The organism is Nostoc favosum CHAB5714, from assembly GCF_020829495.1.
Taxonomy (GTDB): domain Bacteria; phylum Cyanobacteriota; class Cyanobacteriia; order Cyanobacteriales; family Nostocaceae; genus Nostoc; species Nostoc favosum.
Map to the genome: position 1 here is coordinate 1 of NZ_JAIVFQ010000020.1, position 102,442 is coordinate 102,442.

Annotated in this window: 85 protein-coding genes and 2 pseudogenes; 20 read left to right on the forward strand and 67 right to left on the reverse strand. The window is 40.0% G+C overall.

The window, feature by feature from the left end:
* Positions 1-212: pseudogene (locus LC586_RS15595) on the forward strand (hypothetical protein); the annotation flags it as partial.
* A 230-nt stretch (positions 213-442) separates the two neighbouring features.
* Here the strand turns inward: LC586_RS15595 and LC586_RS15600 are convergent.
* Both LC586_RS15600 and LC586_RS15605 read right to left on the reverse strand, forming a co-directional pair.
* Complete coding sequence (locus LC586_RS15600) at positions 443-733, reverse strand: hypothetical protein (RefSeq protein ID WP_229485689.1); 291 nt, start codon at positions 731-733, stop codon at positions 443-445.
* Positions 734-743: 10 nt separating this feature from the next.
* Complete coding sequence (locus LC586_RS15605) at positions 744-1,703, reverse strand: ParM/StbA family protein (protein WP_229485690.1); 960 nt, start codon at positions 1,701-1,703, stop codon at positions 744-746.
* Positions 1,704-2,398: 695 nt separating this feature from the next.
* On the opposite strand from LC586_RS15605, the gene LC586_RS15610 reads away from it, so the two are divergent.
* Positions 2,399-2,620, forward strand: a complete 222-nt coding sequence (locus LC586_RS15610; RefSeq protein WP_229485691.1) for a hypothetical protein — start codon at positions 2,399-2,401, stop codon at positions 2,618-2,620.
* 368 nt (positions 2,621-2,988) lie between these two features.
* On the opposite strand, the gene LC586_RS15615 is transcribed toward LC586_RS15610, so the two are convergent.
* The 5 genes from LC586_RS15615 to LC586_RS15630 all read right to left on the reverse strand — a co-directional run bounded on the left by LC586_RS15615 (position 2,989) and on the right by LC586_RS15630 (position 8,086).
* Positions 2,989-4,140, reverse strand: coding sequence for a ParB/RepB/Spo0J family partition protein (locus tag LC586_RS15615; protein WP_229485692.1), 1,152 nt, complete (start codon positions 4,138-4,140; stop codon positions 2,989-2,991).
* Between the two features lie 3 nt (positions 4,141-4,143).
* The gene (locus LC586_RS15620; RefSeq protein ID WP_073642451.1) at positions 4,144-4,947 is read right to left on the reverse strand and encodes a ParA family protein; all 804 of its coding nucleotides are present in this window, start codon (positions 4,945-4,947) and stop codon (positions 4,144-4,146) included.
* Between the two features lie 683 nt (positions 4,948-5,630).
* Positions 5,631-6,866 carry a ParM/StbA family protein gene (locus tag LC586_RS15625; protein WP_229485693.1) on the reverse strand — a complete coding sequence of 412 codons (1,236 nt, stop codon included), beginning with the start codon at positions 6,864-6,866 and terminating at the stop codon, positions 5,631-5,633.
* Positions 6,867-6,967: 101 nt separating this feature from the next.
* Positions 6,968-7,096, reverse strand: a complete 129-nt coding sequence (locus LC586_RS40655; protein ID WP_267921681.1) for a hypothetical protein — start codon at positions 7,094-7,096, stop codon at positions 6,968-6,970.
* A gap of 417 nt (positions 7,097-7,513) precedes the next feature.
* On the reverse strand, positions 7,514-8,086 hold the full coding sequence (locus tag LC586_RS15630; RefSeq protein ID WP_229485694.1) for a carboxymuconolactone decarboxylase family protein: 573 nt from the start codon (positions 8,084-8,086) through the stop codon (positions 7,514-7,516).
* Positions 8,087-8,186: 100 nt separating this feature from the next.
* On the opposite strand from LC586_RS15630, the gene LC586_RS15635 reads away from it, so the two are divergent.
* The 3 genes from LC586_RS15635 (at position 8,187) to LC586_RS15645 (ending at position 10,223) form a co-directional block, all read left to right on the forward strand.
* Positions 8,187-8,762, forward strand: a complete 576-nt coding sequence (locus LC586_RS15635) for a TetR/AcrR family transcriptional regulator (RefSeq protein WP_229485695.1) — start codon at positions 8,187-8,189, stop codon at positions 8,760-8,762.
* Positions 8,763-9,210: 448 nt separating this feature from the next.
* Positions 9,211-9,591 carry a plasmid mobilization protein gene (locus LC586_RS15640; protein ID WP_229485696.1) on the forward strand — a complete coding sequence of 127 codons (381 nt, stop codon included), beginning with the start codon at positions 9,211-9,213 and terminating at the stop codon, positions 9,589-9,591.
* A 338-nt stretch (positions 9,592-9,929) separates the two neighbouring features.
* Positions 9,930-10,223, forward strand: a complete 294-nt coding sequence (locus LC586_RS15645; RefSeq protein ID WP_229485697.1) for a hypothetical protein — start codon at positions 9,930-9,932, stop codon at positions 10,221-10,223.
* A gap of 522 nt (positions 10,224-10,745) precedes the next feature.
* On the opposite strand, the gene LC586_RS15650 is transcribed toward LC586_RS15645, so the two are convergent.
* The 7 genes from LC586_RS15650 to LC586_RS15680 form a co-directional block, all read right to left on the reverse strand.
* On the reverse strand, positions 10,746-11,060 hold the full coding sequence (locus LC586_RS15650) for a hypothetical protein (RefSeq protein ID WP_229485698.1): 315 nt from the start codon (positions 11,058-11,060) through the stop codon (positions 10,746-10,748).
* Positions 11,061-11,087: 27 nt separating this feature from the next.
* Entirely contained in the window at positions 11,088-13,631 is a 2,544-nt protein-coding gene (locus LC586_RS15655) for a CHAT domain-containing protein (protein ID WP_229485699.1), read from the reverse strand.
* 16 nt (positions 13,632-13,647) lie between these two features.
* Positions 13,648-16,335: a CHAT domain-containing protein gene (locus LC586_RS41115; protein WP_229485700.1), complete on the reverse strand. Its 2,688-nt coding sequence runs from the start codon at positions 16,333-16,335 to the stop codon at positions 13,648-13,650.
* Between the two features lie 15 nt (positions 16,336-16,350).
* Positions 16,351-16,893 carry a hypothetical protein gene (locus tag LC586_RS15665; RefSeq protein ID WP_229485701.1) on the reverse strand — a complete coding sequence of 181 codons (543 nt, stop codon included), beginning with the start codon at positions 16,891-16,893 and terminating at the stop codon, positions 16,351-16,353.
* Positions 16,853-17,128 carry a hypothetical protein gene (locus LC586_RS15670; RefSeq protein WP_229485702.1) on the reverse strand — a complete coding sequence of 92 codons (276 nt, stop codon included), beginning with the start codon at positions 17,126-17,128 and terminating at the stop codon, positions 16,853-16,855. The genes LC586_RS15665 and LC586_RS15670 overlap by 41 nt, the downstream gene beginning before the upstream one ends.
* 11 nt (positions 17,129-17,139) lie before the next feature.
* The gene (locus LC586_RS15675; protein ID WP_229485703.1) at positions 17,140-18,261 is read right to left on the reverse strand and encodes a C25 family cysteine peptidase; all 1,122 of its coding nucleotides are present in this window, start codon (positions 18,259-18,261) and stop codon (positions 17,140-17,142) included.
* 298 nt (positions 18,262-18,559) lie between these two features.
* Positions 18,560-18,796 carry a transposase gene (locus LC586_RS15680; protein WP_438822906.1) on the reverse strand — a complete coding sequence of 79 codons (237 nt, stop codon included), beginning with the start codon at positions 18,794-18,796 and terminating at the stop codon, positions 18,560-18,562.
* Positions 18,797-19,202: 406 nt separating this feature from the next.
* On the opposite strand from LC586_RS15680, the gene LC586_RS15685 reads away from it, so the two are divergent.
* Together LC586_RS15685 and LC586_RS15690 are read left to right on the forward strand one after the other, a co-directional pair.
* Complete coding sequence (locus LC586_RS15685; protein WP_229485704.1) at positions 19,203-26,993, forward strand: hypothetical protein; 7,791 nt, start codon at positions 19,203-19,205, stop codon at positions 26,991-26,993.
* Positions 26,994-27,000: 7 nt separating this feature from the next.
* Positions 27,001-27,771 carry a hypothetical protein gene (locus LC586_RS15690; protein WP_229485705.1) on the forward strand — a complete coding sequence of 257 codons (771 nt, stop codon included), beginning with the start codon at positions 27,001-27,003 and terminating at the stop codon, positions 27,769-27,771.
* Here the strand turns inward: LC586_RS15690 and LC586_RS15695 are convergent.
* On the reverse strand, positions 27,768-28,013 hold the full coding sequence (locus LC586_RS15695; RefSeq protein ID WP_229485706.1) for a hypothetical protein: 246 nt from the start codon (positions 28,011-28,013) through the stop codon (positions 27,768-27,770). The two genes, LC586_RS15690 and LC586_RS15695, sit on opposite strands and share 4 nt — an antisense overlap.
* A gap of 254 nt (positions 28,014-28,267) precedes the next feature.
* Here LC586_RS15695 and LC586_RS15700 point away from each other — a divergent pair, with 254 nt between their 5' ends.
* Entirely contained in the window at positions 28,268-29,056 is a 789-nt protein-coding gene (locus LC586_RS15700) for a response regulator (protein WP_229485707.1), read from the forward strand.
* A gap of 4 nt (positions 29,057-29,060) precedes the next feature.
* On the opposite strand, the gene LC586_RS15705 is transcribed toward LC586_RS15700, so the two are convergent.
* From LC586_RS15705 to LC586_RS15735, 7 genes are all read right to left on the reverse strand, one after another.
* Positions 29,061-29,681, reverse strand: coding sequence for a DUF6753 family protein (locus LC586_RS15705; protein ID WP_229485708.1), 621 nt, complete (start codon positions 29,679-29,681; stop codon positions 29,061-29,063).
* Between the two features lie 57 nt (positions 29,682-29,738).
* On the reverse strand, positions 29,739-30,083 hold the full coding sequence (locus tag LC586_RS15710; RefSeq protein WP_229485709.1) for a hypothetical protein: 345 nt from the start codon (positions 30,081-30,083) through the stop codon (positions 29,739-29,741).
* A gap of 91 nt (positions 30,084-30,174) precedes the next feature.
* Positions 30,175-30,672, reverse strand: coding sequence for a CopG family ribbon-helix-helix protein (locus LC586_RS41120; protein ID WP_306423253.1), 498 nt, complete (start codon positions 30,670-30,672; stop codon positions 30,175-30,177).
* A complete protein-coding gene (locus tag LC586_RS15720; protein WP_229485711.1) occupies positions 30,656-30,910 on the reverse strand; it encodes a hypothetical protein in 255 nt (84 codons plus the stop codon). The genes LC586_RS41120 and LC586_RS15720 overlap by 17 nt, the downstream gene beginning before the upstream one ends.
* Before the next feature lie 69 nt (positions 30,911-30,979).
* The gene (locus tag LC586_RS15725; RefSeq protein WP_229485712.1) at positions 30,980-31,258 is read right to left on the reverse strand and encodes a hypothetical protein; all 279 of its coding nucleotides are present in this window, start codon (positions 31,256-31,258) and stop codon (positions 30,980-30,982) included.
* 23 nt (positions 31,259-31,281) lie between these two features.
* A complete protein-coding gene (locus LC586_RS15730) occupies positions 31,282-32,163 on the reverse strand; it encodes a P-loop NTPase family protein (RefSeq protein ID WP_438822907.1) in 882 nt (293 codons plus the stop codon).
* Between the two features lie 700 nt (positions 32,164-32,863).
* Positions 32,864-33,157 (reverse strand): hypothetical protein, encoded by a 294-nt coding sequence (locus LC586_RS15735; protein ID WP_229485714.1) that lies wholly within the window; start codon positions 33,155-33,157, stop codon positions 32,864-32,866.
* A gap of 70 nt (positions 33,158-33,227) precedes the next feature.
* Here LC586_RS15735 and LC586_RS40660 point away from each other — a divergent pair, with 70 nt between their 5' ends.
* Complete coding sequence (locus LC586_RS40660) at positions 33,228-33,353, forward strand: hypothetical protein (RefSeq protein WP_267921683.1); 126 nt, start codon at positions 33,228-33,230, stop codon at positions 33,351-33,353.
* A gap of 74 nt (positions 33,354-33,427) precedes the next feature.
* Here LC586_RS40660 and LC586_RS15740 read toward each other — a convergent pair whose 3' ends face one another.
* A complete protein-coding gene (locus tag LC586_RS15740) occupies positions 33,428-33,694 on the reverse strand; it encodes a hypothetical protein (RefSeq protein ID WP_185587512.1) in 267 nt (88 codons plus the stop codon).
* 39 nt (positions 33,695-33,733) lie between these two features.
* Entirely contained in the window at positions 33,734-34,087 is a 354-nt protein-coding gene (locus LC586_RS15745; protein ID WP_185587510.1) for a helix-turn-helix domain-containing protein, read from the reverse strand.
* Between the two features lie 187 nt (positions 34,088-34,274).
* Here LC586_RS15745 and LC586_RS15750 point away from each other — a divergent pair, with 187 nt between their 5' ends.
* From LC586_RS15750 to LC586_RS15760, 3 genes are read left to right on the forward strand one after another with little or no spacing between them, the layout of a single operon-like run.
* The gene (locus LC586_RS15750) at positions 34,275-35,141 is read left to right on the forward strand and encodes a winged helix DNA-binding protein (protein ID WP_229485715.1); all 867 of its coding nucleotides are present in this window, start codon (positions 34,275-34,277) and stop codon (positions 35,139-35,141) included.
* A 15-nt stretch (positions 35,142-35,156) separates the two neighbouring features.
* Entirely contained in the window at positions 35,157-36,530 is a 1,374-nt protein-coding gene (gene dnaB, locus LC586_RS15755) for a replicative DNA helicase (protein ID WP_229485716.1), read from the forward strand.
* Positions 36,505-37,308, forward strand: coding sequence for a hypothetical protein (locus tag LC586_RS15760; RefSeq protein ID WP_229485717.1), 804 nt, complete (start codon positions 36,505-36,507; stop codon positions 37,306-37,308). The genes dnaB and LC586_RS15760 overlap by 26 nt, the downstream gene beginning before the upstream one ends.
* A 172-nt stretch (positions 37,309-37,480) precedes the next feature.
* Here the strand turns inward: LC586_RS15760 and LC586_RS15765 are convergent, their stop codons facing one another.
* The 10 genes and pseudogenes from LC586_RS15765 to LC586_RS15810 all read right to left on the reverse strand — a co-directional run bounded on the left by LC586_RS15765 (position 37,481) and on the right by LC586_RS15810 (position 58,723).
* Positions 37,481-39,754 (reverse strand): caspase family protein, encoded by a 2,274-nt coding sequence (locus LC586_RS15765; protein WP_229485718.1) that lies wholly within the window; start codon positions 39,752-39,754, stop codon positions 37,481-37,483.
* 113 nt (positions 39,755-39,867) lie between these two features.
* The gene (locus tag LC586_RS15770; RefSeq protein ID WP_229485719.1) at positions 39,868-45,504 is read right to left on the reverse strand and encodes a CHAT domain-containing protein; all 5,637 of its coding nucleotides are present in this window, start codon (positions 45,502-45,504) and stop codon (positions 39,868-39,870) included.
* Between the two features lie 177 nt (positions 45,505-45,681).
* A complete protein-coding gene (locus LC586_RS15775; RefSeq protein ID WP_229485720.1) occupies positions 45,682-49,866 on the reverse strand; it encodes a CHAT domain-containing protein in 4,185 nt (1,394 codons plus the stop codon).
* Positions 49,867-49,968: 102 nt separating this feature from the next.
* Positions 49,969-50,337: pseudogene (locus LC586_RS15780) on the reverse strand (CHAT domain-containing protein); the annotation flags it as partial.
* Positions 50,338-50,521: 184 nt separating this feature from the next.
* Entirely contained in the window at positions 50,522-50,641 is a 120-nt protein-coding gene (locus LC586_RS15785) for a CHAT domain-containing protein (protein WP_229485722.1), read from the reverse strand.
* A 115-nt stretch (positions 50,642-50,756) separates the two neighbouring features.
* Positions 50,757-51,317, reverse strand: coding sequence for a tetratricopeptide repeat protein (locus tag LC586_RS15790; RefSeq protein ID WP_229485723.1), 561 nt, complete (start codon positions 51,315-51,317; stop codon positions 50,757-50,759).
* Positions 51,318-51,516: 199 nt separating this feature from the next.
* On the reverse strand, positions 51,517-52,188 hold the full coding sequence (locus tag LC586_RS15795) for a tetratricopeptide repeat protein (RefSeq protein ID WP_229485724.1): 672 nt from the start codon (positions 52,186-52,188) through the stop codon (positions 51,517-51,519).
* 173 nt (positions 52,189-52,361) lie between these two features.
* Entirely contained in the window at positions 52,362-52,655 is a 294-nt protein-coding gene (locus LC586_RS15800; RefSeq protein ID WP_229485725.1) for a hypothetical protein, read from the reverse strand.
* Positions 52,648-55,176 carry a CHASE2 domain-containing protein gene (locus tag LC586_RS15805; protein ID WP_229485726.1) on the reverse strand — a complete coding sequence of 843 codons (2,529 nt, stop codon included), beginning with the start codon at positions 55,174-55,176 and terminating at the stop codon, positions 52,648-52,650. The genes LC586_RS15800 and LC586_RS15805 overlap by 8 nt, the downstream gene beginning before the upstream one ends.
* A gap of 61 nt (positions 55,177-55,237) precedes the next feature.
* On the reverse strand, positions 55,238-58,723 hold the full coding sequence (locus tag LC586_RS15810) for a CHAT domain-containing protein (protein WP_267921684.1): 3,486 nt from the start codon (positions 58,721-58,723) through the stop codon (positions 55,238-55,240).
* Between the two features lie 368 nt (positions 58,724-59,091).
* Here LC586_RS15810 and LC586_RS40665 point away from each other — a divergent pair, with 368 nt between their 5' ends.
* A complete protein-coding gene (locus tag LC586_RS40665) occupies positions 59,092-59,226 on the forward strand; it encodes a hypothetical protein (protein WP_267921685.1) in 135 nt (44 codons plus the stop codon).
* A gap of 33 nt (positions 59,227-59,259) precedes the next feature.
* Here the strand turns inward: LC586_RS40665 and LC586_RS15815 are convergent, their stop codons facing one another.
* A complete protein-coding gene (locus LC586_RS15815) occupies positions 59,260-60,639 on the reverse strand; it encodes a DUF1822 family protein (RefSeq protein WP_229485728.1) in 1,380 nt (459 codons plus the stop codon).
* A 9-nt stretch (positions 60,640-60,648) separates the two neighbouring features.
* The gene (locus LC586_RS15820) at positions 60,649-62,052 is read right to left on the reverse strand and encodes a hypothetical protein (protein WP_229485729.1); all 1,404 of its coding nucleotides are present in this window, start codon (positions 62,050-62,052) and stop codon (positions 60,649-60,651) included.
* 275 nt (positions 62,053-62,327) lie between these two features.
* On the opposite strand from LC586_RS15820, the gene LC586_RS15825 reads away from it, so the two are divergent.
* Positions 62,328-64,490, forward strand: a complete 2,163-nt coding sequence (locus tag LC586_RS15825; protein ID WP_229485730.1) for a S8 family peptidase — start codon at positions 62,328-62,330, stop codon at positions 64,488-64,490.
* 383 nt (positions 64,491-64,873) lie between these two features.
* Here LC586_RS15825 and LC586_RS15830 read toward each other — a convergent pair whose 3' ends face one another.
* The 16 genes from LC586_RS15830 to LC586_RS15905 form a co-directional block, all read right to left on the reverse strand.
* Positions 64,874-65,353, reverse strand: a complete 480-nt coding sequence (locus LC586_RS15830; protein ID WP_229485731.1) for an ATP-binding protein — start codon at positions 65,351-65,353, stop codon at positions 64,874-64,876.
* 34 nt (positions 65,354-65,387) lie between these two features.
* Complete coding sequence (locus tag LC586_RS15835; protein ID WP_229485732.1) at positions 65,388-65,846, reverse strand: RusA family crossover junction endodeoxyribonuclease; 459 nt, start codon at positions 65,844-65,846, stop codon at positions 65,388-65,390.
* Positions 65,836-68,019, reverse strand: a complete 2,184-nt coding sequence (locus LC586_RS15840) for a DNA translocase FtsK (protein WP_229485733.1) — start codon at positions 68,017-68,019, stop codon at positions 65,836-65,838. The genes LC586_RS15835 and LC586_RS15840 overlap by 11 nt, the downstream gene beginning before the upstream one ends.
* Positions 68,020-68,026: 7 nt before the next feature.
* A complete protein-coding gene (locus tag LC586_RS15845) occupies positions 68,027-68,854 on the reverse strand; it encodes a glycoside hydrolase family 24 protein (protein ID WP_229485734.1) in 828 nt (275 codons plus the stop codon).
* Between the two features lie 26 nt (positions 68,855-68,880).
* Complete coding sequence (locus LC586_RS15850) at positions 68,881-69,531, reverse strand: M23 family metallopeptidase (RefSeq protein ID WP_229485735.1); 651 nt, start codon at positions 69,529-69,531, stop codon at positions 68,881-68,883.
* Positions 69,532-69,535: 4 nt separating this feature from the next.
* Positions 69,536-69,877 (reverse strand): hypothetical protein, encoded by a 342-nt coding sequence (locus tag LC586_RS15855; RefSeq protein WP_229485736.1) that lies wholly within the window; start codon positions 69,875-69,877, stop codon positions 69,536-69,538.
* The gene (locus tag LC586_RS15860; protein ID WP_229485737.1) at positions 69,877-70,368 is read right to left on the reverse strand and encodes a hypothetical protein; all 492 of its coding nucleotides are present in this window, start codon (positions 70,366-70,368) and stop codon (positions 69,877-69,879) included. The genes LC586_RS15855 and LC586_RS15860 overlap by 1 nt, the downstream gene beginning before the upstream one ends.
* 22 nt (positions 70,369-70,390) lie before the next feature.
* The gene (locus tag LC586_RS15865; protein ID WP_229485738.1) at positions 70,391-70,960 is read right to left on the reverse strand and encodes a hypothetical protein; all 570 of its coding nucleotides are present in this window, start codon (positions 70,958-70,960) and stop codon (positions 70,391-70,393) included.
* A gap of 4 nt (positions 70,961-70,964) precedes the next feature.
* The gene (locus tag LC586_RS15870) at positions 70,965-71,807 is read right to left on the reverse strand and encodes a phage terminase large subunit family protein (protein ID WP_229485739.1); all 843 of its coding nucleotides are present in this window, start codon (positions 71,805-71,807) and stop codon (positions 70,965-70,967) included.
* 10 nt (positions 71,808-71,817) lie between these two features.
* On the reverse strand, positions 71,818-72,036 hold the full coding sequence (locus LC586_RS15875) for a hypothetical protein (RefSeq protein ID WP_229485740.1): 219 nt from the start codon (positions 72,034-72,036) through the stop codon (positions 71,818-71,820).
* 60 nt (positions 72,037-72,096) lie between these two features.
* Positions 72,097-72,357, reverse strand: a complete 261-nt coding sequence (locus LC586_RS15880; RefSeq protein ID WP_229485764.1) for a hypothetical protein — start codon at positions 72,355-72,357, stop codon at positions 72,097-72,099.
* A gap of 221 nt (positions 72,358-72,578) precedes the next feature.
* Positions 72,579-73,082, reverse strand: a complete 504-nt coding sequence (locus LC586_RS15885; protein WP_229485765.1) for a hypothetical protein — start codon at positions 73,080-73,082, stop codon at positions 72,579-72,581.
* Between the two features lie 22 nt (positions 73,083-73,104).
* Complete coding sequence (locus tag LC586_RS15890; RefSeq protein ID WP_029631351.1) at positions 73,105-73,503, reverse strand: hypothetical protein; 399 nt, start codon at positions 73,501-73,503, stop codon at positions 73,105-73,107.
* A gap of 390 nt (positions 73,504-73,893) precedes the next feature.
* Positions 73,894-74,481: an HNH endonuclease family protein gene (locus LC586_RS15895; RefSeq protein WP_229485741.1), complete on the reverse strand. Its 588-nt coding sequence runs from the start codon at positions 74,479-74,481 to the stop codon at positions 73,894-73,896.
* 16 nt (positions 74,482-74,497) lie between these two features.
* Positions 74,498-74,854: a four helix bundle protein gene (locus tag LC586_RS15900; protein ID WP_229485742.1), complete on the reverse strand. Its 357-nt coding sequence runs from the start codon at positions 74,852-74,854 to the stop codon at positions 74,498-74,500.
* Positions 74,855-74,935: 81 nt separating this feature from the next.
* Positions 74,936-76,180 carry an AAA family ATPase gene (locus LC586_RS15905; protein WP_229485743.1) on the reverse strand — a complete coding sequence of 415 codons (1,245 nt, stop codon included), beginning with the start codon at positions 76,178-76,180 and terminating at the stop codon, positions 74,936-74,938.
* An 85-nt stretch (positions 76,181-76,265) separates the two neighbouring features.
* On the opposite strand from LC586_RS15905, the gene LC586_RS15910 reads away from it, so the two are divergent.
* Positions 76,266-77,066 (forward strand): peroxiredoxin-like family protein, encoded by an 801-nt coding sequence (locus LC586_RS15910; RefSeq protein WP_229485744.1) that lies wholly within the window; start codon positions 76,266-76,268, stop codon positions 77,064-77,066.
* 133 nt (positions 77,067-77,199) lie between these two features.
* On the opposite strand, the gene LC586_RS15915 is transcribed toward LC586_RS15910, so the two are convergent.
* The 15 genes from LC586_RS15915 to LC586_RS15985 form a co-directional block, all read right to left on the reverse strand.
* Entirely contained in the window at positions 77,200-77,958 is a 759-nt protein-coding gene (locus tag LC586_RS15915; RefSeq protein WP_229485745.1) for a competence protein CoiA family protein, read from the reverse strand.
* A gap of 175 nt (positions 77,959-78,133) precedes the next feature.
* The gene (locus LC586_RS15920) at positions 78,134-78,337 is read right to left on the reverse strand and encodes a hypothetical protein (RefSeq protein WP_229485746.1); all 204 of its coding nucleotides are present in this window, start codon (positions 78,335-78,337) and stop codon (positions 78,134-78,136) included.
* A gap of 121 nt (positions 78,338-78,458) precedes the next feature.
* Positions 78,459-78,719: a hypothetical protein gene (locus tag LC586_RS15925; protein ID WP_229485747.1), complete on the reverse strand. Its 261-nt coding sequence runs from the start codon at positions 78,717-78,719 to the stop codon at positions 78,459-78,461.
* Positions 78,720-79,124: 405 nt separating this feature from the next.
* Positions 79,125-79,718: a hypothetical protein gene (locus LC586_RS15930; protein WP_229485748.1), complete on the reverse strand. Its 594-nt coding sequence runs from the start codon at positions 79,716-79,718 to the stop codon at positions 79,125-79,127.
* Positions 79,708-80,805: a DEAD/DEAH box helicase gene (locus LC586_RS15935; protein WP_229485749.1), complete on the reverse strand. Its 1,098-nt coding sequence runs from the start codon at positions 80,803-80,805 to the stop codon at positions 79,708-79,710. The genes LC586_RS15930 and LC586_RS15935 overlap by 11 nt, the downstream gene beginning before the upstream one ends.
* A 2-nt stretch (positions 80,806-80,807) precedes the next feature.
* Complete coding sequence (gene brxD, locus LC586_RS15940) at positions 80,808-82,127, reverse strand: BREX system ATP-binding protein BrxD (protein WP_229485750.1); 1,320 nt, start codon at positions 82,125-82,127, stop codon at positions 80,808-80,810.
* A gap of 42 nt (positions 82,128-82,169) precedes the next feature.
* Complete coding sequence (gene pglZ / locus LC586_RS15945) at positions 82,170-85,022, reverse strand: BREX-6 system phosphatase PglZ (protein ID WP_229485751.1); 2,853 nt, start codon at positions 85,020-85,022, stop codon at positions 82,170-82,172.
* The gene (locus tag LC586_RS15950) at positions 85,019-87,844 is read right to left on the reverse strand and encodes a DNA methyltransferase (RefSeq protein ID WP_229485752.1); all 2,826 of its coding nucleotides are present in this window, start codon (positions 87,842-87,844) and stop codon (positions 85,019-85,021) included. Before LC586_RS15950 ends, pglZ begins: the two co-directional genes overlap by 4 nt.
* Positions 87,845-88,158: 314 nt before the next feature.
* Positions 88,159-91,779, reverse strand: a complete 3,621-nt coding sequence (gene brxC, locus LC586_RS15955) for a BREX system P-loop protein BrxC (RefSeq protein WP_229485753.1) — start codon at positions 91,777-91,779, stop codon at positions 88,159-88,161.
* Between the two features lie 92 nt (positions 91,780-91,871).
* Positions 91,872-92,504 (reverse strand): BREX protein BrxB domain-containing protein, encoded by a 633-nt coding sequence (locus LC586_RS15960; protein WP_094351989.1) that lies wholly within the window; start codon positions 92,502-92,504, stop codon positions 91,872-91,874.
* On the reverse strand, positions 92,501-93,355 hold the full coding sequence (locus LC586_RS15965; RefSeq protein ID WP_229485754.1) for a hypothetical protein: 855 nt from the start codon (positions 93,353-93,355) through the stop codon (positions 92,501-92,503). The genes LC586_RS15960 and LC586_RS15965 overlap by 4 nt, the downstream gene beginning before the upstream one ends.
* Before the next feature lie 5 nt (positions 93,356-93,360).
* Positions 93,361-93,942, reverse strand: a complete 582-nt coding sequence (gene brxE, locus LC586_RS15970) for a BREX-6 system BrxE protein (RefSeq protein WP_229485755.1) — start codon at positions 93,940-93,942, stop codon at positions 93,361-93,363.
* Positions 93,943-94,582: 640 nt separating this feature from the next.
* Complete coding sequence (locus LC586_RS15975) at positions 94,583-95,434, reverse strand: hypothetical protein (RefSeq protein ID WP_229485756.1); 852 nt, start codon at positions 95,432-95,434, stop codon at positions 94,583-94,585.
* Between the two features lie 14 nt (positions 95,435-95,448).
* Complete coding sequence (locus LC586_RS15980; protein WP_229485757.1) at positions 95,449-96,243, reverse strand: hypothetical protein; 795 nt, start codon at positions 96,241-96,243, stop codon at positions 95,449-95,451.
* 20 nt (positions 96,244-96,263) lie between these two features.
* The gene (locus LC586_RS15985) at positions 96,264-97,247 is read right to left on the reverse strand and encodes a hypothetical protein (protein WP_229485758.1); all 984 of its coding nucleotides are present in this window, start codon (positions 97,245-97,247) and stop codon (positions 96,264-96,266) included.
* A gap of 88 nt (positions 97,248-97,335) precedes the next feature.
* Here LC586_RS15985 and LC586_RS15990 point away from each other — a divergent pair, with 88 nt between their 5' ends.
* The 5 genes from LC586_RS15990 (at position 97,336) to LC586_RS16010 (ending at position 102,193) form a co-directional block, all read left to right on the forward strand.
* A complete protein-coding gene (locus tag LC586_RS15990; RefSeq protein WP_229485759.1) occupies positions 97,336-98,544 on the forward strand; it encodes an Alr2735 family protein in 1,209 nt (402 codons plus the stop codon).
* Positions 98,545-98,592: 48 nt separating this feature from the next.
* Complete coding sequence (locus tag LC586_RS15995) at positions 98,593-99,951, forward strand: DNA cytosine methyltransferase (RefSeq protein ID WP_229485760.1); 1,359 nt, start codon at positions 98,593-98,595, stop codon at positions 99,949-99,951.
* Positions 99,893-100,087, forward strand: coding sequence for an Alr2735 family protein (locus LC586_RS16000; protein ID WP_229485761.1), 195 nt, complete (start codon positions 99,893-99,895; stop codon positions 100,085-100,087). Before LC586_RS15995 ends, LC586_RS16000 begins: the two co-directional genes overlap by 59 nt.
* Positions 100,088-100,211: 124 nt before the next feature.
* Positions 100,212-102,032 carry an nSTAND3 domain-containing NTPase gene (locus tag LC586_RS16005; protein ID WP_229485762.1) on the forward strand — a complete coding sequence of 607 codons (1,821 nt, stop codon included), beginning with the start codon at positions 100,212-100,214 and terminating at the stop codon, positions 102,030-102,032.
* On the forward strand, positions 102,029-102,193 hold the full coding sequence (locus LC586_RS16010; RefSeq protein ID WP_229485763.1) for a hypothetical protein: 165 nt from the start codon (positions 102,029-102,031) through the stop codon (positions 102,191-102,193). Before LC586_RS16005 ends, LC586_RS16010 begins: the two co-directional genes overlap by 4 nt.
* The last annotated feature ends 249 nt before the right edge of the window (positions 102,194-102,442 follow it).

Below are 102,442 nucleotides of genomic sequence, written 5' to 3' on the forward strand. Positions count from 1 at the left end.
ATCTCGATTTGCTAGTTGATAACAGGGGTGATTACAAAGAAAAGATTGCCACATTCGTAATCAGAAACTTTATGTCAGCACAACCCATCAACGAACTCACCCAGGTTAGTAAAACCCCTCACTCGCCAGAAACTCCCGATTTTGCCAAAGAACTACTCGAAGATAACGTTACTTCGACAGATGAAGACCTAGACCAAGAACCTCCCTTCTAGATCCACTTAACTGAATAATGCTAGTACATACAGGCTTACTTGTTGGTACTGGCATTATTTTTTTTACAGAAATCCGGAATAAAAATCCACTGTTTGGTAAGATAGCCGACACCAACTCATCTTATATAGTACATAAATACTATATGACTTGCACAAAAGCTAGATTTCAAACTTTTTTGACATAATTACCCCACGGGTTGGGAATTACTATTGCCAACTTCATCTGACGGTTACAATTCAAAATCAAGACTGAATGTTTCGCCATCAGGATCTTCTGGTTTTGGGTCTGGAGATGGCTGGAGATTCGGCTGAATAAGTTGGTTTGACTCAGTATTAATCGGCGTAAAAGCTACTTTTTGTGTAGCTAATCCAGCCTTTATGAAAACAAAATAGCAATCAATAATAAAGTAAAGCGTCTCCAGGTAACTTTTACCTAGTTGTTGGGACTCTGCAAATATACGTTCTCGGTAGTTATCTTTGAGCCGAATTTTTACCGGAGCTAAGTCTTGTTTATCTGTCATTGTTATAACTTTACTTCCCAGATGTGTTTGGTGAATTCTTGCTCGTAATGGTTTTTGCCATTTCTAGAAGCCCAAAAACATTAGCTTCTACCGGATTATCCAGAATTTTGAAACCGTTCTTCTCTAAGAGCTTCTTAAATCCTGGTAACAGACACCCTCCACCAATCGCCCAGATTTCATCCCCTTGGTGCTTGGCATCAAGTGTCAAATTCACCACTTTCTTCAAGTATTTTTCATACCAATCTTTCAAACAAGCACTGTATATATCTTTGATATCGATGTCACGGCTGTACTTGGTATGTCCCATTTCCAGACAAAATCGAATCTTGGATGCATCCCCGATTTTTCCCCCATTTAGATGTTTCATTTTTTGGGAGATATCATCGATGAGAACTTCTACACCGATGGGATAGGCAGTGTGAACTTCTCGTTTCCCCTGGTTGTAACGAGAATACAGAGTCGTACCATTACCAAAGTCTAAAATGGTTAATTTTTTCGGTAGTTGATGCCCAAATAATGCACCCATCCCCTCTAGCACAACTTTCAGCACTTCTACTTTCACCTCTGATTGTTTGCCAGCAAGTATCGGCTGATATTCTCCATTTAGTACTTTTTGCAATTCTTCAGCCAGACCAACATCATGTAAGCTGACGACTAATTTTAAGTGCCAAGCCTTACGGTGTGGCAGATGTGCCAATGCACCGAACAAAGTCAACAACGCATTATTGACTTTGTTTTCATTGTTATCCGTGTTCCGGTCAAAATGATAACCTGTACGGAAAGCTGATTCCCCGACAGTGTAAGCACTACCGTTAAAAACTACCCGTCCGGGTACATCTTCCATCTCGGCATTGGTTATATAGCTGGGAACACGAACAACTTCAAAGCCATCGACTAAAAGTTTTAGGCTTCCGTAACCGTTATCAAAGCCAGCAGGAAAAATTTTTTGCAAGGCGTGAATGTTTGACATAGGGATCAAGTCAATACGTTTTGATTTGTGAAAGTTATCTGTTCAGATTATCTAGGGGAGCAGGAAAGCAGGGGAGAGAAGAATAACTTGCTATGAGTCTTTCCCCAGAACTCTGCCCCTCCCCTCTCTAACCTCAAGAGCTTATCATACCCTTTGGGGGCTAAGTGGGGTACAAAATATCAAACACCTAAATGTACCCCATAAAGCCCCTATAAAGCCCCCATGTAGGTGTCAAATCCTCATTGAAGTCCTAATCTATTTTTGGGGTACACATAGCTCCCATACAGCCCCCATCAGAATTTTTGAAATCTTTTCTATGAACGCAGTAGAAATTAACTTACAAAAAAATAGAGAAGAAGGAATAAAAAACTTTAGTTGTGGATCTAAGCCCACTTAAAAAAATATTTATTCCGAGACGCATAGCGCGAAATACAAAGCGTCCTTGCTTCAATCCCGCGTTTCAAAACGTTGGTTCCCTACACCCTCTAAAATGGTTGACTGTTTGATTTATACTCTACTGTCAATGTTTTTGTTATTAAATTAGCTTCCCGCAAGATGTCTAGCCCTAGCTCTCATACAGCTATAATTTATCTACGAGAAATTGGTCGCTTTCCGAGGCTATTGCCAGAGTAAAAGATTATCTACACAAGACTTGTAAGGTCAATGCAAAACTTGATAAGCAAAACAATTCTCAAGTGCAACGACTAGAGCGGTCCCCAACTAGGGCTGAACTAGCTGCCGAGGTAAATAAAACAGAAGCACAGTTAACCCAAATTCAAAAGCTTGGTCAACTGGCTAAACAAAAAATGATTACCGCCAACCTCCGATTAGTGGTTGCGGTAGCTAAAAAATGTCGCTGGAGTAACCTGGAATTTCTGGATCTGATTGAAGAGGGAGCAATAGGTTTGGTTTTATAAAGAATCGCTGTTGTAGAAAACACTTCTTCCGCACTCACTCTAATAGCAGTTTGCTCAGAGTTGGGGCATTGAACTTTAACTTGGATGATTGAAGATCGTCCATTGTATATATTTTCCAACTACAGGCTCACCCGTAAACTCACAAAGTATCCCCTCTTGGCAATACCAGCACTCAAATAGAATTTGGCTCACTGCTTTGTTGCAGTCTAGAAATCTCACATGCTGAAGCCATTCGGCTGATAATTCTAGTTTTCCTCTGCGGGATTCAGGCGAAAGCCATTTGGGTAGTTTAGATAGGCACTCATAGATTACATTACATAGACATCTCCGGTTCAGTAAACTAAGTCGGACGAGATAGTGAGATAGTATTAGTCTAACTTTTTCCGAATCTCTTTTGCCTTAGCTTCTAATACAGCCAATAAATCTCTCAGTTGCTCTTGCTGGATATCTTCGACCTTAGTTGCTGAGACATCTCGAATTAGAGAACTGATTTGGTGACTTGGTTTAGGTTTTGTTTCAGGAGCATGTTCAGCAATAGTTTGGGCAACTATAAAACGAGTTTGAGCGACTGTTAGCCTTTCTTGCAAAACTTGTGATGTAGCATCTTGTCGGATTTTAAGAGCTTTAGTTTCTTCAACTTTTAAATTTTTAGAATTTAGTTTTTGGAGTGATCGGGCATGGTTTGCACCAAGTCCTGATTGTCTAATCGCAATTTTTAAGTCTTCTGAAAGCCGTAAACAAGGAAAGACATTTGCATCTACTGATGCTGGATTTTGTTGAAAACGTAGTAACAACAGAAGAATACTTTGTTCTATTTCGTCCAAATTAAATTCTTTAATGCCTTCTGACTGCTCTTTTCTAGTTAAAATAACCAATTCAGTTAATTGGGGCAACAGTTTTTTTGCGTTTAATCTAGCTATTGCTCTCCTAAGCGCTCTAACTACTTCTTCCTGTTCAAATTCCAAAGCTAACTTAGCCTGTTGAATTAAACCTTCGGCTAAATCTAGCTCATTCAAGCCTTCTCTGTGAAGACTAGTTAATAAAGTGCGTGTATGTAATTCCTCTTCAGAAAGTTCTTTTAGAAGCATCACTGCATCCAGTGTTTCAATTTCTGGCTGTAACTCTTCTGCAACGGATCTCCATCTCCGTTCTCCATCAAAAATGAGATTTCCCGGTAGTAAAATAATCGGCTGTTGTTGCCCTGACTCTCTAATTGAAACAGCCATACTCCGAATACTATCCGAAGTAAATGTTTGCCTTGCTTGTTTCGGATTGGGTCTTACTTCACTATAGTGAATTTTAAAAATTCCAGATGCTTTCAAATGTTCTCGTAAGTCTTCAATAGTTTGATTGAGGAGTGTACGTTCTTCTTCAGCAAGCTTTCCCTGTGCTTGTTCATCTTTTAATCTTGTAATCTCTGCCTGTAAATCTTCTACTCGTTCTTCAAGCTCAAATATCTGTTGTGAATCAGCAGCAGAAGCAAACATTCCAAGTACACTCGGTTTGTTTAATTTTGTCATCGATTAACCTCTTATTAGCTTAAGTTCTTGAACTAGTGCATCAACAATTGGCATAAAATCTCCTCTTGCCTCTTTACCCGGTCTGTAAATTCCCAGAGGTAGCCCTCTACCAGAAGCATTAAGAATATCAGCTGATTCTCGAATTGGGCTAAAATACTGAATTCCCAAATTCTTACAGACTAGGGGAAGTTCCTCAACAATACTTCTATGCGCTCCCCAATCACTTTTCCAACGAGTAGGAACTATACCTAATATTTTCGGAGTCGGTTTCAATCTCAACCGCTTGCAGTTGAAATAGTACCACTCAATCATCGCCGCAGCACTTTGAGAAGCCTTGTATTCAGGTTGAATGGGAATTAACACGTGGCTAGAAGCTGCAAGAGCAGTCAGTGGTAAAGGCTCCAATGTTGCAGGACAATCGATAATTACAAAATCGTGAGATAAGGGGTAATCACTCAACCGATCTGCAAGAGTATAAGCTCCACGCAGATCCTTTGAAACTTCCCGAATTGTTTCGTGTAATTCTTTTCCGCCTTTACAAACTTGAATTTTGTCAATCTTACCTTGCCAAGCTGTAACTAAAGGCCAGTTCCCATTGAAATCTGGATGGTAAACATTAGCCATTGTTCCCTGAGTTTTAAATTCTCCTAATCCGCAAAATAATGTCAATGATTCGTTAGGATCGATGTCTAATAGTGCCACTGAATAGCCACGAACACCCAATTCATACGCAAGATTGTATGAAATAGTACTTTTCGCCACTCCTCCAGCATTTGTCTCAATCGAAAGGGTCAAATTGGCAGGCATAATTTTTTCTCTTTTTTGATTACTATATTTCCGACTCCAGTCATGAGATAACGTTATATCAGTTTGGGCGAAGAATTTTGAGATAATGTTATATCATTTTTCTAACAAGGATTGCTATCAAAACAGATATTTATTGCAAGTAATCATCGACCTAGCTACACAAATTGCCTATTGTGGAATTTTACACAAAAAGAAATATACACCGTCAAAGAGATATTCACTTAGCACTTGCTAAATCAAACAGTTCCGTAGGAAAGCATTATTGCCTTTGTGCAAGTTGGTTATTGAGTATAAAAACCAACAGCATAATTTTAGTGTGATTTCAACCTTTAAAGCTGTGTCCATCAGCAGCTATTAATGCAACTTTTTTGAGATTCTTGAGAAGAAAAATCTTCTGTTGACACAATATGACCACTCTGCCATGAAGATTCTACGCTGAACAACAGTCTTTGTTCAAAGTGTACTCGATTGAAGCGGGATAACAATATTCTCGATCTACCTGATGTTATTAGAGAAAGGGGCGCTGCCAACAAGGAAGTATTTTCAATCCCCCTAAAACTAGCTATTCTCACCTAACCACGAGTAATCGGCTCATTCTTGCAGTGGTTATTGAGAAATTACGTAAAAAGCATTCCAGAAGTGTAGTTACAAGGACTGCAACTACACTACTTTTTCTGAGCTAATCAAACATTCTCGTTCACGGCAATAAAGGTACTAGGTCGCTCACAAGGCGTAAAATTATACTTAGGTTTAATTTCTTCATCTGTACTACCTTCAGCGGATTTAGTTAGCAGTACAACCTCAGAGCGGGTATAACCAGTCAACTCATCAAACTGAATAATCATATACTGGTAGAGTGCCCAGACATCCGCCATACGATTGCCAATACCGGAAGATATCTCATCAGGTATAAAAATATTACCGTGCCAAAATACCTTAATTCCTTCTTTCTGGAAGTAAGCATCTATTTCTGGACGAATGTAATCCGCAGTCCCTCCGCAAAACACCAGTTCTTCAATATCCTCATCCATCTTCGAGCGTAACCACCTGACGATCGCACGCCAATATTCATCTCTAGCAAGCAATAAAGCCTTGGACATCGACTCGCCATCAAGTTGAATTTCATCACTTTTGCGCTTGCGTGAGAGTTTCTGCATCACCTGGGAGTCACAATTAACTCCAGCTTCTACCAACACCTCGATAATATTGGGATTATCAGGGCTTAATCCCGATGTCTTGGAAGTAAAATTATTCACCAGCCAAGACATACCAAAATTGCTGGTTATTCCCGCACCAATTGAACCACTGCGAAAGGTGAAAATACTTGCGTTGCGATAACCAAGCATCACATACATAGAAGCAGGCATATTATTGCCAAGCGTTCGCCTACGGTGAAAAAATATCCCACTACCCTCAGAAGCTGCATCATAACGAAGCATTTTTACCCGCATCTTACCTGCTGGTGTATCAAATCCTCGAAACGCATCCTTCAACCGAACTTGTAACTGTTCTTTGTCTTGCACTTCACCGGGCGGTAGCAGAATGCTCAAGTAAGCTGCAACATCATTACCCAAGTTCAACTTCTCCTTAGCCAGCCAAAATGCACCACAAATTTTAGGGACTGCTAGTTCGTACTTTAGCTCCTTCAGCTGCGATATACCCCCAAACCGACGACGGGCAAGCTCTCCCAAGGCGCAGTACTCATCACCTATTCCTACCCAAGTACGAGATTCAGGATTACCTTCTTGTTGAATGCTCTCAATCGAAGCTTTAGCAATGTCCGCTACTTCTGAGTCGAAAAGTAAAACAACAGGCTTTCCCTCTGGATACTCCTGAACGATCGCCTTGGTTTTACTTGCACCCATGTCAATCGTAATTACTACCTTTTTTACGTCTGTTTTCTCCTTAGTTTTGGGCATATCTTTATCTTTTATTACCTTTTACTATCGTTCCCAATTTAACCGAAATGGGAAAAATACTGTGGTGTAAAACACTTTCTTTACAGGGTTTAACAGCTTTTTTACATACAAAGTGCGTAGAGAAAAACTATTACGGCGATGTTCTTCGATGGCGCTACAGCATTCATACCAACTCCATTGAGTAGAGAGTCCACTGCAAACTGCCACGGGGCTAATTGAAGTAACTCCATAGCACTAATACCAAATCCAAACCGTAGATTCTAAGTACACTAATGTACTAAAAACTGCTTTAATATCCACTGTCAAATCACCTCCTAAATCATGACTAAATTACCCCAATCACACCCAAATTCTGTATCAACTAAAAGTTGAATTATTAAACGAAATTAGCTTTTTGCCTGTAATTCAAACAATGCGATTGTCATCATCACACCCCGTATTACCTCAACCATCCCCGCAATTACCCCAGTAAAAAGTATTGTTATTGTGCAGTCTTGTACGATAACAAGGTATGTCAGATCGGGTCAATTACATATTTGCTTTGCTGTCAAATTTTTGATCGCAGCTTTTACAGATGAGATATATGAAGTGATTATTCTAGGCGATCGCACCTCTAAAACTAGAATGCGATCGCCTTTCCAGTTCGGTCAAATACTGTTGATGCCCTCGACCAAAGGCTTTGACCAAATGTATGGCTGAAATGGTTTATCAAGGGGCGTTCTAGCAATGTGATTTGTGTAGTTGTGCATCACTTTAATTGCTATGCCCAGAATGACTTCTAGGACTTGCTGTTTACCATAACCAGCTGCTAAAAATTCCTCAATTTCACTATCTTCAACCCAACCCCGTGCTTGAATCATTCGTTGTGTAAAATGACGTAGTGCTTGTAATTTTGGATCTTGGAGTGGGATGCCATCACGTAACGCTTGAATATCTTCACTCTTCATACCCATCATCTTTGCCAAGCCGGAATGGGCTGCCATGCAGTAGTGACACTCATGTTCATAATTCACTGTTAAATAAATGATTTGCTGTTCAATTGGGCTGAAACTTGTCGTAGCAAACAAATCCCATAGTGCCATCGAACCTTTAAGTAATGCAGGTGCTTGGGCGAAAACTCCCTCTAAATTTGGAATAAACCCAAACGTTTGTTGTGCGTGAACTAATGCCGCTTTAGAGTCTTGAGGTGCGGTATCAATCGTATGAATAGTAAATTCCATCGGTTGTTGCCTTAAATATGCGCTTAAGTAGACAAGCTTGTCTACTTAAAGTTGGTGCTATTGTATTTCAAAGGAGACAATATTGTCTACTCATCCAACTATGACTGCCCAATCAAGCCACGCTCGACAAAAAATCCTAGAAACGGCTTCTGAACTCTTTTATCAGAAGGGAATTCAGCATGTCGGCATTAATGAAGTCATTGCAGTATCAGGTGTTGCTAAACGCACACTTTACCGTTGGTTTCCGTCTAAAGACCTGTTAATCGAGGAAGTGATGAAATATCGCGCTGTTCAGTGGTTACGCTGGTTTGAAGATGCGGTGTCAGAGCGAGGCATTACACCCAAAGAACGCTTACTAGCAACGTTTGATGTGTTGCGTGAGTGGTACTCAAGTCCTAATTTTCGCGGTTGTCCATTCATCAATGCTGTTTTAGAAATTGCCGATGCTTCTCATAAAGCACATCAAGTTTCAGTAGACTTACGAGAGTCGATTCGACAAATTATTGTGCGCTTGGCAGCTGAGGCTGGTGTCAAAAATCCAGAATTCTTTTCACAACAGTACCTTCTGCTGATTGGAGGAGCCAGCTTAATGGCAACAATCGAACAGTCAGCCAACGGAGCAACGTTTGCTCAAAGTGCGCTCTCAGTTTTGATTGATGCGAATATAGAAAATTGACATCGGCACTTACATGAAAGAAATTATGTAGGCTAAAAACCTTTGCCTGACTCGTGCGCGAATCTTGGGTTCGATGCTTTATTCCAACAAGTCCCTTGTACCATAACTTATACTCCCTCAACAGCACCCGCGATAGCGTTCGCGGAGCGTCTGCTCCAGAAGCGCCGACCTGTCGGTTCGCACGCTGGCGACATAGCCATATAATCCCTACATCCCAGCAATTGCAGAATTAACAATAAGGTTTAGGGCTTCAGTGTCAGTTACAAGATGAAGCACAAGATATTAACCTCATGGTATTTATATCACAATAGTTACAGTACTTTCACTGTCGGCATCTAAATGCAGTATAGTTTATACCAAAAATAGCAGCGATATTGTCCGCAATTAAAACCACACACTGTTGTCAGATTTCCGGTTATCCCCAAGTCCCTCAGTGCAGTCTCTAACTATGCCACTCAGTCCCGCAGAAGGTATGGTAAGTAACCCCATAAAGCGAACCAAATCTATCAAGGTATACCTCTTTGAGCAAGAGAAAACTACCATTGAGGAAAAAGCGATCGCCACAGGGGTAACTGCATCTGAATATTTACGTTCCTGTGGGTTAAGGCGGGTACTAATGGCAAAACCATCTGCCGACTTGATAACTATCCGCGCTACTGCTGGAAACCTCAAAAGCGAACTGATGATGTTATCTCACTTAGCAAAGGAAACAAACAACCAGCAAATTTTGGATACTGTCAATAATGCGATCGCACTCGTAGATCAGACTATCGCAGCTGCATTTAACCTAGACGTTCTAGATAAATCACCCTCAAGCCAAGATAAATAAGGCATTACAGGTTCTATATCCCCCACTTTCAACTCCTTCAATTTGATTCCCGTCATCTATAAAAAACCCAATTTTCTCGACACGCTCAAGTATGTCTTGGGGAAAGATGATGCTGGGATTGTCGATACTAAGAAGATAAATCCACGTCGGAAGCAAATAAGGTTAAGAAAAAAGTACAGCCGCATCTGAAGGAACAGCACCCACAACAGGATATTTCAGAAGAAAACCGTCTATCCACTGCTCAACAAATCCTGCAAGAGCAATCTTCCCCTACTCCCCCTTTTCCTAACCTTCTCCCTTCTAACCTCCAACATCTGCCTTCTACAATCACTGACTATATGCTTGTTACCAATAATATCCGTATCAAAGGACGGGAATTGAGTGCGAGTTTAGATACCAATATTCTGATTGTTTACCGTCATGGGGATAATACTCCTGTGATGCAAACCTGCTATAGTCAGGGAAACTGGTACGAAGAGATACCAACTCGATTAACAAGAAACGAAATTGAGCAGATTGACAGTCCTGACTTTTCACGGCATGTGGAAAAGGCCATTTTGAGGGTTTTCCAAACCCTGATTTTTCCGTTAGCTATTTTCATTAACTTAAAGCTATTGACAATTAGGCTGTAGAAAAAGTCACGTTTTTTCGAGGCTTGAAGACTTCCCGTGAAAAGTCAGATTGACAGTCTGCGTTTCTTTACGCAACAAGTATTAATGAATAAATCGCGATCGCAAAACACCATATCAGCTTCCACCCATCTTGGTTAATTGATTCAGTTTCTAAAATAATACCGATTCCATTATGGATGCGTTGCGATATAACTTTTACATCTTTGTAAATCCAAAATCTCTGTGAGAATTTTTATTGCTCTTTTCTTCACCATGACTGTAAATGTATAAAAATAATTCTTGTTCTCTCTACAGAGAACAAGAAATATTCTTTCTATGTCAAGTACAGCAAGGGTTACAACAACATTTTGATACAGTTAATTACATATTTTTATCTTTAAATTTAATTGTTTAGCATAACAGGTACTGAAGAGCCAAAATTTTTCCCACATTATGATTTAAAGGACAGCACAGTCCTGCCTATAGCGATATAGTCCTGCTACCCGACCACGATGACCCCGATTTGTGTTTAGTCCATCAGGATTATTTAGTCAATGAGATTTTTTGCACTGTTGAATCCCAACTGTATCCATAGATTAAGGCAGTCGCCCAATGCTTAATTCCTGCCTGTCCACCTTGTCCAGATCTGTAGAGCGCTAGGATTAGCAAACCTAAAACCATACTGCCTAACATTGCTCGGAAGTAAGGTTTTGCGAAATGCCAGACCTTTGCAAGCTGGTCGCCAAATCCGTGACTTGTAGTATCTGACACTTCCTTAATCCACTTTACAGCAACAGGAACTAGTGTACTGAGCAGAATACCAGCAACAAACCAGACATAAAGTTCTATATCTGTCATTAGTGAAACCTCAAATTAGCCAATTTATCAATCAGGTTGGAAAATGGATACAGTGGGATCGCCATAAAGCACTAGTGATGCCCAAGTAACTGATCCTAGTGTAACTTGTGCCTGTTTTGCTAATCGAAGAGATTCTCCAACTGAATGATGGCCACTCAGTAAAGCTTGGTAAAATTCTGCTGCAAGATCTGATGCATCCAAATCGTCTACACTCCAAAGAGCACTGATATAGCAAGATGCTCCTGCACGAATAAATGCTGAGGCTAGTCCCATAAAGCGAGATGATACACTTTTAATCCGTCCAGCTGAGCAAGCATTAGTGTAAATTATCGGATTGCTGTTGAGATCTAGGATAAAACGTATATCTGCAGCCGTTAAAATACTTCCCTCGCTTAGGATTAACCCACTCCGCCCTGGCAGAACGTTGTCAAAAAAAGCGTGCCCACTGTAATGAACAATATCGAATCCTTTGCGTAATTCCGACACAAAATTTTCTCGGGTCGGCAAATCAGATGCATGGACTGCGTAGCGTAAATGCCGAATACTTGGATGTTCGGATTGTTTGTCCGTCAAGCCATTTAATTGGATGGACTGAGCCTCACCAATTTTAGTTACCTGAGTTTTTAGAAGGTACTCAATTTTCTGTGCCTCTTGGCTACTAAAGTAAAGGTCACGAGTTGGATTAGAGCAAAGCAGTACCTGCACTGAGTCTCTAATTCTTTTCCGAGGTGTAAAGAAAGAAATATTGTTGATCAAATTTGTTTCATACGGGTTGACACTAGAGATATGCCCAATCGCATATTTCAAACTCCAAAAGCCATTTGCGGAATTCTGTAAAGAACTATCAGGTTCACGAATAAGCTCAATTGGCAAACTAGGGTCTTGAATGAATGCAGCCAAGAATGTTGGACAGAGTTGACTTAGCACTTTACGTACGGCTAACGGAACCAAGCTTTCATACAGAACTTCTCCTGTTTTATAAAGATTGTTTTGCAAAGTTTCACGCAGAGCTTTTTCCTGAGCAATCAAATGCTCTATCGATGTCTCTAAAGTCCGCCATTTCTTCTCAATGTCCTTTATTTCAAGTTCAACCAATTGCGTTCCCTGTCCATTTTCAGTTTGAAGTAAACTATTACTTTCTATAGGTGCTAGCTTGTACCGCAAATCATCCCGTTCTTTGGCTAGGCTATTGTGCTTAACTTGCAGATCTGTTATGTTAACCAACTGCTCATCAATTTTGTCAATTAAGGAACTGACATAGTAGTTAGTTTCTGCAGGAAGGGATTGCAGTAACAGCAGAGGAACCGACCTTCGAGCAGCATATGCAGCAGCATCTAGCACATGATAAGGTACAGGTTCCTCAGGAATATAGTCTGCTATTACGGCTAAGCTGTTAGAAACAATCGGTAAGTTTGAATATGTATCTTGAAAACACTTAATAAATTGCCGACGCTCTTCAACAGAGAGAGACCAGTATAGATGATGTACATCTTTAAGGGCATCGAAATTTTCATACTGTAATTGATCTGCTAAATCCAACACTCGATTACAGTAACAATGCAGGTTATGCATTGAAGTAGAAGCCAAAAACTCAAAGAAGAATTCGCGTTTTTTATCGTGTTTAAGTGTTTGCAGCAAGATCCAGTCAAAATAGCGATAAGTAAGCAGCAAAATTGCTGATTGCTCAGATACTGTAAAATGATCAGTGCCGCCAATTGATCTAACTGTAATTATCCGAACAAATCGCTGTCGTTTGATGATTTCCTGTTGAATTTTATTTTCTAATTCATCTTTAACTTGAGTTGCATTGCCAACCAACCAAATTTCATCTAAAGTATCTTGTTCAAGGACAACATTAACCAGCTCTGTAAGAAATTGCTCGCGATTTGCACGTTGCGGATTAAAATATAGGAGCGTAGCTTGTACATAAGCAGCAAGGGGGGCAACTGTACAGGCGAGATAGGGTGTAGAAGATACAAGAATTAAAATTTTTGGCAGAGGCAAGGATAATTGCTTATCATGCACTGACTTTTTGTCTAGTCTATGGTGCAGATCCAGGCAAAAGTCTATCTGCTCATAGTATTCTTTTGAGAAATAAGTTGGGACAGAGTTTTCGAGTAGTTGAAAAAACACAGTTTCGGGCAACATTGAACTAGATTTCTCACATTTATCCTGTTTCCCTAAAAAACTGGGTACTTGTTGCGATTCCCATCTTTCATCAAGTAGAGCCTGTATATTTCTCCGATCAAGTTTTGGGAAACCGCTACCTTCTTCTTCGCACAATAGGATAACACGCCCTAGTTCAGGCAACCGATGAAGAAAATCATAGATCTCATCTCCAAGTGCTCCTTGAGGCGTGTACCAAAGGATAGGCGAATGATTGCGGACATTATAAAATTGAGTAAAAGTTGCTAAATCAAGTCTTTCGGGATTTTCAACTGCAACAAGACGAGTACTTCGTATGATTGCCCAAATCGCTAACTGCCAACTCGTTGTAGGAACAAAATAAACCTGTCCATTGTAACGATCCTTACCATACCAAGTGCTACTGTCCACGTTTGAGTACTGCATAGGATAGTACTGATTTCTACTTTAGGGTTGTTTTCAGTTGTAACAATCGCTCAACCGTTTCAGGATGGTTTTTTATAAGTTTACTTAGTGGATAAATTCTTAGAGTTGGATCTCCCCAGACAACGTAACACAGTACTCGATAGTCTATTCGTCGCTTTCCTTTCTCTCTGGTTGAATCAGATAAAAAGTCCATCTTGGCTAGCAATGCGGATTCGCCTATAGAACACCCTTGTTGTAAGTACCCATACCAACGTTGAGCATACTCGATGGCTACATCATCCCATATTTCCCATAAAGGTGCCATCACAGCCGATGCTCCTCTATGCATGAATGATGATGCAACTCCCATAATCTGTTCGCTAGATTTAGAAGTTTGACTTAGTTGGTTACTCCCTAATGACAAATCTGCTTCTTCCCTAAGTTCAGAAGCTTGCGGAGAATCTTCTGGAATACGGTTGTTACTTGAGCCAAAGCAGGTATTCAAAAATACAAATGGATGAGCACCCAGTTTTATGTGGTATTTAATTTCAAGTGCTGTTAAAGGGTCAAATTGTCGCGATTTAGGTTGAGAAGGATAAAGTACAAAGGCACTACGCTGAGGTTGTTCTTGATTTGCTGTCCCATGCCCAGCATAGTGAAAAATATGAACTTCCTTCGCCAACTCTTTTATAAGAGTTGGTTTCAATGCCTGCTCATCAAACAAAGAATCAATGTCAAATTTAGATTCGTCTAAAATCTTTTTAACGGTTTTATATTCTTCTTCCAACTTTAGTTTTCCCAAACCTGGAATGTTTACCATGCAAAAAAGTGTCTTAAGGAATTTCTGGCGCTGCAGTTCGTGGATATAAAGTATACTTGAGGCAGTAATTAGCGCTGTTTCATATGGATCAGTACCAGTAAGATGTCCAACTGCGTGATTAAGGAAAATTGGACGGTTGCCATCAGCAATTACTTCGTAAGGGACTCTAACGTCCGTACTATAGAGAGCAACTGTCAGCGGCTTAAGAACTTCCAAGGCAGCCAGTACATCGAATGGAAATACTAAACGGGCTATGTTTTCTTTATGCTTAATGTTTTCCTCGTAGACTAATGCTACCTGTAATTTACGGGTTGATTCCGCAGCAAACTGATTCTCCAAACGTCTGACTGCCTTATCCAAAAAATCTTCCTTCTCTTTTGAAATAGCTGGAAAGAGCAGGAGAGAGGCTTTATGAAATGCTGCAAAGCAAGCAGCTGGGAAAAGGTTGAGATTTTCATTGCTAACAGGGTCAAAATCACACAGTACAACCATATCGTTCCAAATAGGTGACAGAGACTCTAGGAGCGAAGTATTTGTGGCTGCGACCTCTGCAAAGTGTTGCCTTGACAACCTAACAAATTCTGTTCTTCCAATGAAGATATCTTGATAAGCAGAAAGGAGCTTTTCGCTCTCTACTATTTCACCATTAAGAAGAGAATTCAATACTTGTACCAGACGTACTGCCCATGGCCGTTGTTCAATTTTGGCTATGTAATCATGTGTGAATTTCTTTACTAATGAAGGGGCTTCTCCATCAAGAAAAGTTTTTTCTTGCGTAAGTTCTTGTATTAGCCAATCTAAGAAACGCTGAGCTTTAAATAGATGGGCAATAACAGCAGATGCACTTATGGCATCATGATAAGGAATTCTAATTAACTTAACTGGCTGGGTAGAGGATACTGTATTTTTTTGAGATGATAAAAGATTTAATTCTTTCTCCAACCTAAGTCGCAGTAAATCCTCATCTGTTTCACTAAATTTACCCACTAGAAAAATCTGCTTAATTTTCTTCCTCTCTAAATGAGTTAATATTTCATTTTCTGTTGAGCGGCTCCACAGGAGCACAGAAGCACCCAAATATCTTGCCATTGGAATACAAACAGCCCCTAAACTAGGCGACTCACAGACATCAGCAGAGATTATAAAGGCACTCTGTTCGCAAACTGGTCTGGTGAAAAAATCCTCGGAGGTGATCTCTTCAATGAATTGTCTAACTTTCAAAGGCAGAAGATTAGGATTTGGAACTACTGAAACAGCTACAATTGCCTCAATCTGATGAATGCGTTCCGGTACTTCATCCGCCATTATCATGCGAGCTTGAATATTACCACGCAAGACATTTACCAAGTCGCGATAATACTCATCGTCAGTAAAAATTTGTAATCGAAGTGCAGCATCTACTCCTTTATCAAGTAAAGCAGTTAATAGATTCTCTAAATCGTGGTATGGTAGCTTACCAATTACAACAATCCGCTGTAGGTTTGGTGTGTTATGTAGGAATCGAAAAACCTGATCTGGCAGAGGCTTTTCATTGTCAAACCAGAGAAATGGTGCAAAGCGATGAAATTTGGAACCAATTGGCAATTTGCTGTGGCAAGTTTCCACTCTATCAACCCAAGATGCTGCTGCGGCAACAGCTCCCTGCCAAGGGACATTTGGTCTGTCATGGCTAGCAACTAAAAAAATTGTGTTACTTATCTGGCGCTGTAACAAAATACGGTAGTCCAATTCAATCGTTATTTTTTGGTGCGCACCTGCATCTAACTCAATACCAAACGAAGCAGTAATTTGATTTTCACTAGGCTGATCTGCTAGATGAATTTTGTACGGTGTAGCTCCACGAAAACGTAGAACGAGTAAACGATTATTTGGCTCATATAGAGATTGAGAGTCAAATGAGAACACGAAGTATGGATACCTTCAAAAATCGCGTGACAAATCACCTGAAGCACAGGGTTCTGCTTGACTATGCTTGGGGTTGTAAGCAAATAGAATACTGGGTGAAACACCAAGTTGCCACTCAAACTGAAACTGGCACTTTTCTTTACCCTTGTTTTCAATTAAAAATTTAGATGCAACAGATACTTGATCTAAATTTGAATCAGTTGTAACAAATGTGCGACTTACGGATATATCATTAACTGATGCCCAAGTCATAGCCTCCGACTCAGCGATCACTCGCCCTTTCCTAACGCGACTATGTGTAGATGCTTTCTTACTTTCTACAGATTTTAAGACGTGCCGTTTTCCGTACAGGTGGAGGGCAATATTCTCACCGAGAAAATCTAATCTGGCTACTGCCTCGTATTCAATTGGTAATTTTTGATTACAAATGCTCTTTAAACTGTTGTTGAGATAGTGAACAGTTCCTTCCTGCGAACTGCCCGAATCAGAAGCATTTGCTTGAGTGGTATTACTTGGCTTACTTACTTTCGATGATGGCTTGCGTATTTCCTTCTTCATCTGTTAGCACAACGATTGTTCGATCAAAAGGACATTCTTCATTTTCTTCAATCTGCCAAATGAACCGATGTTCTAAGGGAATCTCATTTTGATGAACATCTGAACGCTGACGTCTAAATGCTCGTAGCTGGCTTTGTGAAAGATCACTTTCAATTTTGGGTTCTATGTTAGCTAGCTCTGGGAACTGCTGACCGATTATGGCTTTGACTTTATCTTTGATTTCATTTACTTCCATTGGATTACCTTTCAGTTTCCAAGACCTTGAAATTTCAAGAGTGGATCACCTAGTAGAGTCAAGCTTAAGATATTTTTGTCATCAAAGGGATTCTGGGAAAGTTGAAAACGCTTGGTTTCGCGTAATGCCTCGCCAAAACGATAACGATTGGCTAGTATGTTATAGATTAAGCGATCAAAGAGTGCATCAATTCCGGTTGTACCAGAAGGCGCTCCTTCAGGCACAGTATATGAATAACTTTTAGCTGTACATCCAAAGAAAGCTAGCGTACCTCGCTCCAGTGCGCAAAGTGCTAGACTATTATTTAATGTGGCTTGATGATGAATCGCTGCACCATGACAGGCTTCGCACAAAATTACACAAGCAGTTAGGTCAAGTTTTTGCATGAGTTTATGATCTATCACTTCAGGGTAGCGCGAGAGCCCAGCAATCTGATGTTGCCCCCACCAACTTGGTTTATTTCGATGACCATGTAAGTTAATGTAGATGAGTGCCTGTTGTGGAAAGTTGGTGGCTTCGATCACTTTCATACCTGGTATTGCACTGATTTTAAGGGTTAATGGAGGAGAAAACGATAGGGTTTGAACTGTTTTATCAAGCCGAGCATAAACACGTTTTGAGGCAGGTCGCCACGTTTCTGTTGAAAAACCAGCGCATTTTGGGGTAAACGGAATCCCACCCTTGCGATGCATTTCTGCAGCTTGATGAAGTTGTTTTATTAGAAATTGTCCTCCATCTGTGTCAGCGTCTGGGAAGCGTCCAACAGCTATTTCAGGCCAATGCTCAATCTCGTTTTCCTTAAAGTCAACATAATAACTATCCGACAAGATGTCACCATCAAGCACTTTATCGGGCGTTGAATCGGGTAAGCGGTAGAATGGAATGATATCGTCTCCACCTATGAATACGATATATTTTGATAAATGTTCAGAGCAAAGCCTTTTAAAGATTTGCTTTAAAACATTTGGATTTTCATGCTCAGGGGTTATTTGATCCAATAAAAAAATATCCGCATCAATTGCTACAAAATTCAGCACATCTAAATAAGTATCGATGGCAGCTTGAATAGATTGCCATGCCTGTTGCCCATGCTTCTGGATAAGCTTAAAGCGATTTGTAAATACTAGCTCCAACTTATGTTCCTCCGAACTCGCATAATTACTTTGCTACTTCAAAATTCATAATTTCTCCTTTGCAAGTAGTTTAGCAGGACTTTTTTGTAAACAAGTGTTTCAAACTATTTAGCCAACAATTGAATCGATTGGTATAACTATTTATTATGCCTTAGATCTTGCACCTAGAAATATGAATGTCAAATCCTTAACTACGTGCCAGAGGAATCATGTGTGCAAGAAAGAGTAAAACAGAAGACACTAGGGCGTGTTTTCAAACTATAACAAAATGGAGGCGATCGCGATCATGGCAGTATAATTAATTGACTGCAAGTTTTTCATATCGGGTGGCAATACGACGAAATTGTTTGAGTCGGTTGATAGCGCGCTCAACAACGTTGCGTTGACGGTAGATTTCACGACTAAATGGGCCGCGTCGCTGTTCATTTGAGAGTCGTGGAATAGTGAAGCGGATACCACGGCGGCGAAGGTAATTACGTATTCTCCGACCTGTGTAACCTTTATCTCCAAAAATAATAGCTAGAACACAGGACACACTCAAAATTGAAAAACTACAGGAGAGTAAAAAATTAGGGAGGCATAAAATTATCAAGGTGCTGCCACACGAATTTAGCTTTCTGTCTCAAACTGCAAACATAACCACAATGGCAAACATGAAGAATGTTACTACTGATTCAGCGTTAAGCAAGAAGTAATCAATAAGTCAGTATATTTTTTCGCATACTTAAATTATGGCATTAGGTTCAATAAGGCTTTATTAAGAATAAACTAAGTAAAATTTCTATGAGTAAGTATTTTTAAATACTGATAAATTGTTAGTATAAATTAGAAATTTGTTGAATAAATTACCGATAAAAAGAAAGTAAAATTAAATTTTACGGGTATTTTAGTGCCAAAAAGTGAAAATTTATCTTTAATTTTATAAGTTTAATTGTTCATATATGACAATTCAAGCTAAACATTTTGACACTAGATTAAATCAATGGATTTATACAGATGGTAATACAAATAATCCAGATTCGCTGTTAAAGGAAGAACTTAATAATACCCTATTAGAATATTTCTTTCCTGAGGTAAACTTTTCGTTCGGGCATATGGACGAAAAGTCTACTGTGGAACAATTAATTAATCATCCTGAAGGTCATAAATTATTATTATCATCAAAAACTCGGTTGTTATATGGCCCCGAAGAATGTCTAGATACAATTAGACAATTATGCCCTGATAACAAAGATAGAGGTGCTTACGGGTCTATATTTCTTGGTTCATGTAGAAATGCTGTCAATAAAGAGTTAAACATCCTAATAGTTGATGATAATAATGGTGAAAATGGCGGCATTATCAGTAATGACCAGACATATCGGCTCACAGGAGACTGTTACGGACAAATATCAAAAGACCTGTATCACGAATTAACTAAGCATCAAAAAGGTGATAAATATCGAGTAATTCAGCACCGCTTCGGTTGGACTGAGCGAGACGGAGATGATAATCAATACCGCTTTGGTAAAGGTACATTACGCCCTGCTAACCTTGAGCAAATCCTCAATTATCAAAACTCGAATAACTCAACTAAAATTGACCTAATTCTTCCCTTATCTGCGTTCAAGGGAACTGATAAAGACAATCCTAATGGCCCGACTAAGCCTCAAATTAAACCTGGATTGTACAGGCAAAATATCTGGCTAGGTGAAAAATCACAATCTGAACTCGGCAAGACAGCTATCTCGCAGTTACTCGCTTCATTCCCTAACGGACTGAAAGACTTTACTGAACAATTAGAACTTGAAGCCAAAAAGCTTAAAGAAGCACAGGATGATCCTCGGCAACTTGCACAACTTTACTGCGAAAAGTACGAGAAACGGAAAGCCTTTTTAGAAGAACAAGCAACCACACTAGAAGAACAAGCAGCAGAAGATCCAACAGTAGCAGAAAAATTAGAAACTTTGCGCTCGCGCATTGCTACTGACTCGTTTATTTACAAACTCATCAAAGCTGACCTGCAAGAAAAGGGGCAACTTCTCGAAACTGAGAAAGTACAGCGCGAACTTGCCCGGTTCGTCCAAAACGAGTGGAAAGAAATCGCCATCGGCAAAACGTTAACGTTTGAGAGAGCAATGGTCATTCCCTCCAAAGACCTGCAAAATGGGGAAATCTGCATCCCGCATTATCAAGATGGGGAAGAAGTTCTCAACTTCCGCTCCCCTTTCCTCAACTCAAATGGTCTATGCGTCTCAACTAACAAAATTGTAGAAGACATCCTTGGGCCTGATGATCAACCTCTAGCAGGTACCATCGCTGTCTCGGACGAAACAAGCGATCGCATTTATAACCGTCTAAACGAGCAAATTAAATCTGCCCTACCCGAAGCCCAAAGTAAAAATATTCAGTTAGAAGGTATTGAAAATTACTTAGATAAAAATATCGGCAAGCTCGAAACTAAAGAGAAAATCGAGTTTACCAACAAATTTAATGAGTATATTTCAGAACTAGAGTCAGCTGGTTACGAGCTAGAAATTTTTCCTCAAGAGTCCGAACAAGAGCGTCAGGCACGCGACTACGATGGTGATTGTATTGGCTTTGAGCGGGCAAGCAGGTATCCAAACCTCACTGCGGAGGCAAGGGAGCGCAACCTGCCTGAAAACGCTTACGATCCAACTGTTAAACTCAAAAAACAATCTTTTTACCAGGAAGATGGCAGTCAGCCGGAATTTGAAGAAATCGCCATACACATGAGCGATGGCATTAGTGTCGGTGTTATCAACAATCACCTTACCTCAATCGAAGCGTTAGAGTCAGAAATTACTATCCTGAAAAACTATGGTAGTGAAAAAGACCAAATTGAGTACGTACAGCAGGTAGCCAAACACTATGAAGATTTATTTACAACAGAAGCCTGGGCAAAATCCAAGGATATTGAAGGGAAGGAGGTTCCGACCAAGTATCGCGGTTACATGGAAGAGTTTATCAAAACTGTTCGGCAAGAACCCCTAAACCAGGTCAGTATACTGGTGGCAATGAATACTAACATTAAGATATACCGCGAAATGATTGCTGAGGCAGCATTTCAAAACCAAATTGCAGTTGACCTCTTCAAAAGTGCCAAAAAACCCGAAATGGAAATTATCCGCAACAACAGTCGGATTCTCCACCGGGAAGTTAACTATATTAAGGATAAGAAGAAAGACGTTTATATTGACAATACAATTCAACCGACGGGATACTCGCCTGTTGAATTACTAATTGCTCAAACCAACCAGTATTTTGAAAAAGCTCGTCTCGAATCGCGTGAAATCGCACAATTTCAAGCTTTATTTAAAGGTGTCGAGTTTTCTAACGAACAGCGATTAAGAGCTACTCTTGTCAAAAAAGAATTCGACAAATCCTTTAACCAAGCGAGTCAGCTATCTAGACAAAGAGAAACTGAAAAAGGGCCGTCTGCAAATATTACCCTTGCTAACGGCAATCAAGTAAGTGTAACTAACCTTTTACAGTATGACAACGAATTTATCTGGAAAGCGAATAAAATTACGATCAAGCTATCAGAAATATCTGAGGAGAAGCGCAACAGTAACCGCCCGCATAAATATGTAGTTTATGCCCAAATTAACGATGAGACTGAGAACGGTAAACCCAAGTTTAGGGCATTAGGAACACTTGCTAAGGAGCAAGAAAACAAACCCGAAGAGATAGGAATTGCACTTGGACAGGAAGTAACGTCTAACAAAATAGCCTTTCAAGCTGAACTAAGTGAAGGTCAAATTAAACTTCTTTACCAAAAAGCCTACCAGATAGCAGAAGAATTTTACAATTCAATTCCAGAAGGACAAAAGTTAGCAATGGCAGCTGCTACTTGGGCAGTATCAACTACTCGTGAGAGTAGTAATGATAAAGGTAGCGATTACCAAAAGAAAGTTTCTAATTTCGCCTTTGCTGCCTTTCCTGAAGAGATTATCAGTCAGTTAGACACACTCAGATTTAATGAGTTTAGTATCACTGGCTTCGACAGGAGTAGTGAATTATTTCATGAAAATAAACCTCAAAATATTCGATTTAATCTAGCTGAAGATGGAAAAAGTGTCATTGAACTCCAGAACCAGGAAGGTAATTACGAAACATTTGGAAATATAGAACAAAGTAACGCCCGACTACCAATTGGTACTACTGCTATTGCTAGCGTTGAAAAAGGTGAAGTATATACCACCTCTGTTACAACCAAAGTACCCGGACTACCAGAACTTACATTTAAAGTAGGTGAAGTTAATAAGTTTGGAAATTCCCAAAGGTTTAATAATGAACCTGTAATGTTAACAATCGAAAAAGTTGACCTTATTCGTGAAGACTATAGCATTTATCTTCAAAATGGTAATAAACCTGAGAAACTAGGCAACATTGATAAGGAATCAATCAAAGAGGGTATTGCTGAAGGTTGGCTAGCAGAAAAACCCGGTAATGGGCAACAGTTACAGCTTAAAATTCAAACCATCATCACCGGACAAAATGCCTATGCAATAGCAGAGACATCTAACGGAAATTTTTTACGAATTAATATTACTAATCCAAAGTACAAGAAACAGGAGATTAGCAACCAAGCATTTAAAGAAACTTTAGTTAGAGCATTTGATAAAAAGCACGTTTATATTGCTAAAATTGGCGATCAATCACTCGGTATTATTGGTCAGCATACTGAACGCCTCGAAGCCGAGTTAAATAGAGAGAATGTACAAAGACAGTGGCAAAGGAAAGAAAGTAGCACTATACAAAAACTAATTGATACGGGTATTATTCGCTTAAACCAACAACGAACTAGTATCCCTGTACAGATTACCAGTAATGAAAGTACCTGTAAAATAACTATTAATCCAGAAACAGTACAGTATCCCAACAAATGGGTTAAGCGCAGTCAGCTTATCAGTAATGAACAGCCTGTCAGAAACGAACAGCAAGAAAAACGCAACCAAATACTCGGTAAAATTAACGAACGTCCTACAATCATATTCCAAGATAAAGAACAAAACTTAGTAGGTATTTTAGGATTAGCAGTTGATGAAAATATAACTGAAAAAACCAAAAAGTATCTAGAAAAAGTAGGAGTATCATACGAACACCTTCCTGGATCACAAGCTCGGTTAGAAACCAAAAAAGGTATGACTGTATTCGTACTCGATGAAACTACTATTAGTGACGAACTAAAACAAACCTTTATTGACCGGGCTGGTGGTAATATCAAGAGTGCAAATACATCATCACAACCCACTCCAATCATTCCAGAACAAACTGTATATTTTTATAACCCAAACCAACAATATACTTCTCCAGATGGATCGCAGGTAGAAACTAAAGAAGCTCTCGGATTAGTTGTTCCGGCACAAAACGCGATCGCTGTAACTACTTGGCTAGAATCAAAATCTACTGAAAATCATTATTTTATTGAGAGTAACACAGCTACATTTATTTTTAATAAAAATGAGATTAGTGAAAAAATAAACGAAGAATTAAATAGTTTACTTGGAGAACCGATTAATATCGGTGAAGTTGAGGGATTTGACCGCTATGAACAGCTTAGTGCAGAGTTAAATCAAAAAGTTGCGACTGAAGGTAGTCGTTTAGAATTAAACCAAATTCCAGAAGATAGTGAGTACAAAAAAGCTCTACAAGCACTACCTAACCGTCCCAGAGAGCTTAATCAAGAAGATTCTCCAGTACCAATTATTCCTGCGAAAGCTGTACCAGAAAAGAATATAACTAACATTCAATCAAATATTAACGCCAAAATTGCAGGAATTTCACAAATTTATCAAAACTCAGTTGAAACACAAGTATCAAAAAACACAAAACTAGAACCTAAAAACCAAGCAATATTACTACCAAACTCGCGTCAAGCCGATCAAACTAAAGCTATCGAAATATTGGGTAAGGTAAGCGACGAAAAAGTAGAACAATTGCGATCGCACCTTGAAACCCACCTCAAACCTGTACTTGAAAACGATAAATCTAACTACGCACTACTGAGACAAGTCGCATGGGTCGGTGCAAAATGGGATTTAAAAGACAAAGACTTCAAGCCAGGGGTACAGGACGACAAATTAATGGAACTTGTCAAGCAGGTATATCCTGATGCTGGCATTGTGCTAGTCACTTATTCCGAGAACCCCGGTGCTGGCATCAACTACCACCGCGATGACTCCTACGCCGCGACGGAAGCCCGCAGCATTAATATCGGAAATTCTGATTGGGGGTATCGCGCTGCAAAGGAACGAATGGCATGGACTAGGGAGGAGAATCAGGACGCACCATACCAAGAGTTTAAACTTGAGTCGGGTACAGTAACCCGCTTTAACTGCAAGAACGAACACGCTGCCCTCAATACTGAGGCTGGCAGATGGTCTATCAACATCTGGTCAATTAAAAATGACCTGGGCAGAGAAAACAGCGTTCGCCAAAAATTTGAGAACTTCCTCGCCTCAAACCAACCTCCTCATGCGGTAGTCCAAAGCAACAGCGACCTCACCATCAAAACTAACGAGTGGACACCAGGGGGAGAAATTAAAGTAGAACGCAGTTATACCAGCCTCAGAGAAGTCACCCGAAACATACCCTCACACTCTTCAAACCAAGCAACTGTAGAAGAAATTATCGCCATCGGGAATTCCACTGCGGCACGCGCTGCTAACCCTCAGATTCCAGACAACCCGACTATATCTGGAAAACCAGTACCAATGGTTTATTCGCTGCATCTGCACGGCGAACCTTCCAAAGTACCAGCTAATACAACTATCGATGCCATGCGCGGACACGGTAGGATACACACCACCAGAGGTGTAGACTACCAAAAAACTTATGGTGTCAAAGAGGGAGATATTGCGATCGCTCAAGGTAAAAACGGCGAGCAAGTTGCTTTCCGAGTGGGTAAGCAGTACAAAATTACCCCCGAAATGATTCAAGATCCAAGTTACCAGCAAGCCTGGGCGAAATGGGAAAAGCATTCATCTAAAGAACTTACCCAAACCCAGGCGAGTAAGAGTCAGGTATATGGCTTATTCATGGAGCCGCTAGGGGATTATGTCAATGGCAAAATTGTTCCGTTCCCAACCATCCAAAAACAACCCGCAACACCAGTAAATATCAGCCCCGACTCCAAAGATGGGCTTGGAGTAGCACTCAGCCTTGCCACTGCACTCGCAAAAGAACAAGGCAAGCTGCAAAACGATTACCAAGTTTCAGTCAATAATAATCCAGAAGCCCCTGCTGGACAGTATGGAGTAGAAACCCATGTCCAAAAACCTGAAGGAGTAGCATACGCATCCGCCGAACACGCATTTAACCATCAAAAGCAGTTGCATCCATCAGCTGATGAATACAAGTTAATGGTAGAAGTGCTTCAGGCTAAACTCGAACAACACCCCCGGCTAACTGAGGCGATCGCCAAACGCGGAGGAACTGAGTGGCTGGAAAACTGTACGGCAGTTGCTACAACGGGGGGAACCCCCACAACGCACTGCCTCACCAATTTAACTAACGCCCAGGATAAACAGTGGGAGGGTAAGGGTAAAGAATCCGCATTTATTCAAGCCCTCAGCGAAGCATACAGCAATATAACTGAAAAGTCACAACAAACTACAGTACAAACCCAGCAGCACAAGTCCGAACAGACTGATCGTCCGCTAACAAATCCACTATCCCAACTCGAACCTATAAACACTGCCGTCGCTGAACACATGAAAAAAGATATTGCGATGGCACAAATAGCTACCCAGTTTATCGGTAAATCAGCTGCGTCCCCCGAAACACCTTCAAGCACCCGTAATTACGAGCAAGCATGGGGAGAACGTGCCAACACAGGAAATTACTCGAAAGACGACATTATTATGGTGTCTGGGTCTGGCCCGTGGCGCGGAGTGACAAGCGAGCAAATTGCTCAAACATTTGAAAATCACTACAAACCTTTACTTAATAAAGCAATAGAAGCGAAAAGCTCTTTCATAGTCGGAAATGCACAAGGAAGTGACCAATTAGTTCAAAATTACCTTCAAGAAAAAGGGTACAAGGTAGAACAAACTTCCCAAGGATACGCTGTATTTAATTCTGTAGAAAATGCCCTAATTAGTACCAACACTATTTCTTACAATAAACAAGTATTACATAACCCATTTATTACTAATGACAAGAGCATTTTCTCTCCACAACAAAGTCAACAACCAAATATTGACCAAGCACTCGCATCACCTTCAATACAGCAGGTTGGAGCGATGGATAACATTATCGAGCGGATGAAAGCTAATACAGTGCAAAATCTTCAAGACTGGTATGTAGCATCTGAAAAGCTCGGTAAATCAGAAATATATCTCAAGATAATTCAGGAGGTAACTGATTTATACATCAAAGAAAATATCAGTCTTGAGAACGCTTTTAAGGCAATGGAGCGAGATATTAAGGAGCTAGAAAAAATTAATGAAATGACCAGTCTTGCCCAAAACTTAGTTAAAATTATTGGACAGGAAGATATCAATGGCATTATGTCAGTAAAAACAGAAAAATACCAAATTGCTACAAAAGCCCAAGACAAAACTTACTTAGTTAAAAATAAAAATGACAACATATTATTATATGTCAAAGAAGGAAAAACCCAAGTAAGTAACATCAGTGATGAAACATTACAAGATTTTCAACTCATGAATTCTCGTATCAATAATGCTCTCAAAGATGTCAAAAAAGATTTAGTGGAGAGGTAATTTTAGTATGAAAGAACTAATCGAACTTCCAGTAGAAGGTTTAACTCCAGCGATGCAAGCCAGTCTCCTCAGAGAATTGATCAAACAGCTTAACATTCCTGATGATAAATTTGAAGAATCTGCAAAAAAGCCTCCAACTGCTGAGGAAAGAAAAGAGGCTGTGCTAAGGTTGAATTCGGAAATTAACAGAATCAGTGAAGTAGTGCAAGATGAAGCAAAAGTAAACTCTACAGAAATTAAACCTATCACTTTTGTTAATCAAGTTAATCAAGAGTCATCTTCACAAGGCGAAGCAAGCCAGTTTACACGAACGACAATTGAACCAGAGGTTCTAAAAAACCCCACAAATAAAAATGACGACAATAATGGCAACCCAGTAGAAGAGAGTCCAGAAGATAGAGTACAATCTCTTACCGCCGATTCTCAAATTAGACAGTTTGTTATTCCTGTAATTTTAGACCACTTAGATATATTTGGAAAATCAGATAAAGAGATACAAGGGATCATTTATAAAGGTGAAGCATATACTGCAAGTCTAAAATTAGAAGAAGATTCGCAAACTCTTAGCCTTGATAGAAATTTGCCTGATTCCGAACAAAGTCGAGAAGCACTCTTGGCATCTCGTGACAATAACTCAGAAGATTACTCTATCACCATTAATAATCTCACCAAAGAGGAATTTGAACGTTTCAAGACTCTGTTCAATGAGCAACAAGCACGCCGCGAACAGAGTCAACAAAAATTCCAAAACCAGGATTCTGCTAAAGAGCTAGATTAAATCAACCCAAACCACACGCCATACATAAAAGCTATAAATCCAAAAATCAGCTTTTTATTAAAACTCAGGGGGGTCTTGGGACAAATAACAACCGCAACAGCAAAATAGTAAAAAGACGCTGTAAAGTCAAACAAACTCGTCGGGTTAACAGGCAATCTGCCTAACCCGACCAAACATAGCATCCCCATTAAAGACCAAACAACAATCTTTTCTATCCATCCTAAAATTTTATCGCTTTTCATAAAAAATTATTTATTCCTCCATCAATTCGCTGATAACTATTAAAACCAGTACTGATAAATAAAATCATCTAGTAAATAGATTGCTTAATGAAAACTACATAAACCACCCAATTACTTTGTAAAGTTTTTACAAATAATAATAAAGATTTTAAGTTAATTATTTTATAGCCATTGTAAAGATTAAGAATTCTAAAAAAGGTAAGTGCTATAAGTATTATTATCAGGGACAATACCAAACCAAAAAAGCATATAATATGAAACCTATTAATGTTGTCATCATCGAAAATGAGAACATATCTAGGATTGGCGCGGCAACAATATTATCTGAAACTGGTGCAATCCAAGTGTGTGGCGTTGCCAAATACGGAAAACAAGGAATAGAAATTGTTGACAAAGAAAAGCCAGATATCGTAATTATAAATATTGATTTACCGGATATCGATGGCATTGATGTAATAAGCACAATTAAATCCAAACACGCATCAATTAGAATAGTGGTTATGACTGCAAATAGCAGCCGAGATACCATTAACGCAGCAATTAGTAATGGCGCAGACTGCTACTACGCTAAAAATAGCGTTAGAGAAGAAGTAGGAGAAAGATTCGTTGAAGCAGTAATGGCTGCGTACAATAATGAATCATGGATTGACCCAACTATTAATCGTATTCTGATCGATAGTCTCAGGTCAAATGACACACCCGATAGAAATGCACTAGATTTGTTAAGTGATTTCTCTAATAAAGAAATCACAGTTCTTCAATTAGCTGCCGGAGGCATGAAAAATAATGAAATTGCCAATGTAATGTATGTTTCAGAAGGTACAGTAAGGTCATATCTACATAATTCATTTATCAAGCTAGGAGTCAAAGATAGGTTAAACGCTATCCGCGAAGCAATCCGCCTGGGAATCCTCAGCTTTACAGACATGAAGATCGAAGAAGAAGTTACTCAAGAAACCCACACAAGAGTCAAAACAAACCAAAAAAGTCAAAAAGATACAGCTAAAACGAGTAATAAGGGATACAAAGGCTGGGTTGCCTAAAAAATTAATCAACTGCAATTATGCAGCCACCTGAATACTTCTTCTGCTGGCGGCAAGTTTTAATGATGGCGGCGTTTTTAACATAAATACTACGTGCCATCTTACCTTCATTGGATTTAGCCCAATCTAGAAGCTTTTTATCTTCAGATTGTAAGATGGCAGATCCAGAACCCGCCTGCTGAAAAGTTACACTTCCAGCGATGGTCTTGTATGTAAAAACACCAATTGCAGTCCCTAAAGCCAGTACAAAACCCAATACCCCCGCCACTTGTGCCAATCGCCAATTACTTACATCCAAGTGAGGCAAAGCCCCGCCAGCTTGCTTAGTCATCTTAACTAAATCCTTCGCCGCTTCTGCGATCGCACTCTTTTGTTGTTGTATTGCCACTTTAGAAGCACTATTAAGCTTATCGTCTACCATGTCAGTCCAACCTACCACAAGGGAGTCAAGCCTACCTGGTAGTTGCTGCAACGCAAACTGAGTTGTACCCAGTTCCGCATATAGGTTAAACAAGGGGTCATCAGGCCGAATACCCAATTTAAGTATCCAATCAGTAACCTCTACTTTTTTTTCTTCAGAATATTCTGCAACAACTTTTTCAACAACTTTTGCAAGATTAGCCATAGGTTGTTTTTAAACAGTCAATTTGAAATCTCACTTTCAATTTGGTAAAGCAAATAATTACCATTTCTCAGATTCAATATCTTCAGTTACATCAAGATTGGAAGGACTTTGTTTACTTACACCCGTAGAAACTAATTCTGCACAGTTGATACTTAACCCTAGATAATTAGAAGCTATTCCATTAGAAACAATAGAGTTATGAAAATTCTCCATCCAGTTGAATACTATCGAACGCTGAATAGTATTAAGAGGGGAGTTAGTTTCAATCAGTTGAGCATAAGGTAAATCAGTATCCTCAAGCAACTGGTAAAAGTCATTATGTGTGACTTTACCCATAACTTTGCCGAGACTAGAAGCATAAGCTTGCCGCAGAAGGGGCTGTGAAGCTTGATGTTGCGTCAAATAAATTATCACTTTTTTCTATCTTTGGAACCATAAGTTTGCCGCAAGTCGAAATTGGAATCATAAACTTGCCGCGAGTAATTATAAAATTTTATTTCTTTTGTCGCCCTATAAACATAGTTACTAAGCGACTCAACTCGCTAAACTGCATTTCTAGCAAGTCAGTTCTTTCTTCTGTGAGTTGAACTTGTTCGTGCAACTTCTCTATACCCTGCTCCAACAAGTTCACTCTGTCTTCAACCGAATCTTCTGGTAACTCTAAATACTGAGCTATTGCCTCCCTAATTACTTGAGTCCTGTCTTTATCATCAAGAATGGCACGAGCATCCAGGGCTTCTAACATAGTTTGGGACAATCTGATTGATATAGTTTTATCTTTACCGATTTTTGACATATTACTTTTGAGATACGACCGTGATATTCTTGAGATACAAAAGATCCGGTCAAGCCAGCAATCATATAAAAGTACGCCAAATACAGGGTTTGTTTTTAAATCTGGTTCAGCAAGCGAAAATAAAAAGCTTACAAAAATCTGAAGCACCAGATATAAAAGCAGAGTCTTGGGAGCAATTTCATAAAGCAAGCCCATAAGCTTGCCGTTGCGGCAAAGTTATGGGTAAAGTCACATTATGTAACCCACCTAAAACTAGTTCCAAGCCGTTTAATTTTTTAATATCAGCTTGGAATTTACTACCTTCATAGTATCGAAATTGCTTGCTAAAGTAATGATTTTTGACAACAATATAGTCAACCTGACTACCAAAATGCTGATACAAATCCTGAAGATATTCTTCAACACAATCTTTACGATGTGATATTGGGTGCAAGAAAGTAACACGATATCCCAGACAGTTAAGATTTTCTATCAGTGAAACATCTCTATCAAAAAACTTGAATTATCGGAGATTTTGACCTGGCATATCAGTCAAAATAACTTCAATTTTCGGAAACATTTCTAAGTCGAGTAATAACCTATCAGAATCACCTCTAGAGAATCCCAAATGGTTTATCTCAAAGCGTTGTGTTTGATACATCGATAGCTTATTGCGATGCCCGTGGTAGAAAACACGCACATTGAGTTTATTTTTCAAGTACAATTCTAGCAATAGCCTAGAAGCTGTAGACTTACCTACACGAGCATCACCCGATGTAATCACAAAACGCTTTCTAAACATAATAAACTAAGCAAACTACTAAATTAAGCAGCTATATTTTCAGATTTTAAATTTGAATCTTGATTTTTAACTTTTTCTTTTTCTTCATTTTCTCTAAGCTCTTTAGATTTTTCAACAACTGCTGGATAGTAACAATCATCTGGTTGTATATCAAAGCCAAATAAATTAAATGCTGGCTTAATTTGCGCTTCAAACTCAGCAAGCCAAGATTTAATTCTCGACTTAATCACAATATTTGTTCCTTTATGAGTCTGACCTTCATTAAATGTCAGAGCATGGCGGTCAATAAAGTCGTAGGATTTGTAGAATAAATCTGGCATCACAAGTTCTACCAGACCTTCTGCAAGCATATTTTGACGCAGAGAAGCGTCATTATAACGCTCAAATTTTTCTTCTTCACCATGAAATAAGTTCTTGACGACAATATAATCTACTTGATCTTTACAAAGTTCGCGCAGTTTTTCTAGAACATTTATGGAATCAAGAACTCTACTAATCACTGAAACCATCGTAACTTGACAATTAATATCGGTTTTAAGCACTTCAAAAAATGAAAGCTCTTTGACATAACTCTCAAAAAAACCTCCAGATTGTGCTGGTAAGTCTAATAGTGTAATAGGACAATCACTCTCATCTAAATTAATTAATAAATCGTCAGCACCACCTCTATGAAAGATATCAATGTAACGTATTATCGGTCGGTAGTCTTTTTTGAAATATCTTTCTAACTGAGGATTTCTTAAGTCAGCTTCATAAGTAACACAGGGTAAATTTTTATTAATGTACAGTTGAAATAGCGCTCGTGCAAAGGTGCTTTTTCCTACACCACCTTTATCACCTGTGACAATTATTAGCCGCTTTTGAGGTTTACTATTATTACTATTGGTTGTATTATCATCAGACATGACTTTTTTACCCTTATTGTTTCTATTTGAAGACATAACATTCCTCTACAAAGCAAATACACTTTGTTGATGTAAACCGAAACTTTTAAACCTTATTTTGAAGAAAAGAATTCATTTGTAATAATTAAACACATTTAGTATAAGCAACTTTTTACGATAAAACTAGTTGATTATACAGGTTCTCCGCAAACCACATAAAATAGCTATATCCTTCCATGAATACTTCTAGAATAAATAATTAAAAGTATACTTATGCAAAAATGTCAATACCTGCATCAATTCTAAAATGCTCATATTCTTGCCCTAAAAATTAGCTATATGATGGAGCCAATAAAGATTCATTATTCAATGAAAACTAACTACTTTGTTTTACATAGATTGGTTTTAGTATGTAACCTTTACCTCAAAAAGCCAATCAACAAAACTTCAATATTTAAGCAGCATTTGTTGATATATAAATTAGTAATAAATTTTGTTTAGTTTGCCAAAAATATCATAAAATATGAAAATATATACAAAAATGTATGGAATTTACTCAGCTAAAATGTCATCGAATAAACTTATAAAAATCACAAAAATTACCAAATGAAAGATATGCCTAGTGTAACCTCATAGAAGGCTACTCAACAAAAAGACAAAGCTAAAGATATGCGGGTTTAGAATCACCTTTTTAGTCTGGTGAAGACTTTGATGATGATTTCTAGTCAGTTTCACTATCATCATCTAGCCAGTCATCATCTTCCTCTTCCTCAGCAAAAGCTAGTTCAAATACTTCTTGTAACTCCTCTGAATCTATAAGTCCATCATCATTAATGCAAAGGCCTTTTCTACAGTCTTTACAGATAACCTCACCTATTTCTGTATAAAGTAAATCGCTAGATGAGCCGCAACTGAAACAACCATAGTTAAACTTATCAAACTTTTCTAGAATTCTAATTGCAATGTTTTTGTCTTCTATGTCGAATTGCTCCATTGCCCATTTGATATCTAGCATAGTTATTTTCTGGTAGATTGAGCTTTGCTATAGCTTTTGATTATCCCTCAAAACTAATCAATAAATACACTTGTGGAATAGTGCTACTGATCCGCAGTTGTTACAGTGCGATCGCTTTTGTGAAAGGTGCGATGCCTACGCTGGTAACTGGGCGCGTCCGTTGTGCGGGCTGTTCGGTGTCGCATTTTCCCTTTAAGAGTATCTCATCGCTACCATGCCAAAAAACGAACTAAAAGCATAAGCTTGTTAGCCCCACTTCTCCTCTAAAAATTAATCCGCTCCCTCTGTCTTATCTTCTGAGGAATTCTGGGAAGAAATTTTTTTGGCGATCGCATCCAATATTGTTGATATCTGATCGGGACTATTTAAATTAACTTGGTATACATTCGTAGCATGAACTTGATTACTCCCTATTACCACTTGTAACCCAGGTTCACCCAGCAGATGCTTGATTAACTTAGCTTTTCCCTCGGCATCCAAGTGATCGCAGTTTTCCATTAATTTTTCTAAAAAATCATCCTCACCCTTATTTACCACAATAAGCGCCTAAGTGTATATCAAAAATTTCTCAGGCTATCATACTGCTACTTGCAGGTCTGTAGTATCCGTATTTTTTCCAGATATGGCCCCTGGTTGTAATACCCAAGCGGCAATCGCTTGTAGTATTTCAGCTTTTTCTTTAGGTGTGGCAGATTCAATTAGTTGAATAGGCGTTAACTCAACTACTCCTATTCTCGCTAGTGCTGGAATTCTACAATTTTCTGGCAGGGCATGAAGGATTTTGAAGTAATTACCAGCTTTTAGGTCGTTTTTGCCATCAAGAAACTTACTAATAGTACTCTCGTGGACACCAGCCCTAACAGAAATTTCTCTTGCTGTTAAGCAACTTTCCTTAATTGCTGTAATTAATATTTCTTGATGTTTATCCATATTGCCACTACTTGCTTTTTTTCAAGTTATTGAATACTATCAAATCTGTCTAGAAAATACAATTTAGCAAAAATCACACTGGCTTAATGGTGCTGGGGTGACAGTTTTGTGAAATTTTAGCGACTTTTACAACAAACTAGCTCTACTTGCATATGCGGGTAAGGGCAAAACTCATTTTATCCATATTATGACAGACACAAAGATTCAGGGGAAGTTCTACCCGCTCCAACATGAAGAATGGCTAAGAGCCTGCCGGGAACTAACCCCAGCACAGAGGGATGTACTCTACTACCTTCGCACTCTCGACCCATACAGCACCGGAATGGAAGTATCACCCTCAAGGATTGCCAAGGATTTATCTACCGCAGAAAAGCCAGTTCACCGCAGCACTGTAGGCCGTGCCCTCAAAGCGTTGGATGAAAAGGGATTTGTCGATATGGAGCTTCTTAAGGTTAAGGTTCACGTTCTCACCAAAGGCTTGCACTGTTGCGATGAGGTAACAAGTTGTGATGAGGCAACAAGTTGCGATGAGACAACAAGTTGCGATGAGGCAACAAGTTGTGATGAGGCAACAAGTTGCGATGAGACAACTTTGTTGCCTGACCGCAACTTAGGTGATCATGACGCAACTTGCGCGATCGCTACGCAACTTGCGCGATCGCCACGCAACAAGCACGAGCCAGAAGTATTACCAGATAAAGATTCCAGCACACCTAAGATTAATAAGACTTATTTAGAATTTATAGACTCTCTCTCAGAAACCGAGCGAGCGAATTTTTTGAATTTTTGTGAGGAAAAGACAAAGAACCTCAGCCAGCCAGTGAATGACATTGAGGCTTGGTTAGCTCACACCACTAAAGCTGGACAGAACCGTTGGGAAGTTTATTACAAAAAATTTGTGACGTACCAACAAGCCGAGTCCAAAAAATCTCAAAGTAGCCGTAGCAGTCAAATGAAAAAGTTTCAAGAGGAACTTGAGCAACAACGACAACAAGCTATGTCCATGTACGGCAACACAAATGAATCAATGGAAGCTTTGCCCAACTCAATCTAAAATTTCAAGTTGCTTATGAAAGAACAACTAAATTTCCAAGGTGATGGTAGCGATGGCCTGCCACCCCAAAACATTGAGGCGGAAGAGGCGATTTTAGGCGGTATCATGCTTGACCCAGAAGCAATAGGTAGAGTGAGCGATTCTTTGATTCCAGAAGCTTTTTACATCAGCGCTCACAAAGATATCTATCAAGCAGCTCTTAGGCTCTACAGTCAAAGTAAACCCACGGACTTGCTTACAGTCACCAGTTGGCTGACTGACCATGATTTACTTACCCGCATTGGTGGGAGAAATAAATTAGCAACTCTGGTAGACCGCACGGTATCAGCTGTGAACATCGACGCTTTGGCAGGGTTAGTAATAGAAAAATACCTGCGGCGGCAGTTAATCAAGGCTGGCAATGAAATTGTGCATCTGGGTTACGAAACTGAAACCGAGTTACCCAAAATCCTTGATCAATCGCAACAGAAAGTATTCCAGCTTTCTAACCAAAGCTTTGGTTCAAACACCGAACACAACAGCACAATTAGTATTGCTGCTTACAAGGAATTAGATTCAGGAAGCCCTATCTACTCCACAGGACTTGATGAACTCGATAATTTAATGGTCGGATTTGAAGGCGGTACGCTTACCATAGTTGCGGGTAGACCGTCAATGGGAAAGTCCCAGATTTCGTTGCAACTAGCTCTCAAGATGATATTGCTCCACGATTTACCTGTGGCTATCTTCTCGTTGGAGATGACAAAGAAACAATTAGAGTACAGGCTGTGGAGTTTAATTAGCGTCACCAATGCCTACAAACATTTAGGATTAACGCCACTGAAGAGCGATCGCATCCGCAGACATCGAGCCAAATTTCAACCTTTAGCAGATTGGGAATTCACGCTTATTGCCAAAATCGTTGATATTGCCTCAGAACTGCCGCTTTATATGAATGATTCAAGGGGTATCACCGTTTCACAAATTGCATCAGAATGCCGCCAAATTAGGGCTAAAGAGGGAAAACTGGGGCTAGTTGTAGTTGATTACCTGCAAATGATGGCAGAGGACTCTGGAGGCAACCGCAGCTATGAACTAGGAGATGTAGCCAGGGGACTTTACAAAATGGCAGGGGAACTAGATGTACCCGTGCTAGCACTGTCCCAAATCTCTAGGGGAGTTGAGGGCAGACAGAATAAGCGCCCAATGATGAGCGACCTTAGCCAATCGGGAATTTTAGAAATGGTGGCAGACAATATTATTCTTGCTTACCGGGATGAGTACTACAACCCAGACACTACAGAGCAAGGAATATTAGAGCTAATCATGGCTAAAGCACGGCACGGTGAAACAGGCACAGCAACGGTATTTTTTGACAAGTCCTATGGAATTATCCAGAATTTGCGGTGATGGAATATCGGAGTCCTCAAACTCCTGTCAAAACCATCCGCCTCCTGTATCGGAATTTTTACTGGGGGGTATTGATAATAGCCCTAGTAAAAATTTTGAAGAAGTAGGGATACCCCCCAGTAAAGATAACCCTAGTAAAAACTCTCAACAAATAGAGATAACTCCAAGTATTAACAACCCTAGTAAAAAGCGCAGAAATTGGGGTGAGGGTAACGGCACTATTTATTGGCGCACCATTACTAGGGGTGGAAAGGACTATCCCCAGGCTTATTATCATTGGCAAGAAAAAGGTAGAAAAAAGACCAAGTACATTCCCAAGCAAATACTTGGGGTTATTCAAGAAGCAGAGTTCAATAAGCGCCCAATTAGAGAAATTTTGACATTACTGGGTGTTGTGCCTAGCCCTAGTAAAAACACATTACTAGGGGATATCGAAAATAACCCTAGTAAAGATGTCGAGCAGTCAGAGATACCCCCCAGTAAAAACAGCCCTAGTAAAGATGTCGAGCAGTCAGAAATACCCCCCAGTAAAGATAGCCCTAGTAAAACTAGACGGGACAAAGGATTAGGTAGTGGCTCCATTCAGTGGAAAACCATCACCCTTCACGGCAAAGATTATCCCCAAGCTTGGTATCACTATGAGTTTTGTCAGGATGGCGATCGCCTCCTTAAAAAGTGCAAGTATATTCCAAAACGACTATTAGAGAGAATAGAGAAGCTAGAAGCAGATAAAGCGCCAGTTAGAGATATTTTGTCAGTATTGCGTGTAAAATTCTAGAAAAACCATTACCTCAGAAAAGCCGCGCAAATCGTAAATACCAGGTAATACCAATACTATGTGTACTTGCATAAAAGCCTGAAAGCCTGAACCCTCTATATGGGTCTTTCGTTACATACTTGTAAATTTTCCTGCTGACTTACTTAACAGGTACTGAAGAAACTGTATTTTTTTAAGCAACAACTTCAAATGGAATCGACATCACGGCTAACTTGGTAGTATCACTTCCACGAGTGTTTGGAGGAATCTGCATAGTTTCATTGCTATTTGTCCCACGTGTACTTCTGTCTAAATCATCTAGCAAACTATTAGTTAAATCTAAAAATTCGTCTCCAGTAATATCTGGGATGGGACTGCGTTGATCGCCTATTCCTCTAGTATTTGCTAATGTTTTGATGACATCTAGAAAACCACGTAATGGTTCAGTACTGGCGATGATCAGGGCTTCTCCGAAACCTAGTGGTTCTGAAATATCAAAGGTGGTAGGTTTTTCCCCTGGTTCAGGTGGTCGGGGAATTGAAAGTTTTTGTCTTGGTTGCACTAATATCGCACCTTCTGACCTGTCGTAAGGGAAAAGAACGTCCATTTTCCCGGTGCTATCTATGCCTAAAATACTAACGTGGAGGGGCACAGATTCGCTATTTTGGATTTGGAAGGCTATACTGATTCCTACAGGCAATTTTGCTACACCTGAATCGGAAAAGTTTATCGGTTTGCTTGGTTTGGAAGGATTTACTATTCCAGTATTTTGTTTAATACTACGAGTTGTGAAAGTTTCGGCTAGTAGTTTTTGATTACCAGCAACAACCATTGATACAGTTATACTTATTTTGGATGTATTTGTGTTGCCAAGTATATCTTTAACAATTCTGGCTGCTAGAAATGATTTTAGCTTCGGTCGTAAGCGTTCCACTGCACTACTTACTGCTTCATCTGCATTGGCAAAGGAACTGGAAATGATTCCATCCAATGTTGGTGAAAATACTCCGAAACTGCCGACAACAGGCAAGTTTGGTATGCGTTTTTGTTGTAGTTCTTGGTATTTAGCTTGAGTCATACGACCAAAGATATAATGTACTTCGTTTTGTCCTAAGGACAATACTTCTATACGGTTAATAGCCTGTAGTGCTTGTTTAGCTTGTTTGATGGTGTTGCTATCCAAAGAACTGTCATCTAGCCCAATTTTTAAAGTTAAATCTTTGGGGATGGTGCGGATACGTTCTTGTAAAAGCGTCCCTTTTCCTAGTTGGGTACGTGCAGTGCTAACTAATTTACCCTTAGCTGTCAATCCTTTACGGGATGAAATTTGCACTTGTCCCCGTCCCTCGCCATTTGCATCTACTACTGTAAAAACTGCTTTTTCATTAAATCCTTCTAAGCTTTGTGAAGGTATACCTCCCAACCATAAATTTACTTCATCGCCATTAATATCAGTTACAACAGCCTCTGCTGGAACTGCTTTGAGTGTGGAATGATAGATTGATGTACTTGAATTTCCTGACAAATTTTGTTCTATCTCTGGTATTTGACTCTCGCCACCTCCTTGATTCCAGATGATTTCTTTAGTGCTTTCACGAACATTCACAAAAGTTTTACTAAAAGATTCATCCCCTATTTGTTGCCAAAGATATTGAGTTAATGCGTAAGTAAAAGCTCCAGAACTAAAGTCACTTGTTCTGGCTTCAAGGGCTTCTTGGTCACGTCTAGCAGCAGTAATTACAATACCTTTGGCGACATTTTTTTTACGTTTGTTCATAAACTCTTGTGCTGAAAGTCCGGTTTTTGCTAGCAATTTACGCTGTTTTTCATACTCTGCGGGACTAGCCAAAAAGTTGCTTCCGCCATCACGGGAACGGACTACTAAATTACCTCGTTTGGTTGCACCAGAGTAGCAACAATCTAGGACAACGGTGACATTTTCAGTTTTTAACGCATACATGAGTAAAAATAGGGTATGCCCCATAATGTCCTGAACTACACCACCATTAGGAGGTAAGGAACTATCAACGGGAACAAGTGTACCGTTGAGTCCATCCGGTGTATCACGGTCTTTATCTTGTACTAGTGAACCATGCCCAGAATAGTGGAATACTACCACGTCGCCGGGTTTAGCTTGGTTAATTAAATGTTCTTCAAAAGCTTGTAAAATGCCTTGGCGTGTTGCTTGTGCATTAGTCAAAGTCAAAATATCTTTGTCGTTAAAACTAAAGCGGTGAGTTAATAATTCGCGTTGCAACAAAACATCATTTTTACAACCTCCTAATCCTGGGATACCATTTTTATATTCATCAATCCCTACCAGTAATGCCAATTTGCGGGGTGTATTTTGTGCTAGAACTTTGGCATATTGTTGGGATTGGCGCATGGTGTCCAATTGGCTTATACCGACTGTTGCTAAAGCAGAACTAGCGAATTGCAGAAATTGACGGCGTTTGATATGTGTCATAAGATTTTTGGTTTTGAATTAAATGTGAATGATGTTAGGCTTGGTACTCTGATACTTAAGTTGCATCAAAGTAGTATATTTCTAGCTTTTGGAAGGATATGCCAAAATTGGGGCTAAAATTTGACAGGAGTCCAATCACCAGAAGGTATGAAAGCAGCCCAGAAGAATGGATGTTGATACTGCTGGGACTTCAGCATTTCTAATTGCGCCTGTCGCAAGGTTTCGGAACGTCCCTCGTTTTTGATTAATCTTCCGTAATATTTCACCATTAGTTCTTTTGTACCTAAATCGTTAACATTCCATAGACTAATTAATTGACTTTGGGTACCAGCCATAACAAAAGCACGACGCAAACCATATACCCCTTCGCCGTTGGTTGCTTTACCTACTCCTGTTTGACAAGCTGAAAGTACGACTAATTTAGTACCCGATAAATTTAAAGAAGATGCTTCTAATGCAGTCAGTACACCATCTTCACTACCACTGCGAAGTTGATTAGCTCCAGCTAAAGCAATACCGGAACGCAGTAGGGGATTTTCAATGTTCTTGCTCACTCGATGGCTAGAACCAGGTTTGACTATAATTCCACGATTTTCTACAGCTAAATCAAAAGTATCGGGAACTTCTATTTTTTCATCGGTGCGAAAGAAACCGTGAGTAGCGATATGGAGAATACTAGGCGATCGCATTTGTTTCAGGGCGTTTTCTGTGGCTTGACTTCCTGTTAAAAGGTTTACATTTATACCTCTTTCTTTCAGCAGAGGTAAAATAACATCTGCTTCTTGCTTTGTTCCCTGTAAGGGACTAAATGTGAGTCTGTTGATTTCTGAGGAGCGTTTTAAATCTTCTTTGTTACCTACGGGTATAGGTGCGTTATTTGCTGCGTTATTAAAATCGATATTCGCCATCATCACAGGTGGTTGAACACTAGATGGCTGATTAGATAATCGCAGTAAGTCACGCCCTGTTGTTAAATAATTAATAGTATAATTTTCTACCAAATAGCGGTTATTTTCATCGACTAAGGCAGCAAAGGGAATTAAATTAAGTTGGCTGTCGGGAGAAAGTAGCAGTTTTCGCTTGTCACCCAATAATTTGCGGATTGGTTGCATTAATTGGGTATCCAGACGACGCGCAACTGGTTTAACATCGCGGGATTTGCTTTGCAGGACTGTACCAAATTCGGCAATTTCTTGATCGATGGTTTCTGCTTCCCCTAAATCTACCCATTGGGTTGAGCCTTGGGATGTAAGAATGTAGGCAGCATAGCGAGGTTTGCCATAGCGATCGCTTCGTTTTACACCTTTGATGTTGGTTAAGGGTTTATACTGAATAAATTCTACTAAAGCTGTATCCGCAGGTATCAATTTTTGTACTCCTTCAATAGTTACAGGTTGGGTTGTGATGCGAAATTCCGCGCTGCGTTTGGAGAGTTCTGCTTCTGAATTCTCGGCTTTAGTCTTCAGTTGGGCAATTTCTTGGCGATATTGTGTATTCGTAAAATTACTATTTGTATTGTATAAAAGTCTTGCAAGTTGGGAGTTGGTTTGGGAAAGTTCGTCAAATAATTTTTGGTTTTCTGGGGTGAGGTTTTGTCGCAACCAGTTTCGACTATCGCTGAGAACATCAAGTATGCGTCCTTTGCGACGGAGAATTGTAGTTAGAGCTAGGTTTGCTGCTTGGGGGTTATTGGGTGCTGACTGGAGGTGAGAAGAAATTGCAGTATCACCTGATTCCACAAGTAACGCCATATAATTTTGTTTTTGGCGTTCCGAACCAATGCCAAGGATAATATTGAGATTGCGATCGCCAATTTCTAAACCACGCTTTCTCAATTCAATCGCACGAGATGTATCACCTTGGGCATTGTAGTACAAAGCTTGCATTCCCAAGTTATTCGCAAAATCAGGGTGTTCAGAACCAACAATACTTTCTGTGATGTCAAGAGATTTTTGTGTGAGTTCTATTGCTTTTTGAGTGTTATCCAAAAGAAAGTATGTCCAAGCTTGGTTGCTCAGGTTAATTGCGACTTGGGTATGTTTAGTACCATAGGCTTTCTCGTAAATTGCTAAGGAACGTTGTAAGAGTTTAAGAGCTTCCTGATGCTTACCTTGTACATTATATAAACTTGATAAATTATTCAAACTGAGAGCAACATCAGGATGATTGGAGCCAAATATTTTTTCTCTAATCTCTAAGGCACGTTTGATAAATGGTTCAATTTGAATATTTTCTGTTGCTTCACCAAATATTTCTTTGTTGTAGTATAGCACCGCCAAGTTATCAAGATTCATAGCGACTTTAGGATGAAATTTGCCAAATATTTTTTCATTAATGCCTAAAGCCCGATTATATAAAATTTCAGCTTCCCGATTATTTCCTAAATTTTCATAAATTGCAGCTATATTATTTAAATTTTGACTTATATCTGGATGCTCATTGCTAAATATTTTCTGATTTATTGTTAAAGACTTTTGAGCATAATCAAGAGCTTTTGGATAATTACCTTGTTCTTTATATACTCCAGAAAGATTATTATAACTTTGAGCAACTAAGTAATGTTCAGAACCAAATACTTTAGTGCGAATTTCTAAAGCACGCTGATATTTATCTATAGCTTCTGGATAATTACCTAAATCCTGATACACATTAGCAATATTATTTAAATTCTGAGCAATAAAATAATGTTGGGAACCGAATTTGTTCTCATAAATTTTCAAAGCTGACTGGAATAATTTTAATGATTCTGTGTAGTTTCCTTGCTCTTTATAGAGAACAGCAATATTATTCCAACTACCAGCAACTTCTGGATGTTCTGCACCAAATGTTTGACGGCGAATTTCTAAAGAATCTTGAAACAGTTTTAATGCTTCTGCATAATTACCTTGTTCTTGATAGACAGATGCTAAATTATTAAGGATTCTAGCAACACTTGGATGTTGGGAACCAAACACCTTCTCAGTTATTAGTTTGGCACGTTTATAGTAATCGATAGCTTGAGGAAAGTTAGCCAACTCTTTATAGATACCTGCTAAATTATTCAAACTTTCAGCAATAGATGGGTGTTCTGAGCCAAATATTGTTTGACGAATTGCGAAAGCACGTTGATAATTTTTGATTGCTTCTGAGTAGTTCCCTTGTTCTTGATATAAAATCGCCAAATTATTGAGAGTAAGAGCTACTTGAGGATGGTCTGGTACTAATACCTTCTCGTTAATTGCTAGAGCTTGTTGATAGTGTTTAATTGCATCTGAGTACCTTCCTTGTATTTGATAAGAAAAAGCCAAATTATTGAGACTGAGAGCGACATCTGGGTGTTCAAGACCTAGTATCTTTTCTTTAATCTTTAAAGCACGTTCAAATAGAGATAATGATTCTGCATAATTACCTTGCTCTTGGTATAAATTAGCCAAATTGCTAAGATAGGTAGCATATTCAGGATGTTCAGTACCAAAAGATTTTGCAAATATTTTCTCAGAGCGTTGGTAAAGTTGCAGCGCTTCTTGATATTTTCCCTGTTTTTTATAAACTAAAGCTAAACCGTTGATAATTCTAGCAACTTGAGGATGTTCAATTCCAAATTGATTTTCACTTATTGTTTGCGCTTTTTTATATAATTGAATTGCTTCTTGATACTTTCCCTGGTTTTGATATAAACCAGCCAATTTTTGCAGAGATGATGCAAAATTTTCAGCGCTAAAACTGAGATATGCTGCTTCCTCTAAAAGTTTAGCATCTACTGCTTTTGCATATCGTTTCTCAGCTATTGTTAAAGAACGCTTATATAGTTCCTCTGCTTTCTGATAATTTCCTAACTCTTCATAAGAATTAGCAAGATTGCTCAAGGTTTTAGTTATTTGAGAACTTTCATCACCCCAAGTTTTTTTCGTTATTTGTAGAGATTTTTCATACAAAATAATTGCTTCCTTGTTGTTCTTTAAATAACTATAGACAATAGCGATATTATTTAGAACACTAGAATATTTATCTGCCTGAGAATCAAGATTATTTTCATAAATTTTTCGAGCGCGTTGATAATACTTTAATGCTTCTTGGTATTTAGCTAAATCCGTATAAACATGACCAACAAAATTAAGGCTCAGTGCCACATCTGGATGTTCTGAACCAAGATTTTTTTCTCTGATTGCTAAAAGGCGTTCATAATAGGATAATGCTTGATTGTATTTACCTCGATCGCGGTAAAAATTTGCTAAATTAAAGACATTATCTGCAATTTTTATACTATCCTGACCATGTAACTCAGAATTTATTGCTAAAGCACGTTGAAAAAATGACTCAGCCTGAGCGTAGTTTTTTTGTAATTCATTTATTTGCCCAAGACTGAGAAGCATTGAAGCTTCGCGTTCTTTTTGATTGGGTATTTTTTCATAAAGTGCTAAAGCTTCCTGACAACTATCTATTGCTTGTTTATGTTGTGTCATCAAAGAATAAGTATCACAAAGAGCGCCAAGATTACCAGCTATATCTTTAGGTTCTTTTAATTGTCGAGCAATAGCTAAAGCTTGCTGATAATATTCTAATGCTTTGGGATAATCTTCTAATTGAGTTCTGTAAATACCTCCTATTAAAGATAAAATTGTTTCTTGTGAAGCAGGTTTTTTAAGCTCTTGATAGATTACTAATGCTTTCTCAAAGAAGTCTAAAGCGAGTTTTGATTTCTGCTGTTCATAATAACTTAAACCAGTGACAACTAAAATTTCGGCTTCAGCTTCACGTTTTTTCAGTTTTTGATTAATGGGTAAAGCCTGCTGAAAATAATCTATTGCTTGGGGATATTGTTTTAACTTGTGATGAGATAATCCCATTTGATTGAGAATAAAAGCTTCTTCAGAAAGATTTCCGCCTTTTTTGATGATTATTAATGCACTTTGATAAAATTGAAGGGCTTTATCATCTTTATTCAAACCTTGATAAACTAAGCCATTGAGCATCAAAGCTATTGCTTCTGCACGAGGATTTTTGACTTGGCGACTAAGTTGTAAAGCTTGATTGAGTAATTCTAAACCTGCTTCGGTTTTACCTAAAGCTCTATTTACTAAACCTAATAAAGCAATAGTTTCAGGTTCATAAAAACTATCTTTAATCTGCTGTCGAATTTTTAAAGATTTTTGCAGTGGTTCTACTGCTTCTTTCAATTTACCCTGACTAATATAAACTACACCAATATTAGTTAGTGTCTCGCCTTCTCCTTTTTCGTCATTGACTTCTCGGCGTATAGTCAAAGCTTTTTGAAATGTTTCTAGTGCTTTTGAATATTCTTTTAATCCGCCATAAGTTTCACTCAGATTATCGAATACATTACCTTCACCTTGGCGATTATTCAGCTTTTGATAAATAGCTAAAGCTGGAGTTAATGCTTTCTGCGCTTCTGGATATTCGCCTAATGAGTTATAAACTTCGCCCAAATAATTTAATGCTTCTGCTTCACCTAAAGAATCTTGTTGTTTTTGTCGCAGTGCTAAAACTTGTTGAAAAGTTTTCTCTGCATCTCTGAGTTTATATTCGCGTAGCTGGATGATTCCTGCTTGCAATAATTTATCTGTAGATGTTGCTTGAGGAGTAGAGGGAATTGAGTTTTGAGTAATAATTTCTTGTTTTGAGGAAAAAGCTGCTTTGGTTATTCCACTGAATAAAACTGTCAGAATAATATATGTTCCTAACCGTAGAATTAACAAGTTAAATTTAGCGTTGCTTTTCACTGATTTTTTAGGAGATGATATAGTTTGCATTAATTTGTTTGTCTCTTTTATGCGGGTTGGTGATAAGTGGTTAAGCAAAATTAAATATATATTGCGATTGCTTCGTTCCTCGCAATGACAAGGGTTTGAAGTTTTCAAAATGTATAAATATTTTTGCACTACTACTTATGTATTTCTAGCTTTGGGGAGGATATGCCAAAAATGAGGCTAAAATTTAGCAGGAGTCCAATCACCAGAAGGGATGAATGCGGCCCAGTAAAATGGATGTTGGTATTTTTGGGAATTCAACATTTCTAATTGTGTCTGTCGCAAGGCTTCGGAACGTCCCTCATTTTTGATTAATCGTCCGTAATATTTCACCATCAGTTCTTTAGTTCCCAAATCATCAACATTCCAGAGACTAATTAACTGACTTTGAGTACCAGCCATCACAAAAGCACGACGCAAACCATATACCCCTTCGCCGTTGGTTGCTTTACCTACTCCTGTTTGACAGGCGGAAAGTACGACTAATTTAGTTCCCGATAAATTTAAGGAAGATGCTTCTAAGGCTGTCAGTACACCATCTTCATCACCACTGTGACGGTTGTTAAATCCAGCTAACGCAATACCGGAACGCAATAGGGGATTTTCAATGTTCTTACTCACCTGACGACTGGAACCAGGTTTGACGATGATTCCACGATTTCCCACAGCTAAATCTTGAATATCTGGAAAGTCTATTTTTTTATCGGTGAGAAAGAAACCGTGAGTAGCGATATGTAAAATACTGGGTGACTGTAATTGTTTGAGAGTATTTTCTGTGGCTTGGTTGCCTGTTAGGAGTTTTACATCTTTTAATAAGGGGGTAATGGCTTCGGCTTCTTCCTTTGTTCCTGGTAAGGATGAAAATTTTAGTCTGTCAAATTCCGAGGAACGTTTTGCTTGGCGATCGCCTTTTTCTGACACAGATAAATTACTTGCAGCATTACCAAAATCAATATTTGCCATTACCACAGGTGTTTGACGGCTGGGTGCTTGATTTGATAAGCGCAGTAAGTCACGCCCTGTTGTTAAATAATTAATAGTATAATTTTCTACAAGATAGCGGTTATTTTCATCTACCAGCGCAGCGAAGGGAATTAGATTCAGCTGGCTGTCGGGAGAAACTAGCAGTTTTCGCTGATCGCCCAATAGCTTGCGGATGGGTTGCATTAATTGGGTATCCAAGCGACGCGCAATTGGTTTGACATCGCGGGATTTACTTTGCAGGATGTCACCAAATTCAGTAATTTCTCGATCAATAGCTTCCGCTTCTCCTAAATCTACCCATTGTGGTGCGCCTTGGGATGTCAGGATATATGCAGCATAATGGGGTTTACCATAGCGATCGCTCTTTTTTCCAGCTTTTGGATTGATTAAGGGTTGATACAGCGTAAATTCTATTAATGCAGAATCAGCAGGTATTAATTTTTGCACTGATTCAATTGTGGTGATTTGAGTGACAGTGCGAAATTCGCTGCTACGTTTAGAGAGTTCTGCTTCTAATTTGTCATACTCAGCTTGGAGTTTTGCAAATTCTTGACCAAAGTTACTAGATTCAGTGTACGTGAGTCTTGCCAGTTGCGAACTGATGGTTGTGAGTTCGTCAAATAATTTTTGGTTTTCTGGGGTAAGGTTTTGTCGTAACCAGCTACGACTATCGCTGAGAACATCAAGTATGCGTCCTTTCCGGCGAAGAATTGCGGTGAGAGCCAGTTTTGCAGCTTCGGGATTATTGGGTGCTGACTGGAGGTGTAAGGAAACTGTGATGTCGGTTGACTCATTGACTAACGCCATCATATAGTTTTGTTTTTGGCGTTCTGAACCGATACCAAGGATAATATTGAGATTGCGATCGCTAATATCTAAACTGCGATTTCTCACTTCAATGGCACGGTTTATATCGCCTTGAGCATGGTATGCATAACTTTGTAATCTTAAATCCTTAACAACACCTGGATGTTGGGAGCCAAAAAAGCTTTCTGTCATCGAAAGCGATTTTTGTAAGAGTTCCAGTGCTTTTTGATTATTTCCTAAAAGATAATAATTCCAACCTTGGTTACTTAAATTGAGTGCAACTTGGGGATGATTAGTGCCATATACTTTTTCCCAAATAGCTAAAGAACGTTGTAAAAGTTGAAGAGATTCTTTATACTTGCCTTGGTTATTATACAAATTAGCTAAATTATTGAGACTAAGAGCCACATCAGGATGATTTGCTCCAAATACCTGTTCGCGGATTTTTAAAGCACGTAGCCAAGTTTTCTCAGCTTCATCATAATTACCTAAGTCTCTATAAGCTGACGCTAGGTTATTAAGCTGAACTGCTAGGTTAAAATCATCCCAAAAGTCTTTTTTTGAATTTTTTTCTGTGATTGTTAAGGCACGTTGATAAAGTCGTAATGCTTCTTGATAATTCCCTAAACCTGTGTATATATTAGCTAAATTATTCAAGGAAGAAGCAACATCTGGATGTTCCAAACCACGCATTTTTTGAATAATTGTAAGAGCGCGTTGACCAACTTTTAATGCTTCTGGATAATTAACCAATTTAATATAAAGGCTGGTCAATTGATTCAAACTGTTAACAACCTCTATATTTTCTTGACCAAGATGTTTTTCTTGAAGTGCTAGAGCGCGTTGAAAATATGGTAAAGCTTCTCGATACTTACCTTGATTGTTGTATAGATAACCTAATGTCTTAATATTTTTTACTATTTCAATACTCTCTGAACCATATAAAACCTGCCGACGTTTGAGTACTTGTTGATAATATGATTCTGCTTGAGAATAATTTTGTTGACTTTCATATAATAATCCTATGTAGCCGATAAGATTAATCAATTCTTCCTCTGGTCTTTTGATTTTCTCAAAAATAGCTAAAGCTTGCTCACAACTATCACTTGCTTCCTTATATTTTTTCCAGTCATAGTAAAGATTACACATTCCATAAAGATAAATACCTTCATATAAAGGTAATTTATTTACTTGAGCAATTGATAAACCTTGCTGATAGTAATCAATAGCTTTTGGATATTGCTGTAGATTGTCGTAAGCCAGTGCTACTGATGCAAGCAAACCTAATTGTGCTGGTGGATTATTGAGTTCTTTAAAAATTATCAGTGCTTGCTGGTGTAACTCTACAGCTTGATCAAATTTTTTCTGCTGGTTATAAATATCAGCTATCTGACTGATAGTTTCTAATTCTAATTCTCGCTGTTTGAGTTCTTGGAAAATTTTTAAAGCTTGCTGATATGATGCTAAGGCTTTATCATACTGTTGCTGCTTACTGTAAATTGATGCAATATTAAGAAATATTTGAGATTCTTCAGCAGGATTTTTTTGTTTTTGATAAATAGCTAATGCTTTCTGAGCTATTTCTAAAGATTTCTGACTGTATTCAACTGATTTTTTCGGATTTTTTAACTGATTATAAGCATCTGCAATATAAGCAAGAAGTTTCATTTCTTCCAATACATTACCGCTTTGTCTAGCGAGTACAAGTGCTGGTTGCATATACTCTATTTGTTTGTCAATTTGTCTTGAGAAAATATGAACAGTTCCTGCTGACATTAGTGTAATACTTTCAGCTTTGGGATTATTTACCTGACGACTAAGCTTTAAAGCTTGATTTAACATTTCAAAACTTTGGTCAATGTTACCTAAGACATAGTGGCTTAAACCTAATAAAGCAATTGTCTCTGGTTCGTTAAAACTATCTTTAAGTTGTCGTCGAATAGATAGCGATCGCTGTAAAACTTCTACAGCCTGAGAAAAATAACCTTGATTTATATAAACTGTGGCAAGATTACTTAAACTACCTGCCTCACCCTTAATATCTTTAATTTCTCGCCAAATAATCAAAGATTTCTGAAAATTATCTAATGCCTTTGAATATTGTTTAAATCCACTGTAAGCATTACCAATATTCTCTAGTGCTTCTGCTTGTTGTTGGCGATTAGTTGATTTTTGAGCAATAATCAATGCTTCCTGAGAAAATTTTAAAGCCTGTGTTGGCTCACTCAATAAACTATAAACTTTACTCAGGTAATTTAGAACGAGAGTATCTCCAGCAGCATCATTTTCTTGTCGTCTTTGCAATAACACTTGTTGAAAAGTTTTTTCTGCTTCTCTAAGTTTATATTCGCGTAGCTGCGTGATACCTTTTTGTAATAATTTATCTGTAGATGTTGCTTGAGAAGTTGGAGAAGGTGAGTTCTGAGCAATAATTTCTTGCTGGGATTTAAGTGCAGTAGCTGCTGGGATACCACTTAATAATCCGGCAATAGTAATGATTGCTCCTAACCTCAATATTGCTAGATTAAATTGATTACCTGTTGAGATTAATTTTGGTGTAATATCTGTTTTCATCTTTACCTTTCCTAAGTTTAAATAAAGTTCATTGGCACACTACAAACATTTACCGCTCTATTTTGTGAGCATTAATCATAGCCAAGGCCATTATGATTAGATTTATTCCGACTCCCCAATAAGAGTAAAAGCTGCCCATTGAGATGGACTCGCATATTTTTTCTTAGCAGCAAGTATGGCATTTCTTAAGGCAGTGGCTTTGTCAAGTTTTTGTTGCAAGTTTTGATAAAATTTGGTCATTAAAAAAGCAGTTGAACCATCATCTACTGCCCATAAAGAGACAATTACACTGGATGTACCAGCACTAATTAAAGAACGAGATAAACCAATAACACCATCACCAGTTATTCGACCTCTACCTGTGTCGCAAGCACTGAGAACAACCAAATCAGCGTTAATTTTCAGATCGAGAATTTCTTCTGCTGTCAGTAGTCCATCGTGCTTTTTATCTTGCTTGCTTAGAGGTGATGAGAGAGAGCTTAAATTTTCAGGGGTGAGAGTGAGCTTTCCTTTAGAAGGAGCAAACGCGATCGCCTGAATATGTTCTTGAAGTGCTTGCTTTTGTTCGGGAGTCATCGGTAGATAAATACACTCATCATACTTATCCTGACTGATTTTCGCGCTCTTTGCAAAAACTGGGATGCTCCCAAACCAATCAGCGTAAAAACAGCCCAATCGCTAGGATGTGGATACTTTTCATCGTTTCCAGCATCGTTTGACGTAGCGCACCTGCTTTATCAGCATTTTTGCTTAAATTACCATAAAATTTGCTCATTAGTGCCACTGTTGATATATCAGAAACATCCCATGTTGAAAATATTGGTAAATAATGGTGCGTTAGACTGACAATAACGCACCTTGCTAATTGAATTATCCAATCCGAAATTGTTCTAGCTAGTCTGAATGTTTTCAATCATGTCTTGTGCTTTTTTCGCTAATTCTGGTTCTCCTTGTTCTGTAAAAAGGCTAACAGCTTGATTTAAATCTAAAACTGCTGCTTCTTTGTCGCCTAATTTATATTGACTAGCAGCCCGGAAAAAATAAGCGTGTGCAAATTTAGCATCAAGCGCAATTACTTGGTCAAAATCTGATTTTGCTGCTTCATATTTCTCCGTAGATAAATAAGCAATTCCTCTACCAAAGTAAGCGTAAGTAGCACTCTCATTATTGCGTTCAGTTTGTAAAACTTTGTTAAATGCTTCAATTGCTCCTTCATAGTCATCTTTCTTTAAAAGGTCATAACCCTGCGATAATTGGGTTTCAACGCTGGAACTATTACCGCTTGTGTTAGCTGGTTTTAGTTGAGAATCTTGAATTTGTGGTTTTTCTTGCAAAGTTGAAACTTGTGCTACCAATTGATTTGGATTTTGGAAGTTTTGAGCATCCGCTTTAGCACTATAAAAACTTGTTCCTAATACAACCAAAGTAATTGCTAATTTTAAACCTTTCATTGTCATGTCTCCTGTGTGTTTACAAATTTGTCACTGTTTCAAGATGATGTATTTCTGAGAGTTGCGAGGATATGCAAAAATATTCGATATTTACTTCTATTTACTCAGTTGAAGTAAGCTTGATTCATTAGCCAGGAGCTAGTAACTCCTGGCAATTAAAAGGATAGAAAACAATCAACACTCCAATCAAAAACAATTTTTAAGCCGTTTCGATTTCTTTAAACACATTTAATGCTTGTTGAGCAGCTTCAGGGTTTCCTTGTTTTTGATAAAGTTCCGCAGCTTTTTGTAAATCAGATTTTGCTTCATCTGTTTGAGCTAAATTCGCTAAAGCGATACCTCGCCAAAAATAAGCGTGAGCAAATTCAGGTTCCGTTTTGATGCTTTGCTGAAAATCTGCAAGCGACTCACGATATTTTTCCAGGTGAACGTTAGCGAATCCTCTACCAAAGTAAGGATAAGCAGAACTAGGGTCAATACGTATAGCTTGCTCAAAATCTGCAATTGCTGTCTGATATTCCCCCAGTTGGGTGTAAGTAAATCCTCGAAAGAAGTAAGCTGCAAAATTATTTTCATCAATTTTTAAAACTGCATTACAACCTTCGAGTGCTTTTTGAAAATCTCCTTTATCTAAATCTTGTGATATTTGAGTTAATAACGCATTTATATTATTAGCATCGTGAGCTTTGAGAGAATAATTGGGTTTAGACAGTGGTTCGATTTTAGGTAGTTTTAACTGGGGTTTCAATTCAGTTTTTGCCTGTGTCACAAGCAATGCATTAGAATCGCTTAAGCTCCCAGCCAAAGTTTGCGAAGTAAAAAACATTGTTCCGAAAACTGCAATTACTGCTGCTAATTTTAAGGTTTTCATTTTGTCTGCTCCTTGATATTTGTTGATGTTGGATGAATGAAGTTGTACTAAAATGAATAAATGCACCTGTTGCAACTATGTTTTGCTCGCTCACATGAATATGTATTTCTAGAGGTAAAGAGGATATGCCAAAATGAGTTTTTTCTAACTTGAGGTCGTTCCTCTTTGTGCGTTCATAGATATGTATTTCTGGGATTTGAGAGTTTATCCTCTGGTACATCTGGAGATATCATACAAACAGAATTTGATATGGGTGCAGATGAACCACGAACAGGACGACCGACAGCTTTACGTGGTTTAATAGGAGGTTTTGGTTTCGATAAAGGCAGAAAAATATTAACCCAAGATAGGATAGGATTTGTTTGTTTGGTTTCTGCTTTTAACTCCACCTTGGAGAACAAAGATAATCCAGTAATATTTATTGTCAAAAGTAAGAAACAAGGCTTAATATAATCTAATTTATTCATAAGCTTTTCTCCTCATAAACGTTGGTATAACGTATAGCCAAATTGTCAGCGATGGTAAAAACCAAGGTAAAATCACCGCGATTGATGAAAGATAAATTTGCAAGCTTAGTACACCATAAGCTGCTGTAGACGCACCTAAAGCTAATAAAATTTGTAACCTGATACGTGGATTTTTCTGCATTATAAAATATAATGTTTTCCCCAACATAATAGCTATTAAAATCATCCACAAATCAGGGATAGGTACAACCATTCTGTCATTTAATAAATGATGTACTTGATAAGCATGAATTTCACCGCCTGTCAATACTTCGTTGCTATTTTCAGGATTTTCTAAGCGTCGCCATAGTTCTAGAGCAGGAGGTAAATCAAAGTTATCTTCACCATTTTTCGACATTCCCGCTTCACCATATCCTCCTGGTGCAATGATGACTATTTGATTTTGTAAACTAGAGATAGGTAGATTTTGGCTATTATCTTCTAACAATTGCCAAGCTGGAATACTGCGATAAACACGATTTGGGGGAATAGAAAAGTCAACTATCGGGTGCAACCACATCTGACCAAAATAATAGCTAAATTCTGTGATAGGCTGTAGATGAGTTCGTGGTGGTTGCAAGCTAGTAATATTTTTAACATCATTATTTTGCAAAAACTTTCCAATTTGCTTACTAAAGTCAGTTGTACTATTTAATTTTGGTTGTAGTGACTGTTTTAACTCATCTTCACCAGTCTTATCTGCAACTGCGATCAATCCTTGCTGTTTTTGATTTGTTGTATTAGTTATTTGTGATTTTAATCTCTGCAATTGATGCGATATTGCTAATAAATTAGAAAAATATAATGCTTGAGATTTATCTAACGGAGATAGGAGTTGCATATACCCAGGTAAAATCTCGATTTCCCCTTGTAAAGTCCAATTAGGGCTAGCAATTTCAGGTAAAACTGTCAATTTCTCTCCAGTTAGAGCTTTAGTTTCTGCCAGAACAAACCATGTTGGATTCGATGACTTTACCCCGGCTTGAAGAGATTCAGCTAATATTTTATCATTTTCTCCCTGATATCGATCCAATAAATAATCAATGCCGATTAAGTTAGCACCTTTTGTTCGCAATTTATCAATTATCATTGCAAAATATTTTCTATTCATCTGTCTTGCACTAGACAGTTTTGAGTCTTTAGTTGCGTCTTTAAGTGATTTTTCATCTATTTGTACTAATAAAACTGGAGGTGATTCTGTTACTTGAACTTGTCCTGTTACTTGACGATAAAAAGCTTGTAACTTTAAACGTTGTGCTAATAAATTATTCTGTATAGGTAGTTGTGTACTAATAATAAATAAAGCTGAAAGTGCAAAAGTTTCAATTCGAGATGGGCTGATTTTTTGTAAATTTTCAAGAAAACTAGGTTTAAAGCGAAATAAAGTAGCTTCTGGATGGAGAAATAGAGAAGGAATAAGATATGCACTAGGATAAGTCAGATTTTCCTCTAACTTCAGATACTGACAAGCTGATCTTAAAGCTTCTTGAACATCTTTATATTGAGCTAAGGTTTGCAGAAAATGCAGCAAAAATTCAGAAGCAACTTTATTATGAATTGGTTCGCGCATCACTGCCACTTGACTTAATCCTAATTCAATTAAGTTATTAGCAATACTCAAACCATTACAGGAATTAAATAAAGCAAATTGTAATCCATTTTCTAAGGCTTTATTTAAAAAAGGTATGATTTCGTTAATTGATAAAGTTGTATTGGGAGCAATTGAAATTTCACCACCTGTCAAAGCGGTTTCATTGCTATGTCCTGCAAATAATAAAATATCCCATCCCAGTTCCGATGTAATAGTTTCTTTCAGTTCACCTTTGAGTTCATCAATATTTTTTCCTGGTTGCCATCCAACAAATTTAATTTCAGCAATGTGTTTCAGTTTTTGGATTGCTTTATTTTCTGCTTCAAAATTTAGACCAGTATCATCACCTAAAATTACTAAAACTCTAGTTTTAGCACGACGGTTATGATTATGCTTCGCTACTGATTGATGTATATTGATAGGGCTGCGTACAATATTAATCTTACCAAAAGCAAAGGTAACTTCCGTGCAAATCTCCCAGCTTTCCCAAGGTAAACGTGCTAATTCCAAAGAATCACAAGTCAAGAAAAGGTTGATATTTGCAGATCGAGAATTAACAGATAATAATGAGACTTGAGTAATTGCTGCCCGAATTTCATATAGTTCGCTACTACGCAACCAATTATGAAATTCAGATAAAAATTTTGCCTCTATTTGAACTAATCTTGCGTGCCAATCAAGGGTTGGTGCTTGAAAACTACCGGAATCTTCTACCCGTCCTCGTAAAGAGGTTTTGTAAAAACTTAGATAGGTGCGTTGCCATTCTTGATAGAGTAATGTCAGGTTTTCGGGATAGGTAATTTTGGCGCTGAGACGTTGTGCTGTTCCCCAAGTTAATTCAAATAAGCAAACTTGTTCGATGCGTTGTACTTTGAGGTGAAAGTTATTCATAATTTGTGGTTGATTATTTATTACTTGGCAGAGATGCAAGTAATTGCACCTCTATTAATTTTTAAAGACCGTTGCCAATTAAAATGAATGGTGCCCAGTAGTAAGGATGTGAGTAGCCGCTTTGAGGCTTTTCATTTCTTGAGGACGTGCCGATATTCACTTCAATACCACGTCCTTCGGGGTTTGTGCTGGAGTTATTCCCGTTTAGTAAGCTCAGTTGCGCTTGACGTAATGCTTCAGATTTCGTCATTTTCTCAGTGGCGAGGTTTTTGTAAAATAGTTGCATTAGTTGAGATGTGCTTGGGTCATCAACTTTCCACAGAGATGCCATTACTGCTTTAGCTTTACCGTTTAGGAAATAAGAACTAATACCTTGAATTTCTATACCATTTTGATCTGAACCACCAAGTGCTGTTTCGCAAGCAGACAACACCACAAGATGAACCCCACCTAGATTTCGTAAAAATTGAATTTTTTCAATTGAGTATTTGTCGCCCGTTCCTAGAAGAATGTAAGATTGTGTAGGATCTTTCGGTTTGAAAAGAGCGTGGGTGGCGATATGTAAAATGTTACGTCCCTTGAGGTTATTTTCTAGTGTATCGATATTAAAATCTTTATCGATAAACTTATCTCCAGGGTATATTCCTTTCGTGTCGTTGGGTTTTGATTTGATAATGGAGTCTAACTCTATGAGTACATTTTTTAGAGCAGGAAATATGCCATCCGATGTTGTGGCTTCTTTTGATAAACCTAAACCTAAAATCTGTGTTTTTTTTACTTCTGAAGGTAGTTTATCTTCAAAATTTGTTAAACCCACATTCAGAATAGATGTGACAGTATAATTTTCAATTAAATACTTATTACCATCAAACAATGCTCCCATTGGAATATAATTAATAGCAAGGTCTGGCACAAAGACTAAATGTTTGGTTTTGGGTAAAATAGCTAAACCTCTATTCGCATATTCAATTATTTTTTCTGGCTGGTCTTTACCAAAATAGCTGTAGGCAAGAATGAATAAGCTTACGCCTTCAAACTGAGGATTTTGTATTTTCTGTGCTAAAGCAAGTGCTTGTTGTAAATATTCAATACTTTTTTGCTCATCTCCTAAAGTTTTGTAGAATGCTCCAATTTCAATAAGAGTTGTCCACTCAGAACCAAAGTCGCTATTTTGTTTAGCAATTAACAATGCATTCTGAAATAATTCTAGAGTTTTCTTATAATTGCCTTGATTAGCATAAACCTGCCTTTGAATATTTAAAGCATCTATTTTTAGATTTGAATTTTTCGTTTTCTCTGCAATTACCAATATTTGCTGTGCAGAGTCTAAAGCTTGCTGATAATCTCCCTTTTCAGTATAGATAGCACTGATTTGTTTTAATGCCTGTGCTTCCAAATCAGAATTATTAATGTCCCTTGCTATTGTCAAAGCTTGCTGAGTAAATTCGATTGCTTTTTGGAAATCTTGGCTACTATTGTATACATCGCCCAAACGAATCAATGCCTCAGCTTCCAGTTTAGGATTTTTTAGACTTCTTACCAAATTGAAACGTTTTTGAGCAAATTCTAGAGCTTTATCATATTCCCCAAGATTAGTGTAAATTAAACTCAAAAGTCCTAAAGCATCTGGCTTGCTCTGCAAAGCATACTTTTGAAGATTTTCAGGTATTTTCTGAATATCAATTTCTTCTGATTTTGTTAAAGCTTGCTGTGATAATTGAATACCTTGTTCATAATCTCCCAAAACATTATATGTAGAAGCAAGCCCTAATAAAGCTCGTACTTCAAAAAAAGGGTTTTTAAGTATGCGAGCAATTTCCAACTCTCTCTGACCTAATTCAATTGCCTTAGCGTTGTACCCCTGAGCAATGTAAACTCCACCAAGATAAGATAAAGCATATTTCTCTGCTTCTAAATTTTCAGACTGTCGTGCTATTGTTAAAGCTTGTTGAAGGAATTTCTCTGCTTTTTCTAATTCCTTTAATTGGAGATGATAATTACCTATGAGCGAGTAGGATTGACTTTGGATTTTTAATATTTCTTTTTCTGCTGTGGAATTCTTTAGCTCTCTTGCAATTTTTAAAGTTTCTGATACTAAATTAAGAGCTTGATTACATTGACTCATTACACGAGAATAATCTTTTTGAAGAGTGGCCTCACTAGCGTTGAAAAAGTACAAACTTATGATTTGGATGAGAATATCTAGTTGTCCGGGGCGATTATTAAGTGGTTGTCGTTCAAGGGCTAATGCTTGTTGATAAAATTCAATAGCCTGCTCAAATTGTTTTCGATTTAAATACACCCCTGCAATTTGGCTAAGAATCTTAGCTTCTAGGAATTTATCCTTGACTTCTCTGGCGATAGGTAATGATAGCTCTAAAGGTGCGATCGCCTGTTCAAATTTACCTTGCAAACTATAGAATATTCCTATGAGTGAAATAATTTTAGCTTCCTGCAATTTATTTTTCAATTCCCGCGCTAAGGGTAACGCCTGTTGATAAGCTTCTAAAGCACGCTCATAGTTGTTTACTTTGTTATAACTATTTCCTAAAGATACTAAAATCTCAGATTCAAGAGATTTATCTTTTACCTCACTAGCTATAGGTAATGCTTGTTGATAAAGCTCAATCGCCTTATCATATTTCTCTTGCTTAAAGTAAGTATCTCCTAAAGTAGTAAGAATACTAGCTTCAAAAGAACGAATTCCTGCTTCTTTAATGAGCGGTAATGATTGCTGAAAAAATTTCAATGCATTGTCATATTCTTTTTTGTTAAAATAAACATATCCTATTTGCTGTAAACTCCTACCTTCCCAAGCACGGTTTCCGACTTGACGATTTACAGCTAAAGCTTTATTCAACCAATCTAAACCATTGGTATTATCATCTATATTGTTGTAAGCTGCTGCTATCCTAAATAGAGTAAATCCCTCTTGAAATTTATCACCTAATTCTTGATGCATTGCGAGTGCTTGTAGTAAAAGTTTCAAGCCTTTATCTTGTTGTTTTAAGAAAATATAGGTAAACCCCATTCGACTGAGAGTAACAGCTTCCCCAGCTTTATCTTTTACCTCACGGCGAATTTCTAAAGCTTGCTGTAAAGTTTTTAAGGCCTCCTCTTCTTTAAATAAAGCAAGGTAAGCCCCACCAAGATTATCTAGGGTTTCTCCTTCTCCAGCGCGGTCTTTAATTTCTCGACGAATTTTCAATGCTTGCTGTAAAACTTCTAATGCTTTTTCCTGTTGAACCAACCCATTGTAAACCTGTCCTATATTATTAAGGGTTTGACCAATTCCCGCTTTATCCCCCAGTTTTCGCCGAATCTCCAACACCCGTTGATAAGTCTGCAATGCTTTGGGATATTCTCCACGACGAAACTGCTGTACCCCTTCCTGAAACAACTTATCGCCTTCTGCTTTGCTATCTGAACTTGTTGCAGTTTGTGCCAAAGTATGTTTGACTATTACATCGCTGGCTACGAACCCAACACCACAAGTCAGTGACAACACTAAAGTAACTAGGGCGAAACTCTTCAAACGGTTAGACATTGGTTATTCCTCTTATATAACTACAAAAGATTGTTTGCTCAATCTCTTATATTTCTGAGGACAAACCAGGTTATGCCAAAATTTAAAAATGACCTCAGCATAATTACGATACCTTGATGTGGTAGACCGTATTAATACTGGCGATCGCTAGCTAATTAAAGATATTGTGAAGAAAATGCCAAAGAGTACCGGAAATTCGCAACAAATACCCTATTGTTGCAATTATCTCGTGAGGAGTTATTGACATACTTTGCTGGTTAGTACTATAAAAGCGATCGCCTCCATACCGATACACACACGTTCTGCTGGTGGATAATCTCGTATCGCACCCAGTACTTAGTACAGGTAAATGCAAAAAGGGGTTGGAAATGAAAATTGCGATGCCTCTGGCGAGCGAAGCGATCGCACTGGACGCTACTCAGTCCAAAAGTAAATTTCGTACCTCATTTATCGTGAGATGTACTCAGCTACAACTAGCTAAGGCTTCAAAACCAAACTTCTGAATCTGAATCTAAAAATAAGCACTACAAACCTACCTACCTCCCCAAATCAAATGCAAACGGTGGTAAAGTCACCTCAACGTCATCCATCAAACTTACACTTACCAAAAACTTCTCATCCCAATTGCCAACCACACGGGTAAATATGTAAGAATCTTCACTTTCCGCATTTAATCCCCGTTCGTCCAAAATACCTGTTTGGTCGCTGACACGAAATTTGATATTAGACGGTAAACTACTTAAAGCAGGTGCGCCTAAAATTAGTAACAAACTCCATTCAGGCTTTCCAGATTCCGATACCAAATGCCAAGTCACAGCATACATTCGCAGAGGTATCCCAGCTAACAGAAAATCTTGATACGCACCCCGCGCTTGTACTGGAATTTCTAAACCCCTCTGTCGTAGTTGGGTGACTATAACTTCAAATTCTTCCTCTGGACTACGTATTGGTCGCATTTCGGAAGCATCCGCAAAACTTGGTAACAACACCCAAGAAAGAGAGAGTGCTAAATCATCCAACTCGTCCCACAACCAACGTCCAGCATTTAAAGCAGGTTGCGTAATTAATTTAATTAAATCTTGTAGAGACGCAAAATAACCTGGCGATTCTGGCTTTGCGCTACCCATCTCTACATTCTCTGTAGCTGTATTTTGTTTCTGTAATGTGTAAAGCCAATTCAGCAACTCCGGATTAGTAAAAACAGCAGAAGCTTGTTCCCAAGTTAAAACTTCAGATAATTCCCTTCTCGGTGATTGTAACTGAGGTAATAATTCAACCAATTGATTTTGTATATTTGCTAAAATCGCACTGCGATTTGTGGGAATTGCAGGTAAAGATATTGCTGACGGTTCCAAACATCGCAGGTATAGCAATAAACGGTCTGGATTCTCATCAAAACAGGATATAGGTAGTTGATAATTCCAATCAGACTGTAAAGACGTTATCTCTCGCAATTCCTGATAAGGTAAAAAAGCATAAACATTCGCTGCTTCTTGTTCTTCCAACACCTCTACTAAAACATAAAAGTGAGGAATAAACTCTGGTAAATCGACAACAACTCTTGGTAAACTCACTATTTCATCACTCAGGCTACCAGTAGCAATTAAACAGACTTTAAATTCCCCAACTTGTAAATTAGCGACGCTGTTAATAAAATTTGCCAAAGCTGGTTGTAAAATCGTACATTTTTCTCGATTAATAGTTAGCCCTTCTGCTCTTTCTTCTAGCCATTGCTCAAAAGCTGATAAAGCTAAACAATTAAGATAGGCTTGCCATTGCTTGGATTCATCAAAGATTTGATTGCTGATTTCTGCGGCTTGGTCAATATCATCAGGTGAGAGAATAACTGCTGAAGTTGGTAAAGCATCAAAATCAAGGTAAGACATGGGGGAAATATTACTCAATAAATTTGTCATAATTTGGTTTTAATTTGTTTTTCTAGTTTGGAGATATTCACATAAACGTTCCGCGAACATATCAGATTTTAAATGATCTTTCATCGTTCTTGATTGACTTTCGGAATTTTCCATCATCCGGATAATTTCTTCTAAAAGTACAACCGTCAATTGCTCATCTAGGTTTTTCAAAGCTTGAATATCAGCATATTCTTTAGCTTTTTCTTTCACAGAATCCTTTAAAATTACCAACATTTCCTGTTGCACATCAGTCCGCAGGTCTTTTAATTTTAATAACTTCGTTACCGCATCTTGCGCTCTCATACCCAGGAATTCAGCAATTTCTTTCATAGCTAATTTTTGACATTGAGATAGTTCGAGAGCAGTTAAAAACATCTGTGCTTTATCGCCCTTTTTACGTGATAATTGTCTGATTCTCGATTCTGTAACTTTAGCTAAAGCTTGCTGCAAGCAAATCTGAAATTGATGGCGATAAAACCGCAAAAATTCGGCTAGTTCGTCGCTTTCTTCTAAAAGTTTATTAGTATCAGCAGGAATTTCCTCTATTAAAGAATTAGACTTGACTCCATGCACAGCGTCTAGAGACTTTGCTGGAAAAGAACCACCCCGGACATGAATTCGGTATTCACGCAATTGAGTAGCCAATTTTTTCAGCATTTTTATCACAGTTACATCGTCAAATAAACGACCTGTATCAGTTTTGACAAGTTGGGCAATATCTTGTAATTGTTGCGTAGTAGGTTCAGTACATTTACTCCTAACTCTTCTTCTAATTTGTTGCAGTCTTTGAAGGCGGTAAACAGCATGGTAACTTCGTAAAAGACATTGGGCTTCTTGAATTGCTGAATCACTAAAAAGGTGAAACTCTTTCAGGATTCGCTCTAATTGTTTCGGTTGAGTATCATTCAAAATTGCCCAATCACTAATTAAATAAACACCGCATTCCAACAAAAATCTATTCAATTCAGGATGTTGTTTTACCTTCATCATCGCCCAAGTGGCCAGACTACTTTGCTGCGAATCGAAACTCTGGAGAATTTGCCGAGAGAAACATTCATAGGAACCTGCTGGGGATAATTTACCATCATCATCCAGGACATAAGGGAACAAATCGCTGCAAGTAAAATTATGGTCTTGACCAAAATTCCTTTCTAATTGCATACACCCTTGCTCTAGAATCCAAGATAGAAAGCAAAGCAAACAACGTTCTGTCAGCAAAACGATATCATCAGAACTGTGACGATACAAATGTAGCAATTGACGCTGGATGTCCCCATCTGGTACATCATCATCTTCTGCTAACCGATCAAACACTTGTGCGTAAAATGACTTAGCAGCAGGTATTTCTTGAATTTTCCGGTTCCCTCCCGCATCAATCCTTACCAATGTCCAATATCTTGAAGCATCGCCCATAATTATTTTTATTTATTGGTTATTGTTAATTTTCACATTGCTAATGCTCCTCAACACAAGTCCAGCCATTTTTCGAGATTTCATACTGAGTAACTGATTTAACAGTTATCTTGAGCCTTTACCTTTTAGTAGTTCTGAGGAAATTGACCTTATGCAATTTTGCGATTGGACACAGGTTATTTCTGTGCAACCTAACTATGCTCCTGAAAAATTGCATATCCTGCAAATCCTGAGAAATACACATATCTAGCAAAATTAATCCAACGTTCGCAGTTATGAAACGTTTTCTCTCCAGTCTTATTTTGGCAGGTTGTTTTTTCAGTGCTACCAGTTTTTCTCTGTTCCCTCAGCAATACCGTGAGTTCGCGCAGGCACAAACATTAGATGAATTATTTTATACATTTTACGGTCAAAAAATTCCGCTCCATTTGCGCCGTGATACCGTAGCTGTCAGCTTTAAAGCGAATACACGCTCTCGGTCTATCCAACCTTTATACTTGCAGCTGCAACAAGATTTACGACGTGGTGGTAGCGGTAATACTCGCAGCATTGGTAGTAATCATCGCTCTGATGTGGATGTTAAACCTTTGGGAGAAAACATCGCCCTGGTTAACTTACCGAATGGCACTCGTGCTTCTCTGAATACAGTTCAACAGCAGATTCAAAAACAGCCTTACGTACAAGAAATATTACCTATCTTATCCCGTAAATCACAGCCAGCATCTCCAGAAACAAAATCTGAGCCAGTTATTGTGCTACCCAACGAGATTGTTATTAGTTTTGCAGGTGAGATGTCTGAGAGCCAAAAACAAATTATCCTGCTGCGCCACGATTTAGAAGTACTTCGTCCCTTGAGATTTAGTAAAAACCGCTACTTAGTGCGTTCTAAGTCACTATCTGGTACTGAAATTTTGAATGTAACTAATCAACTGACTCAAATACCAGGAGTGCAATCAGCGACACCGAATTTTATTCAAGCCACTTCCGATCATATGTCGCAATTGCTGGCAACAGCAGCAAATTTACCAGAAACTCCTCACGCCACCGAACACTTACAAAAGCAGTTGGCACAGTTACCCCAACCAAAAGATACTCCTATTTCTTCTAACTTGTTGCCTTTGCAATGGCATTTAAATAGTACTCCTCGGCGGGGTCAGCTATTAGCGCGTACTGATATTCGCGCTACGGAAGCCTGGCGCAACAGCAATGGCGGACGCGGGGTTGTCGTGGCGGTAATTGATAGCTTGATTCAATGGGATCATCCCGACTTGGTGAAGAAGACATATAAATCTGGCGATCGCCCCGATAAATTACCTGGTGAGGAATATGGCTGGGACTTTTCTAGCCAAGGTGAAGGTGACGCTGATACACGCTTGAGTTCCCAAGAAATGGCACAGATTCAAGCAGAATTTCAAGATACTTTTAAATTACCATCTGACCAATTATTGAAGAAATATCAACAACTGTCCGGCATCTTGAAACAGCATTACCCTAAAGCTTCAGACAGTGAAATTGCACATCGCCTTCGTAATCTGATTCGGACTCAAATTGGTAGCGAGTTTCACGGTACTTGGGCTGCGGGTGTAATTGCTGCCAACTCGGAAGATAAAGCAGGTATTCTTGGAGTTGCTCCTGATACCCAAATCTTGCCAGTGCGAGTTTTTGGCTTACGTGGCGCGATTAATACGGCAAGTTTATCAGAAGCAATTGGTTATGCTGCCAGTAGAAATGTTGATGTCATCAATATGAGTTTGGGTGGTTTACTTCCTGATGAGGGATTAACCGAGCAAATTTTTGATGTGTTGGATGCTCATCGGGATTTGGTAATTGTTGCTTCTGCTGGTAATGAAAATCTGGATGGAGTCGGATTCCCAGCAGGTATTCCAGGTGTTATATCAGTAGGTGCCACAAATATGACGGGAAATCGCACCTTCTACAGCAGTTACGGCGGTGGGTTAGATATAGTCGCACCCGGCGGAGAAATCCAAAATAGTCTCAGTGGTGGAATTTTAACGACAGGTGGCACTTGGTTGGATGGTTTTTGGCAGGGAATGTCTGTACCAGATTACGCTTGGGGTGTGGCGTTAGACCCCTTAGGTAAGTATGTCCAGGTAGAAGGGACTTCTTTTTCGGCTCCCATTGTATCGGGAGTGGTGGCTTTAATGAAGGGAGAAGACCCAAAACGGCGTTTGAGTCGGGAGGAAATTGTCTCAATTCTCAATAAGACTGCTACCTATGATGGACTTAAGCTTTCTAAAGCGGATGCTAATCGCTATCGTTTGCAAAAAGAAGTCGGTTTTGGAACTGTTGTAGATGCTCCTGTTTCACGACCTTCCGGTATTTTCCCAAAGGCGAAACCAGTGTCAGCCCAAGAGTATTTCTTCGGTCGTGGTTTAGTTAATGCTGATGCTGCGGTGCAGGCTGTGAAGCAGAGATAGGGGTAGGGGCGCTCATGCTTGCGCCCCTATGAGGTCAACAATCTCAACAACCAGCTCTTCCCCCATTTGTTGAATTGAATCGCTCAGTTGGACTTACAACATAAGTAAAGCTAATAAATCAGCTAAAGATATAAGGTTACAAGGTTTTTAATTACTCTCGCCCCGGCAAGGATTGGGATTTACTGAGAACTACACTACTAACCTACCCCTTACTCTATTAACAACTCCAAAACTATTTAATAGATTCGTACTGGTTAATTTTCAGTCTCGGTAGTAGTTTCATCCTCAATGGTGATAGCAAGAGTCGAACTTGCTTTATTGCTTAAACCAACATTCCACCCGGAGCGGATATCACCAAAAAACGATATCTAAAAGCCATATGTCTACTGTCCAAAAGTCCAAGTATTAGTTTCGTTCAATTCCAATTTTTCAAAATAGTTAGCAAAATCTGGAAAATGGAAATATTCTAGCGGCATACGAGATATTAACAGTAAAGAAAAATTTTCTAGTTGAGCTAACTGTTGTAATCGGAATAAGTCGTGGCTAAAAGTATTGCTAACAAAATGCAATCTATCAAAATTATCTATCACCAGCAGCCTATTATAACCATCAGATAATTCGCTTATGATATTTTGCCAATCCTGCTGGTAGTAAAAACTGAAGCTAATAGGAATAACGTTGAATAGATGATCCACACTAAAAGGATATTCAAGATTGAGGTAAACAGACTCTAAGTTAATATCCTTGAGTAAACAGTTTTTAACAGTAAGAGTCTTACCAATATTTTGCTTGCCCCACAGGTTAATATTTTTACCTGCATTTACCTGATCGATTAACTGACAGTAGTCTTTATAACGTAACATTAGGGTCATCCTTTAAATCCAATATATCTAAAAATTAAGTTAACAGTAAATATGTAATTTTTTGACTATGCTTTTCTAAGCTGTTTCGGGAAAATTGGTTAGACACAATAAAATTATCTAACAGGAAATCAGGTGATTGTGAAAGTCTCAATAGCACACCATCATCACCACTACTGCGATGATAATAATGAACTACAGGTGATTGGATAACTGTCAAGTTATCGTTACGGATTGCTTGTCCTGTAACCAGACCATCCATGATAAATTTGGCGGCAGCAGCTACGTTATCGCTATCTCGTCCAAAATTTTTGAGATACCAATGAAATTCAATCCAAACTGCACTATCTAAACAAAAATCACATTCTCTAACAAATTCACCAATTAAGTTTGTCCAGTACTTCTTAAGTTCAGCACTAGCTTGCCAACTCGACCGTGCCTGGTTGATAATTTCGTTCATACAAGGGGGTAAAGGCATGGTCAGTTCAAATATCATCTTCACCGCCACCTTTCAAGCTATTTAAAAACTCCTCAACAACATTTCTAAATTTCTTATAAGACCTACCATCTTGACGGGATAAATTGAATACCGCTTTGACAATTTCATCAAGTTGATAGCCCTTTTGATGCAAATTCAAAATTGAGTTTCTTGCTTCCTCGTCAAGCTGTACCTTAAAGTTAAAACTGCCCTCAAAATCAGTTTTGGACTGTTTAGTTTTAGTAACAGCAGTAGTTTTAGATTTACCTATGTCCTTACTATTGCGCTCGCCATACAAACTAGCGACAAATTCATCAAAGTCTAACCCAGACTGCCAAGCTGTGTAGGGGTCGTTTTGATTTTTAGCTTCTAGGAGTAATTGCTGGAAGTATTCAGGGTCTTCATCGTCAGCTACATAAAGCGCCTGGAGTCGCAGCACCTCAGTTGTCTTATACAAGAAATCTCCGTATCCCAGTAAATAAACTGCACGTTTGTCTTTATCGTCCCCAAGGATGATACAACTGTCTTCAGGGCGAGTCGTAACAAAGGCTGTCTTGGCTGGAAAGTTTGAGCGAATCAACGGATCAATCACGTTTTTATCAGGTCGCTGGGTATACAAAAGTACGTGAATCCCTGCACCACCAGCTTTTGCAAGCAACTTCATCAGCGCAGTCTCAATGCGATCGCAGTAGTTATCATCGGAAAGTAGATCAAAACACTCGTCAATCAGACAGATCACTCGCGGCATGATAAAATCAGGTGCAAACCGCATGTTGTACTGTGCGATCGTTTCAATACTGCTGTGGCGCTCAAATTCCTGATATCGCAATTCCATTTCTTCTACCAAGTAATCTAGCAAGTTAGCGGTAGACTCTGCATTACGCGCAACTGGGGCAACAAGATGGGGTAGCCCATCAAATTTTCCAAAAGTCACGCGTTTGACATCCGAAAGTGCCAACCGAACAACAGAAGGTGGATACCGCCGCACTAAATATAAGATTGCTGCTTTCTCAAATTGCGACTTCCCACCCCGCGTTCGTCCACCACCCAAGATATGGGTTACGTTGTCGCTATAAAGTGGAATTTCGACATAGGTGCCATCTACATCAACACCACCAGGAATAGATACAGAATGAATGTCAGGTTCACTGTCAAAAGTAAAATGATCGCGGAAATAAGCAAATTGTCTATCTAATCGGGGTATGTCAAATACAACTCCTCCAGGCACTACACTCACCATTGGTGCAAATTTCAAGCCTAACTCTTCACCAAGCTGCTGCACTAAGTCATTACCGATGTCTTCTACTTTCTTGTAACTAACACCCCGTCCCAGTTTTACCCTAATACGGTTAAAAGTGGGGCCATTTTTGGCATCAACATACTTAGCATTAATATTAAAATCTTCTAACGTATCAACTAATAACTTCCCTGCCTGCAACATAGTTAAATTTTGTGAAGTAGCAATCTCATTTGCACCAGTATTTCTATCTAAATATTTAGGCTCTTTTAAAATAATTGAGCCATCTGCTGTCACTTTTAAATCTAATGGCTTACCTGTGGCACGCGCGACAAGCACTGCCGTTCGGTAACAATAGTTTTTAATGCATTTATCTCTAGATTTATTAGCTAAATCAGTAAAATAACTAGTTTCTTTATTTATTAAAAATAAATTATAAAGATTCTCTTGAACTACTTCATATCCAATTTGCTTAAGATAAATATTTTTGATTGATTCAATGTATTCAAATAAAGATTCAATTGGTGATATGTTAACTATCTCAATCATTTTATGATATACGTTATTTTGCTCCCACTGCGATGGCATCCGATTGAGATGAATATACTCAAGTGCATAACGTGCAAACTCGTACTGGTTTAAAGTACAATGTTCTGCACATATTGATAATATTTCTTCATCGTTTGTACCTGCAATTACTGATTCGTATATTACCTGAAATAAAAATTCTAAATTAAATTCTATAACCTGACGTGATAATTTTGCTCTAAAGTCAATCTGCTTTAAAACAGTTTCAGCATAAGAAACCATTACATCAGGTAAAGCTTCCCGTATATTCTCTATAATCTCTTCATTGCCCAAACCATCTTGTTTTGCCTGCACAATTGCAGTCAAAAGCTGTTGTTTTTGAACTTCAATATTACCATTAGTGCCATTGTATGGTGATGATATCACTAAGTTTTCACCTCCTATAAATTTCCAGCTTCTGTAATTGTTGCTGATAGTAAGTTCTTAGTTGTTCGATTGATTTAGGATTTTGCTTGTAATTATTACAAGGAAATGAGGCCCAAATTTTACCTACTTTGCATACAGCAGTATCAAACCTTCCTGCTTCAATGTCGCTTAAAGCATTATTACGACGAATATATTCAATTGCCATCTTGTCCTGAGAAGCTGGACTAAAATCTTTTAAGTTTAATTTTGGCTGAAGATCATACCAACTTTTATCCAACATTTGATAAGCACCAGCCGCAGTTGAACAAATATTTTTACCATTAATAGGAGCGCACTGTTTCTTTAACGGGTGTGTAGAAAAATTATTAAAAGTTCCATTAAATACTAACGTGCGATAACTTTCTACCTCACTAGTTCCTGTTTCTGCCCAACGAATTGTTGCTAAAAAAGCACTCAACCGTGGTGAATAAGGATGTGGTGAGTAAGAACCTGTACTAACTCTTCCTGTTAAACTATTTGACGACCCTGAAGAAACACCAGTACTTTGAGAAATTGAGAAATAAATACCCAAAGTAATTAAGGAAGTAGTTGACAGATGAATGGGTTGAAAACGGGATATAAATTGATGGCGAGGACTCAAAATAAACCCAGCCAAACCACCAACAATAAACCCAAATTTCCAACTATCAAGTGCCTTACCAAAGCTACGTACCTGACAAACAGTATCCGCACCCTTTGATACCAATCCACATGGCAGTGAAGCTACTCCGTAAGAAAATGCAACAGAGCAGGCTGCACCAACTACACCTGATATAAAAATCGGTACAATTTGCATCTCTCTTGCCAATAGCTAAATAACCTTCAACGGTTTGCTAAATATTCGTGTAAATAAGGACGTGGGTTCTGTGTTACACCATTAACGTGAACTTCAAAATGCAAATGCGGCCCCGTCGAAAAGCCCGTACTACCTACTGCCGCAATCATCTGTCCACGCACAACTTGTTGTCCCTGCTGTACATACAGCTGACTGGCATGACCGTACAGAGTAGATAAACTTCCCTGATGCTGAATAATAACTGCTTTGCCATAACCACCCTTGTCGCCTGCAAAAACCACTCGACCAGCATCAATCGCATAAATTGGCGTACCCTTGGCTGCACCAAAATCAATCCCCGCGTGAAACTTGCGATCGCCTGTAATGGGGTGTGTCCGCCAACCAAATTCACTAGTTACAGGAGTACCAGGCGCAGTTGGAAAGGCAATTCGACGATTATTTAAAACCTGATTACTACGAATAGTTTTAGGTAGTATTAGACTTTGGAGAGATTTAACTAACAGTTGAGATTCAATCCATCCAGAAACCTGGGGAATGACCATAGCTAAAATCAAAACTGAGGTTGCGATCGCATATCTCCAATTTGCACTCGAACTAGTATCGACCGTCTCATCCAAATTAGTTACAGTCGAATTACTAACGTCCTTGTCACCGTCAGTTTCAAAGATTATTCGCATTGCCTCAACGCCTTTTCGCATTAGCAGGAGAAACCTGCCAACAACCAATCTTTGCAGTACTCAATACTTCCTCAAAGTCATTCCTAGCTACACGGCAATCAGGAGAATTTAGCCCATCCCCAGATGTTGCAGGTTCCCTTACTTGCGGGGAGTAACGTGTAGGAACAGGAGTAGAAAACATATTCACGCCAGGTGCAGCAGTAGGGACAACAGCCGGCGATAAAAACTGAAGCTTTTGTACCAACGCCACGGTATTACGCCAGTTATAAAACTGCAAATATCCTGGTTGCAAGATATCTGCAATCCATACCAGCAATACGAACCAAAAAATTGCTTTTACCCACATTATTCCAACTGCTTAACCACAGGCAAGGCAAAAGAAGGAACTTCCTTGGGTACAACTTCAATCTTCTTCCCAGACGCATACCCCGGCCCGGTATAACTGCCATTTAGGAAAAAATTCAACAGCATTATTAACAACCACACTCCCACACCAGCTACACCCACAGGAGATTTAATTACATCAGATAAAAAATATACAGGATACCAGCCAAACCTCCAGGGGTTTTGCGGATGCAACCGGTGTGCTTTCCAAGTCTCAATGTAGGGAATTTCTATCTGAGGAACCCTCGGCTTATAGGCAGTAGGTGCATTGATATACCTAACTTCTACTGGTTGAGTTTCATAAGTAGTCATGGGAGAAACGCTAGGTTGCTGATTTACTATTCCTCCTTGTTGCTGTACCTGCTGCAACATATTTTGCAAGCGGTTTGCAGGCACAATTGCTCCACCTTCAGAATAATCAACATCAAAGTGGCGGCGCTGATTTCTGCTCATAATATGACCTCAAATTAAGTAACTAGCTGGCGGGTTTATCATTTACCTGGGAGTTAGTATCTTCCCAAAAATCTTCATCCTGAAGTTGGGCGTAAAACTCTTCTGGAGATAATATTCCAGGTTGTTTTTGCACTCCATCTTCAACAAATTGGCTACTATGTACTCGCCCTAACCCAGAAACACTAGAACGAGGAGAAAATTGGACTACATTCTTAGCAGAGAACTCGCTATTTAATCTCATCCCAGGAGTAGGTGAAACCGGGGGGATCAAAGAAGGTTGAATATCAGTATCATAAACACCAACATGAAGTTGTTGATTGCTGAGATTAGGCAATTTATCAGACACTTCATCTCTTTCTTCAATTGCATTGTTATAGTCAGAAATTCCCCAGCCCAAAAAACAAGCAAACCCAGCCAGAAATATAACTGCACTCATCCAATGCACTCCTGAATTGGGAGATGGCATCATCTCGACCGTCGTGCGAGTTGAACCTTCAAGGGTAGTACGAATAGGGGTACGTTTGACTGCCGCTACAACGTTAAGCGAACACAAAGCTATGCAAATTATCGCAGCAGCAAACTTGACATACATGACATCACCCCCTCGATTTATTAACAGGCTGTTTATTAGGAACTGGCTGAGGTAATTGCTTCTTCATTCGTTGGATATACATCCGCCTTTGCTCCTCCCGTTGGCGTATTCTCTCGCGGATGTCTGCCACCTGTGCCATCTGCTCTACTGGGTCTAAATACCCCCGCGCTCGTAACAGCTGTGCCTGTGCAAGAGAATATGGTTCTTGAGCATTCTTAATCTGAATTAGCATTTGATTCAGATCAACTGATGGTTGAGATTCCAAGTTTTGAGCGTAATCAATTGCCTCTAATTTACCCAAAATCAAAACAGCAGCCGCCCCAGTTGGTATCTTCTCCTCAACTTTCGTCCCATCGGTTTTGCGGTACCCCCAGTAAAAACTATTATTTCCAGAAGCCGCTTCTAGTAAAACATCCAGCGAGTTGAATTTAACTATCTCCAGTGCCGGCATATAGTGAAGTCGGTAAAACCCAGATTTCTCATTAGCCTGCATTCTGGATATTTCACTCCGCAATTGCTGTCCCCACAATGCTGCCGCCAACTGTCGCCAGCCTGTAAGAGTAGGCGCACCCTCGACTGAGGAGTAACTGGAAAGATGGTCTATATTGTAGTCAGTACGAGAAAGCTTTTCTAAGTACACTTCCCGAATTTGGGAAACTTGCGCCTTTACCTGCTGTACCTCCGATATTTGATTACCTGGAACCTGTTGCTTCCATCCAACCATCAATGCAACCGCCCCCATAACAGACAGCGCACTAACAGTTGAACAAACTGTCCACAGGGTAACATTTACCTTTTTCTTTCTGCGACTTGGCTGTTTATTTCGCACAGGTGTAGGAGTAAACATAATTTACCCCTCATGTATTATCAACAACCAACTGCAACTGAGGGCGCTTGTTTAACTCTCGCGCGATCGCAATTCCTGCACCACCCACAACTATCCCGGTTAGTAGCAACAGAGGATGCAAGGCAAGGGTCGTCCCCACTCCCAATAATTGTCCCACCATCCCAGAAACACCCAGGTTCATCAACAAACCACCTGCCGTGTTAACCAAAAAGTCAAATGCTGCACTCATACCTGCTCCCTGGCAATAATGCGACTAAAATGAGTAATTCCCTTGATTTTGAAAGGTTAATTAGGTTTTTTGTTCGTCCCTGCTAAACCAAATTATTACTAGCGCCAGAATCAAACCAACTAATTCACCTATACCCACACCAATCAAAATTGGCTGAATACTCAGAATTTCCTGTCTCTCTTGAGTTGGAGGAACTGCTACCCACGTCCCAATAACAGTACCAGCTACTACCGAAAGTAAATTTATACCAACTGCCTGGGTAGATGTCTTTCTCAAGTTGAGTAAACTCTCATCCCGTATTTGATAGCAGATGGGTAGCATTTGAGCTACTATTTCTTCGGAGATTGCCCGGTTTTCGGCTGCGAGGACTTCAACTGTCTCGGCTGCGGTGTCGATGTACCGACTAACAGTGGATGAGTCTCTCTGACTTTTCACGGGAAGTCTTCAAGCCTCGAAAAAACGTGACTTTTTCTACAGCCTAATTGTCAATAGCTTTAAGTTAATGAAAATAGCTAACGGAAAAATCAGGGTTTGGAAAACCCTCAAAATGGCCTTTTCCACATGCCGTGAAAAGTCAGATGAGTCTCTTCCCCCCAGTTCACTTTGCCGAAAAAATCGTTATCGATGCGCGAGTTAATTCGCTCTTGCGCTTCATCGTAACCAGTCGGAACGGAAGTATCACCTTCAGCAAGTGAACTGCTGCCATGAAAAACAAATTCTTCTAGAGCAAGTGTGGAAGATTCAAGCACCACCTTATGGCGTAATTCCCCTAACTGAATACCTCTATCTGCATCTCGGTAAAGTATTCCTACAAAGCTGTCGGGTGAAGCTTGTTCTGGGTCTACGCCAAATCGCTGTTTGATGTACTCCCGCTTGTCGAACTTATGTTCGCCTACTTCTGATTTGCGATCGCGCATTGCAATCAAGTGTTGGGCTGCTTCTTCAAGGGACATACCTTCACCAGAGGCTATCTCTTTGAGTTGAACTAGCTGCTGCTCAACAGTTTCATCAAGCGTATCATTTGGCTGCAAAGCTAAATCTAACAACCGACAGCAGGTACGTACTACATCAGGCGACACCTGCAAAGTCTCTGCCACTTTGTTGATATGCTTCATTTCGCTCAATTCTCCTAATTACTGCTTGCACAATTGGGTTATTTTTTTCTTCATCAGATATATGCTTAGTCAAAAAGTCATAAAGGCTTACGTCATTGACTTTTTGCAAATAAGCATCTAAGCCACCAGCAGGAATTACCTGCTGTAAATATTCTTCACAAGTCAGCCGCCGAATCTTGATAGCAACGTAAAAAACATCCGCAATCTCGACTGTTGTTGCATCAAAATATCCTCCCCGCTTTCGGGGTTTAACTATACCGGCATAGGGATACCACCGTTGTAAAGCGGCAATGGAAATCCCGTATCTTTCGGCAAGTGTTTTCTGGGTGTAGATAACGTTCTCACATATCATCAAACTCTATTCCAACTGAAAGACTTCATCAATTGAAAGCGAATTAAACTAGCACCTTACCAAACTGCTTGTAAATTAAAAAATAATTTACAATTTATGTCACTTTAGTACAGGTATAGCTCAACTCAGATACAACTAAACTTCAGTTCCTCTCCTACTAAACTGCACACTTGCCAAGTTACATACTGCCTATTGATAATGCAAGCACGTTTGTATATATGAGTAAAAAAATAGAAAAATAACTCTTTTGGTAAGAAACTGCTCTAACAGAAATATATAACGCGATGTGCTACTTAATAGTCTGTGACAAGTTCATTGAACTTTTACCCATTTATCTTGCCATATCGTGTTATGAAAATACTTGCCTTCACAATCTGATAACTACAAAGCTTATTCTTCTTGAGAAATAGCCTGCTGCTGTTTCTTTATCGCACGCGCTATCAAAGGAGCTTTTTTTTCTAATCCTTGTAGAGTCAAATCCCCATCCAAATAAAGTTGATACCATTGTTGACGCTGGCGCAAGACTCTTTCATCATCCCGTAACCGCAACCGTTCCAAAGTAAATTCTGCCTTTTGACGTTGTTGTGGAGGAACTTTATCTGTTAATACTAATTGTAGGGAAGGAAGTAAAATTTCAAACCAATCTTCTCCCAAATCCAAAGGGTCAAGTACCTGGTCATCAAGCGTACCTTTACTACTGTTTATCCAGGCAGAAGCAAAGCGCAAATTGCTCCATTCATAAGCTAAATTGCGATAATTTTCACGGCTGCGATAATGATCTACTGTACCAACTGGTTCATACATAACGCTATAGCCACACAGATTACTAAATCCATCAGCTAAATAACTTTTGAAAGGCGACCAATAATCTCTGGTTCCTTTTTTGGGATCTGGGTTTTTTGCCAACCAAGCATTTCCTGGTTGTCGCACTTTTTTATCAAAATCAGGCGGTTCTGGAGGAGGGTTAAATGGCATCATCGCAAGAATTCAGGAGTCAGGAGTCAGAATTCAGAATGGAATTAGCATAGCTTGTTAGTAGCCTACTAACTTCCTCAAGTTGAAGCATTAATCCTGAAGTGTCACCATAGTCAAGGTCTTTTGAAAGAATTAGATAGTAGCGACATTCTTCTAAAGAACCTTGTGCAATGTTTATAAACCGTACTTTGTCTGTTGCTCCCTTTTTCTTAAAACCCTCCCTACGGGACGCTCCGCGAACAGCTATATTTGCTGCAATAGAGATTGCTGCTCGTCTAAATTGGGAAGTAAGTCCATATATTTCCGATTTAGGAAATTGGCCTGTAAATTGATATACACATAAAACAAACTTATGTGCTTTCTGCCAAACTATCAAGTCTTGGAATGTGCAAGGCTTGTTGTCTCATTTATTCTGGCTCCTGAATTCTGACTTCTGAATTCTTACTTATCATCTGTGTTATACCTCTGATAACCCAAAATTTATTTTCTCCGTTGTAACTATCCAACGGGGCCAAAATGGGTCATGTCCTGGTAAAACTCTTTGAAGTTCCTGATGAATTTGTGTTGGTATTCTCAGATTTTCTGGAAACGCATTCATATCATCAGCACGCATCCAAGCCTCTGCTGCTTCAATTGCGATTTCTGCTTCTTTGGAACGGGCTTGTTTGAGTCCAAAAATGTCTGAGGTTAACCATCCAACTATGTCTCCTTGTTTTGACCAAGGTACTTCGTCAAGGCTAACCTCTCTATCTTGTAATTTAAATAAAAATAGTTGATCTTCTTGCTCATTAAAATTTGGCTCTAAGGAAGCAAGAACAAGTGGAGAATGAGTAGTTACTAAAGCCTGTATCTTCATCCTGGGTTGTAATTCTGTCACCACAGATAAAATAGCTGGTAAAATCACCCTCTGCCAACGAGGATGCAAATGAGATTCAATTTCATCAATTAGTAAAACTATCTGATTTACTGGCTTTTGTTGTCGCAATTCCGAAGCTTTTTTATGTTCGTACCAAGTCCACACTAGTAAATAAGCCAGTCCCAAAATACGCTTCATTCCGGCTGATGTTTGAGTAACAGGAACATTCCCATAAGGCAGATTAACTGTAGGAATATCGCGCACGTCTTCAATAGAAACTCGCGTTGTTTCTCCCACTTCTATCCATTCGGAAGGGTGAGGTGCAAGTTTTTTAATGACATTAGAAAAGAGTTCAAATGGATATTTATTGGGTTGATTCTGCCATGTAACCCAATCTTGAATTAGACCATTACAAATAACTTTATCTTTTGACTTTAATCCATTCCAAAGTGTATTTGGATTAAAATTATAAGCAATATCGCGTTGGCGAGCTGGGTCAAAAATGGAAAAACTACCATCAACCCGCACATAAATAACTACCTCTTTTAATAAAGGAGGCATTTGTAAATTACGCCATTGCTGTTCAGAAAAATCAAACTGGCTCTGATACTCTCTTATATTTTTTTTATTGCTAACTACGGCTGTAATTTGCGGATTTTCACCTTTGACTCGCTGTGGGTACGCTGGTTGCTCCGCCCAATTTGTAGTCATCACCCACCATGCAATATCGAGTAAAAAACTTTTACCTAAACCATTATCACCCGTGAATATATTGAGCCTATCGGCAAATGCGACATCAAAATGGGCAGCAGGACCAACTTGTTGGAGGTGAAGTTCTTTTAACATTTGGCTCTCATACACAAATTTATATTGATCAACTTACTTCTTGTAAATTAAAATTGGATAGCTCAATAGCAGTTAATCATTTTTAATGAATCCCTACAATATCCTTAATCAGACTGAACTTCAGTGTGTTAGTGATGGCATGACCCGACCCCTACTAGAAAATTGCGAGACTGCCTCACATATCCTGATTTTAGTCTGGCCACAACTTGGGGATTTTGATAGCCTTGAATATGCATGGTGGTTACAGCGCAAAGCTAAAAAATTGCCTCCTGAAAAAGTCGCTATTCGTGCAGTGGGAATTGGCTCACGCACCTCTGGAACAAGATTCTGTCAATATACAGGATTTTCACCGGAAAATTTATTTGTTGAACCCAATGCAGAATTACATCACCAACTTAAACTTTATTCAGGTCTGAATCTGACTCTACCTGGACTTTCTGTGTCTCATCAAGCTTGGCTAAATCTAATGTTAATGTGTGCAGGGTTTGGAAGTCCAGGAACGCTAAGAGAAGTTTTTCGGGGATACAGGGGAGATCGTCAAGCCCCTCAACTCATTGAAGATGATGAAATTATTCAAGGTACTCCTCTACCTGCTTTTAAAGGCTCGTTTTTCCGATTAGCTGGCGGAAATGGTTTTCAACGTCCCTTTGAATTAGCAACTCTACGGCTACGTAATATGGTGGAAGTTCTGAGCAATTGGCACACTTATGTACCAAATTCTGCCTACTTAACTCAGCGTGGTGGAACTTTTTTGTTTGATAGTAAAGGCCAGTTACTTTACTCTCATCGAGATCCAGGAATTCTGGGCTTTGCTGCTAATATGAGTCAGCCTTTATCATTTTTATCCTTTATCGAAGCAAATAGCTTTACGATGGGTGATGCGTAAAGGCCCCGAATGCGCTTTGCTAAATTCGGGGGATATAAGCGAACTTTCCTGAATTTATTCATCAGTGTTCAATTGTTTGGCGTGATTCATTAATCTATGGAATGATCCTGTTGATTGCTACTTGGGACTAAATTCAATTGATTTTAATAATCCGTTTTCCTCTATGCTCCCAAGTTCCTAATACTTTAATAGCAACACTCGAATAATGAGCAAGTAAATCAATTTTTACTTCTGCTACTCGCTTGATAACGGGTCTTTGGGTTACTCCTATCTTGTACAAAGTGCCAATATTCGTTTCAATCTCTAAAAAATATAGGCTAGAGGATAGAATACGTTGAAGTTGAGCGCGATACAGCTTCAAATCAGTAAATCGATATGCTAAATCTGGAGCATTTTTGTATTCGGCGTGTTTAAAAGCTAGCTCAAGTTTCAGCAGTTTTTTAAGTAATAGTGGCTCCTGTACATCATTGAACCACGCAAACTCTAGCGCTCCAACGGGAATTTTACCCAAATCACTAAATTCATATTCAGGTGGGGTTAAGTATAGGTTTTTTCTTAACACTCCTGCTTTGAGTAAACCAGAAGTAATTAAGTAGGAACTAATAGGGTAATTTTTGGCTCCGTACTCCTGCCAAAGCAGCTTTAACTGTGCCAAATCCTTGCCAGATAATTGAACGTTGAAATTGTCATAGAGTGGCAGAGTAGGGAATTCTCGGTTAGCTATGGGGCGGCAGGTTTCTTCATTATGAGCAAAATGATGCTCTTTCACCTTGCCTTTTTTAGCAGTTAGACTACTATTACAGTAAGGACACTGAAGTGAAGTCTTACCCCTATTGATATCTTCAATACATATCAAGATACCTTCTTCATTTACACCATATTTTAGCCACATTGCCACACCATTACTGAATAGTTAAAGTTGCTCTTACTAGTGTGCTTTAACTTTTCCAATATGTCTCTATCTTCTGGATTAATATAATGTTGATTTGAAGAATTAATGCACTAACTAACCCCCCCAAGGTTGGAGAGTTAAGGTAGCTTTTTAAAGGCTGTACTGAAACTATGCTTTATTCAAAGTTGCCAAGACCCATCATGTGATAAGCAATAACAGCAGTATCAAAGGGTTCCAGGTAAATGATATTTATGGGATTACTGGGTAAAGTAATTGATGTTTCACTCTTGTTAGAAGTAGCTGTTTGATTGTTAGCGATTCTAGGTAGTAAAATAGAACCAACAAGATTTGCCAAATTGAGCGGTTTAGCGAGTTTCATAGGTGATTCTGTGTTGGTTGATTATTTGGTAGGTTTCTTTACCAAAGAGCAACTCCTGTTTGTGACAGTACGTACACCACAGGAGCAACGTATTCTTTTTTGCCTATGTTTATCAGGAGTATCACCCACAAAAATCATCCACCCGGATATCCCGCCAAATGTCAGAAATCTGCCAGCCAGAGTTGCCAACAGACTGTACTGGAGGATTGTCAAAGAATGGAATATAGCCAGGAACTCTAGCCACTGGAATTGCTGCTGGTTGCTCATCAACCACAGGGGCTGAAGAATTGACGGTATCAGCTTGAAGATTTTGGTCTTTGGCGTGTTGGATTTCCATCATTTTCTTCAGAGTCAGCTTGTCGGATTTTTTGATGATCTTCATATCTATGTATTAAAAGTTTTCATTCACTGCTCTCCAAAAGCATTGGCTGAAAATTTGGATGACAGCAAAATTTGGAGAAGTTGGGTGTTAATAATTGCACGGAATAAACAAGATACAGCAAATCTATGGAAAATACGAGTCCCTTGCTAAGGAATTTATCAATTGGATACAAATTTCTTTTTCGCGCAGATGCCACAATATTTTACACAGATGTTTTGGGCACTCTTTAGCTTCATAGGAACCATTGATTCCCAAAATCAAACTGGAAAGGATTTTTTGCAGACAGGGAATTTTGATAACAAGCGTAGGTGATGATGAGCGCAACCCACAGTCTTTTAAACTTTGACTTGATTTTAGTTCAATCTAAGGTATCTCGCTCAAAGTGGCTTTGTTACTGAGGTAAAATTATTCAAGTTTATTTAAATTCAAAAATTTAATTACTCCTGGCATATCTAGCAAATAATTGCTAACCATTTCGAGAGAATACACTTCTGGCAACGCCCTCTGAAACTTACTTAGACGATATTCTGGTAATTGCGAAAGGATGAAGCGCTGGGTAGCTGGAGCTTCCCAAAAGGTAGGAGTACTCATCTGAGCGATCGCTAAACTTAAAGTTGCATAACCAACACTATCACCTTCAATTTTTAACTTGAAGTTGTCAGAGATAATCTTCCAATCATGGTGAAATTGCAGACCGTATTTAAGGGTGTGATTAATTTGTCCACCTGCAAAAGTCCACCACAGCGCCCGATCTGTTTCTAATTGGATGCTTGATTGAACTTCTGTGATTAATGGCCTGAGATCAGAACGGTACTCATCTAACACAACTTGCGTTTTGGCATCGATGTAAGGAATAGTACTTTTTGATTGCAATATTTCCGCAACTTGCTGACAAAGTTCAAAGCCTAGTAGCTGTGGGGCAAAGCCACCCCAGCTTGGTTTTTTACCACGGGGGGCTGGAACAACTCCAACTGTACGTTCCTCATGGCTAACGTGCATAACTCGCTTGCAATACTGTCTCTACATTTTCACAGAAAAATGTAGTATTAGCTTGTTGCCCTGTTCTCCGTCCAGTGCGGCCCAAGCGCTGGAGGAAGGATGAGACAGTGGAAGGGGCATTAGCTTGCAATACTAAATCGAGATCGCCAACATCGATGCCCAACTCTAGAGTGGAGGTACAAATAATGCTGGCATTTGTCCCTCGATGAAAACGGTCTTCTGCGGCTGTTCGTTCTTCGAGGGAGACAGAACTATGGTGGACAAAAACATCTGTACCTCGGTTACGCATCCGTTCGGCAATTTCTTCAGCCAAAGAGCGACTTTGGCAAAAAAACAGGCTTTTCTTGCTCTGCGTTATCTGGCTGGCATCTTGAGCGATCGCGCCTAATGTATCACGCAGATAAACGCGCAAATCCTTTTTCGAGGGAACTTTGGGCGGATCGACAACGCAACCTGGACGTTTTGATGTACCTTGGAGCCAATGCAAAATATCTACCGGATTACCAACGGTGGCACTAAGTCCAACGCGCTGCACATCATTATTGGTGTAACGAACTAGCCGTTCCACAACGGACATGAGATGGGCACCTCGGTCTGTACCAGCTAGGGCATGAACTTCATCAATTACTAAAGCACGCATATCGCCAAAGATTTCTGTGTGGGGGACTTTGGCGGATAGCAGCATCACCTCTAATGACTCAGGAGTGGTCATCAATAGTGCTGTCGGCTCTTTAATAAAGGCACGCTTTTCCTGATCTTTAATATCCCCATGCCAAAGAAAGCGCCTTAGACCTACCATTTCAGTGTAATGCCCCAAACGTTCAGCTTGATTATTTAACAAAGCTTTAATTGGTGCAATGTATATGAGTCCAACTCCTTCAGGCTCGCGTTCCATTAGCATTGCTAATAATGGAAATATAGAAGCTTCCGTTTTGCCACCAGCTGTAGGGGCTAGAACAATTGCATTATTACCGTCGAGCAGTGTATGTCCTGCTAGTTCTTGGACAGGACGCAGAGAAGACCACCCTAAGTTGGAGACGATAGCGGCTTGCAAACGGGGAGGAAAGCGAGCAAAGGCTGAAGTCATGGCTAGAACTCCACGGCTGCGTAACCTTGAATATCCGCAGGTTCTTCGTCAAAATAAGTACGGCCTTCACGGATGAGCAATTCTACTTCGTTTAAATCTGTGGGTTCAAAACCTTCTGCGCTCATCGGGTCAAATTCATCATTTTCTGATGCTAAATCAAGGATGTTGACAAACTGGCGCAGAAATTGCCGAGGAACTACTCCCACGTCTCCCTTAAAGCCAGCAGTAACTTTGGTAACTAGCCGTTCAATAAATTCTGAAGTGACTTTATTGACAATTCCAGTCCGATTGGCTGTGGGGAAAATTTCTCGCAATTTGAGTGCCACCTCTTTTAGACGGCGTGCATCAAAGGGTTTGAGTTCTAACTGGGGTTGACGGGGGTTAGCAAAGCCACCAAGAGTCAGAAATTGGATACGGTCATGCAGAGGTTCTAGTCCAGCAACTCCACGTTTAGTATCAAAAAATTCAGGCGTACCCGTATAAATCCATAATAATCCTCTGTAACGGTCGGCGGCATCACAGATTTGGCGAATTCCATTTAAAGATTTACCTCGACTATCATGCCGCATTCGCAGTACTGTTTCTACTTCATCAATGACAATAACCAGTCCCTTGTAGCCTGCGGCTTTGACAATTTCGAGAATACCGTGTAGGTAGTCTAGGGCATCTCGGCTAGCAATATCTCCCTTAATGCCTGCGGCTTTTTTAGCGGTAGCAGCCACATTTTCACTACCAGAAAGCCAAGAAAGCAAGGCGCTGGCTTCAGCAATTTCACCTTTCTGCTTAAAAGTAAAAATAGCACGGAGAACTCGTGCCATATCTTCTGGAGCTTTACCGCCTGTAAGAGAAGCAAGTTCTTCTTCTATGCGTTGCTGTACTAAAGTATCGAACTCGTCGCTGTTTTCATCTGCCCCACCAGCAATCAGTGCATCTTCCACACGCGCAATCCAGCGATCGATAATATCGCTTAAAGCACCTCTAGGACAAGAACTAGTTCCCAATTCCTGAACGACTTTGCGATAAACATCATCGAATTTGTAAAAGTGCAAATCGTTATCAGAAACGACAACAAAACTGGTGGCAAAGCCTTGAGATTGGGCATCAAGGATGGCTAGACGGGACATAAAAGTTTTACCACAGCCGTAGCCACCACGTAAAAACTTGAAGACACCTTCGCTATTAGCTGCTAGTTGGAATTGGCGATGAATTTCTGTTCGCTGTTTGTCAATACCGACGGCAAAGGCTTCTAACCCTCGTTCTGGAACAACGCCGGAGCGAAGACGCTCAAAAATATGCTCAATATCTCGTTCGCTGATTGCCATAGTTGATTTTAATTAATACGTTTACTTTTATACATTAATCTGTTAATTTTGCTTGACATAGCGTTTACCGTTGCTGGTTGTTTCAATCCTGACTGAGAAAGGAACCTTCTTCAGGTGTTCCTCAAAATCTAAGGAGAAACGCCGCACCAGTCTAGCTGAACCAAGGATTTGGTTTAGTTCCGGTTCTGTGATTGAGCCGTGTTGCTGGAGGTGGAAGAATACACGCCGAACGGTTTCATCCTCGAAACTATCTTGCCAGTCAGTATTTTTGGGTAATTCGGTAGCCATAGAAACCTCACCCTGGATCAATGACCCAGAGACATTGAAATAAGTTTGAGGAACTATTGCCTCTACATCTTCAACATTATCTGGGTGATAAATTTCCAGACGGACGCGCTCATCTCGCTGTCCCTTGAGGTCAAAAAGCACCTCAATCCAATCTCCTTCGACGGCAATTTGGAGTTGCTGATTTTTGACTTCTGCACCAGGAGCATCCTTAATCGTAACTTGGATGTCAGGTCGCTCTGGTACGCGCAAAGCGACATTAATTTCTCTGGCTCCTACAAAACTGAGAACGCCTTGGGCAACAGGCGCGGGCTTAACCCTAACCCGAATTCGGCTACAGTCTAAAATACTTGGCTCTGGTTTGGCTTCGATGAGATATTTCACCATTGCCAAATAAGACTGATGACGATGGGATACTGTTAGTACAGGAATAACTCGCTCTTGAAGGCTATTCCCACCATGTACAAAGGTAGCGCCAGGATTGCCAGTGGCAAAAACAGCAGTATCTTTACGGAATAGTAAGTAACCTTCTTGTCCTTCGTATTTGAGGGCATTTAAAGAAACTGTTACCATTTCTTCTTCCGAGCGAGGTTCTTTGGCAAGAATATAACGGCGATTGGAGTCACGATAGGGTTTTTCTTGGGTAGTTTGGTCTTGTAGGAGAAATCCGTGGTCAGCAGTGAATACAAACTCATTTATACCAATACTTTTGAGGTGGTTCCACGCTGACTTGATTTGTTGAAGCCAAGTTTCAAAGGTTGCTAAACCTACATTAGCTTCGCCTGCATCGTCAATTTCTCTACTGTGAACAACAACAAGATTGGTATTAGCACAGCTTTGTTTGAGGCTGGTGGTTGACCAATTGCAGACCTCTGCCAGAGTCAGACCCCGAACTTTTCTACGACCTGCACTGATATTATCAACACTCTTCTCACTCATTGCCCGGACTCGCTCATCAGGCTTTCGCACAGTATACTCACCTGTTTTAAAACCTTTGAAACCATCACCCGCTAATACTACCCGACCATTTTGGTTAACGGGGGCCAGGATGTTCATCCCGACAGCAGTGATGCTGGGTAATTCGGCATATCTCCCTTTCAACGTTACGGTAGTACCAGCTCCTTCAAATTCTTGGATAAGTTCTGTTGCCATTTCGTAGCGGAAGGCATCAATCAGAAAGTAAGCAACTTTTTTATTACCTTGGGTGAGGGGGTGTACTACTTGCTCGTAGAGAGTGCGTTGCTGAAGGCCATCATCGGGTAAAAAGCTTTCTGTGGTGCAGATGGCGGCAAAATCTTGCGCCAGCGTATCAGCCCAATTGCGGTACTGAAAACGAAGTTTATCGGCAGCTTCTAGGAGTTGAGCGAAGTGGGGTAACGTGGGTTCTAGGAGTTTTAACCTCTGTTGCTCAAAGCGGCGATGTGCTTTGTCTACTTCAGAGCCAGTTTGGGTATAGTATTCTAAAGCTTCTCTGAGGGTTTGTTTGCCCTTAAGCTGCCCCGCACCTTGAATCATGTAACCCAAAGTGGCTGCATCTTTGATTAATGACCATTCTAATCTGCGAGTGCGATCGCGTTCTAGCCAAAATGAAGCAGACTCGGTGTGAGATTGTGACCATTGTAAGGCTTTCTGAAATTCCCCAGTCAGCAGTGCTTGTACAGCACCCTGTAAGATGGCGGTTTCTTCCCACTGGAAGGTTTCAAATTGTCCCAGGTCTTCGGGGCTAATTTGATTAAGTTCTTGTTCTAGATGGGATTCTACAATTGCTGCTTTGGCTGCATAAATATCTGGATGGCGTTTTCGCAGATATTCAACAAGTTGCTTGCAGGTCTTTCGCAAGGGTAGAGAAAGTTGGGTCAGGGGTTGAAGTGCATCAAGATGAGGAGGGCGAGTGAGGTCATGGACATACTCAACACACATCAGCCAAGCGGCAAATGTTTCGCCCAGTCCGAGGAAAGATAGGGGTGTGTCGCCGTGAAAGAAGCACACGAAGGCTGTGTTCATCCCTGTGTGACGGTAGAGATGTTCTGTTAAGGTGTTGAGAGCAGTTAGGTCGCTGATTCTCGATTGCAGTACTTTGTCTTCGCCCAGGATACCGTCTACAATCCACTCCAAACTGAGACTTGTTAAATAAGCTGCTAGTCCGTCCTGGGGTTGGGAAAGGTTATTTTGCAGCCACACCTCGGCAGATGGTAAGTCAGTGATGCCATTGTTAAGGTAGTTTTCGATACTAGCAGGGTTAATGCGCCCTGTGACGGCTTCCCGAATCAATGTGTCAAAGGCTTTGCGGAAACGGTAGCCGGCGCGGTAAAGTTCCAGAATAGGAGTTTTGCGGATAGTTTCTTCCGTATGACCGGGCATGTGAATTAACAACGGTTCCGGGTCAAGTCCATTGCCATAAGTTTCCAGGGCAAGTACCATCTCTAAGTAACTGCCGCGAAAGCCAACGACTGGGGCAAAAAAGTCACCACGGTTATAGCGGGCGATTAACTCATCAACATAAGTGTTGTAGTACCCGTCTTTATCTAGCCAAATAACGATACCGCGTTGACGCAGTTCTCGCTTCAGTTCTGCTTCCAAAACTGCGGTAATGGGATTTAAGTGACTCATGCGGCCTCCTCTTCTTGCTCAAACAGAGGGCCGTAATCTTCCTCTTGGGTTTCTTCTTTTTTGCGTTTGCGTTCCTGTCGCTTCTCTTCTTTTTCGATAATTTCCTGCACTAGGTGGGGATTTTCTCTAGCAAAGGCTAGGCGCAAAGTATCAGAGTTTGTTTCCTCAATAGTAAAATCTTCAGAAATTTCATCTTGCAACCGCAGTTCCCACTCGTAAGCTTTAGCTGGGTGATATTTCCAAAAGCAGCCGTGGGCTACGGCGAGGGAAGGATCTTGTTTGCATTTACCATCAACTCGTTTGGGAAAATAACGGGCGGCTAAATGTGACCAGTCATAATCTTTTTTTCCTTCGGCGTTGCAGAGTTCTGACCACCATTTTTTGGGTTGGTTCCACTGGGGTTCGAGTAAGGGCCAGAGGGCTGCACTATTGACCATCACACCGTCGTCCAAATCCATTTTGAAACGGGCATCAACTTCGCGGGGGATATCTCTAGCCCTTCGGCTTCGCTCAGGGCTGGCATTAGCTGGGGGTGGCCCTTGTTCCGCGCACTGTCTCACGAGGTCGATAAATGCTTTGAGTTCTTCGTGGAGTTTTTGTACTTCGCTGTAGCGTTCTTCGGCTTTTGCTTGTGTTTTTTTATCGCCTTGATGTCTTGCTGTGGTCAGGTCGTTGAGTTCGCCTTCCAATTGGCTAAGTTCGGGGATGAGGTAATCTGCTAATAAAGTTTGCAAAGTGTTGTCAGCCCAACGATGAATGCTGACAAAGGCAACGAAGTTTTTACGCGGGGATGAAAGGGGGAAGTAAATCGGGCGGCTTTCGTACATCCCCAAGTGAACTTCTTTAAAGAAGGATAACCGCAACCATTTGCGAAGTTGGGTTCCTTTGGCAATAATTGAGCCGTACTCGTACCAAGTTTCTTGAATGGGTTTACAGCTTGGGTATTCTAAGCTGTCTTTTTCAGAGTAAGCGGAGAGATAAAGGATACCGTGGGGGAGTGCAGTTGCGGGAGCTTGGTTGAGAATACCTTCCCCATTTGCGCCAAATCTTCCTAATGCTACGCCGATGGCATAGGATACAAAATTGGTTGGGGGTGGATCTTCGTAGACGGGTTCGTACTTTGGTAGTGGTGTGCCGGGTTTACGGTCTACTGCTGTTTGTGCCCATTCTTGGGCATAGTTCCAAACAGATGCAACTGGTTTTTTGAATTCTACAGATGTTTCACGGGCGGCTTCATGTTCGGTGAAGGCTGCATCTAGTTGTGTGAAGATTTCTTCAGATGATTCTATAGGGAATAGGGGAAGACGGTTAACATCACCAACTTGAAAGCTAACTGAGGGATTGAGAGAAACCATAACAAGGCGGCTTACGTGACTTTCATACTCGCTAATTGCTGCATCCACTGCCGTATCTACCTTCAACAGGGTTCCTAAATAATCTGCTCCCTGTAAAGCATATACAATCTGATTTGTCAACTTTTCAGGAATGCCCGTGGCTTCCGTCACCTCTCGCCGTAACTCCACCAACGCCGGATCATCTGCTGGTAAAGAAGCCAACTGGAGATTAGATGCAACCAAATTCAGATGTTTAGGACTTGCTTGAGGAGAAAGCAGCCGCGCCTTCAGTATCAACGCCGCCGCCGCAATTTGTATTGCTCTGGGGTCAATATCAACACCATATAAATTGTTCTCTAAAATCGACTCAACAATTTGGCGATCGCTCCAATTTTCCCCCCGATGCCTGGCCTCTTCCTGATAAAGTGTAAATAACAATCCAAAGGCAATTACGAGAAAATGCGCCGAGCCGGTGGCAGGGTCAAGAATTTTTAGCGATCGCACACTCTCTGGTGCATGAGTGACTGCATCTGCGGTTAATGGTTGGGGAACCCAATATTTCCAATTTTCTTCAATTCCCGGTTCAATTGGCATTAATGCTTCTATTGCCACCTGTCCTTGTTCGCGCTTTTCTCGCCACTCTTTACGCCTTGCTTCCAAACGAGCTAAAGTTCCATCTGCCTCAACCTCAGCCGTCCAACCGTGCTTTTTGCACATTGCCAGCCACATCTGCCCCAAACTGTTATGGAGTAACCACTCCACCATGTAACGTTCTGTAAACATTTGGGTTTTGCTAGCAATTTCATGGGGTTCTACCTTCCCGCCCCCATTTAATTTGGCATCTAGGGCTTCTCGTTCTGGGTCGTTCCAGTATTGATAAACCCACCCCAAAGTTGTATCGTCCAGCCAAACATCCCTTAAATCAGAAGCATCCAAAGCCTCAATTGCTGCTCTCAAGGTACTGGCTGGAATTGGGAATAGTGCTGTGACTCCGACATTGCCAAACAAACCTGGCAACTCCTGAGCCAGTTCATCGTAGAGTAATTGCAGTAGTGTTCCGTATCCCTCAGTTTCATCCTTGCACAAGTCCGGTGCAAAATCTCGAAACTCCCGATAACCCCGACTCTGCCAACCTCCGGTTAATACAGCAGGTTTACTTAATCCGTGTGCTTCCATCTGCTTAATTACTATCAGCCGATTGAGCAAGGTTGCAGCTGCGAGCTTAACAGCCGTTTTCAAATAGCGATCGCGTATCTCCGACTCTTGTTTCTTACTTTTACCCTGACTACGGGATTGCTCATCTAACCATTGTTCTAAACGTTGCCGCTTTACCCGTTGTTCTTCTGCTAATCCGGCTTTACTTACAGCAGTAATCGACAATCGATAGGTGCTTTCTACGGCGTTTTGCAAATCAGTAAGCAAACGTTCTCTTAAAGCACGAATTGTACTGGATAATTTGGATTTAGCTTCAGGGGTGAGATAGGACATTGGGAATAGGGGATTGGGAATTGGGAATTGGGGATTGGGAATTGGGGATTGGGAATTGGGGATTGGAAGTTAGGGATTGGGAGTTAGGGATTGGAAGTTGGGAGTTGGGAGTTGGGAGTTAGGAGTTAGGAGTTAGGAGTTGAGTATTTATGCTTCTTCAGGACTTACGCACGAGTTACAAAATAACGAACCGCAGAGGCGCAGAGGACACGGAGAAATCAGAGTTTAAGAGATATTTTGCGTAAGTCCTATTCTTATTGCCCATTCCCCATTCCCAATTCCCCATTCCCAATTCCCCATACCCCATGCCCCATTTAAGATAAGCGAATGCGAGTATTGGGTTTGAGTTGAGCTAACAGCCGCTCTTTTAACTGGTTAACTAGTGCATCAATTTCTGCTTCTGTGCTGACTTCACGACCACTAAGATTTAGCGGTAGCTGCACCACTTGATCTTCAGTGACTTCAGACAAGACATCATCAAGCCTGTTATTAGCAGTAGTCTCAGCCTTCTGGAGCTTAATTAGTGCTGAATCTTTGAGTTCTAATAAACTGGGGTAGAGTGCATCCTGAGTTGTGTCATAGGTCGCTTCTTGAACGGAACGGAACACATATTCTCCTTGCTTTTCGTTTAATTTGATAAAGTTTTGGCGCTGTTTGAGTCGTCCTTGAATTGCTTTGGCTTGCTTTTCTTGACTCTCAATCAAGTTCAACCGCACGGCTTTATAGTGCTGTTCAATTGTTTGTAGGTGAGGTTCCAAGCTGCTAATGTCCCGCCAAGAGCGATCGCTATTTAGCTGTTCTTCTAAAGCTGCGATCGCTTCAGTAATTTCTGTCCAACGCTCAATCTGCTTGAGTTGAGCTACTTGGTTATCCCGAATATTAATTGCCTTAGTTACGGCATCTACAGCACTATCAGTTAAATCTGTCAAGGAAATACCAAGTTCTTGAATCCCATCTCGCAGTGCATCGAGATTTTTCTTAACTGCAATCACAGTGTCTTCAACTTGGCGAGAACGGGTACACTTTTCCAGGGACTCGCGTAACTTGACTAAAGCTGAGGGTAAATTTGGTCGGTTTGGTAGTCGATTGTACCGCCGTTCTAATTCTTGTAATCGTTTGACCTGACCGGGGAACTGCTGGAAAACCGCATCGGCGATCGCATCATTTTCCCGATCCAGTTCAACATCTAATGAGTCTTTGAAGAATTTACAAATGGCAATTTTGTCACGAGGGCTAATGCTGGTTTCATTGGGAGGTAGCAAGTCAGCCCGTTTGATGTCCTTGTCTCTCTTGAACATATCCTTAGCACCAGGGTCACGCACTGATGTAATTTCTGGGCCAGTTTCGGGTCGAATCCGTACCTTAGTAGCCCGAAGTAAACCCACCAAGCAAGCCTTCACCACATCTGCGGGATAGCCGTAGGGCGGCCCGCCAAAGTGAGTTAGCAACACATTACCAGAAACCCCATTTTGGTCTTGAATATACTGCCCAATCCGAGAAGGAACTTCACCGCTACAGGTGGGCATATATTTACCTGCATCTAGTTCGAGTATGCCCAGCCCATCTTTCATAAATTTGTGGGATGGGCCGGATAAGTTCGGCTCTAAAAGTTGGTCTAATTCACTCGGAATGACTGCCACATCTACATAATGGCTGTAAAGATCCGGCAAAATGTTTTCCCCTATGCGTCCAAGCACAGTGGTAAAAGTTGTACCGTGTTGCTGCTTGTCGATTTGTCGTCCCCGGAAGAAGATTTCACCATCCATAAAGGATTGAGCGATCGCTTTTTGCACTTCTTTCTCTAACACGTCACGGCGACTTTCTTCTTCTCCAAGTAAGTTTCTCTTATCTTTGGTAAGAGACTGCTTGCGACTTTCATACTTACTGATGATGTGCTGAGATTTGGCAAGTTCTCGTACTTGGGCTGCAACATTATCGCAAGTACCTACTACCCAAATTAGGCGATCGCGGAAATTTGAGCGATCGCTAGTTTGTATCCAAGTTGTGGGGTTTCGCTCTTCTTTATTAGTGAGATAGCGAAAGTCAATAGTCAGCACAGCTGGGTCGTTTGAACCTTGAATACGCTCATCCTGTCGTTGACGACCATCACTATAAATAGCTAACCAAGGAAACGACTTATTTTTGTAGCGGGGGCGTTCTACGGTGCCTAACAGTGACTTCAACTTGTCTGCCACAATCAAACTAATAGCATCAGTAATCACGCTGTGATTATCTCGCTCTCGTTGCCATTCTTGCCCAGCAGAACTTTGAATTTTATAGCCAAGTTTGTCAGAATAGGAAAGTAGCCCTAATCCCCGCAACTTCTCTAAAGCTGCTGTACTTGATGGCTCATTGTTGCCCATTCCCAACTGAGAATAAAGACATTGGCTAACCAAAGTAACAGTTGTCGGTTCTTGTTCTTGAATCAACTCCAAAAGTGCCACTGCTTTTGCCACTTTTATCGCCATCTCGTCTTTAATAACTTCTTCATGGCTGAACAAACGTGCTAGCGTAGTTTGCACATCAGCGTCTAAAGCCGACTGTTGCACTTCATAAATGCTATCGATAGTAACTAACGCACCTAGTTCCTGTTCTCCTAGTTTTTGTTCACGGAATAATTCCCCCAACAGTTGCAGTAGCCCTCGAATGGCATGGTCATCTCCCTTCGCACGGCTGGAACGGGTACGCAGGTTTGATGTGATTTGCATCAGTAAATCTACGTAACCGGGCAGCATAGGATAAACTTCAATAAAATCCTCTTCAGTGATGGAATCGCACTTGTAGCCGTAGAGTTTGAGGTCGCTACGGTGCTGGCCAAAAAGCGATCGCAATTGGGCTTCTTTCGAGGAAGCTTTTTTCAAAAGCCGCTTATGCACAACATCTCGAATGTTGGTAGGTGCAAGGTGAACCCTCAGCTTGGGTGGAAAGCGATCCTTGAGCTTACCAATGTTGCTTTCATCCTCACTGTCTTCCAGCTTTTGCTGCCCTGTGGCCAACAACCATACTTGTCCTTTCAGTTTTTGCCCCAAATCAGAAACAAACGACTGAAGTTTGAGCATTCGCTCCGTATTCTGGTGTATATATTGGCTTACCTCATCTACTACAACGAACAAGGTTTTACCAGAGGCGCGGTGATTAAGCATATTAATGATGGCTTTAGTCGTTTCCGAAGGCGAGGTTCCCATTCCCGTTTGGGCACCAGCACGACTATCAAACCAACTCATTGGGTCAGTATAACGGCTAGGATACATCGCGTGCATAACTTCAGAGAAAGCTTCCTCAGCCAACTGATCGCTCTTCGCTTTCGACCAAGGTTGTCCCAAAGTCTGCTCTACACAGATTAAGAACTCCTGCCATTTCCCATCCAGTTCTAGCTTCAGTTCTAGCTCGGCAACATAATTACTAATAGTGCAGTAGCCCAGATGTGCTTGCACTTCCCGCTTGACTGCTGAATGGATATGCTCGTCATCCCGTGCTACTGCACCAATATCAAAGACCACGGCTAGGGGATCAATCTGACTACGAACTCGATTCCAGGCATCTTGAAACTCTTGGGTTTTGGGAGAATCATCCCGCGCTAGCAAGGCACTTGCCACCGTCCGATTATCGGGTAAAACCATATCATTGAGAGCCAGTCCTAAAAGCTTGGCAAAACTCGATTTCCCAGATCCATAAAAACCTGAGATCCAGGATGCTGGAAGTTCAGCCCCACCCGGTTTTTGTAATTCTTCTGCCATAGAATTGAGCAGCTTCACAAACTGCTCGTGAATTCCCGACTGCACACGCTTGTGGCGGGGGTCAGTTTCCGGATAGCCGCCTGTGATAATGTATTCAGAGACTTCTTCTAAGACCTTGGCAGGCTTTTGCTCATGGAAATAAATGACTGGGGCAATATTACGGGTGACATCAGCAGCAAAAATTTCCTTAATTAGCATGGCATCACCTCTCTAAGAGTTGCAGTAATAAAGTGAGCCAGTGTGGTCTTGGGGGTTTCCCCCATGAACAACTGGCGAACCCGAAGGGTCAGTCATGAGTAAATTCGAGGTCGATAGTCCCGGTCAGAAGGCAGTTCGTCCATAAAAGACAGAGCGTTCAAATCCCTTCGCTCCCCTGGATAAAGGAGAACAACAGGCAAGTTGCTTGTCTTACCATCGATATGCTTAAGAAGTGCTGATGAGCGAAAAAATGGATACAGCCCTCCAGCACGTCCCAAAAAAATCAAGGTGCGGTTGATTTCACCTGGGTGTTTATCTGAAAAATCATCGATTAAGGCAATAACATCTTTGGCAATCCCCTCAGCCCCTTCAATGTAAAGTGCAATTTTGTCTTTTAAATGATTCAGCGCCCGGTTTGGGTCTTTGGCATAGAGACGATGCTCTGTGCGAATAATACTTTCTAAAACCCTTGGTTCCTCTCGCTTGAGTCTGTCTAAAAACAAGCGCTGAAGAGAGATTGCTAGGACATTCCAACCTTGTCCCTTCAGGTCATCTGTTAGTACCCGGATTTGAGCGCGAAGTTTAAATTCTTCACGGGGATCATAAAGTAGAATGGCAAATCGGTAGTTCCGCATTGTGCTAATTTTGGGGCCACCTTCATCGAGCAAGTCGCTGCGTAGTGCCTGCACCGCAGACATTTGAAGGTCAAGCAAAGATCCAATCATGCTTGTTCCTCCCACTTCGCTTCATTGGCGTAGTCTCTCGCAGAGAGGATTTGCATCGCCCAAGATTTCAGGTCAACATAATGCCAGCCAAAATCATAAAGATCACCCATGCGGGTAAATGATAACCCTGGTAGACGGCTCAACCGCTGTTCTAAAAAGCTGTCAAATAGACCAACAGAGTTGAAATAAGGATTACTAAGGAGCGAGCCTTCAAAATATAAATCACGTAAAAAATACAACCAGTAGGCTAGAGCTTCATCAGTCACCTTGGGATATTTGAGGCTACGCATCCCTGAGTTTTCCGAGCAAAGCCCCGCAGCAGCAGCCGTAGCGATTAAACCAGTCGCCATGCGAAAGGTTGTTGCAGCAGACCACTCACTTTCCAGCTGCTGAGTTACCCAACGTGCCACTATGTCCCGGTCAATGCCAGAATTAGGTTGTAGACGGCGCTGTTCTAAAAAAACACCAGTAAAATTACGGTAGATTGGATCGCTCAATTGCATATGCCAGTGGCAGATATTTTGGCGAGTTGTGGGATCGTTAGGTCGCCAATGTTTAAGAACTGCTAACGACATTGGATAGGCTTCAAAGCGATGGCTGAATTCTAATAGCAGGCTGCGAACACGTGCCATGCTTTTACTACCAAACCAACGTTCTTCAAAAGCAACAACTGCCCGTTGTTCTCTAGGTATATCTATCCTGAAGTGTTCCCAGTAGGCGCGGCTTTCTTCTAGCGCTAAAGATGTACGTAGCAATCTGGTATGGAATTGACTGACTTCTTTGCCATGAAACAACATAGATTGGGCTGCTACTGGATGGAGGAGTTGCCGCTGAATTACTTTAGTAGCCATCGAATTTAGCGCTCCTCCAAACGGTAAAAAGGCATGGGGTAGCTCTCTACAATTGGCAAAAGTGCAAACGCCAGCTTTCTAGCACATTCGTCTAATGCCTTGAGCATTTCACCAAAAATTTCCCGTCCACTAGGAACCACTTTAAAATCCACCTTTTGGTGCGGAATACTGATGGCTTCCTCGAAGTCAGCCGCAGAAAAAGGCTGATAGATATCCAGAGATAAAGGTAAAACATCTATCGGTTTGACCCCGCTCTGCTTGTGGAAAGCCAGTCGTTCTGTCAACTGTTCATCAACGGTAAACCCCCAAAAAAACAGCGTTCTTACAGCGTCAGGCTTCGCCATATCTAAGCGCTTACGCCGATCTTGCTGGATTGCTGCCTGTCGTACCGCTTGTAAGGATGCCCACTGATGCGTCTTGGGAAATAACCGCCCAAATAAGTCACCACCACCATTTTCATCAATTAAGTCTGTACGCCACCAGTCGAGACGCTTGGGGTCACAAACTCCTTCTCCAGCCCAAGCGACTATTATTTGAAGTGCCAAAATATTGTCTAATGTATCTTTAGTAACCTTATTAGCTAGCATTAGAATTATAAAAGTTTAAAATTTTACTGTTTTACTTGAAACTATTTAGACATAAGCTTTTTCACCAACTTTGACAACATTACTTGTTGTGAGCGTTGATATTAAAGTCAAAATAGTGTTAAATTTCTGAAAATTTTCAATTTATTAATAAGTAATATCCACTAAAATATTCAATACACATTAACTTGAAGTGTCTAGAATGCCCTGCGTAATAATACGCGATAAAATCAATGTGAATTATTGTTATTTTTAGGACTTACGCATCGTACATAAGTACTACACGCAATTTGGCTATTTCAGCCATGTTTAGCACTCAGCGATGTCTACGACGGGCTACGCCTACGCAAATATGGGAATAAATCGGAGTTATGCAAAGCGCCTGAAACGACTAAAAACCGTAACCCATACTATGGACAATTTGTACAGTGCGTAAGTCCTAATTTTGTTAACTGCAAGTAGAATTATTTACAAAAATTTTGCAGATATATTTAAATCCTCTGCTATGTAAAAGATATAGCTTCTGGTGATGCAGTGCTTGATTTGAAAATCTAAATCGTAAGGCGGGAATTTATGCGAGCCTCTCAAAGGGAGGAGCTTCGCTAACGCAGATTCGTTGATTAGCTCGATTCAAATGAGTATTCTATCGTTTAAAAAATAACAACATTCCATGTGGATTATCTAAAGATACATCTTTATTACTATTGTGATTCTGCGACTCATACCCTTGTAAATCTTGACTTGAAAGTGAGTACACATCAGTTGCAACAAGCTGATATCCTTGAGTATTGAAATAACCAACTAGTTTATCAGGCATTACATGAGATGCGCCGTAACTTGGTAACAAATTATGTTCAATTTTATCCTTATCTAAAATATTTAATTGCACAACACCTGTACGACAAAATATATCAAAATCAATCGACTCGACTAAGCCACTTGTAGTAATTTCTATTGAATTTAATTCCATCGCTAGTTGCTCTACACTCGCAAAATTCCGCGACCACGGGTTGCCCATTAAAAATAGCCTTATCGATATTGCCTCTGGCTGCACCTTCACGATATCAAGTAATGTTTTTGTAACCGTATGTGGTTGTAAGTAATCTAATACTCCATGAACCGAAACTAGCCGCAGGCTATTTCGAGCGTAAAGTTTTGTCAGTTCTAGTTCTGCTAGATTGCGATCGCAAAAATAATTTAACTGTAGGTTTGGGTATTGGCTGCGTAAAGCTAAAAACTTTTCTGGCGGATTAGTAGCAATGTCGTAACAGTCGATTGTCGGAAGTTTGTAGCGCGTTAAGTCAACTCCCTCAAAACCAAAAAAAACTTCACGTTCGGCAAAACCTGCACCCAAGATAGCTGCACTATCACCATTACCTGAAAGAATCGCTTCCCAAGTCACGGGATAAACATTGGGGGTAAGCTCCAAAAGTCTAGCTCGACTAATCTCTAGAATATTGCCACTGCCCTTATTTTCTAGGAATCTTACTGCCATAAAACCTCGTTATATTATGAAATAACCTTGGGACGACTGATTAGGGTGATATCTTTACCTTCGCCCAAACGGTACACTTCTGTGCGATCGCCAACATCAATTTCAAAAAACCGATAGCTTGTAGTAAACCGCGCCCACGGTGCCAAAGGATTAATTTTTGGGAGATTGGTTGTTGCTTGGTAAGTAATTTCAAACCCCACTCCCCCATCTTGCTTGAACATCCGCAAAAAACATTCGTAGTCTCTAGCGTGCCAAAAATCAGTCGTTCGGCGACGCACCACATCTTGTGAGTCAGAACTCATCGCCCGTGCTGCTGATGCGGACACGATCAATTGCAAATTGTCAGACATTCGCGTTAAGGCAAGTTTCTTGTCTGGGTTTGAGAATATTTCATCAACAATTGGTCTAAGCTCAGGATGCAAACAAGTTTCAGCAATGTAAAACCCTGAATACTTGCTGATATCATTCTCAAATTCCCGATCAACTAGTCTTTCTGAATCACAACTAACCGACTTTCGTAAGCTCGCAAAAATCAAGTCTTCGTATAACTTCTGCTGCGATGCTGGCGTTGCTGCAAGAATTTTAAATGCAGACCCACGCATCCCCTGAATTCCAATCAAAGCACAGGTACAATCGAGGGATGCCGCCCACATTGCTAGAAATTTCCGATAGTTGGTATAAAGCATTAATGCTTCCTGGTAGTCAGGAGCTTTAATTTTGAGTAGATGCTTTACTGGATTGGGTTTAATTTCCCATCCAGGCTTGCATAGTAAAGCCCATAACGCAGAAGAATCTTCAATGGCATCCATGCATTTATGCCCCAAGCTTATTAATGACAATTATTTGTCTGTCCGTTCTTGTCAAACCTCATGCGGGATATCAAATCCTTAAGATGGGCTGGGTCTACACCAAACCTATGAGCAATGTCATACTCCTCATCTTCAGTTGGCGGTGCATTTAGTGTAAGTAAATGCTCCAAAAAAGGTTGCGACCCCCCTAAAGGCAAACCATCATCCGTAAAAGGTAACCTATGTTCGTGCATTGACTGCTCAAACACCGCAGGGCGGGTATTTTGCAGCCACGCTACAACCTCACCAGGTTTTGGCGGCTCTATCCCCAGTTGATCGCATTCTTCTAATAACTCGTTTGATAATTGCGATTCTACTGCGGAGACGCTGCGCGAACGCACCACCAAATCCTGCAACCACTCCTGTAGTTTTCCTGTCTCTGGTAACTGCAAATCCAGCGCCCGACAAGCAGCTACAAACTCTTGTCCAATAGCAGCATTAGCATATAACTGCCCCAACCAAGTAGCAAATTCCTCATTTTGAGGTAATTTTATCCCTTGTTCAAGGCTAAAAGTTTGCAGTTTCTTTCCTAAACGAATTCTTTCTAAAAGCTTTGTACCAGTATCTTCATCATCATTAATAATTTGAGGGTCATTTGACCCAAAAGCCATTTTGTCTAAAAGCCAAATAGCTATTTGTCCTGATTTTGGAGCTGACAAATTTAGAGTTTCACAAGCAATAAGCAGCTCAGTTCCCAAAGACGTATAACTTGCAAGCCACTCCTCTAAATTACCTGACCGAGGAGCAGTAAGTCCCTTTTGAGATAAACCAACAAGCTCTAAACTCAAATTCACCAAGTTCCTAACTACCATTGACAAGCTTTTACCCATATCAGGTATTAGCTTCTCAATTTGACCTCGCATATCAACACTAATATGGACTGTCACGCGGTCTTTCTCTGCATCTACAGGACGACCACGCTTCGGAGGTAGCTTCGGGTTTTGTTCGGGCTGTTGTTTACTCATGTTACTTCAGTCTATCGGAACCACAAAGCATATTTGAAGCCTTTGTATGCTAAATCGTTAATAAACGTAACTATTTAGCGGTGTAAAAGTGTTTTTACACGTTGAGCAGCATCAGGTAGACTCCAATCCTACCACCCACATAGAGCAAAGTACCCTAGAGTACTTCCATACGGCTTTCCTACTCTATGAGTACAAGCAGACCTACACCAAAAAAGAATATCGCGCACTGTTAGAAGAGTACGGGTGGGACAAGGGCAGTGCTGAGTCAAGGCGATCGCTCCGAATTGCCGAGAATTTTCAAGCATTTATCAGTTGCCCGGAACACTTGGCAGTTTTACCAATATCGGTACTACTTCGGTTATGTTCTGTGAACTACAAAATCCTAATTGATGAATTGAAAGATATTCCTCTTGGTGGATTGACTTGTGGATTAGTGTTAGAACTGATTGAGAAAAGAAGATTATTTCTCAGAGCCATGAATCAAGAAAAAAAAGATGGCAACTGGCGAGCAACACCAGATGGAAATAGATATTACACCTTCGGCAAAATTATAGAGGATGACCACCAAACAGGGGTGTTTACCGAAAAGTTAATAGAGGAATTGGGACTGTCACCACAGCGAATTGTCAGAAAGGCGATCGCTGACCTATATGAAAAGCATCAAGCTGAAATAGCCAAGAATGAAATCGGCTCTTTTGAAGAACTAATCCCTTGTGAACAACCCACTAACACCATAGAAAAATTGATTCCTGCCAACGATGAAAGTGTCGTCAACCCAACAAACCTTGAGGTAATGCAGCGAGAACTTGAAACCTTGTGGCAAAGGGATACAGAAGAATATGACTGCGAAGAATACCTGGAAGAGCCTGAAGAGTCAAACATTGACTTTGAAGAAGATGAGATTGAGGCAGTAGAAAGTACATTGGCTGGGATGTTCGGTACAAATGAAGTCCCAGCAACTGATGCAGAAGTCCTCGCAGACATATTGCGGAAAGCTTCAGATTATTCCTCAGTGCGCCGAGGACTATGGCAATATCAACAAGCTAAAGAAGAAGCTTGGAAGATCCTCTCGGATTCGGAAAGGAAATCTGTATGGCAGATGCTTCCAGAAGCAATCAAAAAGCTTAGTAATGCCAAGCGTGAAGGGTTGATTGTCAACTTTTATGAAATGGAGTCAGGAGGGGTATATAAAGTCTTTACTACAGATTACCCACTAATAGAAGAAACAGTTAGTAATAGTCGGTTAGACAGATGGCTGGCAGATTTGAAAGTCAGGCAGAACTCCGATTGTAATTGATATGTCTTTAAAGCCAAGTGCAAGAAGTTAACATTAATTAGAATCTCGATGAACTCAACAGCAGCAAACAAAAAAATAGCTGTTAGCCTATTCTCCGGGGTGGGTGGATTTGACTTGGGATTTAAAGCAGCAGGATTTGAAATAGCGATCGCCATTGATAACAATCCCATCGCCCTAGCAACATACCAACATAATTTCCCCCACGCCACAGTCTTGTGCAAAGACATTCGGGAAGTGACAGGGGAAGAAATACGCGCCCATATTCAGGCGAAGTACATAAATTGGGACGGGGAAATTCATGCCGTTTTTGGTGGCCCACCATGCCAAGGATTTAGCGTTGCCGGACTGCAAAATGTTGAAGATGAGAGAAACTCGTTGGTAGGGGAGTTTGTTCGGCTGGTGTTGGAACTCAATCCCCTTGCGGCAATCATGGAGAATGTGCCAGGGATTGAAAATCAGAAGTTTGGCTGCATTACTGCTAACCTCCAAGCAGTGCTAGAAGAACATTATTTCCTTAGCAAATGGAACCTGAACGCTTCAGATTACGGGGTTCCGCAAGCTAGAAAAAGGGTGTTTTTTGTTGCATCTAAGTTTGGAGAAATTATACCGCCGGAGCATCAACCTCAACATACAGTTAGAGATGCGATCGCGGACTTGTCGCCAGTCCCCCTACTCCCCAAGCAAAACACTCAAGAATGGCATCCAGATTGGGTGAAGGGAGAATATGCTAAGTATCTTGAAAAAATATTCCCAAATATTGGTATAGTAAATAACATTGGAACGGGATTCGCAGCGACAACACATACACCAGAAGTAATTCAGCAATTCATCAACACTCCCCCAGGTGCAAGGGAAGCTAAATCCAAATCAAAGAAGCTGCAATGGGATGGATTCTGCGTGACTTTAAGAGCGGGGAGTGGCAACCGCACCGCATTACGTCCCCTTCATCCAGAACAGCCACGGGTTATATCTGTAAGAGAAGCTGCTCGTTTGCACAGCTACCCCGATTGGTTTAATTTCAGCGAGGCAATACTCCACGCCCAAAGAGAAATCGGAAATTCGGTACCCCCATTGCTTGCATATGCTGTGGGAATGCAAGTTAGGGAACATCTAGAATGCAATACCAGTTATCAGATTAATTGCCAAAATTGGCAAAACTGCCTATTTTTACCAATTTCTTGGAATTTTAAGAATATATTCGTTTTTGTCAATGAAATGCTGTCTTTAAGCGGGTTAAGCAAAATCAGCAAAGAGCGATCGCCTCCACATTTGGCTACAAGAAAGCAAAATTTGTTACTTGTCTGTAGGTCTGACGAGATAATAAATGATTATTTTAACCGCGAATTGTGTGCGTCACTCTGGGCAAGAAGACCACCAAACAAGGGTACTCAGACAGGAATTAATTGATGGATATGGGCTACTTCCCCAACAAATTCTCCGTGAAGCGATCGCTGACTATCACGCCAAAATCAAATCTCAAGAAAAGGAGCAGTCCCAGGAAGAGACTGCTGAATCGCCCGTCGGTATCAACTCGATGGTGTAAAGCCCTACTTGCGATGTGAAGCACATTTTTGAAGGCATTCTATGAATAGCAATCACATCTTAACTGGATTAATATAGTACAAAAGTATTGCAATGACTATTTTCCTTTGTCTGCGTAAACTCATATGTCAAAAATTAACCAGATTCAAAACGAACTGCTGAGACTGGATGGTGGAGCATTCCAAAAGCTTGCGGATGCTTACCTCTACAAGAGAGGATACGACCGGATCAATCCCCTTGGATCTGTAATTGGTGCTGACAAAGTGAGACAAGGAACTCCTGATACATTAGTAGTACTACCTAATGGAAAGTATGTCTTTGCAGAATACACAACACAAAAAGAAGGGGTTCCTAATAAGTTTAAGAAAGACCTCAACAAATGTTTTGATGAGTCAAAAACTGGAATATCTGTTGAAAAAATCCAAGAGATAGTTTTATGTCACACCTCTATGCTTTCCCCTGATGAGGAAGATTTACTGAGGGATGAATGCCAGAAGCGAGGAGTAAACCTCAATATCTTTGGTATTGGGCCTATCTCCTATGACCTTTACCAAAAGTATCCAGGCATTGCACGAGAGCAGCTAGGGGTTGAGGTAGATACAGGACAAATTGTTGATGTTGATGAATTTGTTAATGCTTATAACAAAAAAGCAGCTACTCCTATTAATACAACTTTTCACTTTCGAGAGAAAGAGTTAGAAGAAATATTACAAGGGTTAGAGAAGAGTAATCTTGTTATTGTATCTGGAAAAGCAGGGGTAGGTAAATCTCGACTTGCACTCGAATCTTGCAAACAATTTTTAGAAAATCATCCTGAATATCAGGTTAAATGTATTTTTATTCGAGTAGCAAATATTTTTGAGGATATCCGTGTCTATTTTTCAGAACCAGGTTGTCACCTCATTTTTGTAGATGATGCCAATCGGGTCAATTCATTTGACTACTTCATTGATCTGCTTCATAACCAACGCGAGGATCAAAAAATCAAGGTTATTGCTACTGTTCGAGATTATGCCTTTGAAAAAATTCAGAAATTATCGTGTTCTTATAAGAATTTGACTGAGGTAGAGCTAAACTTTTTGGATGAAAATCAGATAAAGCAGATTCTTATGGACGAGTATGAAATTATTAATCCTCTCTATCTCAGCAGAATTGCTGACATTGCACAAGGAAATCCTCGTCTTGCAATCATGGCTGCATTATTAGCAAAACAAGAAAATAGACTTGACAGTATTAAAAATGTATCTAATCTTTATGATGAATATTACTCTTCAATCCGAAGAGATTTGCACGAACTGGGTGATGAAAATCTCTTAAAAGCTGCTGGAATCGTTGCATTTTTCAGGACAGTAGATCGCTCAGACGAAAACATGATGAAGGCAATTGAGACAGCATTCGCTATTAGCCAGGAAGTTTTTTGGAAGGCTGTCCGCCAGCTACATGAAAATGAATTACTCGATATGTATGAGAACGAGAGCGTGCGAGTTTCTGACCAAGTTCTCGCCACATATCTTTTTTATCTTACCTTCTTTAAGGATAGATTACTTAATTTTGCTACTCTCCTAAATCATTTTTTTCCTCAGCTTCAGTATCAACTTGTTGACGCTCTCAATCCTGTTTTAAATACCTTTGATAGTCAAAGAATCATAAAAGTAATGCGTCCACATGTTAATCAAGCATGGGAAATATATAAAAATGCAGGAGATGAAAAAAATCTGATGCACTTCATACAAGTGTTCTGGTTCCTCAAGAAAACAGACATCCTTGTATATGTTCATAACTGCATTTCCGCAATGGAAGCTGAATCAGTAGACCTATCTAAATTAGATATTAAAATTGTTCACGTAAAAATTAGCTGTAAATGGGCCATCTCTACCCCATTCATCCTTGCCAATCTATGGCTGATAGGTAACTTTTCACAGGATCTGAAACGCTGTACTCTTTGAGTGTACCAACCATTAAAAAAAGGCAAGAATACAGTAACCTCGGATTTGAGTGGGCGCGGAAGCAGAGGAATGCGATCGCAATGTCTTTGGGATTTGTGTATCCGCCTTTGGGGGTTGCATTGGAAGTGCAGGAGATGATGAGGTGGTTCCCCATTAAATAATTTGTAGCAATGTTAATGAGTCATGAGTCCTTTTTTTTAGTTTCTTTAAATACAGGTTTAACAGTCTTGAGTCGTGTGATGCTAAACTCGCCAGCTAAGTGAAAACGTGCTAGAGATAGGTAAGGGACTTGCGGAGAAATAAAGTACCAGTCATCCTAGAAGGTAGGAAGTGCGGGTAGTTCCGCACTTAGACTAAATCTCTAGAATAGGAATCCCTGTTTTGATGCTCACTGACAACATCAAATCTAC

What these genes read in the sequence shown, in the direction of transcription:
- LC586_RS15600 (WP_229485689.1), bottom strand. Translation starts at nt 733, where the DNA reads ATGACAGATAAACAAGACTTAGCTCCGGTAAAAATTCGGCTCAAAGAT.
- LC586_RS15605 (WP_229485690.1), bottom strand. Translation starts at nt 1,703, where the DNA reads ATGTCAAACATTCACGCCTTGCAAAAAATTTTTCCTGCTGGCTTTGAT.
- LC586_RS15615 (WP_229485692.1), bottom strand. Translation starts at nt 4,140, where the DNA reads ATGACAAAATTAAACAAACCGAGTGTACTTGGAATGTTTGCTTCTGCT.
- LC586_RS15620 (WP_073642451.1), bottom strand. Translation starts at nt 4,947, where the DNA reads ATGCCTGCCAATTTGACCCTTTCGATTGAGACAAATGCTGGAGGAGTG.
- LC586_RS15625 (WP_229485693.1), bottom strand. Translation starts at nt 6,866, where the DNA reads ATGCCCAAAACTAAGGAGAAAACAGACGTAAAAAAGGTAGTAATTACG.
- LC586_RS40655 (WP_267921681.1), bottom strand. Translation starts at nt 7,096, where the DNA reads ATGGAGTTACTTCAATTAGCCCCGTGGCAGTTTGCAGTGGACTCTCTA.
- LC586_RS15630 (WP_229485694.1), bottom strand. Translation starts at nt 8,086, where the DNA reads ATGGAATTTACTATTCATACGATTGATACCGCACCTCAAGACTCTAAA.
- LC586_RS15635 (WP_229485695.1), top strand. Translation starts at nt 8,187, where the DNA reads ATGACTGCCCAATCAAGCCACGCTCGACAAAAAATCCTAGAAACGGCT.
- LC586_RS15640 (WP_229485696.1), top strand. Translation starts at nt 9,211, where the DNA reads ATGCCACTCAGTCCCGCAGAAGGTATGGTAAGTAACCCCATAAAGCGA.
- LC586_RS15645 (WP_229485697.1), top strand. Translation starts at nt 9,930, where the DNA reads ATGCTTGTTACCAATAATATCCGTATCAAAGGACGGGAATTGAGTGCG.
- LC586_RS15650 (WP_229485698.1), bottom strand. Translation starts at nt 11,060, where the DNA reads ATGACAGATATAGAACTTTATGTCTGGTTTGTTGCTGGTATTCTGCTC.
- LC586_RS15655 (WP_229485699.1), bottom strand. Translation starts at nt 13,631, where the DNA reads ATGCAGTACTCAAACGTGGACAGTAGCACTTGGTATGGTAAGGATCGT.
- LC586_RS15665 (WP_229485701.1), bottom strand. Translation starts at nt 16,893, where the DNA reads ATGAAGAAGGAAATACGCAAGCCATCATCGAAAGTAAGTAAGCCAAGT.
- LC586_RS15670 (WP_229485702.1), bottom strand. Translation starts at nt 17,128, where the DNA reads ATGGAAGTAAATGAAATCAAAGATAAAGTCAAAGCCATAATCGGTCAG.
- LC586_RS15685 (WP_229485704.1), top strand. Translation starts at nt 19,203, where the DNA reads ATGACAATTCAAGCTAAACATTTTGACACTAGATTAAATCAATGGATT.
- LC586_RS15690 (WP_229485705.1), top strand. Translation starts at nt 27,001, where the DNA reads ATGAAAGAACTAATCGAACTTCCAGTAGAAGGTTTAACTCCAGCGATG.
- LC586_RS15695 (WP_229485706.1), bottom strand. Translation starts at nt 28,013, where the DNA reads ATGAAAAGCGATAAAATTTTAGGATGGATAGAAAAGATTGTTGTTTGG.
- LC586_RS15700 (WP_229485707.1), top strand. Translation starts at nt 28,268, where the DNA reads ATGAAACCTATTAATGTTGTCATCATCGAAAATGAGAACATATCTAGG.
- LC586_RS15705 (WP_229485708.1), bottom strand. Translation starts at nt 29,681, where the DNA reads ATGGCTAATCTTGCAAAAGTTGTTGAAAAAGTTGTTGCAGAATATTCT.
- LC586_RS41120 (WP_306423253.1), bottom strand. Translation starts at nt 30,672, where the DNA reads ATGGGCTTGCTTTATGAAATTGCTCCCAAGACTCTGCTTTTATATCTG.
- LC586_RS15725 (WP_229485712.1), bottom strand. Translation starts at nt 31,258, where the DNA reads ATGTTTAGAAAGCGTTTTGTGATTACATCGGGTGATGCTCGTGTAGGT.
- LC586_RS15730 (WP_438822907.1), bottom strand. Translation starts at nt 32,163, where the DNA reads ATGTCTGATGATAATACAACCAATAGTAATAATAGTAAACCTCAAAAG.
- LC586_RS15735 (WP_229485714.1), bottom strand. Translation starts at nt 33,157, where the DNA reads ATGCTAGATATCAAATGGGCAATGGAGCAATTCGACATAGAAGACAAA.
- LC586_RS15745 (WP_185587510.1), bottom strand. Translation starts at nt 34,087, where the DNA reads ATGGATAAACATCAAGAAATATTAATTACAGCAATTAAGGAAAGTTGC.
- LC586_RS15750 (WP_229485715.1), top strand. Translation starts at nt 34,275, where the DNA reads ATGACAGACACAAAGATTCAGGGGAAGTTCTACCCGCTCCAACATGAA.
- dnaB (WP_229485716.1), top strand. Translation starts at nt 35,157, where the DNA reads ATGAAAGAACAACTAAATTTCCAAGGTGATGGTAGCGATGGCCTGCCA.
- LC586_RS15760 (WP_229485717.1), top strand. Translation starts at nt 36,505, where the DNA reads ATGGAATTATCCAGAATTTGCGGTGATGGAATATCGGAGTCCTCAAAC.
- LC586_RS15765 (WP_229485718.1), bottom strand. Translation starts at nt 39,754, where the DNA reads ATGACACATATCAAACGCCGTCAATTTCTGCAATTCGCTAGTTCTGCT.
- LC586_RS15770 (WP_229485719.1), bottom strand. Translation starts at nt 45,504, where the DNA reads ATGCAAACTATATCATCTCCTAAAAAATCAGTGAAAAGCAACGCTAAA.
- LC586_RS15775 (WP_229485720.1), bottom strand. Translation starts at nt 49,866, where the DNA reads ATGAAAACAGATATTACACCAAAATTAATCTCAACAGGTAATCAATTT.
- LC586_RS15785 (WP_229485722.1), bottom strand. Translation starts at nt 50,641, where the DNA reads ATGAGCAAATTTTATGGTAATTTAAGCAAAAATGCTGATAAAGCAGGT.
- LC586_RS15790 (WP_229485723.1), bottom strand. Translation starts at nt 51,317, where the DNA reads ATGAAAGGTTTAAAATTAGCAATTACTTTGGTTGTATTAGGAACAAGT.
- LC586_RS15795 (WP_229485724.1), bottom strand. Translation starts at nt 52,188, where the DNA reads ATGAAAACCTTAAAATTAGCAGCAGTAATTGCAGTTTTCGGAACAATG.
- LC586_RS15800 (WP_229485725.1), bottom strand. Translation starts at nt 52,655, where the DNA reads ATGAATAAATTAGATTATATTAAGCCTTGTTTCTTACTTTTGACAATA.
- LC586_RS15805 (WP_229485726.1), bottom strand. Translation starts at nt 55,176, where the DNA reads ATGAATAACTTTCACCTCAAAGTACAACGCATCGAACAAGTTTGCTTA.
- LC586_RS15810 (WP_267921684.1), bottom strand. Translation starts at nt 58,723, where the DNA reads ATGTCTAACCGTTTGAAGAGTTTCGCCCTAGTTACTTTAGTGTTGTCA.
- LC586_RS40665 (WP_267921685.1), top strand. Translation starts at nt 59,092, where the DNA reads ATGAAAATTGCGATGCCTCTGGCGAGCGAAGCGATCGCACTGGACGCT.
- LC586_RS15815 (WP_229485728.1), bottom strand. Translation starts at nt 60,639, where the DNA reads ATGACAAATTTATTGAGTAATATTTCCCCCATGTCTTACCTTGATTTT.
- LC586_RS15820 (WP_229485729.1), bottom strand. Translation starts at nt 62,052, where the DNA reads ATGGGCGATGCTTCAAGATATTGGACATTGGTAAGGATTGATGCGGGA.
- LC586_RS15825 (WP_229485730.1), top strand. Translation starts at nt 62,328, where the DNA reads ATGAAACGTTTTCTCTCCAGTCTTATTTTGGCAGGTTGTTTTTTCAGT.
- LC586_RS15830 (WP_229485731.1), bottom strand. Translation starts at nt 65,353, where the DNA reads ATGTTACGTTATAAAGACTACTGTCAGTTAATCGATCAGGTAAATGCA.
- LC586_RS15835 (WP_229485732.1), bottom strand. Translation starts at nt 65,846, where the DNA reads ATGATATTTGAACTGACCATGCCTTTACCCCCTTGTATGAACGAAATT.
- LC586_RS15845 (WP_229485734.1), bottom strand. Translation starts at nt 68,854, where the DNA reads ATGCAAATTGTACCGATTTTTATATCAGGTGTAGTTGGTGCAGCCTGC.
- LC586_RS15850 (WP_229485735.1), bottom strand. Translation starts at nt 69,531, where the DNA reads ATGCGAATAATCTTTGAAACTGACGGTGACAAGGACGTTAGTAATTCG.
- LC586_RS15855 (WP_229485736.1), bottom strand. Translation starts at nt 69,877, where the DNA reads ATGTGGGTAAAAGCAATTTTTTGGTTCGTATTGCTGGTATGGATTGCA.
- LC586_RS15860 (WP_229485737.1), bottom strand. Translation starts at nt 70,368, where the DNA reads ATGAGCAGAAATCAGCGCCGCCACTTTGATGTTGATTATTCTGAAGGT.
- LC586_RS15865 (WP_229485738.1), bottom strand. Translation starts at nt 70,960, where the DNA reads ATGTATGTCAAGTTTGCTGCTGCGATAATTTGCATAGCTTTGTGTTCG.
- LC586_RS15870 (WP_229485739.1), bottom strand. Translation starts at nt 71,807, where the DNA reads ATGTTTACTCCTACACCTGTGCGAAATAAACAGCCAAGTCGCAGAAAG.
- LC586_RS15875 (WP_229485740.1), bottom strand. Translation starts at nt 72,036, where the DNA reads ATGAGTGCAGCATTTGACTTTTTGGTTAACACGGCAGGTGGTTTGTTG.
- LC586_RS15880 (WP_229485764.1), bottom strand. Translation starts at nt 72,357, where the DNA reads ATGCTACCCATCTGCTATCAAATACGGGATGAGAGTTTACTCAACTTG.
- LC586_RS15890 (WP_029631351.1), bottom strand. Translation starts at nt 73,503, where the DNA reads ATGATATGTGAGAACGTTATCTACACCCAGAAAACACTTGCCGAAAGA.
- LC586_RS15895 (WP_229485741.1), bottom strand. Translation starts at nt 74,481, where the DNA reads ATGATGCCATTTAACCCTCCTCCAGAACCGCCTGATTTTGATAAAAAA.
- LC586_RS15905 (WP_229485743.1), bottom strand. Translation starts at nt 76,180, where the DNA reads ATGTTAAAAGAACTTCACCTCCAACAAGTTGGTCCTGCTGCCCATTTT.
- LC586_RS15910 (WP_229485744.1), top strand. Translation starts at nt 76,266, where the DNA reads ATGAATCCCTACAATATCCTTAATCAGACTGAACTTCAGTGTGTTAGT.
- LC586_RS15915 (WP_229485745.1), bottom strand. Translation starts at nt 77,958, where the DNA reads ATGTGGCTAAAATATGGTGTAAATGAAGAAGGTATCTTGATATGTATT.
- LC586_RS15920 (WP_229485746.1), bottom strand. Translation starts at nt 78,337, where the DNA reads ATGAAACTCGCTAAACCGCTCAATTTGGCAAATCTTGTTGGTTCTATT.
- LC586_RS15925 (WP_229485747.1), bottom strand. Translation starts at nt 78,719, where the DNA reads ATGAAGATCATCAAAAAATCCGACAAGCTGACTCTGAAGAAAATGATG.
- LC586_RS15930 (WP_229485748.1), bottom strand. Translation starts at nt 79,718, where the DNA reads ATGCACGTTAGCCATGAGGAACGTACAGTTGGAGTTGTTCCAGCCCCC.
- LC586_RS15935 (WP_229485749.1), bottom strand. Translation starts at nt 80,805, where the DNA reads ATGACTTCAGCCTTTGCTCGCTTTCCTCCCCGTTTGCAAGCCGCTATC.
- brxD (WP_229485750.1), bottom strand. Translation starts at nt 82,127, where the DNA reads ATGGCAATCAGCGAACGAGATATTGAGCATATTTTTGAGCGTCTTCGC.
- pglZ (WP_229485751.1), bottom strand. Translation starts at nt 85,022, where the DNA reads ATGAGTCACTTAAATCCCATTACCGCAGTTTTGGAAGCAGAACTGAAG.
- LC586_RS15950 (WP_229485752.1), bottom strand. Translation starts at nt 87,844, where the DNA reads ATGTCCTATCTCACCCCTGAAGCTAAATCCAAATTATCCAGTACAATT.
- brxC (WP_229485753.1), bottom strand. Translation starts at nt 91,779, where the DNA reads ATGCTAATTAAGGAAATTTTTGCTGCTGATGTCACCCGTAATATTGCC.
- LC586_RS15960 (WP_094351989.1), bottom strand. Translation starts at nt 92,504, where the DNA reads ATGATTGGATCTTTGCTTGACCTTCAAATGTCTGCGGTGCAGGCACTA.
- LC586_RS15965 (WP_229485754.1), bottom strand. Translation starts at nt 93,355, where the DNA reads ATGGCTACTAAAGTAATTCAGCGGCAACTCCTCCATCCAGTAGCAGCC.
- brxE (WP_229485755.1), bottom strand. Translation starts at nt 93,942, where the DNA reads ATGCTAGCTAATAAGGTTACTAAAGATACATTAGACAATATTTTGGCA.
- LC586_RS15975 (WP_229485756.1), bottom strand. Translation starts at nt 95,434, where the DNA reads ATGGCAGTAAGATTCCTAGAAAATAAGGGCAGTGGCAATATTCTAGAG.
- LC586_RS15980 (WP_229485757.1), bottom strand. Translation starts at nt 96,243, where the DNA reads ATGGATGCCATTGAAGATTCTTCTGCGTTATGGGCTTTACTATGCAAG.
- LC586_RS15985 (WP_229485758.1), bottom strand. Translation starts at nt 97,247, where the DNA reads ATGAGTAAACAACAGCCCGAACAAAACCCGAAGCTACCTCCGAAGCGT.
- LC586_RS15995 (WP_229485760.1), top strand. Translation starts at nt 98,593, where the DNA reads ATGAACTCAACAGCAGCAAACAAAAAAATAGCTGTTAGCCTATTCTCC.
- LC586_RS16005 (WP_229485762.1), top strand. Translation starts at nt 100,212, where the DNA reads ATGTCAAAAATTAACCAGATTCAAAACGAACTGCTGAGACTGGATGGT.